94 protein-coding genes, 1 tRNA gene and 1 pseudogene (1 of these 96 running past the window's edge) are annotated in these 115,343 nt (G+C 43.8%); 60 read left to right on the forward strand and 36 right to left on the reverse strand.

Translation table 11 applies throughout. The features are described 5' to 3' along the window. Positions 1-154 precede the first annotated feature (154 nt). From istA to D2U88_RS02815, 5 genes are all read left to right on the forward strand, one after another. Entirely contained in the window at positions 155-1,699 is a 1,545-nt protein-coding gene (istA, locus tag D2U88_RS02795; protein WP_119638271.1) for an IS21 family transposase, read from the forward strand. A 24-nt stretch (positions 1,700-1,723) separates the two neighbouring features. Further along, positions 1,724-2,461, forward strand: coding sequence for an IS21-like element helper ATPase IstB (gene istB, locus D2U88_RS02800; protein WP_116186018.1), 738 nt, complete (start codon positions 1,724-1,726; stop codon positions 2,459-2,461). A gap of 37 nt (positions 2,462-2,498) precedes the next feature. Next, positions 2,499-6,008 carry a DEAD/DEAH box helicase gene (locus tag D2U88_RS02805; protein WP_220473475.1) on the forward strand — a complete coding sequence of 1,170 codons (3,510 nt, stop codon included), beginning with the start codon at positions 2,499-2,501 and terminating at the stop codon, positions 6,006-6,008. Then, entirely contained in the window at positions 5,998-6,741 is a 744-nt protein-coding gene (locus tag D2U88_RS02810; RefSeq protein ID WP_119638789.1) for a hypothetical protein, read from the forward strand. Before D2U88_RS02805 ends, D2U88_RS02810 begins: the two co-directional genes overlap by 11 nt. A 195-nt stretch (positions 6,742-6,936) precedes the next feature. Then, on the forward strand, positions 6,937-8,046 hold the full coding sequence (locus tag D2U88_RS02815; RefSeq protein WP_119638790.1) for a Fic family protein: 1,110 nt from the start codon (positions 6,937-6,939) through the stop codon (positions 8,044-8,046). Positions 8,047-8,094: 48 nt separating this feature from the next. On the opposite strand, the gene D2U88_RS02820 is transcribed toward D2U88_RS02815, so the two are convergent. Then, positions 8,095-9,357 carry a site-specific integrase gene (locus tag D2U88_RS02820; RefSeq protein WP_119638791.1) on the reverse strand — a complete coding sequence of 421 codons (1,263 nt, stop codon included), beginning with the start codon at positions 9,355-9,357 and terminating at the stop codon, positions 8,095-8,097. An 836-nt stretch (positions 9,358-10,193) separates the two neighbouring features. Between D2U88_RS02820 and D2U88_RS19465 the strand changes: the two genes are divergently transcribed. Together D2U88_RS19465 and D2U88_RS02830 are read left to right on the forward strand one after the other, a co-directional pair. Then, positions 10,194-11,909, forward strand: coding sequence for a MauE/DoxX family redox-associated membrane protein (locus D2U88_RS19465; RefSeq protein WP_182859087.1), 1,716 nt, complete (start codon positions 10,194-10,196; stop codon positions 11,907-11,909). A gap of 10 nt (positions 11,910-11,919) precedes the next feature. After that, a complete protein-coding gene (locus D2U88_RS02830) occupies positions 11,920-12,192 on the forward strand; it encodes a DUF6520 family protein (RefSeq protein WP_119638792.1) in 273 nt (90 codons plus the stop codon). A 76-nt stretch (positions 12,193-12,268) separates the two neighbouring features. On the opposite strand, the gene D2U88_RS02835 is transcribed toward D2U88_RS02830, so the two are convergent. The 3 genes from D2U88_RS02835 to D2U88_RS02845 are packed head-to-tail and all read right to left on the reverse strand — an operon-like array spanning position 12,269 to position 19,315. Then, positions 12,269-14,962 (reverse strand): S9 family peptidase, encoded by a 2,694-nt coding sequence (locus tag D2U88_RS02835; protein ID WP_119638793.1) that lies wholly within the window; start codon positions 14,960-14,962, stop codon positions 12,269-12,271. After that, complete coding sequence (locus D2U88_RS02840) at positions 14,952-16,340, reverse strand: RagB/SusD family nutrient uptake outer membrane protein (RefSeq protein WP_119638794.1); 1,389 nt, start codon at positions 16,338-16,340, stop codon at positions 14,952-14,954. Before D2U88_RS02840 ends, D2U88_RS02835 begins: the two co-directional genes overlap by 11 nt. Positions 16,341-16,357: 17 nt before the next feature. Next, positions 16,358-19,315 (reverse strand): SusC/RagA family TonB-linked outer membrane protein, encoded by a 2,958-nt coding sequence (locus D2U88_RS02845; RefSeq protein ID WP_235855706.1) that lies wholly within the window; start codon positions 19,313-19,315, stop codon positions 16,358-16,360. A gap of 887 nt (positions 19,316-20,202) precedes the next feature. Here D2U88_RS02845 and D2U88_RS02855 point away from each other — a divergent pair. Continuing rightward, positions 20,203-20,574 carry a hypothetical protein gene (locus D2U88_RS02855; RefSeq protein WP_119638797.1) on the forward strand — a complete coding sequence of 124 codons (372 nt, stop codon included), beginning with the start codon at positions 20,203-20,205 and terminating at the stop codon, positions 20,572-20,574. A 425-nt stretch (positions 20,575-20,999) separates the two neighbouring features. Here the strand turns inward: D2U88_RS02855 and D2U88_RS02860 are convergent, their stop codons facing one another. Both D2U88_RS02860 and D2U88_RS02865 read right to left on the reverse strand, forming a co-directional pair. Next, on the reverse strand, positions 21,000-22,583 hold the full coding sequence (locus D2U88_RS02860) for a carboxypeptidase-like regulatory domain-containing protein (RefSeq protein ID WP_119638798.1): 1,584 nt from the start codon (positions 22,581-22,583) through the stop codon (positions 21,000-21,002). A gap of 8 nt (positions 22,584-22,591) precedes the next feature. Beyond that, positions 22,592-24,226, reverse strand: coding sequence for a S41 family peptidase (locus tag D2U88_RS02865; RefSeq protein WP_119638799.1), 1,635 nt, complete (start codon positions 24,224-24,226; stop codon positions 22,592-22,594). A 467-nt stretch (positions 24,227-24,693) separates the two neighbouring features. Here D2U88_RS02865 and D2U88_RS02875 point away from each other — a divergent pair, with 467 nt between their 5' ends. The 7 genes from D2U88_RS02875 (at position 24,694) to D2U88_RS02905 (ending at position 28,889) form a co-directional block, all read left to right on the forward strand. Then, positions 24,694-25,137 (forward strand): GNAT family N-acetyltransferase, encoded by a 444-nt coding sequence (locus D2U88_RS02875; protein WP_119638801.1) that lies wholly within the window; start codon positions 24,694-24,696, stop codon positions 25,135-25,137. A gap of 8 nt (positions 25,138-25,145) precedes the next feature. Further along, positions 25,146-25,343 carry a 30S ribosomal protein S21 gene (gene rpsU, locus D2U88_RS02880; RefSeq protein WP_119638802.1) on the forward strand — a complete coding sequence of 66 codons (198 nt, stop codon included), beginning with the start codon at positions 25,146-25,148 and terminating at the stop codon, positions 25,341-25,343. Between the two features lie 28 nt (positions 25,344-25,371). Further along, the gene (locus D2U88_RS02885) at positions 25,372-25,563 is read left to right on the forward strand and encodes a hypothetical protein (protein WP_119638803.1); all 192 of its coding nucleotides are present in this window, start codon (positions 25,372-25,374) and stop codon (positions 25,561-25,563) included. Positions 25,564-25,592: 29 nt separating this feature from the next. After that, entirely contained in the window at positions 25,593-26,399 is an 807-nt protein-coding gene (gene proC, locus D2U88_RS02890) for a pyrroline-5-carboxylate reductase (RefSeq protein ID WP_119638804.1), read from the forward strand. A gap of 3 nt (positions 26,400-26,402) precedes the next feature. After that, on the forward strand, positions 26,403-27,173 hold the full coding sequence (gene proB, locus D2U88_RS02895; RefSeq protein ID WP_119638805.1) for a glutamate 5-kinase: 771 nt from the start codon (positions 26,403-26,405) through the stop codon (positions 27,171-27,173). A 10-nt stretch (positions 27,174-27,183) separates the two neighbouring features. Beyond that, positions 27,184-28,383: a glutamate-5-semialdehyde dehydrogenase gene (locus D2U88_RS02900; protein ID WP_119639015.1), complete on the forward strand. Its 1,200-nt coding sequence runs from the start codon at positions 27,184-27,186 to the stop codon at positions 28,381-28,383. A 173-nt stretch (positions 28,384-28,556) separates the two neighbouring features. Beyond that, the gene (locus tag D2U88_RS02905) at positions 28,557-28,889 is read left to right on the forward strand and encodes a YegP family protein (protein ID WP_119638806.1); all 333 of its coding nucleotides are present in this window, start codon (positions 28,557-28,559) and stop codon (positions 28,887-28,889) included. 252 nt (positions 28,890-29,141) lie between these two features. Here the strand turns inward: D2U88_RS02905 and D2U88_RS02910 are convergent, their stop codons facing one another. From D2U88_RS02910 to D2U88_RS02935, 6 genes are all read right to left on the reverse strand, one after another. After that, on the reverse strand, positions 29,142-29,723 hold the full coding sequence (locus D2U88_RS02910) for a precorrin-2 dehydrogenase/sirohydrochlorin ferrochelatase family protein (protein WP_119639016.1): 582 nt from the start codon (positions 29,721-29,723) through the stop codon (positions 29,142-29,144). A 100-nt stretch (positions 29,724-29,823) separates the two neighbouring features. Further along, positions 29,824-30,765 (reverse strand): PorP/SprF family type IX secretion system membrane protein, encoded by a 942-nt coding sequence (locus D2U88_RS02915; protein ID WP_119639017.1) that lies wholly within the window; start codon positions 30,763-30,765, stop codon positions 29,824-29,826. Positions 30,766-30,767: 2 nt separating this feature from the next. Then, positions 30,768-34,910: a T9SS type B sorting domain-containing protein gene (locus tag D2U88_RS02920; RefSeq protein ID WP_119638807.1), complete on the reverse strand. Its 4,143-nt coding sequence runs from the start codon at positions 34,908-34,910 to the stop codon at positions 30,768-30,770. Between the two features lie 285 nt (positions 34,911-35,195). Next, positions 35,196-35,543 (reverse strand): hypothetical protein, encoded by a 348-nt coding sequence (locus tag D2U88_RS02925; RefSeq protein ID WP_147378508.1) that lies wholly within the window; start codon positions 35,541-35,543, stop codon positions 35,196-35,198. A 214-nt stretch (positions 35,544-35,757) separates the two neighbouring features. After that, positions 35,758-37,548, reverse strand: coding sequence for a ribonucleoside-diphosphate reductase subunit alpha (locus tag D2U88_RS02930; protein ID WP_119638809.1), 1,791 nt, complete (start codon positions 37,546-37,548; stop codon positions 35,758-35,760). A gap of 2 nt (positions 37,549-37,550) precedes the next feature. Continuing rightward, the gene (locus D2U88_RS02935) at positions 37,551-38,825 is read right to left on the reverse strand and encodes a ribonucleotide-diphosphate reductase subunit beta (protein WP_119638810.1); all 1,275 of its coding nucleotides are present in this window, start codon (positions 38,823-38,825) and stop codon (positions 37,551-37,553) included. A 363-nt stretch (positions 38,826-39,188) separates the two neighbouring features. On the opposite strand from D2U88_RS02935, the gene D2U88_RS02940 reads away from it, so the two are divergent. From D2U88_RS02940 to D2U88_RS02990, 11 genes are all read left to right on the forward strand, one after another. After that, on the forward strand, positions 39,189-40,520 hold the full coding sequence (locus D2U88_RS02940; protein WP_119638811.1) for a TolC family protein: 1,332 nt from the start codon (positions 39,189-39,191) through the stop codon (positions 40,518-40,520). A gap of 5 nt (positions 40,521-40,525) precedes the next feature. After that, a complete protein-coding gene (locus D2U88_RS02945; RefSeq protein WP_119638812.1) occupies positions 40,526-41,776 on the forward strand; it encodes an efflux RND transporter periplasmic adaptor subunit in 1,251 nt (416 codons plus the stop codon). An 8-nt stretch (positions 41,777-41,784) separates the two neighbouring features. Further along, positions 41,785-42,531, forward strand: a complete 747-nt coding sequence (locus D2U88_RS02950) for an ABC transporter ATP-binding protein (RefSeq protein ID WP_119638813.1) — start codon at positions 41,785-41,787, stop codon at positions 42,529-42,531. Then, entirely contained in the window at positions 42,528-43,754 is a 1,227-nt protein-coding gene (locus D2U88_RS02955) for an ABC transporter permease (protein WP_119638814.1), read from the forward strand. The genes D2U88_RS02950 and D2U88_RS02955 overlap by 4 nt, the downstream gene beginning before the upstream one ends. A gap of 21 nt (positions 43,755-43,775) precedes the next feature. Beyond that, positions 43,776-44,801, forward strand: a complete 1,026-nt coding sequence (locus tag D2U88_RS02960; protein ID WP_235855707.1) for a sensor histidine kinase — start codon at positions 43,776-43,778, stop codon at positions 44,799-44,801. A gap of 2 nt (positions 44,802-44,803) precedes the next feature. Then, complete coding sequence (locus D2U88_RS02965; RefSeq protein WP_119638816.1) at positions 44,804-45,526, forward strand: LytR/AlgR family response regulator transcription factor; 723 nt, start codon at positions 44,804-44,806, stop codon at positions 45,524-45,526. Positions 45,527-45,655: 129 nt separating this feature from the next. Continuing rightward, positions 45,656-46,846 carry a hypothetical protein gene (locus D2U88_RS02970; protein ID WP_147378509.1) on the forward strand — a complete coding sequence of 397 codons (1,191 nt, stop codon included), beginning with the start codon at positions 45,656-45,658 and terminating at the stop codon, positions 46,844-46,846. Between the two features lie 49 nt (positions 46,847-46,895). Beyond that, positions 46,896-49,430 carry a hypothetical protein gene (locus D2U88_RS02975; protein WP_147378510.1) on the forward strand — a complete coding sequence of 845 codons (2,535 nt, stop codon included), beginning with the start codon at positions 46,896-46,898 and terminating at the stop codon, positions 49,428-49,430. Between the two features lie 68 nt (positions 49,431-49,498). Continuing rightward, a complete protein-coding gene (locus D2U88_RS02980) occupies positions 49,499-50,074 on the forward strand; it encodes an RNA polymerase sigma factor (protein WP_119638819.1) in 576 nt (191 codons plus the stop codon). Further along, positions 50,064-50,792 (forward strand): tetratricopeptide repeat protein, encoded by a 729-nt coding sequence (locus D2U88_RS02985; RefSeq protein WP_119638820.1) that lies wholly within the window; start codon positions 50,064-50,066, stop codon positions 50,790-50,792. Before D2U88_RS02980 ends, D2U88_RS02985 begins: the two co-directional genes overlap by 11 nt. A gap of 6 nt (positions 50,793-50,798) precedes the next feature. Beyond that, the gene (locus D2U88_RS02990; RefSeq protein ID WP_119638821.1) at positions 50,799-54,029 is read left to right on the forward strand and encodes a CHAT domain-containing protein; all 3,231 of its coding nucleotides are present in this window, start codon (positions 50,799-50,801) and stop codon (positions 54,027-54,029) included. 16 nt (positions 54,030-54,045) lie between these two features. On the opposite strand, the gene D2U88_RS02995 is transcribed toward D2U88_RS02990, so the two are convergent. After that, positions 54,046-54,813 (reverse strand): hypothetical protein, encoded by a 768-nt coding sequence (locus D2U88_RS02995; protein WP_119638822.1) that lies wholly within the window; start codon positions 54,811-54,813, stop codon positions 54,046-54,048. Positions 54,814-55,072: 259 nt separating this feature from the next. Between D2U88_RS02995 and D2U88_RS19855 the strand changes: the two are divergent. Then, positions 55,073-55,234, forward strand: a pseudogene (locus tag D2U88_RS19855) (Arm DNA-binding domain-containing protein); the annotation flags it as partial. A gap of 21 nt (positions 55,235-55,255) precedes the next feature. Continuing rightward, positions 55,256-56,137, forward strand: coding sequence for a site-specific integrase (locus D2U88_RS03000; protein WP_235855708.1), 882 nt, complete (start codon positions 55,256-55,258; stop codon positions 56,135-56,137). Between the two features lie 33 nt (positions 56,138-56,170). On the opposite strand, the gene D2U88_RS03005 is transcribed toward D2U88_RS03000, so the two are convergent. The 5 genes from D2U88_RS03005 to D2U88_RS03025 form a co-directional block, all read right to left on the reverse strand. Continuing rightward, positions 56,171-57,418, reverse strand: coding sequence for a hypothetical protein (locus tag D2U88_RS03005; RefSeq protein WP_147378511.1), 1,248 nt, complete (start codon positions 57,416-57,418; stop codon positions 56,171-56,173). A gap of 4 nt (positions 57,419-57,422) precedes the next feature. Next, complete coding sequence (locus tag D2U88_RS03010) at positions 57,423-58,610, reverse strand: hypothetical protein (protein ID WP_147378512.1); 1,188 nt, start codon at positions 58,608-58,610, stop codon at positions 57,423-57,425. A gap of 16 nt (positions 58,611-58,626) precedes the next feature. Then, positions 58,627-59,595 (reverse strand): hypothetical protein, encoded by a 969-nt coding sequence (locus D2U88_RS03015; protein WP_119638826.1) that lies wholly within the window; start codon positions 59,593-59,595, stop codon positions 58,627-58,629. 66 nt (positions 59,596-59,661) lie between these two features. Beyond that, entirely contained in the window at positions 59,662-60,672 is a 1,011-nt protein-coding gene (locus D2U88_RS03020; protein ID WP_119638827.1) for a hypothetical protein, read from the reverse strand. An 18-nt stretch (positions 60,673-60,690) separates the two neighbouring features. Then, complete coding sequence (locus D2U88_RS03025) at positions 60,691-61,230, reverse strand: hypothetical protein (RefSeq protein ID WP_119638828.1); 540 nt, start codon at positions 61,228-61,230, stop codon at positions 60,691-60,693. Between the two features lie 190 nt (positions 61,231-61,420). On the opposite strand from D2U88_RS03025, the gene D2U88_RS03030 reads away from it, so the two are divergent. Further along, positions 61,421-63,211, forward strand: coding sequence for a tetratricopeptide repeat-containing sensor histidine kinase (locus D2U88_RS03030; RefSeq protein ID WP_119638829.1), 1,791 nt, complete (start codon positions 61,421-61,423; stop codon positions 63,209-63,211). Between the two features lie 7 nt (positions 63,212-63,218). After that, complete coding sequence (locus tag D2U88_RS03035) at positions 63,219-63,971, forward strand: LytR/AlgR family response regulator transcription factor (RefSeq protein ID WP_119638830.1); 753 nt, start codon at positions 63,219-63,221, stop codon at positions 63,969-63,971. A 139-nt stretch (positions 63,972-64,110) separates the two neighbouring features. Here D2U88_RS03035 and D2U88_RS03040 read toward each other — a convergent pair whose 3' ends face one another. The 7 genes from D2U88_RS03040 to D2U88_RS03070 all read right to left on the reverse strand — a co-directional run bounded on the left by D2U88_RS03040 (position 64,111) and on the right by D2U88_RS03070 (position 68,976). Continuing rightward, positions 64,111-64,566 (reverse strand): DUF6730 family protein, encoded by a 456-nt coding sequence (locus tag D2U88_RS03040; RefSeq protein WP_119638831.1) that lies wholly within the window; start codon positions 64,564-64,566, stop codon positions 64,111-64,113. A gap of 10 nt (positions 64,567-64,576) precedes the next feature. Further along, positions 64,577-65,437: a relaxase/mobilization nuclease domain-containing protein gene (locus D2U88_RS03045; protein ID WP_235855709.1), complete on the reverse strand. Its 861-nt coding sequence runs from the start codon at positions 65,435-65,437 to the stop codon at positions 64,577-64,579. A 5-nt stretch (positions 65,438-65,442) separates the two neighbouring features. After that, on the reverse strand, positions 65,443-65,739 hold the full coding sequence (gene mbpA / locus D2U88_RS03050) for a mobilization protein MbpA (RefSeq protein WP_119638833.1): 297 nt from the start codon (positions 65,737-65,739) through the stop codon (positions 65,443-65,445). Positions 65,740-65,784: 45 nt separating this feature from the next. Beyond that, a complete protein-coding gene (locus D2U88_RS03055; RefSeq protein WP_119638834.1) occupies positions 65,785-66,696 on the reverse strand; it encodes a CHC2 zinc finger domain-containing protein in 912 nt (303 codons plus the stop codon). A gap of 207 nt (positions 66,697-66,903) precedes the next feature. Then, complete coding sequence (locus tag D2U88_RS03060) at positions 66,904-68,112, reverse strand: virulence-associated E family protein (protein WP_119638835.1); 1,209 nt, start codon at positions 68,110-68,112, stop codon at positions 66,904-66,906. Next, complete coding sequence (locus tag D2U88_RS03065) at positions 68,112-68,396, reverse strand: helix-turn-helix domain-containing protein (protein ID WP_119638836.1); 285 nt, start codon at positions 68,394-68,396, stop codon at positions 68,112-68,114. Before D2U88_RS03065 ends, D2U88_RS03060 begins: the two co-directional genes overlap by 1 nt. A gap of 496 nt (positions 68,397-68,892) precedes the next feature. Next, positions 68,893-68,976 (reverse strand) — tRNA-Leu (locus D2U88_RS03070). Positions 68,977-69,134: 158 nt separating this feature from the next. Between D2U88_RS03070 and D2U88_RS03075 the strand changes: the two genes are divergently transcribed. From D2U88_RS03075 to pth, 3 genes are all read left to right on the forward strand, one after another. Beyond that, entirely contained in the window at positions 69,135-70,076 is a 942-nt protein-coding gene (locus D2U88_RS03075; protein WP_119638837.1) for a ribose-phosphate pyrophosphokinase, read from the forward strand. Positions 70,077-70,157: 81 nt separating this feature from the next. Further along, positions 70,158-70,799, forward strand: a complete 642-nt coding sequence (locus tag D2U88_RS03080) for a 50S ribosomal protein L25/general stress protein Ctc (protein WP_119638838.1) — start codon at positions 70,158-70,160, stop codon at positions 70,797-70,799. Between the two features lie 91 nt (positions 70,800-70,890). Next, positions 70,891-71,517 (forward strand): aminoacyl-tRNA hydrolase, encoded by a 627-nt coding sequence (pth, locus tag D2U88_RS03085; protein WP_119638839.1) that lies wholly within the window; start codon positions 70,891-70,893, stop codon positions 71,515-71,517. A gap of 1 nt (position 71,518) precedes the next feature. Here pth and D2U88_RS03090 read toward each other — a convergent pair whose 3' ends face one another. Both D2U88_RS03090 and D2U88_RS03095 read right to left on the reverse strand, forming a co-directional pair. Further along, positions 71,519-72,202: a hypothetical protein gene (locus tag D2U88_RS03090; RefSeq protein ID WP_119638840.1), complete on the reverse strand. Its 684-nt coding sequence runs from the start codon at positions 72,200-72,202 to the stop codon at positions 71,519-71,521. Next, positions 72,199-75,843 (reverse strand): reprolysin-like metallopeptidase, encoded by a 3,645-nt coding sequence (locus tag D2U88_RS03095; protein WP_235855710.1) that lies wholly within the window; start codon positions 75,841-75,843, stop codon positions 72,199-72,201. The genes D2U88_RS03090 and D2U88_RS03095 overlap by 4 nt, the downstream gene beginning before the upstream one ends. Before the next feature lie 185 nt (positions 75,844-76,028). Between D2U88_RS03095 and D2U88_RS03100 the strand changes: the two genes are divergently transcribed. From D2U88_RS03100 to D2U88_RS03190, 19 genes are all read left to right on the forward strand, one after another. Then, a complete protein-coding gene (locus D2U88_RS03100; protein WP_119638842.1) occupies positions 76,029-76,961 on the forward strand; it encodes a bifunctional riboflavin kinase/FAD synthetase in 933 nt (310 codons plus the stop codon). 109 nt (positions 76,962-77,070) lie between these two features. Beyond that, positions 77,071-78,342, forward strand: coding sequence for a serine--tRNA ligase (gene serS, locus D2U88_RS03105; RefSeq protein WP_119638843.1), 1,272 nt, complete (start codon positions 77,071-77,073; stop codon positions 78,340-78,342). A 76-nt stretch (positions 78,343-78,418) separates the two neighbouring features. Continuing rightward, positions 78,419-80,206: a tetratricopeptide repeat protein gene (locus D2U88_RS03110; RefSeq protein ID WP_119638844.1), complete on the forward strand. Its 1,788-nt coding sequence runs from the start codon at positions 78,419-78,421 to the stop codon at positions 80,204-80,206. A gap of 176 nt (positions 80,207-80,382) precedes the next feature. Beyond that, positions 80,383-80,700 (forward strand): DUF4286 family protein, encoded by a 318-nt coding sequence (locus tag D2U88_RS03115; RefSeq protein WP_119638845.1) that lies wholly within the window; start codon positions 80,383-80,385, stop codon positions 80,698-80,700. 3 nt (positions 80,701-80,703) lie between these two features. Next, positions 80,704-81,012, forward strand: coding sequence for a gamma-glutamylcyclotransferase family protein (locus D2U88_RS03120; protein ID WP_119638846.1), 309 nt, complete (start codon positions 80,704-80,706; stop codon positions 81,010-81,012). An 18-nt stretch (positions 81,013-81,030) separates the two neighbouring features. Next, positions 81,031-81,903, forward strand: coding sequence for a 16S rRNA (adenine(1518)-N(6)/adenine(1519)-N(6))-dimethyltransferase RsmA (gene rsmA, locus D2U88_RS03125; RefSeq protein ID WP_119638847.1), 873 nt, complete (start codon positions 81,031-81,033; stop codon positions 81,901-81,903). Further along, the gene (gene mgtE / locus D2U88_RS03130) at positions 81,890-83,245 is read left to right on the forward strand and encodes a magnesium transporter (RefSeq protein WP_119638848.1); all 1,356 of its coding nucleotides are present in this window, start codon (positions 81,890-81,892) and stop codon (positions 83,243-83,245) included. The genes rsmA and mgtE overlap by 14 nt, the downstream gene beginning before the upstream one ends. Before the next feature lie 15 nt (positions 83,246-83,260). Then, positions 83,261-83,620, forward strand: coding sequence for a nuclear transport factor 2 family protein (locus tag D2U88_RS03135; RefSeq protein WP_119638849.1), 360 nt, complete (start codon positions 83,261-83,263; stop codon positions 83,618-83,620). 9 nt (positions 83,621-83,629) lie between these two features. Continuing rightward, positions 83,630-83,995, forward strand: coding sequence for a cupin domain-containing protein (locus D2U88_RS03140; RefSeq protein ID WP_119638850.1), 366 nt, complete (start codon positions 83,630-83,632; stop codon positions 83,993-83,995). Between the two features lie 18 nt (positions 83,996-84,013). Beyond that, the gene (locus tag D2U88_RS03145) at positions 84,014-84,946 is read left to right on the forward strand and encodes a 2-hydroxyacid dehydrogenase (RefSeq protein ID WP_119638851.1); all 933 of its coding nucleotides are present in this window, start codon (positions 84,014-84,016) and stop codon (positions 84,944-84,946) included. Between the two features lie 9 nt (positions 84,947-84,955). Further along, positions 84,956-85,372 carry a response regulator transcription factor gene (locus D2U88_RS19805; RefSeq protein ID WP_119638852.1) on the forward strand — a complete coding sequence of 139 codons (417 nt, stop codon included), beginning with the start codon at positions 84,956-84,958 and terminating at the stop codon, positions 85,370-85,372. Positions 85,373-85,459: 87 nt separating this feature from the next. Continuing rightward, positions 85,460-85,864: a DUF4199 domain-containing protein gene (locus tag D2U88_RS03155; RefSeq protein ID WP_119638853.1), complete on the forward strand. Its 405-nt coding sequence runs from the start codon at positions 85,460-85,462 to the stop codon at positions 85,862-85,864. A 107-nt stretch (positions 85,865-85,971) separates the two neighbouring features. Continuing rightward, a complete protein-coding gene (locus D2U88_RS03160) occupies positions 85,972-86,430 on the forward strand; it encodes a DUF1801 domain-containing protein (protein ID WP_119638854.1) in 459 nt (152 codons plus the stop codon). Next, positions 86,427-86,813 carry a VOC family protein gene (locus D2U88_RS03165; protein WP_119638855.1) on the forward strand — a complete coding sequence of 129 codons (387 nt, stop codon included), beginning with the start codon at positions 86,427-86,429 and terminating at the stop codon, positions 86,811-86,813. Before D2U88_RS03160 ends, D2U88_RS03165 begins: the two co-directional genes overlap by 4 nt. Positions 86,814-86,865: 52 nt before the next feature. After that, on the forward strand, positions 86,866-87,252 hold the full coding sequence (locus D2U88_RS03170; RefSeq protein ID WP_119638856.1) for a YtxH domain-containing protein: 387 nt from the start codon (positions 86,866-86,868) through the stop codon (positions 87,250-87,252). An 85-nt stretch (positions 87,253-87,337) separates the two neighbouring features. Beyond that, positions 87,338-87,661 carry an ArsR/SmtB family transcription factor gene (locus D2U88_RS03175; RefSeq protein WP_119638857.1) on the forward strand — a complete coding sequence of 108 codons (324 nt, stop codon included), beginning with the start codon at positions 87,338-87,340 and terminating at the stop codon, positions 87,659-87,661. 2 nt (positions 87,662-87,663) lie between these two features. Then, positions 87,664-88,155 (forward strand): DUF6428 family protein, encoded by a 492-nt coding sequence (locus D2U88_RS03180; RefSeq protein ID WP_119638858.1) that lies wholly within the window; start codon positions 87,664-87,666, stop codon positions 88,153-88,155. Positions 88,156-88,165: 10 nt separating this feature from the next. Then, positions 88,166-88,657, forward strand: coding sequence for a GNAT family N-acetyltransferase (locus D2U88_RS03185; RefSeq protein WP_119638859.1), 492 nt, complete (start codon positions 88,166-88,168; stop codon positions 88,655-88,657). 18 nt (positions 88,658-88,675) lie between these two features. Further along, positions 88,676-89,098 (forward strand): arsenate reductase ArsC, encoded by a 423-nt coding sequence (locus D2U88_RS03190; RefSeq protein ID WP_119638860.1) that lies wholly within the window; start codon positions 88,676-88,678, stop codon positions 89,096-89,098. Between the two features lie 12 nt (positions 89,099-89,110). On the opposite strand, the gene D2U88_RS03195 is transcribed toward D2U88_RS03190, so the two are convergent. From D2U88_RS03195 to D2U88_RS03210, 4 genes are all read right to left on the reverse strand, one after another. Next, complete coding sequence (locus D2U88_RS03195) at positions 89,111-90,112, reverse strand: carboxypeptidase-like regulatory domain-containing protein (RefSeq protein ID WP_182859089.1); 1,002 nt, start codon at positions 90,110-90,112, stop codon at positions 89,111-89,113. 29 nt (positions 90,113-90,141) lie between these two features. Then, entirely contained in the window at positions 90,142-91,938 is a 1,797-nt protein-coding gene (locus tag D2U88_RS03200) for a GNAT family N-acyltransferase (RefSeq protein ID WP_119638862.1), read from the reverse strand. 79 nt (positions 91,939-92,017) lie between these two features. Next, entirely contained in the window at positions 92,018-93,268 is a 1,251-nt protein-coding gene (locus D2U88_RS03205) for an aspartate kinase (RefSeq protein ID WP_119638863.1), read from the reverse strand. A 26-nt stretch (positions 93,269-93,294) separates the two neighbouring features. Next, positions 93,295-93,777: a GNAT family N-acetyltransferase gene (locus D2U88_RS03210; RefSeq protein ID WP_119638864.1), complete on the reverse strand. Its 483-nt coding sequence runs from the start codon at positions 93,775-93,777 to the stop codon at positions 93,295-93,297. A gap of 110 nt (positions 93,778-93,887) precedes the next feature. Here D2U88_RS03210 and fbp point away from each other — a divergent pair, with 110 nt between their 5' ends. Then, positions 93,888-94,901, forward strand: coding sequence for a class 1 fructose-bisphosphatase (gene fbp, locus D2U88_RS03215; protein WP_119638865.1), 1,014 nt, complete (start codon positions 93,888-93,890; stop codon positions 94,899-94,901). On the opposite strand, the gene D2U88_RS03220 is transcribed toward fbp, so the two are convergent. Continuing rightward, positions 94,898-95,326, reverse strand: a complete 429-nt coding sequence (locus D2U88_RS03220; RefSeq protein ID WP_119638866.1) for a tellurite resistance TerB family protein — start codon at positions 95,324-95,326, stop codon at positions 94,898-94,900. The two genes, fbp and D2U88_RS03220, sit on opposite strands and share 4 nt — an antisense overlap. A gap of 99 nt (positions 95,327-95,425) precedes the next feature. On the opposite strand from D2U88_RS03220, the gene D2U88_RS03225 reads away from it, so the two are divergent. The 4 genes from D2U88_RS03225 to mfd all read left to right on the forward strand — a co-directional run bounded on the left by D2U88_RS03225 (position 95,426) and on the right by mfd (position 106,814). Then, positions 95,426-97,894, forward strand: coding sequence for a ligase-associated DNA damage response DEXH box helicase (locus tag D2U88_RS03225; protein WP_119639018.1), 2,469 nt, complete (start codon positions 95,426-95,428; stop codon positions 97,892-97,894). Between the two features lie 109 nt (positions 97,895-98,003). Then, positions 98,004-102,353, forward strand: a complete 4,350-nt coding sequence (locus tag D2U88_RS03230; RefSeq protein ID WP_220473476.1) for a T9SS type A sorting domain-containing protein — start codon at positions 98,004-98,006, stop codon at positions 102,351-102,353. A gap of 90 nt (positions 102,354-102,443) precedes the next feature. Next, on the forward strand, positions 102,444-103,070 hold the full coding sequence (gene pdeM / locus D2U88_RS03235; RefSeq protein WP_119639020.1) for a ligase-associated DNA damage response endonuclease PdeM: 627 nt from the start codon (positions 102,444-102,446) through the stop codon (positions 103,068-103,070). Between the two features lie 324 nt (positions 103,071-103,394). Next, complete coding sequence (gene mfd / locus D2U88_RS03240) at positions 103,395-106,814, forward strand: transcription-repair coupling factor (protein ID WP_119639021.1); 3,420 nt, start codon at positions 103,395-103,397, stop codon at positions 106,812-106,814. Positions 106,815-106,905: 91 nt separating this feature from the next. Here mfd and D2U88_RS03245 read toward each other — a convergent pair whose 3' ends face one another. The 4 genes from D2U88_RS03245 to D2U88_RS03260 form a co-directional block, all read right to left on the reverse strand. Beyond that, positions 106,906-108,060: a serine hydrolase domain-containing protein gene (locus D2U88_RS03245; RefSeq protein WP_119638867.1), complete on the reverse strand. Its 1,155-nt coding sequence runs from the start codon at positions 108,058-108,060 to the stop codon at positions 106,906-106,908. A gap of 310 nt (positions 108,061-108,370) precedes the next feature. Further along, complete coding sequence (locus D2U88_RS03250) at positions 108,371-110,353, reverse strand: DUF3352 domain-containing protein (RefSeq protein ID WP_119638868.1); 1,983 nt, start codon at positions 110,351-110,353, stop codon at positions 108,371-108,373. Positions 110,354-110,426: 73 nt separating this feature from the next. Next, a complete protein-coding gene (locus tag D2U88_RS03255) occupies positions 110,427-111,086 on the reverse strand; it encodes an aspartate kinase (RefSeq protein ID WP_119638869.1) in 660 nt (219 codons plus the stop codon). Between the two features lie 52 nt (positions 111,087-111,138). Next, positions 111,139-111,498, reverse strand: coding sequence for a YraN family protein (locus D2U88_RS03260; protein ID WP_119638870.1), 360 nt, complete (start codon positions 111,496-111,498; stop codon positions 111,139-111,141). Positions 111,499-111,669: 171 nt separating this feature from the next. Here D2U88_RS03260 and D2U88_RS03265 point away from each other — a divergent pair, with 171 nt between their 5' ends. The 3 genes from D2U88_RS03265 to metG form a co-directional block, all read left to right on the forward strand. After that, on the forward strand, positions 111,670-113,184 hold the full coding sequence (locus D2U88_RS03265) for a DUF1800 domain-containing protein (RefSeq protein ID WP_119638871.1): 1,515 nt from the start codon (positions 111,670-111,672) through the stop codon (positions 113,182-113,184). A 9-nt stretch (positions 113,185-113,193) separates the two neighbouring features. After that, entirely contained in the window at positions 113,194-114,906 is a 1,713-nt protein-coding gene (locus D2U88_RS03270) for a DUF1501 domain-containing protein (protein ID WP_119638872.1), read from the forward strand. A 144-nt stretch (positions 114,907-115,050) separates the two neighbouring features. Next, positions 115,051-115,343: the 5' end (the start) of a methionine--tRNA ligase gene (gene metG / locus D2U88_RS03275; protein WP_119638873.1), read on the forward strand. The gene runs 1,813 nt beyond the window's last position; only the first 293 of its 2,106 coding nucleotides appear in the window; its start codon is at positions 115,051-115,053; its stop codon lies off the right edge, out of view.

Genomic DNA, 115,343 nt, shown 5'->3' on the forward strand with positions numbered 1-115,343 from the left:
TGGAAACGCCGGACATAGTATACCACCCTCGCCGGGTTAAAGTGACCATAGCTGGCCGGACGAAAGTGACCCACCCCCGCCGGGCCAAAGTGACCCACCTTTAGATTAGATCTATCTGTAAAAAGTCTAAGTGCTTTTTTTGTTAAAAAGCACCATGGCGAACAAGCAGATAGACATGCGAAAAACAAAACTGATTTACAAACTGTACACCTCCGGTACGAGCAAGCGTGGGATAAGCCAACAATTGGGCATATCCCGTGTCACGGTCAGGAAGTACATCGAATTCTTCAGGCGGTACCGTTTTACCGCCTACGAAGTGGAGAAGATGACCCTAGAGGAACTCCACAACCTTTTTAAGGACGGGCAAAAGCGCAAGAGCCAACGTTTGCTGACCTTAAGGCAGTACTTTCCCTATTTTGACAAAGAGCTTCGCAAGACCGGGGTGACCAGACAATTGTTATGGGAAGAATATTATGCCAAGCACCCCGATGGCTTCAAGCTCTCACAGTTCAAGTATTGGTACGCCGAATGGCGCAAGGAGACCTCTCCGGTAATGCACATGGAGCACAAGGCCGGCGACAAGCTCTTTATAGACTTCACGGGAAAGAAACTCCATATTGTTGACAGGGACACCGGTGAACTGAAGGAACTGGAGGTGTTCGTGTGTATACTCGGTAGCAGCCAATACACTTATGTAGAGGCCTGTGCAAGCCAAAAACTGGAGGACTTCATCCGCTGCACCGAGAACGCACTATGGTTCTACGGCGGCGTACCAAAGGCCTTGGTGCCGGACAACCTTAAGTCGGCGGTTACCAAGAGCAGCCGTTACGAGCCCAAGGTCAACGAGGTGTTCGCCGACTTTGCCGAACACTACGAAACGGCAGTACTGCCCACACGTACCTATAGGCCAAGGGACAAGGCCATAGTGGAGAACGCCGTGAAGATAATCTACACCAGGGTGTTCGCCCCTTTACGGAACCAGGTCTTCCATAGCATGACCGATATCAACATCGCGATAAGGGAACTGTTGGAAAAACACAACGCAATGTCGTTCAGGGGAAGGGAATATTCCAGGTGTTCGCTTTTTATGGAGATCGAGAAGGACGAACTGATGCCGTTACCGGCGAAACGCTATGAGGTAAAACGCTATGCCCAGGCCACCGTACACAAGAACAGCCATGTTTATTTTGGGAAGGACAAGCATTATTACAGCGTGCCCTACAGGCATATAGGCAAACAGGTCAAGCTGGTCTATACCGACAGTATCGTCGAGATCTACCATAAGCACGAAAGGTTCGCCGTACATACAAGGAACAGGAAGAAATACGGCTATACCACCTTGGCCGACCATATGCCCTCGCACCATCGTTTCATAAGCGAGTGGAGCAGTGAAAAGTTCATCGATTGGGCAAGCGATATCGGCGGACACTGTAAAGGGTACATCATTGCCATCCTGGAGAAGAAGCAACACCCGGAACAATCCTATAAGTCCTGTCTGGGCGTGCTCCACCTTGCCAAAAAGTACGGAAGGGAACGTCTTGACGGTGCCTGTAGGCGTGCCGCGGAATATGGTGCGTACAATTACAATATGGTCGAGCGCATCCTGAAAAAGGGGTGGGACCAGATCGATGAAGGTATCGACGGGGACATGGAAATGCCCGAGCACAACAACATAAGGGGAGGAAAATACTACGAATAGGAACAATACTTAAAAACAGAACATATGAACGAAAAAACAATGCAATCGATGAAAGAAATGAGGCTCTATGGAATGCACAGGGCCTTCACCACAACAATGGAAACCGGCGGTCCGTCCACCGGTTACACCAACGATGAACTGATCGCCTATCTCGTCCAGAGCGAATGGGACGACCGTCACAACCGTAGGATAGAGCGATTGACCAAGTCCGCAAGGTTCAGGTATACGGCCGTCATGGAAGCTATAGACTACCGACCGTCGCGCCAACTGGACAAGAACCTGGTCCGGCGGCTCGGTTCCTGCGGGTTCATCCAAAAAAGGGAGAACATACTTATTACCGGTAGTACCGGCGTGGGCAAAAGTTACCTGGCATCGGCCATCGGCCACCAGGCCTGTTCCATGGGGTCAAAAACGATGTACTTCAATACTGCGAAGCTCTTTACCCTGCTCAAGACATCAAAGGCAGACGGTTCCTATCCAAAACAGATAAACAAACTTGAAAAACAGGACTTGCTCATCTTGGATGACTTCGGCCTTAAACCATTGGACAACATCAATAGGCATGCACTTATGGAGATCATCGAGGACAGGCACGGCAAAAAATCCACTATAATAGCATCACAATTGCCCGTATCAAAGTGGCACGACATTATCGGGGAGAAAACACTGGCCGATGCCATCCTCGACCGTTTGGTGCATACAGCCCACAGAATAGATATAAAAGGAGAATCAATGAGAAGAAAATTGAAAAATAAAAACTAAGTTTAACCCAAGGATAGATCAAATCTGGGCAGTCCATTTGCCATGGTCAGTTTCATCCGGCGAAGGTGGGTCAGTTTACCCGGCTTATCCAGTTTTAACACGTTCCGCAATTGAAAAACCGATAAGTTATACAAGTGATTTTGTTAAAATTAGATCATCACACTTTATTGAATCGCGAAGAAAAATATACACTTCAGACTCAATTAAATACATTCAAGCCACGATAAGGGGGGACAACGAGGAATATATTCCAAATAAAGAGGTACAAGAAAACCTTACGTTTTTCCTTCAAAATATTTTTAGGAAAAAAAGTTTTAGAGAAGGTCAATTACCTATCCTTAATAGAGCAATACAGGGAAAAAGTGTAATTGGTTTACTTCCAACAGGAGGGGGTAAATCATTAACATATCAATTGGCCTCCATTCTTCAACCTGGGGTTACCATGGTCATTGATCCTATTAAATCTTTGATGCAGGACCAGTTTGATAGTTTGGTTAAAAATGGAATTGATTGCTGTAATTTCATCAATTCAAAACTGGATAGGTTTGAAAGAGAAGTTGAAATTGATAAATTAACCAAAAGCAATATTTTATTCTCTTTTATTTCTCCTGAAAGGTTGCAAATAGATAGTTTTAGAACAACTCTTCAATCCATGCATGATAATTCAGTCTATTTTAGTTATTGTGTTATTGATGAAGTTCATTGCGTTTCAGAATGGGGTCATGATTTTAGAACATCATATTTAAGTCTGGGGAAAAATGCCCTGGAACACTGTAAGACTAAAAATTACCCAAACCAGTTAGTCCCCTTGTTTGGTCTCACTGCTACAGCTTCATTCGATGTTCTTTCCGATGTTGAAAGAGAACTTTCAGGAGATGGACAAATGGAGTTGGACGCAGAAGCAATTGTTCGCTTTGAAAACACGAACCGAAACGAGCTTCAGTATCAAGTCATTGAAGTAAAATCGGATTTTGACAAAAAGGACCCAATCACAAAAAAACTGCCTAGTGGAAATAAATTGACATTTTCTGTTTCTCCAATTGAGGGGGCTATTAAGAATAAAATTGCTGAAGACAAACAAGCTAGAATAGTTGAGCTATTAACCGAGATTCCAAAACAAATTGAGTTTTATAATAATCAAAGTGATGAGCTAATTGCTTTAGCTAAGAAAAGAGTTTTCGATGATTCTCAATTGCGTTTGGCAGATATTGCAATTTCGGAATTTAATCCAGATTCTTTCTACGAGCAACAAGATATTGATGAGTCATCGTTTTTTGAAAATGGGGGTATTGTATTTGTACCACATAGAACATGGTATCAGGGAGTAACCGACCAATTCAAATTTGACACCTACGATCAAAAGGTATATGATGATGAGGGTAATATAATTCATGATTTTGGCGATTTCATTTTAGATGATAATGGCAATAAAGTTAGATTGACGCTCTCAAAAAGAAAAGGCATTGCCGATACTATTCAAAAATCAAATTCAAAGTATGCGGTGGGAATCTTCATGGGAAGTTCTGATGAAGATGATAAAACTGGTAAGGAAATTGAAGCTTCATCTTTCTCAAACCAATCAAAGTTCATTAACAGTGAGCAAAATATCATGGTTGCTACTAAGGCTTTTGGAATGGGTATTGACAAGCCAAATGTTCGGTTTACCATACACTTTAATTTTCCAAGTTCAATAGAAAGTTTCGTTCAGGAAGCTGGCAGGGCTGGTCGTGACAGAAAAATAGCATTAAGTTCGATTATATTCAATCAGCAACTTATATACTATTTCAATTCCGATTTTTATAAAGGAATAAAGGACCATTTCACAGAGGACGTTTATAAAAAATTGTCTTTGTTTAAGGGTGAACGTTTTCTTGAAGATGATTTGCGGATTATTTTAAATGAGGTAGGACTCAACAACTTATTTGATGAAGAAGTTTTTAAGGAACATATTGGAATAATCAATGTTGATAGGGACAATTTAAAATACTTCCATGATAACTCTTTCAAGGGTGAAGAAAAGGAAAAGGTTGTTATATATGAACTTCTTAACCGTATAAGTTTTCCGAATTCTAATCAGATTAAAAGTCTATCGGAACAACTTGAAGAAGTTACTGGATTGGATGAAGTTTATTTGTCCTTAAATAATAATTGGTTAAATGTTAATGCAGGTTTTCGCCAGAAAATAGGAGGAATTAATCTTAATAATTTCCGCTATAGCTTTCACTTTTCAGTTTTTGAAAGAAATGTTGCGGAACAAATATTAAATTCTTTAGTTGTCATTATAAAAGCTTCCTTTGTCAGCTACGAAGATACTACACTACTTATCAATTGGCTTAACCAAGCAATTGCCACGGAATTTGAAGATGGTATTGAGAAAAAATTGGAAAATATTGAAACTGGTGATGTTGTCAACCCAGAAATTGAAATTCATTTCAATAACAAATATGCTGATAAGAAAATTTATATTCGAGAATTAACGGCAAAACTTCAGTCATCAATAAGCGAGCGGATTAACCAACAGAATGTCGAAGATTGTTTATGTCCTGATTATATGGAATTCATTGGCAACCTTGCTGATAAAAGGCCCGATTTACAAATCAATGACCTTGATGATCAGGTTTTAAATAAAGCCTTGGTGATATTTTATAGTCCTAGAACAAAAGCAGACACCGACAAAGCTCTGTTTCGTCTTTTATCCATAGGGGTTATTGACGACTATACAGTAGATTATAACAAGAAAACGTATACACTTAAAGTTGTTAAGAAAGCAGAAGGAGAATATAAAAACCGCCTATTTAATTACATAAAACGTTACTACTCTGAAATTCGGGCAAATCAAGAAATTCAAAAAGTTTCAGAGTATCGGGGCAATACTGAAATTCAGAAATGCTTAGGTTTCTTGACCGATTTTATATATCGAGAAATTGAACGAAAACGCCTAAGAGCGATTGATGATATGATTTTTGCTTGCAGAATAGGACTGCAAAAAGATGGAAATGAAGAATTAAAGGATTTCATTTTTATGTATTTCAATTCCAAGTATGCAAAAAAAGACTATACAATTAATGGTGAGGAATATTCCTTGACGGTTGATACAAATGACGCTAAGGATTTTAGTTTTGATAATGTTTGGAAGTATATTGAAGCAATAAAAATTGATGATGGTTCCGAAAAGGACAATGTTAAACATTTGAGGGGAGCTTGTTTGAGATTACTAAGGACAAATCCTGAAAATGGTGCTTTATTGGTTTTAAAATCATTTACGCTGTTTGTCTTGGGCTTTGGCACTAATGAAGTTTTGTATAAGGAAACAAAAGACGGATTTATAGAAGGGTTTAAGTCATTCAGAAGGCATTTTCCAGAAATGCAATTTCAAGATTTGATCAATAACATTCTTTTATTCAAAGAACAAACTTTACAGTTTGCCAATAATAAAGATGAAGTGTTGTTGGTGATGGATGAATTCATCCATTTATTATATGTTGACTTTCATAAAGATTGGCTAGCTAAATTTAATGATAGATATTTAAAAGGTTATGACAGATAATAAAGAACTCTATTCGGCTCTATTTGATTTGGAAAAGGAATTGAACAGTCTCAAATCGGCAAAACAACAAATAGAAGAAGTTATCGCTATAGGTAATAATGTTGTAAAAGGTTTTGAAGTTCTAAATAATAATTATAGCGAATATTTGTCGGGCTTAGGGGATGATTATCAATCTAAGTTGGAATTGCTCGCGAATACAGTTGCGGAGATAAAAACCAAACAAGCTACTTTTTCTGAAGAACTAAAAGATATATCAAGTAGCTTTATCAAAAAGCAGTCTGAATCCAACGAATTGAACCAAAAAAACTTGATGTTATCCACCAAATCCTTAATTGATGAGTTGATAACATCTTTAAATAACACAATAAACTCAACAACCGAGGTTTATCAAAATCAGAATCAAAAGATTAACGAACAACTGGATTTTTATAATTCTTTTGTAAGTAAAGTGGAACAATTGACAACGATAATTGGAAGTGTTGATTTTCCGAATAGATTGGACAAACTTGATAATACAGTAAGTGCAATTAATATAGGGATTCAGAATAACCAAGCAAAACTGGATGAGCTAAATAATTCTGTTAGAAAGGAATTGGGAGAAACAGTCTCAAAAATTAATCAAGGCTTTGAGAATTTGGAAGACCACATTAAAACAAAAAGTCGAAATACAATTATTGCAGTTGGTATAGGGATTGTATTAAGTCTTGGTATTTTATTTAAGTTACTTATGTGATTGCCAAGATTTACAATTAAGTGGATAGGGCGGTCAATGTATACCACGGCCGGATGAAAGTGAGCAGTTCAATTAATCCGCTTTTAGTAGTTTTCAGTAACCATCTCTTCCATTTACATCTTTTGGGCTATAAAAAATTAATTTATAGCTCATACTTTTACTATTTTTGAGCTATAAAAATTAATTATTTAGCTCATGACAGCTTTTAAATGGAACTGGCAACAAAAGGACTGGCCTAATTTCAGATATGATGAGGCAGCTTTGGAGCACCTAGAATATCAGTTTGTCCAAACTAGTGGAGTAGCTCTAGGCTCCATTAAACATATTGATGAGGAAGACAAAAATGAGCTTTTAATTGAAGTTTTGTCGGATGAAGCTCTTACTACATCGGCAATTGAAGGGGAATATCTTGACCGTGGGAGTATTCAGGAATCCATCAAAAAAAACTTAGGACTTGAAACGGAAAGAAAGAAACTTCCCCAAGCTGAATATGGAATATCTGAAATGATGGTCAATCTATATCGTACATATGCAGTACCATTGACCCATGAACAACTTTTTGAGTGGCATCAGATGCTCTCCAATGGCAGAAGGGATTTAGTGGATATTGGAAGATATCGTACCCATGAAGATCCAATGCAAGTTGTTTCAGGACGCCTCGACAAACCGACGGTACATTATGAGGCACCTCCCTCATCACAAATGACGAATGAAATGGAAGCTTATGTTCGTTGGTTCAACGAAACCCACACGACAAACAAATCCAAAATGCTTCCATTGGCCAAGTCAGGATTGGCACATTTTTACTTTTTGGCCATCCACCCCTTTGAAGGCGGAAATGGACGTATTGCTAGAGGGATTTCAGAAAAATCGATTTCCATGGATTTGGGCAGACCAGCACTTATATCCCTATCACAGACCATCGAGTCCAATAAAAAAGAATACTATTCTTCCATCGAAGCCCATAATTTCAAACTAGACCTTACTGAATTCCTACTATACTTTGGGGAAACTATACTTGCAGCACAACAACACACCATCAAAACCATTGACTTTTTGATTCAAAAAGCCAGGTTCTTTGATCAATACTCCCGTTTGATGAACGAACGCCAGCTAAAAGTAGTCCAACGTATGTTCAAAGCAGGATATAAGGGATTTAAAGGAGGGCTTAGTGCGGACAATTATATTCGTATAGCCCAAACATCTGCATCAACGGCCACACGTGATTTAAAGGATTTGGTCAACAAATCCATATTAGTCAAATCTGGTGAACTCAAAAGCACCCGGTACTCACTAAACCTATAGTTCAAAAACGAAGTTTAATTTTATTTGACAATCATACACGTTTTCGTTTTATGAAATTCCCCAGGCCTCTTTCAATTTTTGTGCGGCCTCATAGTTTGAAATTTTGAGATAACGGCGGAAAGCCTTTTCTGATTTATGGCCTGAAATTTTCATGATGAGTTGCACATCAATACCATTTAGGTAAGCATTGGTGCAAAAAGAACGCCTACAGGTATGGGAACTTATCAATTTATATTTCTCCAAAAGTTGGGCTTCTTTAATTGTTCCCCGTTTATGTTCAATTTCTACTTTTTGGTGAAGTTTGGCCGAATCCCCAAGTTCCTTTATGCGCCTGTTGAAAGTGAATGAATCAATATCAGGGGCATATCCATCATATTTTCTCAAAATGCTCTTGACTTGGGAACGAAGTGGCACTACAATTCGGCCAGAAGTCTTCTTTTGTCGGATATTCAAAAACCCATTATCATCCAAATACTCAGGTCGAATCCTTGAAATATCAGAAAACCGAAGCCCTGTCAAACACCCAATTACAAAGAAGTCTTTTACTTTCCTCAATTCTTCATCGGCTTTACAATCTACGGCTGCAATAGCCTGAATTTCATCATCGGACAAATAGATGTGATCCACTTCTTCTTGGACTACCTTGAATGCCGAAAGATCTATGAGCTTTATACGGTTTCTTCGCATACGGTCGTTTAAGAAAGCCTTTAAGTTTTTAACCAACTTGCCTATGGTGTTGTTCTTCATTCCGACACCCCCATTCTTTAATGGAGCATGGTACGCTAGGTAATCCGTCCATTCTTGATAGAAATGATAATCAAAGGCATTGAAATCGATGATGATTCCCGAAAATTCCTGGAAACCCTCCAAATGCTTTCTAAGTGAATTGTAATCCTTGATAACATCTTTGACCACCTTGCTCTTTTTACTTTCTAGATAATGGTCAAATTCAGTAAAAAAGTCTTGGACAGGTTTTGAATTGATGGACGGTTCACCTTCTTCAAATTGTTTCTTGAACATCTTTTTTGAAAGTGGCCTGCCCTGATTTCGATAGCTGGAAACAATTTGATTGGCCAAGCTGTCCATTTGGGTAAGTTGGACAAATTCAGAACCCACTTCCTTTGATTTTTTAAGGAACGATTTATCCTTGTTCCAATACTTCATGGCAATTTCAATTCCCGTATCGATTTGGATTCTTACATGACGATTTTCATAGTATCTTAATTTGATACTATGGGTGCCATTTTTGTTTGGTAATTCTGAAATATAAAAATTGTAATTATACATTTGCGTGCTGCATTCGTGCTGCATTTTTCATGAAAAGTAGTGTTTTATGATGTAAAATAAAAATCAATATTCAATTAAATAATTGATTATCAGTAAAATACTGTATGTTAATGATATGTTAAAAATGTAGGGCAGCATCCCGTCCAGACCGCTTACCAAAATCCTAATTAGTTACTTAATAACTAGTTAGGATTTTTTGGTTTAATAACTGTACGATTCCTGTATGGTAAAAATCCTCTAACTTCCTTTTCAAAGTTAATTTTCACCTATCGCTGCTCTCTATGTGTGTGTAGCTCGAACAGTAGTTTTAGTTAATTTTCAATTGGTATTAAATCGGTGGATAAACTAATTTTCAATGTACTCAAAAGGAGAAAATCAGTAAAATATCTGGTTATAGCGTTCAATTAAAGGGCTTTGGGGATACTTGGATATATTGACTTCATCGGTTTTTTTATTTTGTTATCCACGGTTTGATTAATTTCATTTTGAGTTGAAAGTTTCAAATTCAAAAAACCAAACCTTTATCTGTAGATACCCCGATCTTTAGGACAGGTTTTCTACAAAAAAATTATTATTATCAAGCCGCTCTTTAAAATAAGTCGATTAGTCCTTTTGTAGATACCCCAAAAATTTGGGAATGTAAGTCAAGGAATAAATTTCCTGGAAAAAAAGTATAATAAAAAGGGTCACATTTCTAATTGCTGATGTAGAAGCACAAAGATTTTCACATTTTTTTAAGAAAAAAAGCGAAAATACTCCCTCTCAGTCAACAAATAATCCTTCTCGGATACAAAGTAATCCCTTACAGATCCATAAACCTCTTTAATTTTATCATTGTAAATCAAACGGTTACAAATAAAATGAAATGGATCGTAAAACATAGAAGGATTATTGTGGAGGTCATATGTCTGTTGTACATCATCCTTTTTGCTTATGCCGCTGTCAGCAAACTGTTGGATTTTGAAAGTTTTCGCATTCAATTGGCCCAGTCCCCCCTTCTTACCGCACATGCGGATTGGGTGGCCTGGACGGTTCCCCTTTCAGAACTCATCGTGGCCGGAATGCTTTTTGTTACCCGGCTGCGGTTTTGGGGGCTGAATGCTGCCTTTTTCCTTATGGTCATGTTTACCACCTATATTGTCATCATCCTGAATTTTACCGACTTCATCCCCTGCTCCTGTGGTGGTGTTCTGGAGGATTTGGGATGGACCGAACATTTGGTCTTCAATCTCCTTTTTGTGCTTTTGGCACTGATCGGCATCCTTCTATTGGACCCAAAGGGCAGCTACAGGAGAAACAAAGGCCAACAGCGGAACAATCCTTCGGAACCAAAAAAATTGATGGGCAAACCGCTTGTAATCATAGTGGCACTTGCCTTGGGAAGTATGTCCCTGGTGACGGGCCTATTTCTATGGAGCGAGAATATGGTCCACCATCGGAACAATTTCACCCGACGTTATCCCCACCACCCCATAAAACGCACCCATGAACTGGATCTGGGCTTCAATTCCTATTATTTGGCCGGAGCTGGCCAGGGCAGGATATTTTTGGCCAATCCCACTTCCCCGCTCCATATGGTGGTCAGTGATACCACTTTAAGGGATACGCTACACATCCAAATGAAGATCCCCCATGAAAACATAGGTTTTCGATCCATCAAGACCGTTGTATACCCTCCCTATTTCTATTTCATGGACGGGACGGTACCCATTATATTCAGGGGCAGTACCGATACATGGACCGCTAATCCCATATTAAGGGGCAAAGCCTATTTTTCATTGGCAATACCACTGTCCCCCAACACTTTTGCCATACGGGCACGCAGTACCCAAAACAACGAAAATGAACTTGGACTGGTCCGGTTGGGGGACAGCATCCCATTGTCGTTGAAGCCCGACCTCCTACAAAAACAGGTGGACGGCGTCTTTGATACCGATGGGGTATTGTTGCACGACCCGATATCGAACCAAGTGGTATATGTCCATTATTATCATAACAAGATCATTTTGGCCGATACCCTATTACAAAGAACACACTATGGTCGGACCATCGATACCATCAGTTTTCCCCAGATAAAGGTGGCCACGCTTCAAAAGAGCAATCAACGAAAAATGGCGGCCCCTCCCTTGATCGTCAACAAAAGGGCCGCGGTCAGCAATGGCCTTCTCTTTGTCCAAGGAAATCTCCTGGGCAGGAACGAATCCGAATTTATGTGGAAAAGGGCCTCGGTCATAGACGTTTACAATTTGATGGATTCAAGCTATGTCCTCAGTTTTTATGTGCACCATATACGGAAAGAACCCCTTAAGGATTTTTTGGTCGCCGAGGGAAATTTCATAGGGATCTTTGACCGGACCTTGGTCACCTATAAACTGCAAGGGCCGCCTTTTGATACCATAAGGGCAAATGCCCAAAAAGATACACTTGCAATAATGCAGGATTCGCGCCAAAAACCGGCACAGCTCGGGCAGGCAACCCAAAGTGCCGGACAAAGATATCCGGATGCCCCACCTCAAGGTACAAGGCCTATCACCTTGTTGTTGGAGCTGAACAAAAGCATGGGTCTTAATTTTTAAATTTATTATTATGAGAAAAAATCTTTTAAAAACAATCATGCCCGCTATAGCAATCGTTTTTGCCGTGGCGGCCGCCTTTGCCACACAGGTAAAGACTGAAAGCAGTTCCGCCCTAGTGGATGCATATATCCCTATGGGGCCTGGACAACCTTGTCAAAGCACTCCGATCCAATGTGATACGGATGTGAAGGACAACATTTGTACTTACGGTGACCAAGATGCCTTTGGGTTGGCAAATGATGGCGATCTGACCAGTTGTAGTATTGATCTCTATAGGGATTAAATAGCTATGATCTGGTAATTTGGCTGTGCAGTAGGGGAGCACCGGGAAATCGGTGCTCCCCTTTTTTTCAAGCATTTTATGGCTCTTCTTTGAGCATCCATTCCTTTTTTGGTTGGTCCTTTAGATAATGGCCTATCCATGCATTGATGCGACCACTGAGATCTTTTCGCTTTTCCATGTTCCGGATAGCATGTTTTTCCCCGGGATAGACCAAAAGCACATGGTCCTTTTTCAAACGCCTTAATGCCAAATAGAGTTCCACGCTCTGTGTCCAATGTACATTGCGATCATCCTTCCCGACCCATCCCAGCAATGGCGTATTGATGGAATGAGCTTGGTAAACCGGTGAGTTCTCGATAAAACCTTGAAAATTTCCCACAAAACTATTGCCCATTCGTAATTGATGGTGCTCGTACCGCCAAGCCTCCCCAAGACCCCATGCCTTGCCAATGGAAAGGTAACTACTGACCAGATCGGTAATCGCAACCCCCGCAATAGCTGTTGCAAAAATGTCCGTTTGGGAAATGATATAGGTGGTCTCAAAACCACCGAAGGATGCCCCATACAATCCAATCCTTTCAGGGTCGGCCAGACCCATATCAACCACCTTATTGACAGCAGAGACCACACAATCCAACGCACTCTCCCCAGGCTTGCCGATCTCGTACCGGATATCCGGGTAGAGCACCAAATACCCATTGGAGGCAAGGGCCGAAGTATTCATTATTTGATACTCCGATGGGGGCACTGCCTCATTCAATCTATACTGTTGCTCCTCATAGATGTGCACCATCATGGGGTATCTTTTCCCTGGTTCATAACCCGAAGGATACACCAATACCCCTTCAATTTCTTCACCCTCCTTGTTCTTATAACCGATCAATGAAGACCTGCCCCATTCATAGTCCGATTGAAAGGTATTGGGGTCAACCAAGATCTTGGGGTCTTGGCCCATTTTTAAGTGAACCAGTCGGGTCGGCTCTTCAAAAGTTTCTTCCAGATAAATATAATCGTGGGTATCCTTTGCCTTTTTCAATCCATATATCCGCTTTGGTTTGTAAACCAAGGTCTGCAGGCCCTTTTTCTTGTTCCAAAAAAAATAACCGGAACCTAGGTCGTCCCCCGATCCTTTCAAGACCAAACCCCTACTGCCATCAAAGTTACCATCCATAAAGTTGGAAAAATAATGTGTGGTGCCAAGTTCCAGGGCGGCGTCCCTATAAATCCGATATTGTATGCTTTTTTCCTTTCCCTTGGTCAGCCGTTTGTGTCGTTTGCCATCAGGCGAAATCTGCCAAATGTCATATCGGTCATAGACCAAAATCATGTTCCCTTTCTTGTCCCATCCGGGACTGCCGTAGGGCACTTCATCCTCCTCCCGCCCATAGTCCAAAAAAGACCATTCCGATTTCAGGTTTTCGGTGAGGTTGACATGGACTCCCTTTTTAACATGGTACACCCACCAATCCCCGTTCTTGAAATACTTGAGGTAGCTCCCGTCCTCCGACATGCCCACATACTTGCCCCAATAGGGCAGCTTTTCTTGCAACAGACGCTGTTTTCCCGTGGCCAGTTCCTTTAGGTAAAAGTCCTTATCGGCATCCCGCTTGAATTGAGGCTCATTGTCCCACGGATTATATATCAGGGCATGATCAAACTTTGGGGTGGGAATCGCATAGGGATGCCCTGATGTGGACAGTTGCAGCGTTTTTTGGGTCTTGGGCCACCATGCCCAAACACGAACCTCATCAGGGAACAGGCCCAATAGCTGCCTTCGGGGATAAATCAATGGATCCTGGGCGTGCCAGAGTTCCACCATTTCGCCATCGGTTGGTCCTTTGGAGTCCAAGGAACCTTTTTGGGGCTCCAGTCCAAATAAAACCTTGGAATCGTCGGGGGCGACCAACAAACGGTAATCGGCCACTTTTAATCCCCATTTATCAAAAGAACCCTCTCCATCCAACCGGAACCAATTCATTGAGGAACCAATGATATGGAAATAAAGTCCCAGGCCATCTTTGGTTTCACCATCCTTCTGAAGGAAAGCGATACTGTTGCCGGAAGGACCCCACACCAATCGTTGGAAGGGAAATCTGGATTCCCGTAATTCAACGGGTTCCCATTCACCGGGTCCCAAATCCAAAAGTTGAAGTGCATATGTCCCTTTTTCCCTTGTGATATAAAGGAGCTTGTCTCCCTTAGGGGAAATAAGATGGGAATCCACTTCCTTTAGATCAAATGTCCTTTCCGTTTTCAGGGACCTGAATTCAAGATCATATCCGCTTTTTTCTGCTCCCATTTTTTTTATCAGGAGCCCCGTACCATTCAATACCATTTCATGGCCCAATATGGGGCCAATGTCCTTTACATCCCCATTGCCGAGATTCTGTAATCGCAATGACCCTTCCTTGGATATGACCGCTTTATCGCCATCGGCCGTGAATTCCAATTGTCCCCCGCCCGGATGGACATACTGGGTATCTCCTTCCGTAGATTGGATAAAAAGGGTATCCTGCCCATAATCGTACTGCTTTGTGTAGGAGACCCATTGGCCATTATCGGAAATTTGGTGCAGGAAAAGGGTGCTCCACCGATGGTAGTCCTTTGGGGTCAGGGACTTTTTCGAGGTTACCTGCCCCCATAAGGGGCAGGTGGCTAACATCAATAAAATAAATGAAAACAAAACCTCTCGGTTTACCTTTGGTTCCCTTTCTCCGTTTCCTGGAATAAGAGTCAATATTCCCTTGTTTTGATCTGTTCTAATAACCATCGTTCTGGGGGTTTAGGTTCGGGTTGGCCAAAAGCTCGGATTGTGGTATGGGGAACAGCAGATGGTACTCCTGCCAGTTCGGTTTTAACGGTCCAAGTACCTCCCCTGCTTTTTGAAAGCGTTTCAGATCGAACCAACGATGGCCGAACTCCGTAAAGAGCTCATATCTTCTTTCCTGAACAAGGGCAGCCTCCACACCCATCCTGTCGAGACTTTCCAGATCCGAAAGGCCTGCACGGCCACGGATCTTGTTCAGGTCCGCTATGGCCCCATCAAAATCTCCCAATTGCATCCTGGCCTCTGCCCTGATCAAATAAAGTTCCCCCAATCGCAATACCACCGAGTGCTCCACGGAGCTTCCAGTAGGTGCATTGGCCTTGTACTTGTAGGGATGGTACCAAACCGTGGTACCATTCGTTATGCCCCTGGTCCAATGAACGACCCGTTGGTCTCCGGGAGCGAACCCGTCCATAAAGGATCGGGTAAGGGCACCTTGGTTGATAGGGGGTCCCGATTCAAATATATAGGTCTGGGCCTCCAGGGTATTTCCTTCGGACGATACTGGTTTCAACTGCCATAAGGTTCCCTTGCTCCCTTTCAAAAAAACCTCGTCCAGGTCTTCCTCCCATAAATAAAGATCTGTCTTGTCCAGTACATCATCTGAAAGGGTCAGTGCCGTGTCCCAATCACCAGAATATAGGGCCGCCCTGGCCAAAAAGCCCACGGCCGCATATCGGTTCACCCTGACCCTATCCGGCGTCACATAAGATTCAGGGAGCAGATCGATGGCCCTTTCCAGATCCGACACCAATAGTTCGTAAATCTCGGAACTTCCCAATTTACTGATCTGGGCATTCTCACGATAGTCCGTTCTGGTCACGTAGGGTATGTCCCCGAAAAGTTGGGACAGGTAAAAATGGATAAAACCCCTCAGAAAAAGGGCTTCTCCCTGTAGTTGTTCCCTATCCAATTCGGTAAGCGCAGTGTTATCTTCCAAGCCTTCCAAAATGGAATTACAGGCATAGATAAGGTTGTAACTATTGTTCCATAACGTAGCCAGCTCCGGTTCCGTGGCCAATACGGAATGGATATTAAAATTGTAGATGGTTCCAATGCCGTCACCATAATGATCCAGCTCATCCGCGTAATGTCCCAAAAGATTTCCAATGCCCCGGGAACCGCCAGTGATCAAGGTCTGACTTCGCAGTCCTGCGTAAATGTTCGCCAAGGCTGCCGTGGCCGTGGCCCTATCGGTAAATACGGCCCCATCCGTCAATTGGGAGGGTGGCAGGTCCGTTTCCACAAAATCCGTGCAGCCCGATATCAGCAATGACCACACCAAAAGATAAAGGTGATATATTGTTCGTTTTATTTTCATCTGAATGCTATTTTGAGTTAGAAAGTAAGTTGTGTGCCCAATGTGATCTGCCGTAGCGGGGGCAACCGCCCCACCCCGATGAATTCGGGATCGCCCCACTTATAGGAGGTCCATGTCCAAAGGTTCTGCCCCTGGAGGTAGACCCTGCAGTCCATGCCCTTGGTCAACTTGGAGGGAATCCTATAACTGATCGAGGCTGTTTTCAATCGGACAAAGGAACCATCGGACACAGCCTTGTTACTGCTACTGTATCGGTAAAAGGCAGATATGGCATCTGCATTATTGCCCGTGGTATACCGTTGTAACGTCGCTCTTTCTCCTACCTCCTGCCATCGATCCAGAACATCCACGGGTCTATTGTTCATCGAACCGGGGAAACCACCATTGTAGAGATAGTTCCATTGTTGCTGCTTGGTGAACTGGAAAAGAAAATCCAATTCAAATCGGCCAATGCCGATATTGTTCGCCAAACCCCCATAAAGATCAGGATCCATATCCACTGTCCATTGTTGGTCGTTGGGCGATGAAATAACACCGTCCCCGTCATTGTCCCTGAATTGATAGACTCCCGTAGTGGGGTCCACACCAGTACTGAAATACAGTTTACGTATCCCAAGGGATTTTCCCACCACAAGACTATTGGCGTAGGTAGAGGCCTCCAGTCCCGGAAAAGAAATCAATTTGTTCTCGGGAAGACTCAGGTTCAGGGAGAGCTGCCACTTTACCCTTGGGGTATGTACCAAACGGGAAGTGACTTCCATCTCCACCCCCTTGTTCTGGACAATGGCATCCAAATTGGCCTGGAGACTGGTGAATCCCGTAGTTCCAGGCATGGGAATGCCCACCAATTGATTGGAGGATCGGTTGCGATAATAATTGCCCGCCAACAGGATACGGTCCTTCCATAGACCGAGTTCCAGACCGACCTCCAATTTATCATTGCGTTCCCATCCAAAATCGGGATTGAACAGACGGGTAGGCTGTAGGACACTGACCCCATCATAATTGGTGCCCCCCAAACTATAGGTCTCCCAAAATTGATAGTCCCCGATCTGATCGTTACCCGTGGTGCCGTAGCTTCCCCTCAATTTACCATAGCTGATCACAGGAAGGGCCTCTTTTATAAAATTCTCCTCCGAGAACAGCCAAGCGGCTCCAACGGCCCCAAAGTTGGCAAACTGGTTTCCTGGACCAAACCGGGAGGAACCGTCCCGTCTGGCCGTTAGGTTAAGGATATATTTTTGTAGATAGTTCAGGTTGATCCTGCCAAAAATGGCCTGGTACCTGTACTCCATCCCAGAATCCAAATTGACGTTCAGGGTGGTGGCCGCTGATATGTCCCCAAGGAGTTCGTTGCTTGGAAACCCTTGTGCATAAAGTCCCAATTGATGCTGGTCTTGCTGTTGGAAAGTACTTCCCAACAATACATCCAATTGTAATGGCCCCATACTTCCTTGCCATTGCAATTGGGGTTCCACGATCCATGAGCTACGGGACGATGTTCCCCTGTATATCGATGAATATCTGCTATCGGCACCAAAGGCGGGATTATATCTTGTCGAGGGCAGTACCCTGTTGTCATCCATCCTTGCATCAGTGTACCCCAAGTTCAACTTGGCAGTGACTCCTTTGAGGACAGTATAGGAGGCGGTCCCATTTGTGGTCAGGGTCTTGGAATTGGAGGAAAAACGGCTCTCCAGATCGGCAAGCGGATTGTTCCAAGTATTGTAGGCCCAGTTCAGTTCCCCATCGTCATCATAAAGGGCAGGGGCATTGGGTGCCAAGCTTCTTGAAATACGGGTAAGATCTGCTGCGGGGAGATTGTTGTGGTCGACAACGTAGTTTCCAGAGAAGTGGAGTTTGAAACGTCCATCCTCGGAACTATGGTCCAGATTCAACAATACACTTCCCTTTTGATATCCTGATTCACCGGGAAATACGGTATTCTCCTTTTGGTAAGTCCCGCTCATCAGATAACGGGTACCATTGCTGCCACCGGATACGGATGCCTGTGCCATGGTCCTGTTCACGGTTCCCCCGATCAGTTCCTTTTGCCAATCGGTGTACCGGTCCTGATCCCAAGTCCCGTTCACATCATAAGCATTGGCGGGGTAGTCCCCAATGCCATCATTGGCAAAGGCCTCCCTTCTCATCTCCAAGTACTGTGGTGTGCTCAACAGGTCCATGAACCGGGTGACCCTGCCCAGACTGGTATTAAGGTGGATATTAAGCTCCGCCTTGCCCGACCGACCCTTCTTTGTGGTGATCAGCACCACCCCGTTGGCGCCTCGGGATCCATAAATGGCGGTGGCATCGGCATCCTTCAGCACCTCGATCTTTTCTATATCCGTGGGATTGATACCGTTGAGCGGGCTAATGGTCCCTCCAAGGATGCCCGAGGTCTGGGAGTAATTGATGGGATCCGAGGCAAAGGGCACCCCATCCACAATATAGAGCGGGTCGTTTCCTGCACCGATACTGTTCCGTCCCCTGATCTGTATGTCGAACCCTGCCCCTGGCAGGCCCGAGGTCTGGATGACGCTTACCCCTGGCATCCGTCCCTGTAGGGCGGCCAGTGGATTGGAGACAGGCTGTTTTTCGAATTCGGAAGCCGTTACCTTGCTGATGTTCCCCGTACGTTCCTTTTCAGTAACGGTATAGTAGCCCGCATTGAGCACCACTTCCCCCAACTGGGTCACATCCTCCTTCAGCATGACAGCAATTTCGTCCCTACCCGAAATGGGCACGGAAAGTGTCTTGAAGCCGACCATGGAAAAGACCAATACATCGGTAGGAGAAGCTTGAATGGAAAAGGAACCGTCCAAACCGGATATGGTCCCGATATGCTTGGACTCCACCATAAGGTTCACCCCGGCCAGGGGGTTCCCCGAAGTATCGGTCACAGTGCCGGAAACGGTGGACTGTGGTGGTTCCAAGCTATGGCCCGCCTGCATTTTGTGTGCTAAAAAGGGCACTAAAAAGATATATAGTAGCAGGAACCATGACGTCCTGCAAAAGCATTTTGGTGATTTCTTCATTGTGTTGAGTTCGTTTGATTAAAGTGTTGGTTTGTATTCCACTGTCCAAAAAGTCAGCATAAAGCCGTAACTCCCAGAGGGACATCAAGGTCCGGACATAGGCCATCCCGCCCAAGTACAAAATGCAGTTGGAAATAGGGTTCCTTAATGAATAATGACTATGATCTCGCGATATGGCCGGTTGTCCAAAAAGTGTAATCGTAGATTATGGGACAAAGAGTTATCGTGGGCCGGAAAAAATCTATCGTGTATCCCATAAATATAGCCTTAGGGATTAAATGGGACTCTTTGGTTTGATTGGGTATAAACGTTCAGCAACCGAAGGCCCATCGGAAAAGAAGCCAATGCCATGGATGATGGTTGTGCAAAATAAAAAACTCGTTTTCATATCGATTAATTGAAAACGAGTCTCTTTTAGTATATAGAGCCCTAAAACTATAGCAGGGCCCTATCAACCGCACCGCAAGGTTCCGACGCCTATCAGAAACGGAATTACGATAGGGCCCTCGGTGCTATAGCGGTACGAATGTACACAAAATATCACCTCGGGCATTAACCTACCGTCTCGCTCTGATTTACAAATTGTCGGAATTCGCAGTCGAGACTCTTTTGTTAACACCTGATTTTCGAATCTATTCAAGATATAGTTTGTTATATATCAATTATAAATAGATTTTCACATACAATATTAGTAAAAATATTTTATTTTTTCTTATAATTATTATATATATTCTGATTTATATCACATATAATGTGATATTTGATTGATTGTGAACAGCATAGAGTGATCTTAGATTCAATTTTAAGAAATCAATCATGCTATTATGGTTAAAAAAACAGATAAATCAGAAGAAAAAAACTCAGCCAAGTTCGAGAAAAGAGTAAATCCATATACTCTGCTAGAATCTCTTAGAAATCTTAAGTCTCGCTTTGCGACCGGGGATGTGCAATCTATGAAAGAGGTTTCCGGTGCCTATGCTACTGGAATGCCTTTTGCGTTGGGCATAAGCTATGAAACAATGATTAATCGCTATCACGATCCTAGGAAGTTAACACTGGAAGATATACTGAACACTGCTGACATTACAAGTACAGAATATGAAACAGTAATGAATGTTGCGGTACGGGAGGCTATAAAGAACCACACCAAAAGGGATATTTCAAAACTTTTACCAAAAGATGAGGGAAACCATTAAAGAACATCCCTTAGACCTAAATCTATATTAAAACCTACAAAAGATATTGTCCAAATTTCCAGAAACATGGCAGGCTTCAAACGGTTATTTAATCGATTTTTTTGAATGCTCCAATTACTCGAGAATTCTAATCTAAAATTCTTATAATTCCGTTCGCACTCACCATTAAACTTTCCTTAAGAACAAGATTACGACACCCAAAATCTCAAATTATTTTGTGGTATTCTTGATAGTGGCAATTTCTTTAGGGCACACAAGTCCCAATAATAAATCTTTCCCATGAGGAGCATATACAAAAGAAAAAGAGGCGTTATGCCACTTTTATATAAGGGCAAAATACAATTGGTAACAAAGCGCAGTAAAAAATTGGTCCCGTAACCAAAAATTAAAGATTTGCAGCTCCCCAACAGACGGGTTACCATTCTTTACTCCTGATTTGACCTTAAGGGTGGGTTCATCCAAAATATGGTTTCCTTTTCCCCAGAAACCGCTTTGCTACTGAAAATCGGTTTATCGTCCGGCATAAACTCTCCGTTAAAGGGAACCATTTTTCCCTTGTTGATGTTCTGCACAAAGAATTCCCTGTATTGTTCATAATCCTTCGTGTGGACCGCGTTGATAAGCTCCCCTTGCAAATTGCGAACATCCTTCAACTCAATTTCAAGCAACTTATTGAGGGAATCTCCCCGAGTATCCATTTCTTTCAGGGTGGTGACCATATCCTTCAACTCATCTTCATCCATCCGTGGATATAGCAGTACCGAATTTCCTTCTTTTTCCATCAACCTAAAGCTTAACCTCTTCCCCTTGTATCTTATATTATAGGTCCTCTGTTCCAACGCAGATCTGGTCTCTGGCTCCGTGTTGAAATTCACCGCCAGACATTTTCTGTTGATGTCCATGACCACATCTTCCACAATAAAAGCAGGTGGTAACCGCAGCTCAAATGTGTTGTGGAAGGAAATATAGTTCAAGTACATTTGGTCATCCTTTTTTCTGTACTCCAAAACCACTTCAAAAATCAATTGGTTGCCCATAAACTGGTTTCCTTTTTTCTCGGTCTCCCTTGTCACGTTCTTGTTGAACAGTGCATATTCCATTTTATAAATGGAAAAATCGAATTGGGACACATATAGTTTGCCTGTTGCAAGATTATCCTGGCAGTTCCGTTTAAACTCGATCACATATAAGGGTTCCCCATCAAAATTTATGGGATCCATCTTGGAGAAGGTATGATGGGGGATGAAATCGATTTGCAACACGTTCACAAAATCATAGGAATCCACCAGATAGTTTCTGATGGCATCATGGACCCTTAGAATGGTGAACTCGTTCCCTCCATAGGGTTTTAAAAAGGCCTTCTCTATCATTTTTTGGCCCGTTCGGTAATCATAGCTTTGGCGGGCAAGGGTATCCACTTTAAAAGTCTTGTTGATTCGTTGGTCGTACATCTGGACCTTTGTAGCGGTTCTATCCATACTGTGGAAACCAGGGTCAAAAACCTCCAATATGGCCTCGTTGAGGTTGATGTAGTTTCCTTCATCCACTTGATAGTCCCGATAATATCCCACCAACGAAAAGGGTGCGTTTGGATAGTTTTTCGGAATGTTCTCTATTGCCTTTTTTACAATTTCTTGGGCCCCATAACGTTTGGTACGTTTTCCAATGACCACGGTCTCATCCAAGTTGAAGATTTCCTCTTTCACCGAAATGATGTTCACTTGATCCACATTCAGGTCGGACAGCTTTACTTCCAAGGTCCTGTACCCCAAACAGGAAATTTCGAGGACATCGCCCAAATCCAAATATTCATCCGGAACAACAAAACTGCCATCTGCATTGGTGATGACCCCTACCGATTTTCCTTTAAGCCTTACCGTGGCAAAAACAACAGGTTCCCTTGTTGCCTCATCAACGAGCTTCCCTGTGATGAAATTTTTCTCTTGGGAAAAGAGCCCTAATGGCGCATACAGCATTAAGACAAGAAGGATAAGTTTTTTTAGATTCATAATTCATTTTATGATTTTGCCAATTCCAGTGCTTTTTCCAACACCTCATCCCTGCCATCCCTCAACCCTTGAATAGTGGGACGTACCTCCACGTCGACTTTTACCCCTTTACGCTGTGTCTCGGTACTATCAGGATAAAAAATGCCAATACCCGATATGGTGGTTTTTATTCCGCCTCCCAATTCCAATGTGGAAACATTCCCATCGGCACCCGCTGTTTGACTGCCAACCGTTATCACATTGTTTGAAGTTTGCAATGCCATCGTCGTAAACTCGGCATGGCTCTGGGTAATTTCGTTCACCAAAAGGATGATCTTCCCTGCATAGTACTCATTGTTTTTTGGATTTCCACATTGCATTCCTTCACGCCATTTAAATCTTCCGGGATAGTCAAGATCAGGTTGTATCACCTTGAAAAAATCCCTTTTTTCGGGAACTAGGTAAGATGCAATAAGGTACAAGGTTCCTTTGGGATAATTTCTAATATCAAAAATAATGGCCTTGGTATTCAGAAGCTCTTCCATCATTTCCGCAACATCATCATGGGTTAATTTACCCATATCCACATAACCCAAATTTCCATTCAACACTTTCCATTTATCTGGCTGTTTTGGCAAAATATCACTGACCACATAATTTTGAACATCAACGTTCATCACTTCCCCATCCCTTTGAAAGGTTATTTTTTTGGTGGATGGTTCCGTGGAGCGGATGATTTCATATCCCAAATTTCTAAACTTACTGGCTGGATTGGACCCCCATACAAAATCCATATGGTTTTGGATCATATTTTCGACGGTCACATCATCCACGGCAAGAATAACATCGCCTCTTTTTATTGGCGATTGTTGGGCCAAAGAATCATTATAAAAACCCCTTACCACCAATTGTTCATCAATAAATTGGGTTTTCATGTTTGGGTAATAGTAATTGTTTTGCGAAGCAGTGAATCCGCCATGGGCATCATCTATTTTAACAATCATTTGTAATAAGGCATCATGGAAATCCTGCTCAGAACGGGCAGTTTCTAATTTTGCAATGGTTTCCAACAACACCGTGTCCCACGGCTGATCCGTTTGGTATTTATAGGGAAAGAAGTATTCCACATAATTCCAATATTTGAAAGCAATCAACAACCTCATATCTGGATTGGACCAATCCAGATTCTTATATTCCGGCTCATTTTTTAAAGCAATATTGCCCACTTGTTTGTAGGGAGCATATACATAGTGTTGCTTCCCTTGAAATCTGTTTTGCTCAATAAACTTAAGTTTATCCGAGAGTTGAGAAGTAAAAGTATCCGGGTTGTTAAACCAAGAGAGATCGAAGTTCTTATCAAAATATGTTTCATCGCTATTCTTGTCACACTTTTTACATGGGGGGACTTCTCCAAGTCCGGCAATCCAATTCAAATAGATTTCTGATAATGCCTCCTTACTATCGGCTGACTTTACCTTGGGTAATATTTCTAAGAGTTGGTTGTCCCAATCAAATTTTCCATCGGCCACCTGAGGATGGTAGTATTTTAGAAAGCCCCAAATTTTTGCAGTCGAGGCCAATTTTTCGGTTTCAGAAATCTGTTGGGGTTTGGCGATTCCTTGAAATGTCAACAATAAAAATAAGAACAGTAAGTGTTTAGACATGTTGGATGGATTAGTGGTTCGGATTAAATATAACCATCTTTATTACAGCCGATTAAACACCTATTCAACTTTAAGAACAATTAACGAAATCTTATGGAACTTTAAGTTTCCATTAATACTTCGTCCCTACATCAGAAGATTACATATCTGTTAGTATAGAAGCATCCCACAAACGTTATAAAAAACATAAAACCCAGCAAAATTGGGATTTACGGGCCATTTGCCCTATCTTTGCAGCGATGAAAATCAAACTCCACGAGAGAAAAAATAGCAGGATCCTTAGTTTTGAATATCTGGTTTTTCGTAACCAACCGGACAAATTCATCCCACCTACCCTTTGACCAACTGCCCTTTTCGGGTACCCTTGCGATGTAAAACATCCACGATTTTTGTGGCGGTTGAACAGCGTCGCCCCCATTGTCACCAGTAACTAAAATCCAAAAATCGCTATCGTACAACAAAAGATCATGGTAATCAAGACCTATGATGCCTATACACGGCTCTCCACCATGGAGGCCAATCGGTTCACCAACTTCCTTTTTGAGCACCAAGAGGGAAAAAAAGCCACCAAAACGGCCATAAGAAAAGCCATCCAATATTCCACCAAGGACATACCGGGCTTGGGCGGTTATGTGTTCTCCATGGAAGAAAAGGAAGAAATCCTGGGACTGGCCGTGGTAAACAAAACAGGCATGGGCGATTACATCCCGGAAAACTTTTTGGTGTTCTTCGTGGTGCACCGTAACCATAGGGACCAAGGCATTGAACAAAAATTGCTGGAGTACACCCTTCAGTATTGCAAAGGGGATGTGGCCATCCATATCACTGGCGAGAACCAGTGTCCCAACAAACAGTTTTTTGAAGAATATGGGTTCAACGAGACCCACACGGAAATGAGATTGAACAGATAAACATACATATGCTAAAAATTGAAGTAAAACCTGGAGAAAGTATCGAAAGAGCCCTCAAGCGCTACAAAAGAAAATATAGGAATACAAAGCGCTTGGAGCAAATTCGGGACCGTCAGGAATACACCAAAAAATCAGTGGAAAAAAGAAAAACAAAGAAAAAAGCTCAATACAAGGAAAAATACCTGAGGGATCAGGAAAACAGTTAAACACAAACCTATTATCAACAACAACAAAATGAAACTTTCAAGGATTAAAAGGGAAACCAAATATGAAAAACGCTACAGCGTTAAAATGGGCGAACTGACCACCCAGGTCACGTACATCAAAAGGTACATCCTAGGGCTACCCGTACGCACTTTGCACAAGTACCGCGAAACCTATTATGGAAAAGTGAAAGACTGCAAGGACTGCAAAATAACCGCATAAACGTTTTAAAAACCTTTTAGCAAAAAACAATGAAAGTATTAGTCATTGGCGCAGGTAACATGGGGCTTACCTATGCCACAGGTATGTCCAAATCCAAACTGCTGAAAAAGCGGAATATTATGGTTTTGGACAAATCAAAAGAGAAAATGGAAGAAGTGGGCAAGATTGCCCATTTTGATGCAATGGAACGTTTGGAAGACTGTGTCCCCAAGGCGGACATTATCTTTTTGGCCGTAAAACCCTATCATGCCGAAGACCTTTTCAAACGCATGAAACATTTGGTAAACCCGGAACAATTGTTCATTTCCATCATGGCCGGGGTGACCATCAAATTTATCCAAGAAGCATTGGGCATCCAAAAAGTGGTAAGGGCCATGCCCAATCTGCCCGCCCAAGTGGGCAAGGGACTCACCAGCTATGTTTCCGCGGAGGAAGTATCCCGTTTGGAACTCTTTATGGTGGAAGGCCTTTTGGATACCACAGGGAAATCCCTTCGGGTAAAGAGCGAGAAATATATTGATGCCTCTACCGGCATCTCCGGCAGTGGACCCGCTTATGTGTTCTATTTTATGCAGAGCATGATGGAAGCCGCCCTTCAAATGGGATTCTCGGAAAACGTATCCAAAGTACTGGTGAGCCAGACCTTTACCGGGGCCGTGGAGCTGTTCAACCAGAACAACCTTACCCCCGACTCATGGATGGAGCGTGTGGCCTCCAAAGGAGGAACCACCCGTGCCGCTTTGGATTCCATGCAGGACAACAACGTGAACGAACTGATCAAGGAAGCTGCTTTTGCAGCCTTTAACCGTGCCGTGGAACTCGGCGAAGAATACTAAAACATGTACAAAGAACTCGTGGTCATCAAAGTGGGAACGAACGTGATGACCAATAAGGACAATAGAATAGTTCGACCCGTGCTCAATGGTTTGGTTCAACAAATTGCCGAATTGTATGAGCGCGATATCATGACCATTTTAGTCTCCTCTGGATCGGTAATCGCCGGTAAGGAGGTCTTGGGCAAGGCCAAGATCAAGGACAAGACCCAGCGTAGGCAGGTGTATTCGGCCATTGGGCAACCAAGGATGATGCGCCATTATTACAACATCTTTAGTGATTATGGGATGAAATGCGCCCAAGTGCTCCCCACCAAAAGGGATTTTAACCCCGGGGTACACCGCGACAACATGATCAGTTGTATCGAAGGGTTGCTGTCCGAAGGTGTAGTGCCCATTGCCAATGAGGATGATGCCGTTTCCGTGGCCATGTCCATGTTTTCGGACAATGACGAACTGGCCACTTTATTGGCCCAGTTGATGAATGCAGACAAACTCATCTTGATGACGGACATTGATGGTCTGTATGATGGTCATCCAGAGAAGGAAGATTCCAAGGTGATTGAAAAAGTCCAGCCCAAGGAAGACCTCGACAAATACATCGAGAAAGGAAACAAGGCCGAAGGCGAAGGCCGTGGTGGCATGGGCTCCAAATTGAACTATGCCCAAATAGCCGCGGCGAACAACATCCCGTCCTATATCGTGAACGGGAAAAAGGAAAATGTAATCATAGATATTGTAGAAGGAAAAAAAGTGGGAACCGAAGTTTCCCTTTAAAATGATAGCAATGAAGTTATTAAATACAGCACTTAAGAACAACGTTTTACAAGATATGGAACAAATCCTGGATCAAAACCGGGAAGCATTGCTCCAAGCCAACCAAAAGGATCTGGATGCCTTTGACCGCGACGACCAAGCCCTTTATGACCGTTTGGTGGTCAATCAGAAAAAGATAGACCAAATGATACAAGCCGTAAGGGAGGTTAGGCTGCAGGAAGATCCTGTCAACAAAGAAATCTCGACAAGGGAATTGGACAACGGCTTAAAGATCATCAACAAGACGGCTCCCTTCGGGACCATCATGATCATTTACGAATCCCGGCCCGACGTAACCATTGAAGCTGCCGTGTTGGCCTTTAAGGCCAACAACAAGATTTTGTTGAAGGGTGGTAAGGAGGCGTATCACAGTAATAAGGCATTGGTGAAATTTTGGCATCAAGCCTTGGCTAAAAACGATTTACCGTCAGACTTTATCCAATTCATGGAAATGGACCGAACCCAGACCCAGGCCTTTTTGAAAAACCCCGACCAACAACTCGATTTGATTGTGCCCCGCGGTGGGGAACGGCTCATCAATTTTGTTAAGGAGCATGCCAAATGCGCTGTTTTGGTCAGTGGTCGCGGGAACAATTTCCTCTTCGTCCATAAAGAGGTGGATTGGCAAAAGAGTTTGGAAGTCATCCTGAATGCCAAGACCCATAAAATTTCGGCCTGCAATGCGCTGGACAAAATTTTGATAGATACGCGAATTGAAGATTACGAAGGAAAACTCAACGAACTAAGACAGATCCTTGTAGAGAATGGGGTTTCCATTCTAGTGGATGAAAAGGTGAAGAAAACCTTGAAGAATGAAGAAGTCATTTCCGATGAGTCCATCTGGAAAGAAGAATTCTTGGCCATGAAGTGTGTTATCGGTGCCATGGACAATTTGGATATGGCCATACAAAAAATCAATAAAAATTCGGGTGGACATTCGGCGACTATCATGACACAGAACAACAGTGTGGCCCAAACCTTTATGGAAAATGTGGACTGTGCGGCCGTATACCAGAATGCATCGACCCGGTTTACCGATGGCGGGCAAATGGGAGTCGGGGCCGAGCTGGCCATCAGTACGGACAAACTGCACCACAGGGGACCACTGGGTTTAAAGCAGCTGGTCACGAACAAATACTATGTATTTGGGGATGGGCAGATAAGGGTCTAGTATGGATCACATAGCATATAAAAGGAGGCCAAAAGCCTCCTTTTTTGTTTAAAAACTGAATTGTGGTTCATTTCAATCATATAAAAGATGCTTGTCTTATTGGCAATTTTCCTATCTTTTACTGGGCATTTTTTAAGAAAATATCTAGATTTATTATTCAAAACAAATAAAGTATGGGAAAATTTGAAATCAAAACAGATAAATCTGGTCAGTTCAGGTTTAATTTGAAGGCCGGCAATGGTCAGGTTATTTTGAGCAGCGAAGCATATACCACCAAATCTGCCTGCGAAAACGGTATCGAATCGGTAAAAAAGAACTCTCAGGACGACGGTAAGTTTGAGAGAAAGACTGCAAAGGACGGAAGCCCTTATTTCAATCTTAAGGCATCCAATGGCCAAGTTATCGGGGCCAGTGAAATGTACTCCAGTACCGCAGCCATGGAAAATGGTATCGCTTCGGTTAAAAAGAATGCCCCTGATGCTTCGGTAGAGGATATTTCCGCTTAACCCAAAAACAAAAAACTCAACTAAACAGCCTAACAAGGCTGTTTTTTTATGCCCAAACTTTGCTTCCCATTGGAAATTTGTTCAAATTTCCAAAAAAGGGTAAGGCCACATAACCAAATGGCCCAATCATTGGTTCAAAAGGGCCATGCACCGACCAACCACTTTACATGCCATTCTTTGACTTTATGGTTGCTTAATAACGCGTCAAAGTCCATTGAAAAAACATGACCTTATCGATGCCATGAAACGACTCTAGTCCTTTTTGTTGATGAGCCCCTTGGTGAACTCGTTTAAGGTTTCCACCTTTTCCTCAAAATTGCCTTTGAGCGTCTTACGGTATTCATTAAGGTTTTGGACCAGGTCATCAATATTATCAGGAATCACATCCTCAAAGAACTGACGTAATCTTTTGGCCGTGGTGGGGGATTTTCCATTGGTGGAAATGGCCATTTTCACATTGCCCTTCGTCACAATGCCTCCCATATAAAAATCACAAAAGGGTGGATTGTCCGCCACATTCACCAAGATGCTACGCTCCTTGCAATCATGATATACCTCTTCATTTACTTTGGGATTATCGGTACAGGCAATCACCAAGTGTTTCCCCTCCAAATATTCCTTTTGATATGCAGCTTGTACCAATTCAAGGGTATATTTTTGGGCCAGTTCCTCGGTATCTTTCAAAAATTCCTTGGCTACCATCTGCACCTGGGCATTGGGACTGGACTTCAACAAAAAGGTCAGCTTTTCCAGACCAACATTGCCCCCCCCCACAATCAATACGTTGAGCTGGGATACTTTTAAGAAGATGGGATAGAGTTCATTCCGTTCCATAAAACCTTTCAATTCATTCTTACTGGAACCTTGGTTCTGGTTTCAATGATAAAGATACTGACAATTTACGTAGGCTTATTTGAAGGAAGCAGTGTAACTGCTAGAAAGTTGGTTCCTCCAGTTGTTTTTTGGCCGTTTTAAATTCATACCGAATAAACAATTCGTGCGATCCTCCGGTATAGCTGGCCAAATTGGATGATGTGAGATCGTACGCATATCCGGCACTCAGGTTTGGATTAATCTGCATCCCCAACAAGGTGGCAAACGAATCGTCCCAACGATAGGCCAGTCCAAAGGTGAAGGTTTCCTTGAGCAAGGCATTGACCGAAATATCGGCGATCATCGGAGCACCGGGCACCCATTTTACAAAGAAGGCGGGTTTCAACTTTACTTCCGGTGTAAGATCCACAACCTTCCCCCCTATCACATAATAATGTAACCGCTCCGCGGCGATTTCCTGTTCCTGGCCATCATAGTGCTTTTGGGAGAAAAAATTGGGCACGGCAAAACCTAGGTAGCCTTTGCCCGAATTATAATAGATCCCTGCACCGATGGTAGGGAAAAATTTGCTTTTGATATTATCCTGAAAAGCCACATCGGCATCCTCCGTCAATCCTTTGGAGAAATCCACATCGAAGATGCGCCCTCCCACTTTCAATCCGAAGGATAGCTGTCTATTGGTACTGTCCAATTGAATGGTATAGGATACATTTCCATCCAAAAAAGTCTCCGAAGAAGGCCCAAGGGCATCATGGGCCAAAATACCACCAACCCCAATTTTGTTCTCCAAGGGAGTGTCCACAGAAAGTACCTGGGTATTTGGGGAACCATTGATACCTACCCATTGGGAACGGTGCATGAGCAAAGCGGTCAAGTGGCCATTGGAGCCTGCAAAAGCAGGGTTCACACTCATGGTATTGTACATATACTGGGTAAATTGGGGATCTTGCTGGGCCGAAACCGAACACATCCACACCATAAGGACGGGCAAACAAAGCTGCCTTACTATTTTCACCGTATGTTTCATCGTAAAAAATATCATCCTTATCTGTTTATATACAACCAATCCGTTCGTGGTTCCGATCCGTCACCCAAATCCAATACATAGTAATATGTCCCTACCGGAAGTTGATCCTCCTTTTGAACAATGGCCCGACCGTTGGGTGTGCCATCCCAGTCATTTTTGTAGGAGCGGGTCTCAAATACAATATTCCCCCATCTGTTATACACCTGCAACGAATTATTGGGGTACTGGGCAATACAATCAATTTTGAAATAGTCATTGACCCCATCGCCATTGGGTGAAAACTCGTTGTAGACCACCAAGCAAGTGGGCACCACATAGGCCACAGCAAAGTTGTTGGAATCATCCGTATCCCACTGATCCACATAGGCCAAACTTGCCGTGTTCACATAATCTTCAATATCCAAGACTTTGGCGGTGACTTCCAACGTAGCCGTTTCCATTGGTTGTAACATTGGAATCTCCCAAATACCTGAATCATCATATGTACCTGTAGACGCTACAGAACTTACCAATTGATATCCCAAAGGCAATTGGTCTTCAATACCGATCACGGTGGCCGGAACGTTGCCTTGATTAGTCGCTGTTATAGTGAACACCACTTCATTGCCCATGCTGGGGGACATATTGTCCACCGTTTTTGTAAGGGCCATGTCTGTGGTTTGAGGAATGACAAAGGCACTGGCTTCATCATCATCTACAATACCATCCGAAAGGTCATCGGCTTCCACTCCAATGGAAGGATCACTATCGGGATCCATAAAATTGCTTGCTGTGATGTACGCATAGTTCACATATTCATCTTCTACACCGGTTGGCGCATTTACCACGGCCAAGACTTCCAAACTCTCCGTATCTTGATCTAAAATGGTCCGGTTGATGTTCCATATTCCAGAACTGGGATTATAAACCCCAGCAGTAGAAGTGTGGGATTGATAGCTATACCCTTGCGGTAATAGGTCGGTCACCATCACCCCGGAAGCATTGGTTGGCCCATGATTGGTTACACTGACCACAAACCTTACCACATCGCCTACATTCGGGGATGCATCATCCACGGTTTTGGAAAGAGACAAGTCCGACAACCCTTGTGGAACGGGTATCACGGTATCTTGATCGTCTTCGGAACTTAGGTTGTTATTCGGGGTAGAATCTGGATCATAGGTGTCCAACGCAATCAACTCGGCTGTATTCTTGTACTCCCCACTGGATAAAACAATCGCTCTAATTTGGAGTGTCTCCGATATGCCGTTGGTCAAATTGGGCAAATCCCATGACCCGGCTATTTCATCATACATTCCGGATGTAGTAGTTGCAGACACAAAATTGTATCCGTTGGGCAATTGATCTTCTATCACCAAGCCTGTCGCATCATTGGGACCATCATTGGTCACTACTATGGTAAACAGAATTTCATCGCCTGCATCAGGATTCATATTATCCACTGTCTTGGTCACAGAAATGTCGGTCACATGCCTTGGATTGGTCGCCTGTTCATCCTGATCATCCTCAGAAGGCACATTGTTATTGGGGGTGGAATCCAAATCGTAAAGTATGGCCGCAATGACTTCCGCAATATTGTTATAATCTCCCGAAGGGTTTACTTGAACCATCAAGTTCAACTGCAATTGATCACCTGCCGCAATATTTCCAACATTCCAACGCCCATTATTTGGGTTGAACGACCCTCCGGAATCCTCGGAAATAAAGGTGTACCCTGATGGTAACCTATTTTCCACCATGACCCCAATGGCATCACTGGGTCCTTCATTCCACAAGGTCAAGATAAAAGTGACATTGGTGCCTACATCGGGTGTGGTATTGTCCACGGAAACATCCAAATTTAAATCAGCCGAAGGAATGGGTGTGGTTCCCGCATTATCTTGATCGTTCTCAAAGAAATTGTTGTTGTTCGGGGTGGAATTGGGGTCCAGATTATCCGAAGCAACCACTTCTGTCACGTTGAAATAGTCCCCATCCGGATTGACCGTTGCCACGATGTTCAGGGTTTCCGTATTGCCATCCACCAAGGTGCCGTTCAACGTCCACATGCCTGTTGCTGCACTATACGTTCCTGCTGTTGAACTGTGTGACACATAGGAATATCCTGTGGGGAGTTGGTCGATGATTTCCACGCCCGTGGCATCGCTGGGTCCATAATTGGTGATGCTGATGGTAAAAATGACCTCTTGCCCCACATAAGGACTCAACACATTGACGGATTTGCGCAATAACAGGTCAGAAACGGGCACTACAATCGGTGTTATGGTCTGTTGATCATCTTCGGTCTCACTATTGTTTCCTGGGGTAGAATCTACATCGTCCTCGGTAACGTTGGTCAGTTCAGCTGTATTGGAATAGATTCCGGTTGGCAACACTTCCACTGTGACATCCAACGTTTCAGAAGTCCCATTTGGCAAACTGCCCACAGTCCAGGACCCGTTGGAAGCATTATATGTTCCGTTTGAGGCCACGGCGTTCACAAATTGGTATCCAGAAGCCAACGCATCTGTTACCACAACATTGGTGGCATCACTGGGGCCATCATTGGTGACGGTTACCATAAACACAATCTCCGCGCCTACTTCAGGAATAAATTCATCCACCGTTTTGGTCACTGAAATATCCACTATCGGATTTGGAACCACTATCACTTCATCTTGATCATCTTCACCGGGCACATTATTATTGGGGGTAGAGTCGACATCAGTTTGGTCATGTCCGATGATTTCTGCAACATTGATATAATTACCGCTCGCATTTACATTGGCCAGAATATTTAAACTTTGCGATGTTCCATTGGCCAAAGTGCCTACATTCCAAATTCCTGTCACCACGTCATAGCTACCACCACTATTATCCGAAATATAGGTGTAGCCTGAAGGCAATAAATCGGTCACTTCAACTGATGTGGCATCACTTGGGCCATCATTGGTCACCGTTAAGGTGAATCTCACATTATCACTCACCAAAGGTGGAGATTTGTCAATTTGCTTGGTCAGGGAAAGGTCGATTACCTCCTCTGGTGCCACGGTCACATCCCCTTGATCATCCTCGGAAGAAACCCCATTAGCTGGAGTGGAATCCGAATCATAGGCATCGGAAGCGATTACTTGAGAGGTATTCGTATAAATACCCGTTGGATTGACCGTTACGCTAATCACCAAAGTTTCGGTGGCCCCATTGTTCAAAGTGCCCACTTGCCAGTATCCATTGGCAGCGTTAAAAGTCCCCGCGGTTGCGGTGTATGAATCAAAACTGAATCCGGACAACAACTGATCTACAACAATCACATTCGTAGCATCATCGGGGCCGGAGTTGGTCACGGAAATTTCAAAACTTATCTGGTCCCCAACAAAAGGGTTAAGGATATTGCCCACCACCGATTTGGTCAAGGATAGGTCTGCCTGCAAAGGGGCGGCCGTAACAGTAGCTTCATCATCTTCGCTTTGGTCGCCATCATCGTTGTTCGGGGTACTGTCCAAATCAAACTGATTGGCAGCCGTTACTTCCGCAATATGGGTAAACTCACCCGAAGTGCCCGTGGGGGTCAATACTGTAGCGTTGAAGGATAGGGATACCGTATTGGTGCCCAAAGGAACCGAAAGTCCTATCCAAGAAACTTTATCGGTAATAGCGCTGTACGAACCTCCATTATCGATTGCCGTTACGCTCCCAAATCCACTTGGAACCAAGTTGCTTACGGAAACCCCAGTGGCATCCACATCTCCCAAATTGCTCAGGTTGATGGTAAAAGTGACCACATCCCCAATTTCGGGTGAAATATCACTTGCCAAGGCTTCTATTTGAAGGTCCACTCCAATGATGGAAACGGCAGCTGTATCAGAATTGGTATCGCAAGTAGCATCGGAAACGGTCCATTCAAAAATATAAGTGCCGGGTACCGTATTCGTTACTTCCGTGGTCGGGTCGCTCGCATCTGCAAAACCCACAATGGTCGGGCCAGATAACTGCGTCCATGTACCTGTACCCACCAGGGGAGGTGAGGCATTCAAAAAAACTGGGGAAACCTGTGTCAAAGTTTGATCGGGACCTGCATCAACGGAGCACAATTGCCCATACCCCATTTGCATGAAAGCGAACAGAAAAAGAAAGGCCAATAGGAAATTGCATGGTTTTTTCCGGGGTTGGGGTTTGTTCATAGTTTAGTTGATGAGGTTGTCCTTACGTAGTAAGACATACCCAAACATATCAAGAACGCCCGTAAAATGGGAAGTTATGTTGTATTACGGCGATCAAATGTTGTGAAACATCGGATAAACGATGAAAGCCAACCTTTTAATTTGATTCCTTTTGTTGGGCCATGACAATCAACTCAGATTCTATTCTTATGCAAAACCATTGATTACAAATAGATTACCATAAAAAAAGCTCGCCAATTTGACGAGCTTTATGTTTTGAAAGGATTGAATAGCTTTTTAAGAATTTTACTTTTCTGGTTCCCAATAATTTCCTCTCTCTGGACGTGCGTTTTTTGCCAGACCACCGGTTAGTTTTCGTCTTTCCCTAAAAACAATGGGCATGGTCTCACAGACATCCTCAAATGGCCTTCGGTTCTTTGCCAATGGACCCATTATCGGCTTATGGTCATGATCTTTGATTACCCATATGGATTGTGGTTTTGGGTTCTTCCATGGCTTTCTATTTTTAGCCCTTGGTCCTGTTAAAATATCTTCTTGGCCATAGGCAAAGAAAGCTCCCAAAATCATCATTAAAAAAGTAATATAAAAATTATAGGCCATATATTTTACGATATTATCAATTAATAGTCGCAAAAATATAAATATTTCAATTTCGGTGATAGATAATTATTTGTTAAAATGACCAATTTCCATGTCAAATATTAGTTAATCCAAAAAGGGGATTTCCCAATGAAAACCAAACAGGATTTTAAATGGAATATAACGTAGAAGTGATTTTGTCTAGGGTTTTTAGAAAAAAAAGAGGCCACGATAATACGGCCTCTTTTTTGGTTTAGGTTGTAGTTAGTTACGCTTCGCAACTGGTGCATTCCTTTTTTTGCTTGAACTTCTGTGCAGCGTTCATACTGTGTTGGTAGTAAAGCGACTTTAATCCAAGCTTCCATGCTGTTACATGGATCTTGTTGATTTCCTTGGTCGGCATTTCGGGGTGTACGATGATGTTCACCGATTGCCCCTGATCAATATGGTTCTGTCTGTTGGCAGCTTGGTAAATAATATCCAACTGATCTAGCTCAGAATACGTTTTGAACACAGCCTTTTCTTCCTCGGTCAAGAAATCCAAGTGTTGTACCGAACCGTCCATATCGCGGATGCTTTTCCAAACCTCGTTGGTATTCTGTCCTTTTTCTTCCAAAAGGTCCATCAAATATGGGTTTTTGATGGTCACCTTGATCTTGGCGATATCCTTCACATAACAGTTGGACCAAATCGGCTCAATTCCTTGGGAAACCTGACCCAAAATAAAAGCTGAGGAAGTGGTTGGGGCAATGGCGTTCAAGGTCGCATTTCTTCTGCCATACCCCTTCAACACTTCGGGTTCACCAAAACGCTCGGCCAATTCGCCAGAAGCTTTGTAGGAACGCTCTTTGATGGTCCTGAAAATTTCACTGTTCAGGTTATAGGCATCCTGACTATCAAAAGCCAAGCGCTTGGATTGCAACAAAGAGTGCCAACCCAATACACCCAATCCCAAGGCACGGTTCTCCTTGGCAAAGTTGTAGGCCCTTTCCATGAACAAGAAGGTTTGCCTATCATCACGATCGGAGGAATCCCGAAACGCCTCCAGTTTTTCAACAAATTCGGTGATTACGGCATCCAAGAAATATACCATGGTCTCCACGGCATCCGTGTTTTTCCATTTGTCATAATGCAACACATTGATGCTGGACAACACGCATACAAAAGACCAGTTATCATTAGATGGCAACATGATTTCGGTACAAAGGTTACTGGCATGGATCCTGTGGTCCTTGTCCTTGTACACGTCTACTGCGCCATTGTTGGCATTATCGGAAAAGAAGACATATGGATATCCCATCTCTCCCCTTCGCTGCAACACTTTGGCCCAAACGGTCCTTTTGTCCACATCACCAGCAATCATTTCCTCCATCCATTGGTTGGTTACGGTAACGCCGTGGGTCAATTGTTGAATGGGGTTCCCTTCGGTACCGATTTCCAAGAACTCTAAGATATCCTTATGATCAATGGGCAGGTATGGGGAAAATCGGCCGCGACGCACCGACCCTTGACTTACCACATCTACCATGGATTCGAACAATTGCATAATGTGCACCGCACCGGAAGCCTGACCATTATTCTTTACAGGCGCACCCCTATGACGGATTTTCCCAAAATACCCAGAGGTACCACCACCCAATTTGGACATCATCCCTACCTCGGATTGCGTATACAAGATATTTCCCATATCATCATCAATATGCGAACCAAAACAACTAATGGGCAAACCACGTCTTTTCCCAAAGTTGGACCATACAGGCGATGCCAAGGAAAAATATCCTTCGGACATATAGTTGTAGAACTTATCGGAATAGCCAGGCATCTGTAATATCTGCTCGGCACGATCCCCAATTTCACGGATACGTTGCTCGGGTGTCACTCCTTCGGTCAGATAGCCCGATGCCAAAAACTGGCGGCTATATTCGTTCAACCATTCAAATCCGCCCTGTTCTTCCTTTGTCTTTGCTTTTGCCAAAGTATCCTTTCTGGCGTTGATAAGATCTTGGGTCTTGTCTATCTTTTGGTCAGTAATGTGGGGTACGTTTGTTTTGTTCTCCATAATTAAAAAAGGTCGTCGCTGGTTATACTTTGTGTTCTCTTGCTATAGTTGATGGATCTTTTTACAAAAAAGTCTCCGTGTTTGGTTCCAATGATCTCGTCGTCGAACCATTCGGTCTGGGCCAATAATTTTTGGTCGATTTCGAAAATTTTCGGAATACCGATGCTTTCCAATGAATTGTTGAAGCGGTTCTTGATGAATTCGTTCACCACTGCCTTGGGCAGAAAATCCAATTCACCTTCCTCAAAGATCCAATCCACAATCTTGCTTTCGGCCTCAAATGCGTTTTCGCAGATTTCTTGAATCATGCTGTTATATTCCTTATCAAACCACTCTGGGCGTTCTTTTTTGATGATGTTGATGACATCGATACCAAAATCGCCATGGATCTGTTCCTCTTTGGAGGTAGCCTCCACCACATTGGAGATTCCCTTCAATACATTTTTGTGTTTGTTGAAGGCCATGATGATCAGAAACTGGGAGAACAGGGAAACGTGCTCTATGAACAATGAAAAGAGCAAAATAGATTCCGCATATTCCTGATTGTTCTCGCTTTTGGCATTTTTAAGGGCAGTCTCCAAATACTGCACCCTTTTCATGATCACCGGTTTTTTCTTCAGGTTTTCGAATTCCTGGTTCAAGCCCAAGATTTCCAAAAGATGGGAATAGGCATCGTGGTGCCTCACCTCACTTTCCGCGAAAGTGGCCCCAACGGAACCGATTTCAGGTTTGGGCAAACGGTGGTAAATATCACCCCAGAAGGATTTTACGGCCACCTCGATCTGTGAAATGGCCAACATGGTATTCTTGATGGCACTACGCTCCACATCTGTCAACCCCGACTTAAAATCCTGGATATCGCTGGTAAAGTTGAATTCGGTATGGATCCAATAGGAGTGGCGAATGGCAGGCACATATTCATATAGTTGAGGGTACTCATAAGGCTTTAGGTTGATACGCTTTTCAAAGATATCGGTCTCGCGCATTTGGGCCCTTTTGTTCCTATAAATGATATAGGCTTTGGCCACATCGTGGAACTCACTGTTCATGAGTTCATTCTCCACTACGTCCTGTACCTCTTCGACGGTTGGCACATAGTGCGCGTCCAAATTTTTTCTTTCCAACAATGTCTTTTCAACATTGCTGGCAATGTTTTGCGCATCGTTGATCTGACCATGGTCAACAGCTGTCATGGCTTTCAGGATGGCATTTGTAATCTTGTGTAAATCAAAAGTCTGTGTACTAAAATCCCTTTTAGTGATATGAGAAATTTGCATGCGGAAAATTGTTTGGAGTTGTGTTATATAGCTCGATTGTAAAATTCATATTTTCTTTACTTTGATTTTACATCGCCCGATTTAGGTTCTCAACACTTTTATCAACATTCACTTTTTTCAGGCTAAAAAAATCATGGGAACAAACGTAAAATCGAGCCTCTGAAAAAAATCTGATAGGTGTCATACGACCCGAAGATTTTTCCACAAGGTTATTAACACCCAAATCTTTATTGCTCTAAAAATCCATGATGTTTTTAATCCTGTCGATTAAAAAAGTGGGTTCGTAGAATGCTTTTCGTACTACGTCTATTCCTATAAAATAGCATTGGTGATTGCCCGAATTTTGAATCAAAATGTATCGCAATGAAGATTCAGGCAACCGTGTTGTTTCTTTTCATGGGACTCTTTTTGAGTGCACAGGAACCCGATTCCTTATCCACAAAAAAAGTATGGTCCCTGGAAGATTGCATTTCCTATGCACTGGAAAACAACATTACCATAAAACAGGCAGCGCTGGAAAAAAACAGCTCGGAGGTAAACCTTACCCAATCCAAATATGCCAAACTCCCTAATTTGAGCAGTAGCGCTTCCCAAAATTTTTCATGGGGTTCCACCATCGATCCCATCACCAGTGATTTTGTGTCGCAACAGATCAAGGCCACCAATTTGGGGCTGAGTACTTCGGTAACCCTTTATAACGGAAGCCAGTTGAGCAATACCGTAAAACAGAACAGATTAATGGTGGAACAGAACGAACTTTATGTGGAAGAGGCCCAGAACAACATCTCCTTAAGTATTCTGGAGGCCTACTTGCAGATCCTATACAATAAGGAAAGTATGGAAGTGGCACAAAACAATGTGATTGCCTCCGAAAAAGAAGTTGAAAGAGCCAAGGCAAGATTGGATGCAGGCACCATTACCATGATCGATTATACCGACGCACTGTCACAGGCTGCCACCAACAAAACCAACTTGATCAGTGCCAAGAACAGCTATGCCCAACAAATAATTGTCTTGAAACAATTGTTGGAATTGGACCCTTCCATGGAACTCGAGATAGCATCTCTGGACAATCCTTTGTTGGAAGGCCAGGCCGTACCCAGTAAATTGGATGTGTACCAAAATGCCATCGGAACCTTGCCAGAAATTAAGGCTTCGGAACTTGGGACCACCATCAACGAGAAAGACTTGGATATTGCCAAGGGAGGGTTTTTGCCAACGCTCTCCTTGACCGGAAGTCTTGGTTCTGGATACACCAGTACCAATGACCTCACTTTTACAGATCAGTTGGATGTCAACTTTAACCAAAGGATAGGACTGTCACTAACAGTTCCCATTTTCTCTCGATATCAAAACAAGGCACAAGTTGCCAACGCCAAGATTGGGATAGAGCAATCCAAGCTACAATTGCAAACAGCTAAAAAATCGCTCTACCAAAAAATTGAAACGGCATGGCAAAATGCCCAATCTGCCCAAGAACAGATAGAAGCCGCCAAAGTTGCCAGCGAGGCCGCCCAGGAGTCCTACAAATTGGCGCAACGAAAATACGAACTCAACGCATTGAGTACCACGGATTTGGTCATCAGCCAGAATACCTACACCAATGCACAATTGAATTATCTCCAAGCCAAGTACATGGGGATATTGTACAACGAACTACTCGATTTTTACCAAGGAAACGAAATTAAATTATAGATCCAATGAAGAAAAAAACCAAATTGATATTGGGTATCAGTGCTGTAATTGGCTTGACCATTATAGCTTATATGGCATTTTCATCTGATAATGTTTCAGAAATTCAGGTGGAAACCGTCCTTGCCAAAAAGGGTGATGTAACCACCATGGTCACTGCAACGGGTACCATTGAGGCCACCACCCAAGTGGATGTGGGTACGCAGGTCTCCGGTGTGGTAGAAAAAATCTATGTGGATTTCAACAGCGAGGTCACCGAAGGACAACTGCTTGCCGAACTGGACAAGACCAACCTAAAAGCTGCGCTTGAACAAGCCCAGGCTGCCTATGACAATGCCGTAAACGAAAGGGACTACAAAAAGAACATTTACGAAAGACAAAAGACCCTCTATGAGAATCAAGTGCTCAGTAAGGCAGACTACGATGATGCCCTTTACGAATTCAATGCCTCCAAAAGTGCCGTAGTCCAAAAGCGATCCGATTTACAAAAAGCACAGGCCAATTTGGGTTATGCGAACATTTACTCGCCCATAAACGGGGTAATCCTATCCCGTGATGTGGACGAAGGGCAGACCGTGGCCGCAAGTTATAGCACCCCTACCCTGTTCACCATTGCCAAAAATTTAAAGGAAATGCAGGTAGAGGCCGATGTGGATGAAGCCGATATTGGCCAAGTGGAAGAAGGCCAGCGCGTAACTTTCACCGTGGATGCCTATCAAGGAGAAATCTTTAACGGAACAGTGACACAAGTGAGGCTGAATCCCACTGTAAGTTCAAACGTAGTGACCTATACCGTGGTCATCAAAGCGGACAATCCCGATTTGAAATTGAAGCCAGGACTTACCGCCACCATTTCCATCTATACCTTGGAACTCAAGGATGTGCTCACCGCAGAGGCCAAGGCCGTAAACTTTCATCCTAACATGCCGCTTTTGATGGCCTATGAAGAACAACAGGGCATTGAATCCAAACGCCCAGGGCCAGGCAATGGGCCCAATAATGCACCTGGTAATGACGATCCACCGCAAGAAGACGCCACCATGCTATGGGTACTCCAAAAAGACCAATCCATAGTCCCCAGAAAAGTGGAGCTTGGGGCCAGCGATGGAGTCAACGTACAGATTATTAGCGGGGTTGAAGAAGGCGATGAATTGGTGTACAGCTTAAAATCGGTACAATCGGGTGAAGTACAAGCGGCCCAAGACAGTGGTAGCCCTTTTATGCCCAAACCACCAGGAAGGAACAACAAGAAGAGCTAAAAACGGCCATGGGAAAAACAATCATCGAAATAAACGATCTGAAGCGTGATTTCCGAATGGGAGAGGAAGTGGTACATGCCCTGAAGGGCGTATCACTCGATATCCACGAAGGTGAATTCGTGACCATCATGGGGTCCAGTGGTTCCGGAAAAAGTACCATGCTCAATATTTTGGGTTGTTTGGACAATCCTACTTCTGGCAGTTATCTGATTGATGGGGTACCTGTGGCCCAACTCAACAAGAATGAACTTGCCACCATCCGGAATGAGAAAATCGGGTTCATTTTTCAATCGTACAATCTTTTACCAAGGACCACCGCAATTGAAAATGTGGAACTCCCATTGATCTATAACAGTAAAATCTCACCCGAAGAACGTCACCGGCGTTCTAGCGAAGCTTTAAAGATGGTAGGGCTGGAAGATAGAATGGATCACACCCCTGCTCAATTATCGGGCGGGCAACAACAACGGGTGGCCATAGCACGATCATTGGTAAACGACCCGGTCATCATCTTAGCGGATGAGGCCACAGGAAACTTGGATACACGAACGTCTTATGAAATCATGGCATTGTTCCAAGAACTCAACAGAAAAGGAAAAACCATAGCCTTTGTGACCCATGAACCGGATATTGCTGCCTTTAGTAGTCGAACCATCATTTTAAAGGATGGTCATGTCATTAAGGACGAAATGAACACCAACGTCAATGATGCTGCAAGGGAACTGGCTACTCTGCCTAAAGAAGACGAAGAATGAAAACCAGGATCTTAAATCTGATAAAAATAGCACTCAAGGCCATCGTCTTGAACAAAATGAGGACTTTGCTCACCATGCTGGGCATTATCATCGGGGTGGCCTCGGTCATTGCCATGCTCGCCATCGGTGAAGGCTCCAAAAAAAGCATCAAGGATGAAATCTCCAAAATGGGATCCAACATGATTAATATCCGGCCCGGTGCCGATATGCGGGGCGGGGTACGCATGGGAGGCAGTGAAATGCAATCCTTGAAATTGGAAGACTATGAGGCCTTAAAAGAAAAAGCCACGCTATTGTCCTACGTTACCCCACAGGTAAATGGCAGCGGACAGTCCATCAATGGGGCCAACAACTGGCCGACTTCCATTTATGGAGTAAGCCCAGAATATCTGGACATTAAGATCTGGGAGCTTTCCGAAGGAAGTATGTTTACCAGTGCAGAGGTGAAATCTGCCGCCAAGGTGGCCGTGGTAGGCAAGACCGTGGTGGAAAACCTATTCCCGAACGGGGAAGATCCCATTGGTAAGATGATCCGTTTCAACAGCATTCCTTTTAAGATCATTGGGGTTTTGGAAGAAAAAGGAGAGAGTAACTTTGGCCAAGATCAAGATGACATCATCATAGCTCCCTATACCACGGTCCAAAAACGTATTTTGGCCATCGACTACATTCAGTCCATTGTGGCATCTGCCGTAAGTGAGGAAGAGGCCGAAGCTGCGGTTGACGAAATAACTACTATCTTGCGGGAACAACATCACATTGGCAGCAATGATGATAATGATTTCAACGTTTTTTCCATGGATGAACTCATTTCCACGTTCAGTTCCACCAGTGAAATGCTGACCGTGCTCTTAGTGGCCATAGCCAGTATTTCCTTGTTGATCGGTGGCATTGGAATCATGAACATCATGTACGTTTCGGTCAAAGAAAGAACACGGGAAATAGGACTTCGAATGGCCGTTGGGGCCAAAGGGGCCGATATTTTATTACAATTTTTGATAGAGGCCGTGCTGATCAGTGTTACCGGTGGGATCATTGGGGTGTTGCTCGGTTTTGGGGCCACCTTGTTCATCCAGGGCGTATTGGGATGGCCTACCATCATTACCCCCTATTCCGTAATCATTTCCTTTGCCGTGTGTGCTATTACAGGGATTTTCTTTGGATGGTACCCAGCGAGAAAAGCATCTGCCCTTGATCCAATATCTGCTTTACGATATGAATAACCCGAACATAACATGGAGCATATGAAAAACAAATGGCGCAAAGTTTTTTTCCATGTTATGGTATGGGTAGTCCTGTTCAGTTTCCCATACTTGTTGAGCTATGATACGGAACAGGCCTTTAAGCATGTACTGATTTTTTCATGGGTACCCCTGTTCCTATACATGGTAGTCTTTTATTTGAACTATCTACTTTTGGCGGACCGACTCTTTTTTCCAAAGAAAATAGTGTGGTTCGTCTGCATCAATATAGCTGTGATTATTGTATTGATCTTTTTTAGGGAATGGTTCACGGATTTCTTTTTCCCCAGACCCATGGATGGAGGCGACCGTAAGGGACCACCGAGGACCATGATCATCTATGTTCAGACCCTTTCCTTTTTGGTGCCCATCGTGTGGGCCGTAGCGCTACGGGCCATGGAACGTTTGATCAAATCGGAAGTGGAAAAGAAAGAAGTGGCACACCAACAGCTCAAATCAGACCTTCAGCATTTGCAGTACCAGTTACAACCACACTTTTTCTTCAATTCGTTGAACAACATCTATGCCTTGGTGGACATATCTCCCGAAGAGGCCAAGGACACCATCCACAGTTTGGGGAAGTTGATGCGCTACCTGTTGTACGAAACCCATACCGAAAAAGTCCCCCTAGCCAAGGAAATCGACTTTATGGTCAAATACATTGAATTGGGGAAATTGCGATTGACGGACAAAACCAAGGTGGAATATCATTTCCCGGAAGTGGATCCAACAGTACAGGTACCCCCCCTTCTTTTTATTTCATTGATCGAAAATGCTTTCAAACATGGGGTTTCTGCCCAAGAGGAAAGCACCATCAATTTTACAATGGAACTGAAGGATGATAAGATAATTTTTAAAGGCAAGAACACGGATTTCCCAAAATCCCATACAGACCAAAGTGGTTCTGGAATCGGTTTAAGGAACCTTAAAGATCGTTTGGATCTATTGTATCCCAACAAACATTATTTTGGAAATGAGATTGTTTCGGGACAGTTCCATATCATCGTGGAAATTCCATTGAACGCCTAGCCATGGAGAAAAGAACTTTGACCTGTATCGCCGTTGATGATGAGCCAATGGCCCTCAAATTGATTGAGGGTTACATTGCCAAGACCCCTTTCTTAGAACTGAAAAGTTCCTTTTCCAATGCCATTGCCGCGCTGGAATATTTCAACCAAAACCCTGTTGACCTCATGTTTTTGGATATACAAATGCCCGATTTAAGTGGTATGGAACTCTCCAAGATTATCAAGGAGAAGGCTAAAGTGATCTTTACTACGGCTTTTGACCAATATGCTTTGGAAGGTTTTCGAGTGGATGCGGTGGATTATTTGTTGAAACCTTTTGACTATGCCGAGTTTTTAGTGGCTGCCCAAAAGGCCCACGACCGTATTGCCATTTCAAAACCAAACCCGGGAACTATAACCAATAAGGAGTTTCTGTTTGTGAAATCGGGCTACAAACAATTGAAAATTGCCTTGGATCAAGTACTTTATTTTGAGGGATTGAAGGATTATGTCAAAATATGGGTCAAGGGAAACCCTAGTCCCATTCTTACCTTGATGACCCTAAAATCTTTGGAAGAAGAGCTCCCTGCCAACCGATTTATGCGAGTGAACCGATCATTCATTGTTGCCTTGCCCCACATTGAGGAAGTGGAACGAAACCTCATCACCATCAACAATAACCAAATCACCGTTTCTGAGCAGCATAAGGAGAAGTTCTTGGAATACGTGCAGAACAATTCACTTTAATGGTACTTCCACTTCTTTTTGTAACGGTCCCGAAAACATGATCCCATTTTTATAAAAAATTATCCGCAAGGGTGATGACATTTCATGATGATTTCGATATGGGTATATAACCTGTATCTAAAGTCCATTATGAAAACACTATTCTTTACTTTCATTTGCCTTGTCCTAGCCTGCAAGGAAAATCCCCAAGACCCCTATGGTTCCACCAATGATGATCGCCTAGACGAGGAAAGCGCATGGAACGATAACACCACTGATCAAAAAGAACCCTTTTTCCAAACCAGTCGAAAAAAAACGCATCAATTGCGGGATGCCCGTACCGGAATGGTGGTGCAAAGCACTGAATATCCTTCTAACTGGAAAGTGATTTCCAAACCGATTTACACCCTTGATCAAAAAATACCAGACTTTCTCGTACAAATTGAAGGACCCAATCACTTAAAAACCTTCAACACGCCCACCAATTTCCACGTATCCTATCAAAGCCAACAATTGACCCAGATGATGTCTCAATATGGTATGGCATCCTTGATCCGACCCATGGTGGGCAACCAGCAGCTTTTTAAGGAAGATGTGGAACCCCGAATGCAGAATAGCGGCTACTCCTTTGTACGTCAACGCCCAATGCCGGAAGACGAAGCCTATGTGCGCCAAAAAATGCAGGAGAACGGATTCGGACAAGGCTATTTGGAGTACACCGCCACGGAATGGAAGAATCAAAACGGCCAGAAAGCTTTGGCCCGCATCATAAAAATAGCCATACAACAACCCCTCATGAACAATGAGATGATGACCATGTGGCTCTATACCACGGATTATGTTTTTGTGGATGAAGGGCAGTTTGAAGCGACCCTTGACCAACTCCATAAATCGACCGTGAACACCCAAGAAAACCCCCAATGGAAACAATATTTAGCGCAATTGAACCAACAAAGGGCCATGGAGAACCAGCGAAAAATGCAAATCGCCTCACAACAGCACCAACAACGCATGAATGCCAGATGGGCGGCTTTTAATGCGCACCAAGAGAATATGAGAGCCATTTCAGCGGCCCAGGATGCCAACCATGCCTCGTTCATGAACCGGAATTTTGGAGCCGGTAGTGATACGGGCCAACGCCAGTTCCTGAACACAATCAACGAACAGGAGACGGTTTATAATCCCCTTACCGGAAACAACTACCAAGTAAATGCAGGATCTACGGAATACTGGATGGACAGTGATGGCAACTACATCCAAAACAATGACCTCTTTTACACCCCTAATGGCGATATCAACCTCAACAACAGGGAATGGGTAAAAGTGGGCAATGCCTATTGATGACATTTTTAATGAATTACGATATATAAAAAACCAAAATACCGAACACATGAAAAACACATGCAAATTCCTGTTCCTTACCCTGTTGCTCTGTATGACAATGGGATGCAGTTCCAAAGATGACATCACCATTCCACCTGACGACGATACGTCACAAACAGATGATGATGACAATGGCTCCAGTAGTTCTTTAACCTATGAGCTGATTGATATTCAGATAGACCTACCAGATGGCATGAATCTGGATATTTCAAACACTTACGTAGAATCCCTGTTGAGTGAATACGAAATTAAATCAGATTATACGGCCAGCATCAATGTCCTAAAGGACAAAAAAAGTCTGGTCTATTTAAGAAACACTGATGGTGAAATCATTCTCATGGGGTTCATTTCCAAAGAACATCCTATATTGGACGCCCGATCAACTCTTGATGCTTCCCTCTTTTTTCGACTTGGAACTGTGTTCAGACTACCTGAGATAAAGGAAAAATTCCTAAACGAATTCAGGGACCTGACCGAAATCGAACCCTTTGTCTCTGAATTGGAGGAAATGTACAAAACAGATGCCCTGGTCTTAAAGTCGGATACTTTCAAAAGCTGGCTAAACGATGTAGCCGGTAAGTTAGTGGATAACAAAAAAGTAATCGACATACAAGACAAAGTCCTTATAGCCAACAACAGTATCAAAAGCGGCATTAAGGTGGCACAGAATAGCGGCAATGTTCTCAGTGTGGATGTCACCAATTATTACCGCAGGCGGGCACGTGCCTTTTTCTATAAAGTGGCCGTGAAAAAAAACGGGGAATTTGAGACACTGTTGGATTTGGATCAAGTAATCACAAGTCATGAAACCTCCCTTGAACCGAATATTGAACTGGATGTTTCGCCAGTAACCGGCATAACTTCCATTCAAGGGGGCACCATTGATGTGATCATAGGCAATGGCTCGGATGTTGGGTTCAAAACCAGTGGTCCCACAGAACTGGAGCTTTTAGATAATGATGAAGCCTCAAAATATATAATAAGGGTATTGGGGCCCGGCCGAAAAAGTACCCTTATCCATACCAAGGAGGAAGGTGACGCCTTGTTACAAATGCAGTTGGAAACCTTTCTTCTCGATTTTCTGGTTCCCTCCGTTACGACCATGCTCGGTATTGGCGATATCGCCGATACTTATATTGGCTTCCTGGATATAGACACAGGCAAAGAGCTGTTGAATGCTGCATTGGCATCTACCCCAGGAGCCCTCGACGCCCTTGACGACGGAAACTTAGTTACTGCCGTGTACGAGTTTGGAAAAGCTCTTATTGGCAATGCTGTGGGTACTGAAAAGTTTTTTGAAGTAGTTTTCGTAAAACCGTTGAAATCGATGGGCATGTATACAACAGTCGAAGACTTGAAGGGAAAATTGGCCGCTCCCCTAACGTTCACCAATGCCCTTCTTACAAGTTTTGACGGCTATCGTATTATCGACGATATTTATAGATCCTCCCAACTCGAACGATACGAATCCACTGTAACCCGCAGCAAAGTGCGTATCTCCCCATATGAAAAGGGCATCGTACTTGGCGAACAAGTCGAATATGAGGCGACTTCTCCGGATATTGATGAGACCACAACCGGCAATTACTATTATAAATGGAGGACCACTGCGATATATGGTGAATTAACAGAAAATTATGGCGCAAAGCAAATCACATATAAAAGCAACCCTGACTATGGAACATTGCCCCAAAATGCCCATGACAGTATTTATGTGGATATCTACCAAAAAGGGGAAGGGGGGCTTCTCGGCTCTCTTGTTGGAAAAGATTCGACCATAGTGAACATTAGTCCCACAAAATACAAGATCCGGCCCGATGGGATTACCATTGATGGCGATTCAAAACTAACCCTAAGGGTTGTAGACCCTGATAATGTACCTATTGCCAATAGTGACAGCCTGTACTATAAAATCGTTTGGCAAACACAAGGAAATTACGGGAAACTCAATGGAACTGACATAAGCCTTACCACATATGTAAAAGACGGATCCTCTGTATACTATGAAACTTTTGACCAGGAAACTGCGAGTGCCGCCGAATTAGTTTCGGCCAAAATTTATTCCAGCACTTCAGACCTATTTAACGGGGATGATTCAGAATTGACATTAGTTGATGAAATTGAAGCCACTATAAATATAGAAAACAGGGATGATGTCCTCATCTATTACACAAAAGTAGGTTTCGACAAACAAGACTCTCCATTGACAGGGTTTCCGGATTATACCCATTGGGAGTATTGGAGTGAGTGGAAATGGAACTCATCCGAAGCGGTCATTCCCGATGGATATGAAGTGCAGCAGGTAAGTATGAGGATCATAGAGCGGATTCCCGATCTAAACCCTTCGTGTTCTTATACCTCCAATACTTGGAGCTTGGAGCCCGGGGAATCCATGGAGCCTACCTATACGGTATACTGTGGTGGATCGGGATTCAATGTGGGGCCCGATCTCAATCAGGGAACATTGGCTTATATGGAAAGCCTATATGGCTCTGTTAAAGGCTATGCAAAGGTCACCGTGTACTTAAGGGTAAAAAATTGAAACCATAACGATCAAATGACAGATGAGCTAGTAATTTTTTATAAATTCCCCATGCTTTCCAACAAAGTATGGGGAATACACACCAAAAGGTAGACAGAACGGTCAATGGTTTCAGAAAGAACGACTCGGAAACGATGCGGGCTACCTACCAAGAGGTGTACCCAAAAGTACGCGCCCATATACTAAAGAACAATGGCAGTGAAGATCAGGCCAAGGATATTTTCCAGGAGGCATTTATGGCCTGTTGGAGGAATATCAAAGATGGTAAGTTTTTGGAAGGAAATGTGTCCGGATACCTCTTTACCATTGCCAAGAACAAATGGACCGATTTTTTACGGTCATCGGATTATAAAAAAACCATCAACACGGATTCACAATCCTTTTTAACCGTGGTACAAGATGACCCCATACCCAAGGAAGACATCCTTGAGGAAGAACAGAACAGAAGTGCCATGCAAACCGCTTTGTCCCAATTGGGGGAAAATTGCAAGTCCCTCCTCAAGATGTTTTACTTTGAAAGGAGGTCCATGGAAGAAATCTCAAAAGAGATGGGAATGGCTCCCAGTTCAGCACGCAACCAAAAATACCGTTGCATGGAAAAACTGAGAAGCCTAAGTCTACAAATCAAGAACAATGAACGATAGCTCATACATATCACAAGAACACCAAGAAACCTTTGAAAGGTATCTGATGGACCAAATGGGCGATCAAGAACGTTCCCGGTTTTTGGAAAATTTGGAGCAAGATGCCCAATTGATGCATCAATTCAAGGAATTCAAGGCCTTGTTCCATAGCGTTGAGGAGACTGCGCTTCGCGAGAGTATGGAATCCTTTCATTCCGAATTGGAATCCCCATCCGAAAAAATAACGAAAGGCCGCGATTTTCCCATCTATAAAATTGCCGCAGTCATTACTGTTTTGGTAGCCATGGGTCTATGGTTCCTCTACCAGAAAGACCCCAATGAAAAACTCTACCAAGAATATTTTACTGCGGACCCAGGGCTACCCACGGTCATGGGCAATAGCAGCAACTATGCTTTTTACGAAGCTATGGTGGATTATAAACAGGGCCATTACAAAACCGCCATCAGCAAATGGCAACAGTTATGGGCAGCGAAAAAGGACAACGACACCCTTAATTATTTTTTAGGTTCCGCGTATTTGGCAGACGGGGAGGCAACCAAGGCCATTTCCTTTTTTGATCGTGTTGTGGAAAACGAGCAAGCCTCTTTTAAAAATGAAGCTGCTTTTTACCAAGGACTTGCCCATTTAAAAAATGGCGATCCACAAGCGGCATTAAAAAGTCTTGAAAAAGCCCAAGATGAAAAAAGTCGGGAATTGATAAAAAAACTTAAGAACTGATCGGTTATGTACAAGGGCCTATCACATTTCTATCTGATGTTTGCCCTTTTGTTGCAGACATCGATGTTTTCCCAACAACATCCCGCCTTAAAAAAACTGGATAGCCTCATATCCATTGATGCCTTTCAGGAAGCTCAAGCCCTTATTGTACAAGAAATCGGGAAAGATCCAAAAAATACCCAATTGAATTTGGGGAAATTAGTCTACCCCCTTGCCAAAACCGAATTCCTGCAAGACCGCCGAACCAGCTTTCCAAAGGCGCAAAAACTTTTGAAAGACCTGGAGAGTGGTCATCAACCGGATTCCGTTCGTTTTGACGCCCTCATGGGTATGGGCCTTGCCCAAATAGACCAAGGAAGTGTGATCCAAGCCAATGAAACGGTCCTTCGGGCCAACACCATTGCCACGGCCATGCAGGATCCGCAAAGAAAACTTACATCGGAATACTATTTGGGTGAGATTGGTTTAAAGTTGGGGGATTTTGACCAACTCATGGACCGGACCGAAAAGGCGCTCCGAGTGATGAACGACCATCCAAAATCCAGATTCCGATTGGCCCCAAGAGTCTTGAATTACAAAGCATCACTCATGCATTTTATGGGAATACCCGATAGTGTCAACTATTATTTTGAAAAAGCCATCAAAAGCATTGACACCGACGATGAAGACCCCGAATATCGATATTACCTTCCGAGTGTGATCTACGGCAACTGGACTTTGGCCAAACAAACGGCTGGAGACTATCAGGCAGCCATGGAATTTACCCTAAAGTGCATTTCCAGTTACAACACCTTCCTACAAAAGACACACAATCACCCCCTAACCGAAAAGGTTCAGGGCAATCTTTCCATTGCCTATAGGAACCTGGGTAGCCTTTACAACGATTTGGGTGACAAGGAAAAGGCGATTCAAGTGGCCACATTGGGTTACCATCATGCCAAAAAATACTTTCTTCCCAACACCGTACAATATTTCAGTGCAGTGCTGATGATGGGGGAAGCCTACCTTTATGGGGAAAATCCTGAAAAGGCAAGAAAATACCTGGAGGAGGCCAAGGCATTATTGCAGACCATCCCCGGGGACAATTGGCTGTATGCAGCAAACCTGTATTCGGTTTTGGGCGATCTTGAAAAAAAGGACGGGAGTATATCCCAGGCCATCACCTACTACCAAAAGACTTTGGAGGCGTATGAAAGCAGTAGTCCTGACGCGTTCAGTCAAAATGTGGTCTATGCCCAGTTCAACTTGGCCCAGTCCTTTGCCGATAATCATCAGTTCGAAAAGGCCGAAAATCTGATTGACGAAACCTATGCCGAAACGGCAAAAATATATGGTACAGAAAGTTTTTTGGCCAAAACGGCACTGCTCACCAAAATTCGGATTTCTTATTTGAAAGGGGATTTTGAGAAGACTGTTCAACTATGCGAACAATTATTACCTTCCCAAGAAAACGAAACAGAAGGTCAGGAACGGCTTTACCAATGGGGGGATCGCGCCGAGATTTTATTGTATTTGGCAAAATCCAAATTCCAACTATTACCCCATTCCTTGAAGAATCTCCAAGATTTGGCGCAAACCATAGATGGGGCAACAGCTTTTGTAGAGAAACGAAAATCATTGGTCTCCTCCCAAGAAGATGTGGCCAGTCTCATCGAAAACAATAGGGAAATTTTCAATTTTGCCAAAAAAGTGTATCTGGCACTGTACCAACAGACCCATGACGACAAATATCTTGAAAAGGTCATGACCCTAAACGAATCTTCCATTTATAATCGGATCAGGGCCAGACTGAACCTTGCCAACAATGGCTTTTCCCCAGTTAAAATCTGGGAGAAGGAAAACCAGCTACGTGAACAGATCGATGCCTTTTTCAATCTTCAGGAAGATCAGACCCAGTTCAACGCGGCAAAATGGGACTCTCTTTCCACTGCGTGGCAAGACCATTTGACCTTGCTTCAACAAGAATATCCGGAATACTACAAGATGAGGTACGCTTCCATTTTGGAGCCCTTAAAAAACCTGAAAGAACAAGTACCCTCGAATACCACACTTGTTCGCTATTTTTCGGATGGGGAAGATGCCTATGCCTATGTGTACCATGGAGGTGAGGCAAGATTGACTCCTTTGGGAAATCTTAGAAACCTATGTATTTCCTCGATTTCAGATTACAGTATTCCCGAAAACGAACTGTTCGATTGTCTGCACCAACTTTATGTAAAGCTGTGGAACCCTTTTGAAGAACAGGTAAAAACAGAAAATGTCATCATTTTTCCGGATGGTGAACTTTTTAATCTGAGCTTTGAACTGCTCACACCACAAAAAATAGGATCTCTAAAAGAATTGGCCACCAACAGCCTTTTGTCCAAACACAATATTTCATACAACTATAGCCTGTTCATGTTGGATCAACAACAAAAGGTCCTGGAATTTGAAAAGAATTTCATTGCTTTTGTACCAGAGTTTGGTACACAAATGAAAAATGAATATGAAATGGCCATCGTGGACTCCCTTTACCTAGACAAGACTTATCTTACCTTATTGCCTCAACCCTTCAGCTATGATCTGGCCAAAAAATTCGAAAAAGTATTCCATGGTGATGCATTTCTCAATGAAAAGGCGTCCAAGCAAGTGTTTTCCAAAATGGCCAAGGAACACAAAATCATCCATATTGCTACCCATGCCGAATCTAACAATATTAGCCCGGAACTTTCTCGTTTGGTCTTTGCCAAGAACACTTCGGATACGCTAGACATTAACGACAATTATCTCTACACCTATGAGATCTATAACGAGAACCTAAGTTCCAATCTTGCCATATTAACAGCCTGCGAAACCGGCAAACCTACCTATCAACCTGGGGAGGGAATGATTTCCTTGGCCCATGCCTTCAACTATGCAGGCAGTGAAAGTATTTTGACCAGTTTGTGGCAGATCGATGAAAAATCCAGCGCGGAAATCCTGGCTTCCTTTTACGATTATCTTTCCAAAGGGAAACGCAAGGACGAAGCCATACGTTTGGCCAAGTTGGATTATTTGAAGCAATCCGAAGGCCGTACATTACACCCCCAATATTGGGCGGGTCTGGTGCTGATGGGCAACATTGCCCCTATTGACCTGCACCAACCTATGCATTGGATGGTTTGGGTCATTTCAATAGTCGTGGTTTTGATTCTTGCCCTGACTTTCTTCCGCAAAAAGAAAACCCCCGCAAATACGGGGGCAAACTCAAACAACTAACTAACTTCGAGAAATCTTATCCCCCGGTATTGTTCGGAATATTGGGATTGTTATCATCGGGATCCTCATTGGCGGGAACACCATCCTTATCATTATCCACAAAGGTTCCGTCCCTTCCCACAAATAGCTGGAAGTTTATGGGGAAAAACGTATCCATGACCTGGGTTTCATATTCGCTTGTGGGTGCCGTGGTGACTGATATGGCCGAAAACGTACCCCCTGCCGCATATGTGGAGCGCACCCAGATTTGGGCAGTAATGCCATCAAAACGGAGCAATCGGGCCGTGAACTGTGAAGAGATACCTTCAAACGTATTATTTGCCGTGGTCGTGCACAGCACTTCTGGGGTACCGGAAAATCCGTAATGGGCAAAAATCCCATTGATCTCATTGGCGATGATACTTGTGGCAGATACCTGACCAGCGGCTTGGGTATTGGGAATCCAGCGGAATACCACCATATTATCATCACGTACTAGGTTGACCCCAAGTGTAGCGGTTTGGGCATCGGTCACCTCAAAGGCGGTAAAACCTTTGGGGTAGGTAAATCCGATGAGGGGCTGCAAGCTGTGGATAAACTGTCCGCCCGGATTTTTGATGACAGGTACTTGGGCCAAAGGAGCGGGAATGGAATGGGCAAACTCCCAATAAATACCGGTGATCCCAGATACATTGGCACAAAGACCTTGGGGCTCCGCACTGAGTTTCCCGTTATCGGAATCCGAACTACAGCCAAGGCAAAAAAGGAAAATACAAGTGGCAATTAAAGTTTGAATGGTTTTCATGATGATGCTTTTCCTTCTTATCGAGCTAAAAGAAGAATGTCATCAATATTTTTGGAATAACTGGGGAAAAGGCATAAAAAAAGCCGAGAAAATCTCGGCTTTTTCTGTACCTTGGGTGTGAATCCTCACATAATATTGTTTGATATAAATTGCATTTAATTGACTGTATATCAAATATTTGAATCATTTTCTTTACTTGTAAGTTTTCCCTTCATTTCGTATTTTTAGACAAAAACCGTCACTTTTACGTCACTTTTTTATGTCAGTACAACTTCGAAGCAGAACATTAAAATCAGGAGCAAAAAGCCTCTATTTGGACATCCATCACAACGGTGAAAGATGGAGAGAATTTCTTAAAATAAAAATACTGCCCAAGGATCCATCCAAAATTGAAAAGAAAAGAATTGCCGAAAGAATTCGGGTCAACAGGGAATTGGAAGTTTTGTCCGATGAAACAGGACATATTCCACAGCACCTAAAGAAGATCAATTTTTTTGTTTTTGCTGAAAAATACATTCAAGATTATAAAAATAAGGACGTGCGCATTATTGCAAGCTCTGTGGAGAAATTTAAAGAGGCTGTCAACAATCCGAGGTTAACCATTACGGGAATTGGTCCTAAAACCATGACATTATACAAAGATTATTTAATACATGATGCAGGTCTTGCCGGCGAAACGGCACATAACTATTTCACAAGGTTCAAAAAAGTTCTAAAAGCCGCAAAAATTCAAGGTTACCTAAATGAAATGCCAACAGCCGAGATAAAATTTACAAATCCCAACAAAGACGATACATTAAAAAAACAAGTATTAGATAAGGATGAACTTCAAATACTTGCCAATACCGAATGTGGAAATACTTCCGTAAAAAGAGCCTTTCTATTTGCTTGCTTTACTTCCCTTGGCCTTGCGGAAATCCGAAAGCTCAAATGGAAAAATATAAACAAAGGCCGATTGATAACCACTAGAAACAAAACTGGGGAACTGATAAATAACAGACTCAATCAAACAGCTCTTGATATCTTGGGCAAACCAGGGGAAAAAGATTCTTTTATTTTCAATATCCAATCTTTAAGTGATAATGGGGCCAACAAAGCAATACGCTACTGGGTCAATAGGGCTCATATTGAAAAGCACATTACCTTTTATTGTGCCCGTCATACTTTTGCCTGTCAATTACTTATCAATGGGGCCAACCTCAAAACTGTTGCCGATGCCATGGGTCATAGCTCAACCAGAAGTACTTTGAAATACCTTAATCATGTTCAGCAATTGCAGGATGAAGCAATTGATAAATTGCCCAGTATTAAATTTCACCACTAAAATAGCTTGACATTTTCATGTAAATAAATAACATTAGTTGGGCTCTTTATATACCAATTTGTTCAAATCGACCTCACCTATCTTCTTTGTCAGTTGGGCATCCGAAAACAGCTCCAGAATTGGATCAAGAAAATGGTAAGTATAATTGGCGCTATAGACAAATGGGTTGGCTGTGTCAAATCCTTTGAAAACAGACCTAACCTTCATGGTCATCTGTAGTAGCACAGTTTTGTCATTGATTAAGGATTCGGCTTTATCGGGACTCATTTTGAACAATACATCCCCATTGATGTAATCCACTTGTTCGGTCTTGTTGTAAAACTGTTGTCCATATGGCGTATTAGGTAAAAATTCACCAAAATACTCCACAGAGGAAACTCCCAATGGGGGTCTTTTGATAGGTAACCGTATCCAAAAACCTCCTTTGTCAAAATCATATTGGCCTTGGAATTTTATCGCATGGACCAATTGAAAATCCTCAGTTCCATCTGTGTAAAAACTTTCGCTCCATTTTAAAATGATATCCAAATACTTCTCCACAAAAGATACATATCGCTCATTCTCCGTAAAATCATCCGCCTGGTGACCTCCCCATTTACGGACCAAGGCACTCTTACCGGTTCCACTCCAATCGTTCATAAAGTATTCCTTTTTTAGGACATCGTTTCCCATATCAAATGCAAATTCCTTCAATACTTTTTGGGCCAAGCTCGACTTTGCTTCTTCCTCAATGATCTTTCCTTTTGTCTGCTGCGTTAGGGCAGTCCTGTCCATCACTTTAAAATGTTCCTTCAAACTATGGATACGCACCAAATGGGCAAACCCAGCATACCCGGTACCCATCAGATTCCTTTTTTCACCGGCTTCCTTGGAAAGGTCCACTTTTTTGGGATTGTCCTGCATCATATAGGAATCTATGGCCCCAAATCGGGGAAGGCCCTTGAATTTCTGAACCACAATATCCTTAAAGGCTTGGTTAGGGGATTTATAAACCAGGTAATCATCCTCATTGTAAGCTATGGCGGTATTCTGTTGTGTAGCTTTCTGTTCTGTTTTTTGGGCCTCGGGTAGTGTTATGGCCTCAGTTTGCGTATTCGTTCCATTTCCTGAATCTTGTTTTCCATCCAAAATATCACCCACTTTCTTATCGGCCTTTTTAATAATTTTTTCCTCGGCCTGCTGCTTCAATTTTTTAAAAAACTGACCGTTCATGTCCTGGGGCAATGTCATCAGCAATACCCCTACAATCCATAAAACTTGTTTCGTACGATTACATTTCATTTGATCAATCTTTAAATTTAGCGGTCCTCATATCCACTTCCCCCATCTTTTTGGTTAGGGGGGCATCCTTATAAAACTCCATTGCTGTACTTTCCAACTCAAACTCCCAATCCACATGGGTAGTATTAGTAATACGAGGTGTCACCTTAACCTTGAACACCACAAACACGGGTGATCTGGATTGAAGGTTAAATTCTTTGGCCTCTGTTGGGTCTACGGACAAAAAAACCCTTTTTGATGTGTTCTTTAAGGTTTTTTCATTCTCAGTGTAGGCCAAAAAATTGGAATTATGAAGTATAAAGTCCCCGCCTATAGAGAATATGTTGCCGATCCAATAGCCTTTATCCTTAAAATCATATTTTTCAGCTACCGCTCCCCTAGCCACGAAGTAGGCGACTTGGCTTCCATTTTCATAGAATGTTTCACTCCAATCCCGAAGTGCCTCATAATGATTTTTGATAAACTTTGAATAACTGCGATTTTGGGCAAATTCATTGTTCCGTGTCCCTCCCCAGCTAGGTACAATGGTTCGTTCACCCACGGCATTGGTAAAATTACAGGGGGCCTTTGCTTCGGGGTCACAAAAGTATTCTTGCATGTTTTCATCCGAAAAAATATCCTTTACGAGCATCAACAAATGATGTTGGGCCTTATTGGAGTTCTTTGCCTTTAGGTCATTGTCCGCATAATTGTATGAAGTGAGTTTTGACCGATCCATATCCTTGAAAAGGTCTTCCATAAATTTAAGCTCCAAGAGTGCCCGATAGGCTTTGCTATGGGTATGGGCCGTAACCCCCCTATAATAATAAACATCCCCATATCGGGGAAGTCCCTTGTGCGATTGTATGACCACATCCATAAAATCCTTGTTGGGGGCCTTATAGGTGATGATATTATCGTCCTTAATTTCAGGCGATTTATTCTGGGTTTGATTTCCTTTCGGTATGCTGTTTGGGGATTTTTTGTTTGTTGATGCAGGCCCAATCTTTGGACTTGGTTTCTCTTTTTCTGGAGCCGATGTCTTTTCCCCTTCCCCATTCAATAACTCATCGGTTTTTTCACTGGCCTTATTTACGATTTTATCCTCCACATTCTTTTTCAGTTTTTTTAAAAACTGTCCTTGGACCGAGATTGGCACCAACAGACCAAGAACCGCAACAAGCAATATGGATTTGGTTTTTATATCTTTCATTTTCATAGCTTAGATTTTATCTAGTTTTGAATACCATGGTATTGATGTCTATTTCCCCCACTTTTTGGGTAAGGCCATCATCCGAGTACAGTTCTATGATGGGACTGTTCAAACTGAAGGTGGTCTTGAGCTGGTCTGCACGATAATTTTCCACTCCATTCAGATAGCCGGTCACATCCAACACCAAATAGAGGTATTGGTGCTTTTCAGAAAAGTGCTCTGCTTCCTCTGGCGGCATTTTGAAGAGAATGGAGGTGCCATTGGGATGCATCAAATTTCTTTCGGCGGAGTTGGATGGTTGGAGTCCATACCAATGTAACAAAAAGCCTCTGTTGTAAAACTGATGGGTATTGAACCAATAGCCCCCTTCCTTAAAATCGTAGGTGCCCAAATTGGTCCGTGCCACATAGTATCCCTCTAAAACATTGTCAGGATAAAGGGATTTTCCCCACTTTTCCACCATCGGAAATTTTTCCCCCACAAAAGCGGTATACGCACGCAATTTCTGAAACTCCGATGCTCCCCTGCCTCCCCATGGCCTTTGGTTCCTTGGTTCGTTATAATAGCCTTCTTGGGGAAACCCTGGAACACAATCCCCTTCTTTTGGGTTGCAGAAAAACCGAATCAACTGTTTTGTGTTGCACAATGCATTTGCCAAGGCCAGTACATGCTGCTGGGCGGTAAGGGATTTCAACTCTTCCTCATACATATTTTGCTTTCGTTCGGTAAAAAGATCTTTGTCCATTACCGCAAACATGTCTTCCTTAAACCTCATCTTCAAAAGCTCCATAAAGGCGTGCTTACTCGCCATATGGTGGCTGGACCGTTTGTCCATTTCAAAATACCCTTCTTCCCTAGAGCTTATATAGGTGCCATCGGCCTTCACAAAATATTCATCCTGTACCCCAAAGCGGAGCTTCCCTTTGTGGGTCTGTAACGATAGGGAAATAAAATCGGCACTGGGTGGATCAAAAACCTTTTCCATTGGTTGGCCCCACCCTACTCCTTGGCATACAATTATTATGATTACAAAAAGTAAATTCTTCATAGATCAATTGGTTTTTAATATGAGGTTTGCAAGGGAAAGCGTCATAAAATGTTTTGTAAGGGCTTCGTCCTCATAAACTTCCACATCGCTGTCCACGTGGGAATAGTTAAACTCTACAGGGTCATAAGGAAAGGCCATCGGTTTGCCCGAACGTTTCAATTTTATCTTTTTCACCAAATACAAACGGTTGATGCCTTCCTTCAAGAACCGTTCGGCGCTCTGTTTGTCGATTTTGAGAAAAAATTGAAGATTGTTCTTTCCATTGATTTTCTTCAAAAGTTCATGCTCATAGGCCGCAACAGGCTCAAAGACCACTCTTTTGGCCCCACCTTGCTTTGGGGTAAAAACATCGTTCAGATTAAGATAATGCCCTACCCAATACCCTAATTTGTCAAAGTCATACCCCCTTCCAACATGAAGTGTGGATACATGGTATCCTACCATTTCATCATTTTTGAAAAACGATTGGCCCCACCTTTGAAGTGGCTCTAAACATACCTCAACAAAAGAGGTATAATTGCGAAGCCTCTCAAACTCGTTTTTTCCTTGATTAGTTTGGTTGCAGGCATTGTCCAAACAAAGATTCGGACCTACTTGGGTCCGTAAAAACTGCTGTAGATATGCGGAATTCCGTTGTTCCTGTGATGTATTGGAACTGACCACGGTCAAACGCTCGCGGTCCAGGTCACTCATAAAGGGTTCCAAATATTTCAACCCCACCAAAATGGAAAAATTCAAGAGACCGTTTCTTTCCTTTTTGTTCTGTTCCATCACATGAGCCCCATCATTTCCCCGTGCGGGTCTCATCGCGGGCGTGGCACCCGTATTCTTAACCATATGGCTGTTAAATGCCCCAAATCGAGGAAGGCCCATATGGGCCTGTAGTTTAACAGGAGTAAACTTCTCGGAAGGTGGATCGAACACAATCAGATTGTTGGCACTTGGGGCCTGTGCCTCTAATTCAAGCAACCCCAAGATAGCCAACAATACCCCCAAACTTATCTTATGTATCATTTTCTTCAATATGAATCGTTACTCCCACGTTATCACTCCATCCATAGTCAAAATCTTGTCATCATCGGTATTGATTACCGTGGTACCTTCAAAAGTGACTTTTTTGGCTTCGAAATCAACTTCAAACCCATCTCCACAGGCCATAAAGAATCCTTGATAGGGGGAGGAACACGCATGTGGATATTCTTCCCCGTTCTTTACAATGGTCATGGAAATGGTCTTGTCGATATCGGGTGACCCCCCAGTGGAAAAATCCGCAGCTACGATCACAAAACCGTTCAGGTCATTACTATAGACCAGTTCGTTATCTACCACTGTAATGTTATCGGAAAGTAATATGACGGATTTGTCCGTTCCTGTCAATGATGCATTGCCGACCTCAATGTTCCCTACGGTCAAAGAAGTCCCCAAAACCCCAGTCTCCTCCCCGGACAACTGGATGGTTCCCTCAACCTTTCCGGATTTCCCATTCTCTGGTTCATCGCCATCGTCAGAATTACAATTTGTGAACATGATAAGTGTAAAAATGGAAAGGAAAAACAACTGCATTTTTTTCATAGTATAAAATGGTTATGGTGCGTAGAAAACACCAAGCTATATATTCCCCATAGCCTATGCCACGACCACTTATTCACCGTTGTAAATATGAACATGAGCGTTGTCTTTTGTTGAATTACCGCAATACATCATGAACGGGACAGCATATTGAGTCAAAACCTTTAAATTTGATTTTGACCAATCACCCGCCATGCCAGATTCCTTTAAAAAGTTTTTTTTAGTCCTATTGTTCTTTCCCCTTTTCGGAATTTCCCAACAAAGCGTATTGGATTCGTTACAACAGGAATTGGCCACCCATTCGGCAAAAGATTCTGTCCGCGTTTCTTTATTGATAAAAACTGCTGGGGAAATGACCTATTCCAATCCCAAGGAAGCTTTTCCTTTGGTAGATGAGGCCATTGCCATATCCTCCGAAACAGATTGGAACAAGGGGGAGAGTTACGCATTGAGACAGAAGGGAAACCTGCATTATGTTATGGGAGATGACCTAGCCGCACTGGATGTCTACCAAAAAGCGCAACATCTTGCCCAATCCATAGGGGACAGGTCACTTGAAGCGTCGTTGTTGAGCAATATCGGAAACATTTTTGCCGATTTAAAACAGTATGATAGGGCCTTGGAAAATTATGAAGCCTATTTGACCTCTGCACAAACGTTGGGCAATGTCCCTGATGAAATAAAAGCACTGTCAAACATTGCAATCATCTACAACGACACTAAAAAATATGAAGAAGGAGTGGCCAATCTTGAAAAGGCCCTAAAATTGTCCAAACAGGAAGAAAATGACCTCTTTGTGGCCGCCATTACCAATAACTTGGCCCTAGCTTACAAAAAACTCGAAGATTACCCAAAGGCACTCTTGCATTATCAGGAAGCGGCAGATCTTGCCCACCAGATCGGGAACAAATACATTGAAGCTTCTGCTCTGAACAGCATAGGAACGGTTAATATCATATTGAAAAACTATGACTTGGCTGCCTTAAATGGAAGGAAAGCCCTTGACCTATCACAAGAGATCGAAGCCGTGGAATGGCAAGCGGATTCCTGGAAAGTATTGAGCGAGGTATACGAACATGAAGGAGAAATGGCAGAAGCCCTCCATGCTTACAAAGAGCATGTACGTCTTCAGGACAGTGTTTTAAGCGAGGAAAAAAAATCTGAGCTGACCCGGAAGGAAATGCAGTTCAAAATGGAGAGGCAACAGGCCGAGGCCGAGGAGGAAATCAAACGACAACATCTCGTCAAAAATGGTTATTTGGCTGGGGCCATCCTTCTGGCACTGATCTCGATTGCAAGTTATTTTCTATATAAACGCAGACGTGATGCCTTGGAAAAAAGAAAGGTGGCCGAATTCAATGTCAAGGTAGCCGAGACAGAACTCAAGGCCCTACGCTCACAAATGAATCCCCATTTTATTTTCAACTCCTTGAACTCCATTAGCGATTTTATTTCAAGGAATGATATAAAACAGGCCGATGAATACTTGGTGAAATTCTCCAAACTTACCCGTGCCATCCTTGAAAATTCTGAAAAGAAATGGATTACCCTCGAAGAAGATCTAGAGCTCACGGAGCTTTACATGCAACTGGAAGCCATTCGACTGGAAAACCATCTGGAATACAGCATAACCGTAGACGAGGACATTGAGCCGGACAACACCTTGGTTCCCCCGATGATTCTACAGCCCTTTATTGAAAATAGTATATGGCATGGTATTGCCCCCAAAGAGAATACTGGGAAAATTGATATCCAAATCAAGAAAAAGGGAGACATGCTCTTATGCGTGGTGGAGGATAATGGGATCGGTCGGGCCACCGCTTCTATGGATACAAAGGAGAAAAGTTCTTTGGGCGTAAAGATCACCACCAACCGTATCGAGATCATCAACCATATTAAAAACACGGAAGGTTCCATCGACTTGATAGACAAGAAAGAAGGCCTGCGTGTGGAAATAAACCTACCTTTGGAACTTCAATTCTGACCTCGCCATGTTAAAAGCCATTATCGTTGATGACGAACAGCACTGCATTTCCCGATTGACGGGTCTTCTGCAGGAAGTTGGCCCGGATATCAAAATACTGGCGAGTTGTAACACCATTTCAGAGGCTAAAATGCATATAGAAAAATATAATCCTGATGTGCTTTTTTTGGATGTCCAGCTCGGGAGTACTACCGGGTTTGATTTACTGTCCCAACTAAACCATCTTGATTTTGAACTGATCTTCACTACTTCTTTTGACACTTATGCCCTAAAGGCCATCAAATTTTCTGCCTTAGATTATTTGTTGAAGCCCATTGCAAAAGAAGACCTCCATGAAGCACTACAAAAAGTGAGGGAGAACAGAGACCTCAAAGAGACCACAAAAAAAATTGATGTGCTTTTCCATAATTTTAAGGAGGGGTCGGGACATTCCAAACGAATTGCCATCCCTACAGTGGATGGATTTGTTATGGTGGACACCAATGACATGGTCCGACTACAGTCCGATGCCAATTATACCCACATCCATACCTTATCGAACAAAAAAATCACGGCTTCCAAAACCTTAAAATATTTTGAGGGCATTCTTGATGGCAGCAACTTTTTTAGGGTACACAAGTCCCATTTAATCAACCTTTCCTTTGTGGAGCATTATCTAAAAGGAAAAGGAGGCTATATTACCTTGACCGATGGGGCCAAAATAGAAGTGGCTGTAAGACGTAGAGACGAACTCATAAAAAAACTTATTCCAAATTCCTGATACAAAATTTAGGTATCGTGATTATCAATACAACAAACTCTGCCCCAAATCTTACCTCGACTTCAGCGCATGGATCCTGGCCTATTTTTGTAGCGTTCGGGAAGATAAGCGTTGAACAAAAATAGGATAGGGCGCTGTCCTACTTTTTGCCATTTTCCTCCAGCCATTTTTGGTACAGTTCCTTTGCCTGTGGGTTCTCATCAAGGAATGCCCCATAATGTCCCATCGCACTGTCCCGTCCTTTGATATATGCTGCCTCTTCTTTCTTTGATATCCTTGATACCTGATAGATTGAAAAACCAAGGACCAATACGACAAAGACCAACAATCCCCAGGACAGTTTTATGGCCCAACTTGGCAACAGAATTGATTTCTCTACTTTGCCAAGAATCCTTCGCATCAATTTTTGCTGTTCCTCAATGTTGGTTTTTTGGCTGTTGCCATATTCTTTAAGAAGAACATTAATTTCATTGGTGTCGGGCCTCAATGGAAGGTTCTGCAAATTTTCATGTACCTTTTCCAATCGGCCGATGCTCTTCTCAAAGCCGTTGATCTCCTCGGTCAACAGTTCCGCTATTTCATCCAGTTTTGCCATGATGTTCTGTTTAGATTCCTATTCCGGTGTCCCTGACCACCTTAATGGCCAGCTTGATGGTTTTCTTTATGATGGTCTTGGTCAAACTTGTTGGGACATTCACTGTCCTACCCAAAAGTTCCATGCTCTTGTCCTTGGCAATCCGCTGTGCCCTTTCTTTCTCAAAATTCATTTGGCCCGCTATCCTGCCCATGGACATGGAACGGTGTACCTCACTTCCCTTTAGATTGGTTCCCTTATACTCAAAACGGAAGCCCTGTATCTGGTTCTGCCTGTTGATGCTCGGAATGACCTTTACATTGTTCTCCTCCATCGATTTGATGTATTGGTCAAAATCTCTTGGCCTGTCCCTGGCCATGACCTTTTCATGTATCCTCTGTATTTCAGATCGGAGCTCCTGCATCCGGTACAGTTTTTCCTGTTGTGCCTCCCTTACCGTGGTAAGCTCCATCTGTCTGGCCACCCGCTCGGCCATCTGTTGGCTTCGCTTTCCAATGAAACTATCATTGTAGGTCTTGCCCTCAAAACTTATACGGTTGGCATACAGGTGGACATGTAGATGCTCCTTGTCCCTATGGACAAATGCAACGGCCTGGTGTTCCATTAGCCTCATTTCCTTAAGGAACCGTTCGGTCATTTCCTTGAGCTGCTCCCTTTCCAATTTTTTGCCGTCCTCGATGGTGGGACTCAGCACAAAGCTCAGCGTATTCTTCCTACATAGTTCGTTCTGTTCTTGGATGACCTTGAACTCCTCGGTGATCTCTCTTGGGGTCTCCCCTGCCAGATATTGGCTGTGGATGATCTCGGCTTCCTTCTCCTCGTTCATCCCGTAGCTCATGGAAGCAGCTGTATGCGAAATGGATTTTCCCATGCCTATCATTTCTTGAAGTTTAAAAGGTGTTGCCGTATCTCTTTGGCCAGTTGGGTCGTTTCTTCTGCCAATCTGGGGTTTCTCTTCCGGAACATATTGGTGATCAATTTAAAATTCCGTTGGTATTTGACCAATAACTTATAGGCCTCTATCTGTTCGTCCGTCATCCGCTCCACGATCCGGTCATCAAAGGCCGCACGGCGACAGTACTCGCTGATGGAAAGACCGCTCTTCCGGGCCTTGACCTTCAGCAGTTTCTTCTCGTAGACCGAGCACCGGAACTGGACGAACTCTTTCTTCATTTTCACATCATCTTTTGCGACCTTCGGGAGCAAAAGCAAGATTTGTCATGACAATGACACATCTTGAATTCGTTGCCGGACTTCATCCTTCGCGCTTTTTACCATCCATTCGTTCATATCCTTGAAAGCTTTATAGAGAAAGGACATATCACTGCTGTTCGGACACTTTTCCAATAACAGTTCCGTCATTCCCAATCCTGTTCCATCCCTATCTAGAAATAGCTTTACATCCTCGTATTCCACTATTTCGGTGATCATCCTTTTTACAAAGGCCGTGGTGTTCAATATCAAAAGTTCATGGCCGTTCCCGATTTCTGGCATCAGTTCCATTAGGGTGAGCATATCGAACATGCCTTCCGTAATAATCAATTTCTTGGAGCTGTTCCCCATCATCGAAACATCCTTGGGAGAAGTGGACCCTTTCCAATATTTGTTTCGCAGTTCCCAGCCTCCCGACCTGTTCCGGAGTCCGATGGCAAAGTATGGCCGACCACCAATTTTATAATGGATCTCACTGCAGAGTTTTCTTGAAGTCCTGATGGATATTTTTCTAGATTGCAAATAGTTTTGAAGGGCTCTGTGTTCGATTTCCTTTACCTCGATGGTTTCAATCGGATTGGCGCTATGTTCCGTTTTGATTGGAATCGGCCGCCGGTGAAAAGAAAAATGGCCAATGTTCCCCGACAGTCGTTCCAATGCCTCTTTTACGGAACAGTTCTCCATTTTCATCACTAGGTCTATGGTACTGCCCCCTTCAAAGGTCCCGAAGTCTATCCAATAGTTTTTCTTCAATGATACCTTGAAAGAGGCTTGGGTCTCGGTCCGAAACGGGCTGAGGAACCAAGCTTCTTTTTCCGTTTTCCGGACTGGAAAGTGCCCCAACTTGGCCAGCGTGGATACGAGGTCAATGTTGCGGGCTTTTTCGCAGTCCATGATATATGTAGTTTTTCTTTTCATTGTCTCAAATTTTGTTATTTCTCCTACCTACCTACCTAACCCAATGATGACGCGGGTTTTCAAGCTAGGTCAGATATTTTCTCAACTTACCTATCTTACCCATTAGGTAGGTTAGGTAACCTCTAGGTAAGATGGAAGTTATATATCCTACCTAAAATTTGGCCCATGCTCTTTGGCTTTAGACTTCTTTAGGTAATTAGGTAGGTATTATTCTTCTTTCTTTGCAAATTCCATTTCCCAGGGGCTTCCCCCAAAGAGGGGTCGGGACAAATAGCCATAAACCTGTCGTTTGGGATGCTTTACCTTTTGAAAACCAAACCCAGCGAGTGCTCTCCCAATATTTATATGGTTCAACCTAAGGTTGAGACATGCAATCTCTACCATGATATCCGATGCCGTCCTGAAGTCTTTCATATCATTGGATTTTTCATAGTATTTGGCAACTACTTCTTGTTCGGAGGTCAATTTTGTATACTTCCTGTTCCGTTCTTCATTCTCCTGGATGTCCTCAATGGAAAGTTCGGAATCAAAGTTGGGGTCCGAGTAGGCCAAATGATACGCCTGTGACCAGATCTTGTTGATATCGACCTCTTTTGAATACGAAAAATCTATCTTCCCCTTGAGCTCAAAACAGAGCCAACGGACCGACCCGGTCTCATCGTTCAAAAAGGACGACATATTGGTGGAGCCCACAAAGGAGCAAATCCGGGACAGGGTCGTATTCTTTCTATCATATGGCAGGCGTTCATTTATAAAGGTCTTGGAAAAAAAAGACTTTAGGGCATTCACATCCTTTTTGGACAGCACGGCCAGTTCATCAAGATTGTACAAAAAATTCCGACACAACTGTATCCGAGCATCCTTGTCATTGCTGATGTCCTCGGCCATATATTCACTAAGCTCGGGTGGGCACAGAAATCGGCACCATGTGGACTTACCAGAGTTTTGTCCCTGATGGGAGAGTACGAAAGCCTGCTTATTGAAATAATTGGGTTCAACAGCACATCTAATGGCACGGACCAACCATTTTTTGAAATGATAGTTGAATGCCTTTTTCTCATAGGTCGGCACATAGGATGCCAACTTTAGGATATGGTCCTCTCCGTCCCATTTCGGGAGGTTGTTGAAATACTCCTTAATGGGATTGTACTTGGGAATCCACTCCGATCGTATCAATATCTCCAGTTTTCCGGTCGGGATATCCACCCCGGCCTTGGCCAATTCAATAATTAGGGAGTTCAGGTTCAAGTAATGCCAATCCCTTGAACCCTTGAATGCGATTTGAAAGTCATGGGAAATCTCATTGTACATGATATCATATTTGGCCTCCAGATATTCCATGGTATAGTCAAACACCGTTTTCTTCTTAGAGTCCTTGACAAAATAAAGATTGCCCTCATGCTTGATAGAAGCCATTACCCCTTAATTTTAAATGAGTGCTCCAAAGCCCTCCCATTGATTTCTTCCTGGGTCAATCTACTGTTTTGGAGAAGCCATTCATTCAGCTTTTTCCTTTCAAAGAATATCATTTTCCCATTAGGCTTGGAATGCGGGATATTCCCTGAAGCAGTCAGTTTATATAAATAACTTCTGGAAATTCCAGTATAGTCACAGGTCTCTTCAAACGTGAGCACCTCTTTATTGGCTATCATGAGCCGCTCTAAACGGTCTAGTCGTTCAAGTATCAAAATATTGTCCATATGTTTCCTTTTTTAGTTACAAAATGAACAAAGGCACCTTTGTTTTCTTTTTTAAGAATTCTTGGTATAAAGGTAAAAACATGGGAAATGAGTGAACTAAAAATGCAAAATTAGTTGTTCACAAAAAATTGATATACAGCAACTTAATACATATAATGTCAATTTGTTACAATTCTAATTCTACAAATTATGGTCGATGACAAATGACTTCATTTGTAACCAACAGATAATTTGAAAAAAATCAAGATATTAAGTTATCAACATTAAAAGAAAGGATACATAGGGATTGAAATTCCAAACCTGGTCGAATTTCAATAATAATTCAACTAAAGACCGATGTAGCCTTTATCATGCCTTGAAACCAAGTATTTTGGAGATATTTAATGTGGTTTGGAGTGCGTTTAAATTGGCTATTTTTTGCTTTAAAACCGTCACTTTTACGTCACTTTTAAAAAGACAAAACCCTGATAATAAGATGATTATCAGGGTTTTTAAGTACCTTGGGTGGGAATCGAACCCACACGATATTGCTATCACTGGATTTTGAATCCAGCGCGTCTACCAATTCCGCCACCAAGGCATCATGGCATTTTCAAAATGCGACTGCAAAGCTAACAAAATATTTTTATTTCCAACCAAAAAATACTTTCATTTATCCTTTAGCAACCCGAATTAATTTTTAAATTTGCACCTCTTTAGAAAACAGCCCTTTAAAAAGCTAGTTAACAAGAGTTTGCAATGGCCTATCAAGTTCCCGAACCCAAAATTTTTGCATGTAGCCAAAGTATAGTACTTGGCGAGAAGATTGCTGCTTCTTATGGGGCCGAACTAGGGAATGTTCTTTTCTCCAGATACAGTGATGGAGAATTTCAACCATCGTTCGAGGAATCCATTCGTGGCGCCAGGATCTTTATCATCGGTTCCACCAACCCGGGACCCGAAAACTTGATGGAAATGCTGTTGATGCTGGATGCCGCCAAGCGTGCTTCGGCTAGGCACATCACCGCTGTAATGCCATACTTTGGTTGGGCCAGACAAGACAGAAAGGACAAACCCCGTGTTCCGATTGCGGCCAAATTGGTGGCCAAGATGTTGGAAACCGCTGGTGCAACACGAATCATCACCATGGATCTGCATGCAGACCAAATACAAGGGTTTTTTGAAAAACCCGTAGATCATCTGTTTGCCTCCACCCTGTTCCTGCCCTATCTGAAAAATTTGAAACTGGACAATCTCTGCATTGCTTCACCCGATATGGGAGGATCCAAACGGGCCTACGCCTATTCCAAGGCTTTGGAATGCGATGTAGTGATCTGTTACAAGCAACGGGCCAAGGCCAATGTAATTTCCCATATGGAGTTGATAGGAGATGTGGAAGGAAAGAATGTGGTATTGGTGGATGATATGGTGGATACCGCCGGTACTTTGACCAAAGCGGCCGATTTGATGATGGAACGGGGAGCCGTTAGCGTACGCGCCGTAACAACGCACGGATTGCTTTCGGGTAATGCGTATGAAAAAATAGAAAAATCGAAGTTGACGGAATTAATCATAACCGATTCAATCCCGATCGATCACAATCAAAGAAAAATAAAGGTATTATCATGTGCCGAACTTTTTGCAGATGTCATGCACAGGGTCCACCACAACACATCGATATCCTCAAAGTTTTTAATGTAGCCTTCGACTGCGCTCAGGCTGACAATAAGAGCGTTTCGAAAAGTATGTTTTAGAATTAAATTTAAATAGTAAATAGAAATTATGAAGTCAATTACAATCAAAGGATCCCAAAGAGAAAGCGTGGGCAAGGTTGCTACCAAGGCCCTACGTAATGCTGGAAAGGTCCCTTGCGTGCTGTACGGAGGGGAGAAACCGATTCACTTTTCAGCGGATGAGCTAGAATTTAAAAACTTGGTGTACACTCCCAATGCACACACTGCTGTGATTGAATTGGAAGATGGTCAAAAATTGGAAGCTGTATTGCAGGATATCCAATTCCATCCTGTAACCGACAGTATTTTCCATGTGGATTTTTACCAATTGTTCAAGGACAAACCTGTCACTATGGACATCCCTGTTCATTTGGAAGGGAATTCCCCAGGAGTACGTAATGGTGGTCGATTGCTTTTCAGAAAAAGAAAGCTTTCCATCAAGGCGTTGCCAGACCTATTGCCGGATTTCATCACCGTGGACATTTCCAAACTTAGAATTGGTGGTACCATTGCGGTTGAAACCATATTGAATGACAACTACACCATTTTGCATCCTGATAGTACCGCTATTGTTCAGGTGAAAGCATCTAGAACCTCTGTTGCAGATGATACTGAAGATGAAGAAGAGGAAGGTGCTGAAGGTAGTGAAGCCGCTGCTGAAGCCACTGAAGCTTCCGAAGCCACTGAATAAATTTTCAGATAGCATAAAAAAAAGCATCCCTATATTGTTCTCTTGGACATTGGGGATGCTTTTGTATTTTTAGATCATTACAACACTGCTGATGTTCAATTTTATCCAAAAACTATTTGGCAGTCCATCATTATTGAAGGAAACGGATTCCATGAAAAAATTCTTGATCGTAGGACTAGGAAACATTGGGTCGGACTATAATGAAACCCGACATAACATTGGGTTCAAAGTCTTGGACTTTTTGGCCGAACAAGAGGCATTCACGTTTGAAAGTGCCAAACTTGGTTCAGTGGGCACCTTCAAACACAAGGGAAAGAGTGTTCTTTGTCTTAAACCATCCACCTATATGAACCTGAGTGGCAAAGCGGTCAAATATTGGATGGACCAAGAAAATATCCCCATGGACAACCTGCTGATCATTACGGATGACATCAACCTGCCCTTCGGAACCATTAGATTAAAGACCAAGGGGAGTGATGGAGGCCACAACGGGCTAAAAGATGTGCAGAACATGCTCCAAACCACCCACTACAACCGTTTCCGATTTGGTGTAGGGGCTGATTTTGGCAAAGGACGCCAGGTGGATTATGTGCTGGGAAAATGGAATGCCGAAGAGAACAAGGCCATGACCGACCGTTTAATAGTAGCTGCAGACCTAGTACGCTCGTTTGTATTTGCCGGTGTCAAGAACACCATGAACCAGTTCAATGGCAAATAATCTAGAATACCTTAAACTCGAATATACCGGAATCCGAGGTGTTTCCTTCCAGGTCAGTGGTGATCACCTTCCAATAATACACCGTGGAAGACTGTACTGAGGCAGACATTTCCATGGTGGTTGTATTGGTGGTTCCCAGGGAAGTTGTAGGAGGATTGACATCTGAAAAGAATATCTCGAACGTATCGATATCATTGTCCACATCTGCACCCGACCACTCCAACAACACTTCGTTGGCAATATCCTTTTGTACCGTAGAACCCGAGGCAGGGCTCACCAATTGGGCCGGAAAAGGCGCATACGTGGTCTGCGCACCCGCATTGTAGAACAACCACGTTTCACTAATCGCCACTTGATCGGATTTTGAATTGCGCGAGGTAACCGACCATGCAAAAGGAGTTCCCTTTGCTATGGACAGACTTGCAGAAGTTGTAGCAGTGGAAATATTCTGTGGCACATTGGTTTCCAGGTTCACCACACTTAAGGTATAATTGTCCGTGTTCTTGGAAGCATTCCAGCGGAAGGTAACTTGACTCAAGGTTTCGTTGACATTGGAACCTGTTGTACATTCAGAGTTTTCTTCCGGAAAGACCAAAAGCGCACCTTGTGGAGCCGGGGGCGTATCGTCTCCACCACAGGCCACCATGAATCCCAACAAGGACAACAACATTAATTTCCGCATCATCTTTTAATAAATTTAAACATTTCCTGAGCCCCGTCTTTGGTCAATCCCAAATAGTAAATACCTTTTGGGAGTATGGACAGGTCCAGTTCAAGATTGTCCCCGTTCACGGTTTTGGCCAGCGACATCACCAAACGTCCATTGCTAGAATAGATCTTGATGACCACCTGACCTTCATATCCGCCTAAATAAACCTCGGTTGTAGCATCTACCGGGTTTGGGGACAGAATAGGTCTAGTGGAATAAAACAAGGTCTTTTCAACAACGCCCTGACAAGGCAGATCGGAATAGACACGCAATGTGTTGAGCCCTTCCTTCAGTGGCAATTGAATCTTGGAGGCTTGGGTTTGGGTCACCAACCCGTTCAGTTCAACATTGTAAAAATCCGCTCCATTCAATTCAAGACTTAAAATTCCTGCGTTGACCAAGGCATCGATATCCAACACATCCGGTTCCGTGATCACGATACCGAAACACACCTCCTCATAGGTGATCATTCCATTGGTACCGGTGATACAAATGGAGTATTCCCCTGCAGTCAGATTTCCAAAAGTCTGTGAATTCGTAAAATCGACTGTTGTGGATGAGCCCCCACCATCAAAGATAGCAGTATAGGTTATGGATGTATCCACAGGTGTAATGGTCACGGAGCCATTATTGCTGCTCCTGCAGGTTTCACTTTGGATCTCTATCCCAAAATTATCCGAAGCCAGTCTGTAGACCGGGCATCCATTCGTGTTCACCTCAACTCCCTTTGGAGTTCCCAAGCAGAGATCATCCCCATCATCAAAGACACCATCTTCGTCCGCATCTGGCCTATAACTGCCCTCAATGCATACATCCAAGGAAAAACCGATCAAACTTCCACCATCACTTGCGGCGGTGTCCTTAATTTCCAATATCCATTCGCCTAAAATAGATTCTCCCTTAAGGGAGGCCAAAGAACCGATAGGGCTCACCGATCCTGAAATCGCCGGATTACCGGAACAGGCTATGGGATCCGCACCATCATCGAACGTCGCATTGATGTTTTTTAGATTACCACAGGTGTTGGAAAGCAATGTTACCCGTGTGCCTTCGGGAGAAATTAGGGTGATCACCAAATCTTCCAAATAGGTATGGTCCAGTTCCAAGTTCACATTGACATCTGAAATGGGAAGGTCCTCCCAGAAAAACACAGAAGTGGTAATGGTCGGGGTACCTACGGCGGAAATCGTCAAAGGCACATCGGTGGATTCCACATTTTTGCAGTTCACTTGGGAGGTAACAAAACTAGAAGGTATTCCAAAAGTTCCCGCCCCACAACCATTGCTGGGCCTTACCCTCCAAAAATATTCGGTCTCAGCTTGTAGACTGTTCGTCTTATAAAAATTAAAAGGTATTGTGGCAGATTCCACCACATTGGTAAACCCAATATCCGTGGCCACTTCAACATCATATTCGGCGAACAAGGGATTTTCTTCCCAATTCAACCGAGCTTCCAAGGAAACACCTGATTGGCCATTTGTAGGGGAAAGCAATGTTACATCGGTGAAACCCGTATCACCTATTGCAACCGATAGGACCGCATTTTTTGTTACCGATGCCGAGGTTGAAGTCACCGTGATGTCATAAACTCCAGGGGTCACTGCTCCGGTATTCGATATGGTGAGGTTAACAGCCGTATCATTCGCAGTGGCATCGGTTGGTGAGAACGCAGCGGTAAGTCCCGCTGGCACATTGGCCGAAAAGGTAGAAGTTTCGTTAAAACCTGCATACGTTTCATAAACAAAGGGTACTACAAGGTCATCAGGTTGGCACACCTCGTACTCCAGTTGGTCAAAGTTCAAGACAACCTGGGATTGTTCAATGGTAAAATCGGATGCATTTACGGCAAAGAACACATTGTCACTTGCCTTTACCATGATGCGCGCGGTGGTAGTGGCATCCCCTGGCAGTTGCACATTTGCCGACCCATCATTAAGTTCATCCTCCGCTAAAATGATGGGGAAACTTTGTCCTCCATCCGTAGAAAGAAAAATATCGACCCTCTGTGCATTGATAGGCAGAATGTTGGTGTTGGCCACATCCCATGTAACTTCCTGAATCGAGCCTGCTGTGTAAACTTCATTGGTACTTTGTGAACTGACCACAAAGGGACCGGCCGCCTTTAACACGTTTACGGCAAGCACATCCGAAATGACCTGTCCTCCTCCCAATGCATTGTCCCTTACCGTGAAGGCAAAATTTAAGGTGCGTTCTATTTCGGAAACGGTCTCCCATGCCTGATCTATAGTGGGACTGATTTGTGTTAAATTACCTTGAGCCACTTCTGACAGTTTCGGAAAATACCGAACGGGTACCGAGCTCGGGGGCAAAGACCTAAAATTGGCACCGCTGGGATTGGTTGGCCCGAAGGTGTTGTTCGTGACCAAACCGTCATCAATTTGTTCCCATGTATAGGAAAGCACATCCCCCACATCTGGGTCGGTTGCGATGCCCTCCAATACAAAAGCGGTTCCTTTGGGGATAGTATAATCCCCTACTGGTGTCAAAACTGGCGGGGAGTCGGCCATAGGAGTTGTCTGGGCACATGATGTGGTCTGCAAATAACCCAATATCTGTTGTATACTATAATAATGAAAATAATCATCTCCGTTAGGTGCCACATTATTATCCCCTGTAATGCCGGCATACCCCATGATGGTTGTTCCGCTTCCTGGTTCTGCCTGCACCCCTGTTCCCTCCGATTCAAAGGACCACGTATGGTTAGCCCCAAACTGGTGGCCAAGTTCGTGGGCCACATAATCCAAATCAAAAACATCACCTTCAGGAGTGGAAGAGGCCGAGAACCCACTTCCCTTTTTATTGTCCACACAGACTGCTCCAATAAATCCAGCGTTTCCATTGTTTAACTCAGGATCGTCGACTTGATGGAAAAGATGTCCCACATCATAGTTCGCTTCCCCAATAATGGATGTAATAGTAGCTTGCACTTCAGAATTCAAGCTGCTTCCATAGGGATCCGTATTAGGGTTTGTAAAAATTAGAAGATCGTTATTGGCAATGAGTTCCAAGGTAACACCCAAATCGGTCTCGAATACTTCGTTGATCCGGGTAATGGTGGCATTGATCCCAGCTAGGGCATCGGCCACGGTGCCACCTTTACCTTGGGTATATTCCCCTGTCGTGGAAACGGCAATCCTATATTTTCGCAACACCTGATCATCCACCAAAGGGGTTATGGTCTTTGATGTGGTCAAAAGTGTTTCAACAGTTTCACAAATAAAATCGTCTTTGGCAGTGAGCCCGGCTCCTTTAGTGTACAAAACATAAGAATCGGTTTTGTTGGATATGGGTTCCATAAACGTTTGTTCATGGTTTTTCAGATTGACCACCATACTCTCCAGGCCCTTTGGGGAGCTGCTCAATTTCACCTTATATTTTCCATCAGAACTTGTACCGGAATACGATTTGATATTAGGATATTTCTTGGCCAAATCCGGGTGCATGACCGGTGTTTCCTTTAAAGCGAAGGGTATGATGTTTCCGTCCCCATCCGGCAGATAGATCACTTTGTTTGCGCTTTTGGAAGTGGCAAAGGTTTTCATTTCATCCATAAAAACCTGTCGGTCCAAAGAGAAGACCTTTTTAGCCTTGCCCATATCTTTGATGGACGCACTCCTCAAGGTAGATTGCTTAGGGATGTTCTTCCAATACCCCTGCTGCCCGTAAATGCAAAAGCAGCTAAAAAATATGGTTATTGAAAAAACAAGGTGTAATTTAGCTCTCATACAGATTTAGGGCATAGTATAATTTCAAATGTAAGCCTTTTTTATTTCTTGATCGCTTGGAAACAATCCAGAACATTTCTCTCTTCAAAGACATTCCAAATCAAACGATTATCACCATCGGAACCTTCGATGGAGTACATCTCGGTCACCGAAAGATATTGGAACGCCTCATAAATAATGCCAAAGCCACAAACCTGAAATCCACGGTACTCACTTTTTTCCCCCATCCCCGAATGGTGCTACAAAAAGATGTGGACATCAAGTTGCTGAACACTCTGGAAGAGAAGCAACAGATTATGGAAACCTTGGGACTTGATTATTTGATCATCCACCCCTTTACCAAAGAATTTTCCAGGCTTTCCGCCACAGAATTTGTGGAGAATATTTTGGTAGATGGCCTAAAGGCCAAAAAAATCATCATCGGGTACGATCACCGATTTGGCCGCAACAGAAATGCCAACATTCAAGATTTGATCACCTTTGGTAGCACCCTTGGTTTTGAAGTGGAAGAAATTCCCGCCCAAGAAATCGACGATGTTTCGGTGAGTTCCACTAAAATTCGGAATGCGCTTTTGGAAGGTGATATCGAAACGGCCAACAGCTACCTAAGCTATGCTTACATGCTTACTGGAACCATTGGGAAAGGCAAGGGATTGGGAAAGGAATTTGGTTTCCCCACCGCCAACCTTCACATTGCCGAGGAATACAAACTCATCCCAAAAACTGGAGTGTATGTGGTAAAAAGCACCTTGGATGGCAAAGAATATTTCGGCATGATGAACATTGGTTTTAATCCCACGGTTGATGGCACCACCAAAAGCATCGAGGTCCACTTTTTTGATTTCCATGGAGACCTGTATGACAAGAAAATCCAAGTCAACATCCTGCATCGCATAAGGGACGAGCACAAGTTCAATTCCGTGGAAGAACTGAAACAACAACTACAAAAAGACAGAGCGCGATCCCTGGAACTGATTTCACGGAAATAAACCAATACATTTCAATACCAAACAAAAAAGACAATCTATTTTGATGCCCGATGGATTATTGTTGGGCACTTCTTCAGATTGAATTAAATTTGCCGCACAAAACAAGGCCATGCTTCAACTACAGACCATTAGGGAAAATAAGGAAAGTATCATCACCGCTTTAAAAAAGCGTAACATCGATGCAGCACCCATGATTGCTGCCGTAATTGAATTGGATGAAAAAAGACGTTCCATACAAACGGAACTGGATGGCATTCTTGCGGAATCCAACAAACTTTCCAAGGAAATTGGCCAGCTTTTTAAATCGGGCAAGGCACAAGAAGCCAATGCTTTAAAAGACAAAACCGCTGGATTGAAGGAAACCTCCAAACAGTTGGGTGACGACCTTAATGCTACCGCGGCTGCGCTTCAGGAACAACTGTACCTGATACCCAATGTTCCGCACACCTCTGTTCCAGCAGGAAATTCAGATGCCGACAATGAAGAAGTATTTCGTGAAGGAGACATCCCGACCTTGTTCGAAGGTGCCATGCCTCACTGGGAATTGGCCAAAAAATATGACATCATCGATTTTGAACTGGGGGTAAAGATCACCGGTGCAGGATTTCCTGTGTACAAAGGAAAAGGTGCCCGTTTGCAGCGCGCCTTGATCTCTTATTTCTTGGATAAGAACACGGCCGCCGGCTACACCGAAATGCAAGTGCCCCATATGGTGAACGAAGCATCAGGATATGGTACCGGACAGTTGCCGGACAAGGAAGGCCAAATGTACCACGTTCAGGCTGACGATCTATACTTGATCCCTACTGCCGAAGTACCCGTGACCAACTTGCACAGGGACGATATTTTGGCGGAAAATGATTTCCCCATAAAATATACCGGTTACACCCCTTGCTTCAGAAGAGAGGCCGGAAGTTATGGCGCCCATGTACGTGGATTGAACCGCTTGCATCAATTCGACAAAGTGGAGATCGTGCGTTTGGAACATCCCAACAATTCGTACCAAGCTTTGGACGAAATGGTAGAACATGTGAAAAACATTCTTCGCGAGTTGAAGTTGCCCTATCGAATCTTAAGACTTTGCGGTGGCGACCTTGGTTTTACCTCTGCCCTCACCTACGATTTTGAGGTGTTTTCCACCGCCCAAGACCGTTGGTTGGAAATCAGTTCCGTTTCCAATTTTGAGACCTTCCAAGCCAACCGCTTAAAGTTGCGCTACAAGGACGAGAATGGCAAAAGTCAATTGGCCCATACCTTGAACGGTAGTTCTTTGGCGTTACCAAGGGTTTTGGCTGGAATCTTGGAAAACTACCAGACCGAAAACGGAATCAAAATTCCGGATGTTCTGGTTCCTTATTGCAGATTCGAGCTCATCGACTAGGGTTTTCAGCCATTATTTGGATTCACTTAACAGAATCCCGGGTATTTCTGCGTTATATTTGAAATAAAACACGCTATTGCGCTATTTTTTATTTCTGATATCGTTCCTCCTATTCCAATTTTTGGCCTTGGCCCAAGAAGATTTTTTGGCCAAACAGTACTTCAATGACGGGGATTACGAAAAAGCCGTGGTCTTTTATGAAAAATTGGTCGAGACCAATCCCAGGCGTACCGATTATGCCGAAGGCCTGATTGCTTGCTATCAACAATTGGAACGCTATTCGGATGCAGAGAATTTTCTGTTGGACAAGCTAAAGGACAATTATGCCTTCCCTACTTTCTTTATTGAATTGGGTTATAACTACACCCTTCAAGACCAAGCGGACAGGGCAACCGAATATTATGACAAGGCCATTCAAAAAATTGATGAAAATCCCAATTATGGATATAGTGTTGGGTATCGATTCCAAAAGTATGCCCTACTCGATTACGCCATACAGGCCTACACCAGGGCCATGGAACTCAAGCCCGATCTCAATTACGACTTTCAATTGGCTCGCATTTATGGGGAACAAGGCGATATCGAGAAAATGTACCAATCCTATCTCAATCTTATCTGGGAAGGAAAGACCTCACGCTCCAATGTGCTCAGGAACATCGATGATTTTATTTCGGAAGACCCTGCCAACGAAAACAATGTTTTGTTGCGAAAGGTATTACTCAAAAATGCCCAAAAGAGTCCCGATGTGCTCTGGAACGAGCTTTTGAGTTGGTTGTTTGTCCAGCAAAAACAGTATAGCAGTGCCTTCAGTCAAGAAAAGGCCATCTTCAAGCGTGCGGAAGGCAGCAATATGGATCGTTTGGAAAATTTAGGGGACATTGCCCTGGAGGATAACGACCTTGAAAACGCTTCGTCCATTTTTCAGTTCATAGTGGAAAATACCGAGGAACCTAGGATCAAACTGAATGCCCAACTCCGTTTAATCGATATAGAATTGAAGAATCCGACCGCCAAAACCCTCGATTCCGTAGAAAAGCAATTTGAACAATTGGTAGCCGAGTATGGGAACAAAAGTCTCACCCTACAATTGCAGATTGCCTATGCCAATTTCTTGACTTTTAAGCGAGAACGACCCGAACCGGCCATTGCCATGCTCAAGGAGAGTCTGGAACTGCCCATGGGCCGTGTGGCCGTTGCCTATGTAAAACTGGCTCTGGGTGATATTTTGGTATACGACCAACGCTTCAACGAGGCCTTAATCCTATTCACTCAAGTACAAAAGAGCCTTAAAAATGACGTATTGGGGCAGGATGCGCGTTTTAAAGTGGCGCAGACCAGTTTTTACAAAGGTGATTTTGATTGGGCCCTTACCCAATTGAAAGTACTGAGGGGTTCCACATCCCAACTCATTGCCAATGATGCCATGCAATTGAGTCTTTTGATCTCGGACAATTCTTTGGAGGATTCCACCCAGACCGCCTTGAAGAAATATGCAAGGGCCGACCTGTTGGCCTATCAAAACAAAAACAAAGAAGCCATTGAGGTATTGGAGGACATTCTTCAAAACCACAAAGGCGAAAAAATTGAGGACGAAGCCCTTTTAAAACAAGCGGAACTTTTGGAAAAGCAAAAGGATTACGAGGCGGCCGAGTTCAACTACAAAAAGATCGTGGAGTTCTATTCGGATGGAATTTTGGCCGATGATGCCCATTTTGCACTCGGAGAGTTGTACCGAAACATTTTGAACGAACCCGAAAAGGCAAAAAGCCATTACGAAAAGATCATCTACAACTATCAGGACAGTTATTATTTTCCGCAGGCCCGAATCAATTTTAGGAAGCTTCGCGGCGATGCCATAAATTGATCTCGCTGTCATTCCCGCTGGTGCCTGAGCATAATCGAAGTAAAAGCAGGAATCCCATCATAAAGATTTCTCAATCGTGCCTATCACTTTCGGCGCTCATTTCGAAATGACGCCAGAAACTATTGAATTCCCAAAAAATAGACTACTTTTCACCTCTTCGAAATCAAAAGAAACACATGCTCATTTACAACGTAACCATCAATATCGATGCGGATGTCCATGACGATTGGCTTGTTTGGATGCGGGACAAACACATCCCGGACATGCTGGACACGGGCAAGTTTTCCCATGCCAAAATGGTGAAAGTATTGGTAGAGGAAGATGGCGGGGGAGTCACCTACTCCATCCAATATACCACCCAGGATCGAAAAACCTTGGAGGCCTACTACCGTGAAGATGCCGACCGTTTGCGTGGTGATGCCCAAAAATTGTTCCCCAATAAATTTGTGGCCTTTAGGACGGAACTAGAAGTGATCAGCCAACAAATACCCTAGCCTTTGGAGTATCTTTTCACCTACGGCACCCTTCAGGATCTTCAGGTACAGGAATATATCTTTGGCCGTACCTTGATCGGCGTTCCCGCTGCGCTACTGGGTTTCAAAAAAATGGAAAACGCGGTTTACGGTCGTTATCCACTGGTCCTTCAAACCAAAAACTTGGAAGATAAGGTCGATGGAACCGTATATGAAGTTTCCGAAGCTGACCTTAAAAAAGCGGACATCTACGAAACCAGTGCCTACAAACGGGAAAAATTCCTCTTGGAATCCGGCACCATGGCATGGGTATATATCGAAAATTCCAAGTAACTTGCAAAAAAACCTCCGGTGTCCAAGAAAAACAAGAAAAAGTCTGCTTATAGCGGACATAAAAACCAACCAATAGGACAAGAGGAAGGTGCAGTACGGGCCAAAAAGCATTTGGGCCAGCACTTTCTGAAAGATGAGAACATTGCAAAAAAAATTGCCGACACGCTTTCTTTGGAAGGGTACAATAATGTTTTGGAAATCGGACCTGGGATGGGCGTCCTCACCAAATACCTGTTGCAACGGGATTTGGACCTAGTGGCCATGGACCTCGATGAGGAATCCATTGTGTACCTGAACCACAGTTTTCCTTTGGAACATCAAGAGATATTGAAAAAGAACAATCGGTTGAACGTGGTGGAGGCCGATTTTCTAAAATTTGACCTCACCGAACTCTACGGGGAGGAAGAATTTGCCATCACGGGAAACTTTCCCTATAACATTTCCAGTCAAATTGTTTTCAAAATGTTGGAGATGCGCAGCCAGATTCCTGAGTTTTCGGGCATGTTCCAAAAAGAAGTGGCCCAACGCATTTGCGAAAAACCGGGGAGCAAAACCTATGGGATCCTATCCGTTTTGGTACAGGCCTTTTACGATGCCGAATACCTTTTTACCGTTCCTCCAAGTGTTTTTGACCCACCGCCCAAAGTGGATTCTGGAGTTTTACGGTTGAAAAGAAGGGAAAGCCAAAAACTACCATGTGACGAACGCCTTTTCTTCAAAGTGGTGAAAACCGCCTTCAACCAAAGAAGAAAGACCATCCGGAACAGCCTTAAAACCTTTAATCTTTCCGATAATCTCAAAGAAGATGCTATCTTTGACCAACGCCCAGAACAGCTCGGTGTAGCAGATTTTGTAACGTTGACCCAGAAGATAGCCAATGACCCCGTTTAAACTCACAGACGAGCTTTTAGAAGACATCAAGGCGCTGATAGCGGAGCAAAAGAACTCCGAACTGCAGACCATGATGTCCGAGTTCCACTATGCCGATATTGCCGAGATTGCGGACGAACTCGATGTGGAGGAGGCCACCTACCTGATCAAACTTCTGGATAGTGAAAAAACTTCCGACATCCTTGCAGAAATGCACGAGGATATCCGGGAAGCTGTATTGGGCAACCTTACAGCAAAGGAGATTGCAAGCGAGCTGGAAGAGTTGGACACGGATGACGCTGCGGATATCATCAACGAACTTCCAAAGGAAATCATTCAGGAGGTTATTTCCGAAATCGAGGATAGGGAGCATGCCAAACACATTGTAGACCTGTTGCGTTATGATGAGGACACCGCTGGTGGTCTTATGGCAAAGGAGCTTGTGAAAGTCAACGAGAACTGGAACGTGCTCACCTGTGTGAAGGAAATGCGCGCCCAGGCCGAAAATGTGACCAGGGTCCACTCCATCTATGTGGTGGATGATGAAGGTCGGCTGAAAGGCAGATTATCCCTAAAGGATCTTCTGACCACATCTACCAAGACCAATATCAAGGATGTGTATATCCCAAAAGTGGATTCGGTCAATGTTAATGAAAATGCCGAAGAGGTGGCCAAGATTATGTCCAAATACGACTTGGAGGCCATTCCCGTGGTTGATGAGATCGGGAGATTGGTTGGCCGTATCACCATTGATGATATTGTGGACGTAATCCGGGAAGAAGCCGACAAGGATTACCAATTGGCGGCAGGTATCTCTCGAGAGGTAGAAGCGGACGATAGTGTATGGGAACTTACAAGGGCACGTTTACCTTGGCTGCTTATAGGCATGTTCGGAGGTATTGGTGCGGCAAGCATCATCAACAGTTTTCAACCTTTGATGGGCGACTTTCCCATATTGCTCATTTTTGTACCCTTGGTACAGGCCACGGCCGGAAATGTGGGAGTGCAATCCTCGGCCATAATGGTACAAGGATTGGCGAATGACACTGTAAAGGGTGAAGTCGCATCACGATTGGTCAAAGAGTTTCTGATCGGACTCATCAACGGAGCTGCCATTGCTTCCATTGTATTGCTGATAAGTCATTTTATCTTTAACACACCTTACATGGTCTCCTTTACCATTGGCATGGCGATTATTTTGGTCATCATCATTGCTGCCATCATAGGAACATTTATCCCTGTCTTTTTGGACAAACGAGGCATTGACCCCGCCATTGCCACAGGGCCATTCATCACCACCAGCAACGATATTTTTGGCATTCTCATCTACTTCACCATCGCCAAATTGATTTTGGGAATATAAAAACCATCGTATAAAATGACTCCAAAAGAATTAGTGACCACATGGGTCGAGGTATTTAACCAAGCAGACGCCAAGGCCATTGCCGATTTCTATCATAACGATGCCATCAACCATCAGGTGGCCAATGATCCTGTAGTGGGGAAAGGGGCCATTTATGACATGTTCAAGAATGAGTTTGCCGCTGCCGATATGGTGTGCATTGTGGAGAACATTTTTGAGGACGGGGAATGGGCCATTTTGGAATGGAAAGATCCTTTGGGCCTGAGAGGCTGTGGCTTTTTTCATATCATTGATGGAAAAATCAAATTTCAACGGGGATATTGGGACAAATTGTCCTTTTTGAAAATGCACAACCTGCCCATTCCTAATGCATAAACCGCGCCTATGAAATCCATCAACCTGAAACAAAAACATGCCGAGTTTACCAAGCAATGGCACCCACACCAAATTGCGATCGTGGACGATATGCAGGTACTCCTGGCCAAATTACAGGGCGAATTTGTTTGGCATGCCCACGAGCATGAGGATGAGCTGTTCCAAGTCATCAAAGGCACCCTGTACATGCAGTTTCGGGACCGCACAGAAGTGGTGAAGGAGGGAGAGATCATTGTAGTACCCAAAGGCATGGAACATAACCCCATGACCAAGGATGGTGAAGAAGTACATGTGCTCCTTTTTGAAAAGCTCAGCACTGCACATACGGGCATTGTGCAGCATGAAAAAACGCAGACCCATTATCCAAAAATCTAGGAATTGTATATTTGACGCATGAAAGTTCTCCACCTCGACACCAACCACCCCTTGTTGATAGAGCAATTTGCGGAATTGGGATTTGAAAACCACGAAGACTATACTTCCACCAAGGAAGAAGTGGAAAAGAAAATACACGAATACGATGGCATCGTCATCCGAAGTAGGTTCACCATAGACCAACAGTTTTTGGACGAGGCCACCAACCTGAAATTTATCGGAAGGGTCGGTGCAGGACTCGAAAATATTGATACTAGGTATGCCAAGCAGAAGGACATTTATTTGGTTTCTGCCCCAGAAGGCAACCGAAATGCCGTTGGTGAACATACGTTGGGTATGCTCTTATCTGTCATGAACAAGATGTGCAAGGCCAACCGTGAAGTAAAAAAGGGCAAATGGGACCGTGAAGGTAACCGCGGAGTGGAACTCGATGGCCGTACCGTAGGCATCATCGGTTATGGTAACATGGGCAAGGCCTTTGCCAAAAAACTAAAGGGTTTTGATGTGGAAGTCATCTGCTACGATATTGTAGGAGGTGTTGGCGATGAAAATGCACGGCAGGTAGGCATTATGGAGTTCCAACAAAAATCGGATGTGGTGAGTTTGCACGTTCCCCAAACCGAATTGACCCAAGGAATGGTGAACACGGAATTCATCAATGGGTTCCACAAGCCTTTTTGGTTGTTGAACACGGCCCGTGGCAAATGCGTGGTCACCCAAGATTTGGTAGAGGCACTTAAATCCGAAAAAATATTGGGCGCAGGACTTGATGTATTGGAGTACGAGAAAAAGTCCTTCGAGAACATGTTCGTTCAAAAACCCAAGGCCTTCAAGTATCTGCGAAAGGCCAAAAATGTATTGTTGACCCCCCATGTAGCGGGTTGGACCGTGGAAAGTCACGAGAAACTGGCACAGACCATCGTGGACAAGGTGAAGGCAAGATTTTGCTAATTTTAAAGGGTGAAAAAGACCATTCTTGTTTTTTCTGCCCTCATCATCGCCTTATTGATTCTTTTCAGGCTAAGCCGTTATTCCTATTTGTCCAATGACATTTCCGTTGAACTTACCATTGGTTCCATTGCGGTGATTTTCTTCTTTGTCGGCATTTACATCAACAAAAGAACACTTCACAAAGAGAAGCTTCCCCATACCCAAATCGACCATAAAAAAATTGAACAACTCGGCATCAGCAAACGGGAATATGAAGTCTTGGTGCATATTTCCAAAGGATTGTCGAACAAGGAAATTGCCGATACCCTTTTTGTATCGGAAAGCACCATCAAGACCCACGTGTCCAACCTTCTGGTGAAATTGGATGCACAGCGGCGCACCCAGGCCATTAAAAAGGCAAAAGAGCTTCGAATTTTGGCGATATAACCCATCGCTCACACAAATTTGGTACTTTAGTATGAGCCTGTAGCAAGCTTATCCTTCTACTTTTGGATCAACCATTTAAGCAAGACCATGAAAAAAACAATCTTAAGATATGGTGCCTATGGAGCCCTTACCATTTGTGTGCTGTCCATTGCCAGTTGGTATGGCCTGAGTACCTTGTCGCTTCCCGTACAGGAAATTTTGGGATATGTGACCATTATCCTTTCCCTATGTTTTGTATACTTTGGGATTCGACATTTTAGGGACAAGGAAAACGGTGGGGCAGTCAGTTTTAAACAGGCGTTGACCATGGGGCTCTTGATCAGTTTGATCACCGCCCTCATTTTTGGATTGTTGGATGTGTTCTATACCGAAGTGCTCAATCCAGGGTTTATGGACTACTATTATGCCGAGATTGCCGAAAACATGAAAGGCACCCTTCCACCGGAAGAACTACGTATCCGACTGGCGGAATTGGAAGAACAGAAGGCCTAGTTCTCGAATCCTTTCCTGTCCTTTGCCTTTATGGCCTCTACAGTGTTCGTTATCGGGTTGATCATCACGTTGGTCTCTTCCTTAATACTCCAACGAAAATCAGAATCATGACCATAGATGCCAAAACTCCGGAAGAATATATCAGTAAAGTGCCCGAAGATCGTAAGGAGGTCACCTCAAAATTGCGCGAAACCGTAAAAACCAATCTACCCGAAGGCTTTGAGGAATGTATCACCTATGGGATGATCGGTTACGTGGTGCCCCATTCCCTTTATCCGAATGGGTACCACTGTGACCCAAAACAACCTCTTCCCTTTACCTGCATTGCCTCGCAAAAGAACTTTGTGGCCCTATACCATTCGGGGATTTATGCGGACAAAGAACTCCACGATTGGTTTGTAAGCGAATATCCAAACTATGTCGCCACTAAATTGGATATGGGCAAGAGTTGCATCCGTTTCAAGAATATGAAAACCATTCCTTACCCACTTATCGGGGAGCTGTGCAGAAAAATGTCTCCCCAGGATTGGATCAACATATATGAACAAAACATTAAAAAATCATGAAAAACAGAGTAACAGGATTAGGCGGAATTTTCTTTAAGACCAAGGACCCGGACCATATCAAAACATGGTACAAAAACCATTTGGGCCTCAATACGGATAATTACGGATGTTCCTTTTGGTGGAAGGACAAGGATGGCAACGATGCCATGACCCAGTGGAGCCCCTTTAGCAGTGACACCAAATATTTTGAACCCAGTGAGAAGCCCTTTATGATCAATTTTAGGGTCGAAAACCTAGTGGAACTTATGGAGGAATTGAAGAAAGAGGGGGTAACCATAGTAGGTGAGATTGCTGAATACGATTATGGCAAATTCGGTTACATTATGGATCCAGATGGCAACAAACTGGAACTATGGGAGCCTGTTGATAAAGCCTTTCTTTAGATATTGATTTATTTGCTACATTTAAAACTCATTAACCAACACATTTAAAAGCATGTCTGAAGAAAACAAAGACTTTGGTGACAAAGCCGAAGAGGCCGCGAAAGAGTTTAAGGAAGATGTAAAACAAGCCTTTGACCCAAAAAATCCAGAAAGTGGAAAAACTGTAGCTATAGTTGCCCACCTTACCTTAATCGGTTGGATCATTGCCATTATTATGAATAGCAGTAATAAATCTGAGCTTGGCTCCTTTTACATAAGACAAGTTTTAGGCATTATGCTACTAGGTTTTGTATTGGGAATTATTCCTGTAATCAATTTAATTGCTTGGATTTTCCCTTTCATTCTTTGGATCGTTAGTCTTGTGGGCGCCATCAATGGAAACCAAAAACCGGTGTTCCTCTTAGGGGAGCATTTCCAAAACTGGTTCAAAAGTCTTTAAAAACAACAAAAGCCAGTTAATTTCCTTTCTGGCTTTTTTATTTCAATATATCATCGTAATATTGCAATATTAAAATGAATTGAAAATGGGATTGACCAAAACCTATATGTTCACCACCAAGCAGAATGACCTTGCCAAAATCGCAAAAGTTTTGGCCCACCCTGCCCGAGTGGCCATCCTGGAATACATCAGTAAGCAAGATGCCTGCATCTGTACCGATTTGGTAGATATCATTGGCCTATCCCAGCCCACCATTTCCCAGCATCTGAACGAGATTAAAAAAATTGGACTGCTCAAGGGAACCTTTGAGGGCAAAAACCTCTGTTATTGTATCGACCAGGAACGATGGGAGGAACTTCAACAAACCTTCCACCTGTTCTTTTCCAATATTAACCGTAATTGTTGTTAACCATGAAAACATCTGAATTTTTATCCCTTTTAAAACAACATCAAAACAAAAGCCTGCTTTTTGAATATGCTCCTAATCAACTCGTTGGGGCCAATTACCACATCACAGAAGTGAAAAACATTACCATAGACTCTGTGGATTGTGGGGCCGGGACCGATTTTTGGAAGGAGACCATTGTACAACTGTGGGAAAGTCCAAAAGAAAAAGAGAAAACCGAATTCATGTCCACCTACAAGGCATTGGGCATCCTGAACAAAGTGGATAAGATCAAACCTATGGACAAGGACACGGAAATCAAATTTGAATACAGCAATGACCATTTTCACACTGCCCAGCTTTTTGTAAACGATTTTGATTTGGATGAAACCTCGTTGATCATGAAGCTCTCCGTAGAAAAAACCGACTGTAAGGCCAAGGAAACCTGTGGGGTTGTCCCAACGGTGGCCGAGATAGAAAAAGAAGCCTGTTGCACACCTGGATCCGGTTGTTGTTAATCCTATCATCATGACCATTCGAAACATGCGGCCTTCCGATTGGGAACAAGTGTCCCAAATCTATGCCGAAGGAATAGCCACTGGATTTGCCACATTTGAAACCCAGATTCCCAGTTATGAACATTGGGATAAATCACATACCGACCACTGCCGATTGGTTGCCGAGGAGAACGAGACCATTTTGGGATGGGCCGCCCTATCCCCTGTCTCAAGTAGATGTGTTTATGGCGGGGTTGGGGAAGTAAGTGTCTACATCGCGGCCCAAAGTCGCGGCAAAGGAGTTGGCAAAATGCTTTTGCAACGCTTGATAACCGAAAGTGAACAGGCAGGATACTGGACTTTGCAATCCGGTATTTTTCCCGAAAATAAAGCAAGCGTACAGCTACATGAGCAAGTGGGTTTTCGCTATATTGGCAAGCGTGAACGGGTAGGCAAACTTCATGGTGAATGGAAGGACAACCTTTTATTTGAAAAGCGGAGCAATATCATCGGAACAAATTGAACATCAATCAAAAAAACTATGAAAAACATATTGGTACTTTGTACCGGAAACTCTTGTAGAAGCCAAATGGCCCATGGCTATCTGAACCATTTTCAGAATAAATTGGCCAACATTTACAGCGCGGGAATCGAGACCCATGGTCTAAACCCCATGGCCGTTGAAATCATGAAAGAGGACAACGTGGACCTCTCTCACCACACCTCCAATCATGTGGACGAATACCAGGGAATTGAATGGGATTTCATTATCACCGTGTGTGATCACGCCAGGGAACATTGCCCTTTCATCCCATCCAAAAATGCCATCAGGGTGCATCAAAATTTTCCAGACCCATCAAAAGTAAAGGGAACAGATAAAGAAATTGTGGAGGCATTTCGGAAAACAAGGGACCAAATCAAGGAATTCTGCCATGATTTCGTGAAAGAGGAGCTGATGGACTGAAGAATTATTTAACTACATGCCATAATCCATAGGTAACATATCCCCTATTCTAAAATTGGCCATATAACCACCGAATACCAATCCTTTATAAGGGGTGTAGTTGCCATATATATCAATTGAATAGATGGAATCCAACTCGGCGATTTTCAATGTGGATCTATAATTACCCTTGTTTTTAAAGTAAATGACAAATTGTTTGTCAAGAAATCGGACTTTTTTGAGGTCTTTAGAAACATCTTCTTCAACATTGTTAAACATGTCTTTGATAGAAGCTTCTTTAAAATTTCTTTTCAATGAAAAATTTTGACTCTCAACATCTCCGTGCCAGCAAGAACGCATAAAATGAACCGTAGAACCCAGATAGGCCTTTTCACGTCGTTCCAAAATTTTTGGATCCCCTTCCGAGACATCAAAAAATTGGGTCGAACCATCAATCAAGGTATGAAATATATTATCTATCCTTCTGAGTGATTTTTCCCTGAAAGAAACCTTGAATTCCTCAATATCAAAATAAATAACATAACCCATAAACCCATTCCGCACTTTTATGGGAGCTTCACAATAAGCTTCCAATGTGTTATTGTAAGAATTAAAATAGAGTTTGATTTGGTCTTCATTCAAAATTTCACAGGAACGACCAGCCCTTGTGTCCCCCAAAAATTCCAATTTAAACACTTTCATTTTCTCTTTACGTGTAAAGGGGTCTGATGTCAACACCACCTCACTTAAATTTTGAATATCTTCAGTTAGGCCCAACTGTAAAGTGGAATCAGTTGATGGGTCAATAACTTTTCTTGTCACATAACCAATATGCCTCACAACAAGTATCGCATTGTTTTCATAGGGCAATCCCAACTTAAAGTTTCCTTCTTCGTCGGTTATGGTGCCAATAGAACTTGCATTAAAATAAACCGATGCTCCAACAATGGGTTCCTTGGTATTGGAATCAAATACCTTTCCCTGAATTTCCTGTGCCATGGACACAGCACCTATCAGGAAAAAAATTAAAGCCATAAGTCTTTTTAGACTTAACATGATTTTGGTTATTGACTGAGTTTTTGTTCCAGTTCGGCCTGGAACTCTTCCATGACCGGTTTTACCGTGCTTTCCGGTAAATCGGCAATGCGGATGTACATAAGCCCATCCACAGAATTGTTGAACAAGGGATCCACATTGAACGCGACCACCTTGGCGTTCTGTTTGATATACTTTTTGATCAATACGGGCAAGCGTAAACTCCCGGGTTCCACCTCGCTAATGAGCTTGTCAAATTTATTCAGGTCCGCTTGGGTCTCATCAAAGATGAACTCCTTATCGGCATCGTTGAGTTTTACCTTGAATTCTTTTTTAGGTCGAATGTATTGGGCCACATAAGGATCCCAATAGTTGGATTTCATGAACTCTATCATCAAGGACTTGGAGAAATTCGAGAATTGGTTGCTGATGCTCACGCCCCCGATCAAATATTTATGTTCAGGATGCCTTAACGTAGTATGCACGATGCCCTTCCAAAGCAAGAACAAAGGCATGGGTTTTTGTTGGTATTCCTTTACGATATAGGCCCTTCCCATTTCGATGGATTTTTCCATCATACCATAAAGTTCAGGTTCGAACCGGAAAAGATCTTGGAGATAAAACCCATCGATCCCGTACTTTTTGAAGATTTCGGAGCCCAATCCCATTCGATATGCCCCAACAATGGTCTTCTCATCATCGTCCCAAAGAAAAAGGTGATGATAATAGGAATCAAAACTATCCAGGTCTATAGCATTGTTCGTCCCCTCCCCCACTTCACGGAAGGTGATCTCGCGCTGTCTTCCAATCTCGTTAAGGCAAAAAGGCATGTCTTTCTGTTTGGCCAAGAACACCTCATAGTTCTTGCTCTGCAATACGCGACAGTCTTTTTCACGCAATTGCTTTATTTCTCCCTCCAATACCTTTGTACTGATGGGTGTAGCAATTTTTTTGGGTGGTTTGGGTATCTTCAACGAGGTAGGCACCTTATCGATCAAGCGTTCCTTCTCAAAAACATTGGCCAAGAGATACGTTTTCTTGCGCAGCAGTTCAGTGAAGGATTCCAAAGTCTCCTCTTCCTGTTGGGCACTCACCGAAATGGGCTGCCCAATCCTCACCTTGATGGGACGCATGCTTTGAGAGGTCAGTTCCGAAGGCAATTTGGCCGTTCGGAACACATCGTTCATTTTGGATAAGGTATAGAAAAGTCGACTGTTACGGGCGTGAAAATAAATGGGTACAACCGGCACTTCGGCTTTGCGGATCAATTTGATGGCTGCCTCTTCCCATGGCCTGTCCACTACCAATTTTCCATCTCGATACGTAGAAACTTCCCCGGCAGGGAATATGCCCAATGGATGACCGTCCTGCAAGTGTTTTAGGGCATTCTTGAAACCTGTTATGCTGCTCTTGGCATCCTTATGGCTTTCAAAAGGGTTCACCGGCATAATAAAAGGCTTCAGGGGTTCGATCCTATGCAACAAAAAATTGGCAATGATCTTATAATCCGGACGCTCGTTCAACAAAAGTTTCAAAAGCAGAACCCCATCGATACCGCCCAGTGGATGGTTACTGATGGTAATGTACGGACCCGTTTTGGGGAGCCTTTTGATATCTTCTTCCGGAATCTCAAAATCGATTTCATAATGGTCCAGGATGGCGTCCAAAAATTCGGGCCCTGGAAGGTCTTTGTTCTTGTTATAGAACCTGTTTATGGTGGTAATTCTAGTGGCCACCATCAAAAGCCAGCCCACAAAAGTGCCCAAAAAGCCATACTTGTCCAGATGAATCACTTTTGCAACCTCCTTTGCAGTAACCAAGCCCATGTAGTTTCTTCTTTAGCTAGGCGTAAAGATAGAAAATTACAATTACTGGCCCCGTTGCATCAAGAATAAGGATAAAGCGTTATTGCACAACCAATTGCACGGTTTCCTTTCCGCGTTGCTCCACCAGAACAGACTTTCCGTTTTGAAGGGATTTCACCGCTTGCTCATCAAAATGGCGTATGGTGTACAGGGAAACATCTTCATGGCAGACCACTTTGAATTTCTTTTTCAATTCTTCCAATAAGGGCTGAAGTCCCTTGAACTTGTTATCCAAACAAACGGAAAAACTAATGGCCGAATTTTGGATAAGATCCACCTTCAACCTATGGTCATGAAACAGTTTGAAGATTTCGCTGATGTTATCTTCCACAATGAATGAAAAATCCAAGGAGGAAAGTTTTAACAACACTTGGTTCTTTTTAACGATGAAACACGGTATTTTGGGCACAATCCCGATTCCTTTGCCCACGGTGGTCCCCATGTCCATAGGGTTCACAAAGGATTTTACGTGCAGGGGTATCTCTTTACGCTGTAAAGGCTGCAAGGTTTTGGGGTGGATTACCGAAGCACCATAAAAAGCCAACTCAATGGCTTCACGATAAGATATCTGTTCCAACAACTCTGCCTTTTCAAAATTTCGGGGATCGGCGTTCAGGACACCGGGCACATCTTTCCAAATGGCTACAGACTCGGCATTGAGGCAATAGGCCAAGATGGCCGCGGTATAATCCGAACCTTCCCTACCCAATGTGGTGGTAAAATTATTGTCGTCACTTCCCAAAAAGCCTTGGGTGATGTTCAGTTTGGACATATCTACCCTGGCCATGACCTCTTGTTGGGTACGTTCCCAATTGATTTGGGCATCACGGTAGGTATTATCGGTCTTGATCATGGTGCGCACATCCAACCAGGTATTGGAAACCCCAACTTCATTCAGATAGGCGCTCACAATGGTTGTGGACAGCAATTCTCCATAACAAACTACCTGATCGTATACAAAAGCATATTTTGGGGATTTGTTCCAGGCCAAAAACCCCTTCACTTCATCAAACAGCAATTTTATCTTGTCGTAAATGGGATGGTTCGGATTTTCGAACAGCCCGGATAGAATCCCATGGTGGTAATCCACCACCTCTTGAATGGAGGCATTGAGTTCATTTTTATCGTAAAAATAGGATTCCACGACCTTTTCCATCGCATTGGTGGTCTTGCCCATGGCCGATATCACGACCAAGGTGTCCATATACCCCACCTCCTTCAGCACACTCACCACATTCCTTACGGCATCGGCATCTTTAACGGATGCTCCCCCAAATTTAAAAACTCTCATTTTTTTATGCTTGTCTGTTGAAAAGCTCAATTCAGGCTTTCCATATAATTTTTGATTCCGTTTTCATCCAATTGTACTACATCCCAATCGCGTAGTACATTGGCCCCTTTTTTTTCATAAAATTCAATCGCAGGCTCATTCCAATCCAACACTTCCCAGCAGATTCTTTTTACTCCAAGTGAATGCCCGTAACGAACTACCTCATCCAACAGGGCCGTTCCCAGACCACTGCCTCGCATGTTTTCCGAGACGATCAAATCCTCCAGATGGATGGCAGGTCCTTTCCAAGTAGAATAACGTGGATACACCAAAGCTATCCCAGAAATACCTTCATCTGTTTCGGCCACGAAGCAATGGAACATCCTTTGCTCCCCGAAGCCATGCTTCACCAAATCGTCCTTGGTAACCTCAACGGCGTCGGGTTCTTTTTCAAAATCGGCTAATTGTTGGATCAAAGCCAAAACACGCTCCATGTCTTCGGGTCGAGCATCCCTGATTGCAAACTCCATAATTGTTACAAATAAAACTCAAAGTTATAAAATTCTAAAACTTATCTTTATCGAAAACGTTATAGTTTCACAAAATGCACGATATTTGTCCTTAAATAAAACAGCCTTCCATGTTTGACAAGCAGCACCGTACCCTAGGTGAATTTATTATTGCCAACCAAAACTCATTTCAATATACCTCCGGAGAGCTTTCAAGACTGCTGAACGGCATCCGTTTGGCTGCCAAAGTGGTCAACCACGAAGTGAACAAAGCAGGCTTGGTAGACATCATCGGTTCTGCCGGGGAGACCAATGTACAGGGTGAAAACCAACAAAAATTGGATGTGTTGGCCAATGAAAAGTTCATCCAAACCTTAAAAAATAGGGAAATTGTCTGTGGCATTGCTTCAGAGGAAGAAGATGACTTTATCAGTATCAACAGTTTTGACAAACAACACCAGAACAAATACATTGTGTTGATCGATCCTTTGGATGGCTCCTCTAATATTGATGTGAACGTTTCCGTTGGGACCATTTTTTCCATATACCGGAGGGTCACTCCCGTGGGAACACCTGTAACCCTTGAAGACTTTCTGCAACCGGGAAGAAACCAAATCGCAGCAGGCTACATCATTTATGGCACTTCCACCATGTTGGTCTATACCACAGGGGATGGCGTGAACGGTTTTACCTTGAACCCTGCCTTGGGTACCTTTTATCTATCCCATCCCAACATGCAGTTTCCGGAAACAGGTAAGATCTATTCCGTGAACGAAGGCAATTACATCCATTTTCCCCAAGGCGTGAAGGATTACATCAAATACTGCCAAATGGAAGAGGACGACCGACCCTACACTTCAAGATATATCGGATCCTTGGTATCAGACTTTCACCGTAACATGATCAAAGGGGGTATTTATATCTACCCAAAGAGCGATAAGGCACATAATGGAAAACTGCGCTTGCTCTATGAATGCAATCCCATGGCTTTTTTAGCGGAACAGGCCAACGGCAAGGCCAGTAACGGGTTCAACCCCATCATGGACATCCAACCCACGGAGCTACATGAACGGGTACCTTTTTTCTGCGGAAGTAAAAAAATGGTGGAAAAGGCAGAGGAGTTTATGGCCAGGGCCAAATCTTAGCTCTCTCTTTTTACCAATTCGAAATAATCCTCAAAAGGAATTTTTCCTGTAAAGATCTTGATGGATTTATCAATAATTTCAGTCGCCTTTTTAGGTGAAAAGCCTAAACCGATGGCATACCTTTCAACCATTTTGCGTTCTCCTTCATCAATATCGTGGTCGGAAAATATGATCTGAAAAAACTCGAACAGCCTTTTATATCTTTTCTCGCCACTGTGCGGTGTCTCAATAGGATATTTGTTATCCTTCTTCATGACCTCCTTGATCTCCTCTTCGGTAATGTTGAGTTTGAAGGCAAATTTTTCCAAGATTGCTTTTTCCTTGGGGTTGATCTCTCCATCAATGGCGGCCAAACTTGCCAAAGTGGCAAAATGGGCCAAGTTTTTCCTATGGTCTCCGTGCTCGTAAAGATCTAAAATTGGCATATTTCAAATTTTGTGGCACAAATATAAATCTTATCGCAAAAAGGTGGGTACAAACCCTTGAAAGAAATTCGTATTTTTCAATCCAAAGTACTACGGGAACTGCACCAAAACGAACTCTTCCATATAGCCGAAAATTGGTTCCATGAACAAAAATGGGAACCTTTTCCCTTCCAAAAACAGACCTGGGCTGCTTTTCTGGAAGGCAAACACGGCCTTTTGAACGCCCCGACCGGAAGTGGCAAGACCTATGCCCTTTGGTTTCCCATTGTGTTGGATTACATCCAAAACCATCCCGATTATAGAACCAAGCACAAAAAGGGACTGAAAGCGGTTTGGATCACACCCCTCCGTGCCCTTTCACAAGAAATCAAACAACCCGCGGAGCGCATCACCCAAGATCTGGGCACCCAAATGACCGTGGGCATTCGCACGGGGGACACTTCGACCAAGGAAAGGTCAAGACAAAGGACCACCATGCCCGATCTTTTGATTACCACCCCAGAAAGTCTGCATCTGCTGCTCTCTTCCAAAGGGTACGCAAAACTTTTTAAGGATTGCACCGCCATTGTGGTGGACGAATGGCACGAACTTTTGGGAACCAAACGGGGCGTTCAGATGGAATTGGGCCTATCCCGATTGAAAACCGTTTGCAAGGACCTTCGTATCTGGGGTATATCGGCCACTATAGGGAATTTGGAGCAGGCACGGGAAGTGCTTTTGGGGCCCACCTCCAAAGAACTGGAGAATTCGGTTTTGATCAAGGCCGAGATCAACAAGAAAATCACGGTCAAGAGCACTATTCCCGAGGAAATGGAAACCTTCCCATGGCGGGGCCATTTGGGATTACATCTTTTGGAAAACGTTATCCCAATCATCAATAATAGCAAAACCACCCTACTTTTTACCAACACCCGAAGCCAGTGTGAAATCTGGTTTCAAAAGATATTGGAACAACACCCGGAATATGCAGGGGAACTGGCCATGCACCATGGCAGTATCAACAAAGAGACTCGACTTTGGGTGGAGCAGGCCATCCGTAATGAAAGTCTAAGAGCCGTCGTGTGTACTTCTAGTTTGGACCTTGGTGTGGATTTTGCCCCCGTGGAAACCGTGGTACAGATCGGCGGACCAAAAGGGGTGGCCCGATTTCTACAGCGTGCTGGGCGTAGCGGTCACCGCCCCGGCAAGGAAAGTGTCATCCATTTTTTGCCCACCCACGCCATGGAACTTATTGAAGCCTCCGCCATGCAAAAAGCGGTACTCCACCATGCGGTGGAAGATCGGATTCCTTACCTGAACAGTTTTGATGTGCTCATCCAATACCTGACCACGTTGGCAGTTTCGGATGGGTTTTATCCAGATGAAATGTATCAAGAAGTCAGACAAACCTTTTGTTATCAGGCCCTTTCGGAAGAACAATGGCAGTGGTTGCTCAATTTCTTGGTGATGGGCAGTCAAAGCTTGAAAAGTTATGACGAATACAAAAAAGTAGAGGTGGAAGACGATGGTAGGTTCGTAGTGAACAGCAGGGCGGTTGCCATGAGACACCGGTTCCAAATCGGAACCATTGTAGGCGATGCCACCATTTCAGTGCGCTATCAAAAAGGAGGATATATTGGAAGTATTGAAGAATATTTCATTTCCAAATTGAGTCCGGGAGATGTGTTCACCTTTGCAGGTAGAAATTTGGAGTTCATCCGGATCAAGGGGATGTCTGCCCACGTGGTCAATTCCACCAAACGGACCAATAAAGTACCCAGTTGGATGGGCGGAAGGTTGAGCTTCTCCGCTAAAATGTCGGAACTGCTCCGCCAAGAATTGTACACGGCAGAATTTCCCCAAGAGGAACAGTCTCCAGAAATCCAATCCCTTGCCCCGATGTTTGCCAAGCAAAGGGAAGAAAGTTTGGTGCCACAGCCCCATCAATTTTTAATCGAGACTTTTAAGACCAGTGATGGCCATCATCACATTTTTTATCCTTTTGAAGGGCGTGCCATCCATGAAGGCATGAGCAGTCTTTTGGCATACCGGATCAGTCTTTTGACCCCTATCACCTGTTCCCTAGCCTTCAATGATTATGGGTTTGAATTGCTTTCGGATAAGAAAATCGATATCCAGGCTATTTTGGACAACAACCTTTTTACTACGGATTTTATGCTGTCCGACCTGCAAAAAAGTTTGAACTCTAACGAGATGGCCCGGCGAAAATTCCGTGATATTGCTGTCATCAGCGGCATGGTATTCACCGGATATCCGGAGAAAGGGGTAAAAATGAAGCATCTGCAAAGCAGTTCCGAATTACTATTTGACGTGTTCAAGGATTTTGAGGATGATAATCTTTTGTACCAACAAGCCTATACCGAAACTTTTGAGCACCAGTTGGAAGAAGGCCGTTTGCGATTGGCTTTGGAACGCATAGCACAACAGGAAATTGTTTGGAAAAAATGTACAAAACCCACCCCATTTTCCTTCCCCATCATTACAGATCGGCTGCGGGAGAAATTGTCCAACGAAAAACTGGCCGACCGGATCAAACGGATGGTAAAATCCCTTAAAACAGGAAAATAGTGTCGTTCGTCGAAAAAACCACCCCTTAACATATTCTTAATTCAAGGGTGATTCGATTTTATTAAAATTTTAAGATTTTAGTTTCCTGAACACTTTACAACCTCACACTATGAAGAAAAATTACTTTTTCCTATTACTTTTTTGCTTTGTTCTCGGTGTCTCGGCCCAAGACTTGAAAATTACCGGAGTGGTAGATGGACCACTTACTGGTGGGATACCAAAAGCTGTAGAACTTTATGTTGAAAACGACATTGCAGACCTTAGTCTTTATGGATTGGGCTCGGCCAACAATGGTGGTGGTACCGATGGCGAGGAGTTTACCTTTCCTGCCGATGCCGTGACTGCCGGTACCTTTATTTACATAGCCACAGAAGATGTGGAATTCACCAATTTCTTTGGATTTGCTCCTAATTACATGGATTCGGCCGTAAATATCAACGGTGACGATGCCATTGAACTGTTCTTTAACGGTTCTGTAATCGATGTGTTCGGTGACATCAATGTGGATGGAACAGGACAGGCATGGGATTATGTGGATGGTTGGGTCTACCGTAAAAATGGGACCGGCCCAGATGGTAGCACCTTTGTGTTGGACAATTGGACCTATAGCGGCACTGATGCCTTGGATAATGAAACCCAAAACGCTACGGCCGCCAACCCATTCCCGATTGGCACCTTTGGCGGAGTGGTAACCCCAACCGTGGACAATGTTTCCAATTTCACAGCCACATCAACAGGTACTTCCAGCATTTCCCTTTCCTGGAACTTGAATGCTGATAGCAATCCCGTTGTGGTTGCTACCATTGAAAGTGGCACTGTTTCTGAAACTTTAGTGGATGGAACAACCTATTCCGAAGGGGATACATTGCCCAATGGGGCCACTGTAATTTATGTTGGAAACGCCTCAACATTTGACCACCAGGGCTTATTGGAGAACACGAGTTATGGTTACCGAATCTGGTCCTATGATGCCAGTTTGATGTATTCCACAGGAGTTGCTGCCGATGCCCGCACCGATTCCAGCACACCCATTGTAGCTGGTTTGATCATCACGGGAGTCTATGATGGTCCATTGACCGGTGGGGTTCCAAAAGGAGTGGAACTTTATGCTTTGGAAGATATTGCCGACCTCAGCGTTTACGGTTTGGGTTCGGCCAACAACGGTGGAGGCACCGATGGCGAGGAATTTACATTTCCTGCTGATGCCGTTACTGCCGGTACACACATTTATGTGGCCACCGAAACTACAGGGTTTGAAAGTTACTTCGGGTTTGCACCCAACTATACTTCTGGGGCCATGGCCATCAATGGTGATGATGCCATTGAATTGTTTCTCAATGGTTCCGTAATCGATGTGTTTGGGGACATCAACGTGGATGGAACCGGAGAGGCATGGGATTATGTGGATGGTTGGGCCTATCGCAAGGACGACACCGGACCTGATGGAAGTACTTTCGTTATTGACAATTGGATTTTTAGTGGTATTGATGCCATGGATGGCGCCCTTACCAATGATACGGCCGCCACTCCGTTTCCTTTGGGGGCCTATGGTCCGGATCTCATCATTACCGGGGTTGTGGATGGACCACTATCTGGAGGTGTACCAAAGGCCATCGAACTCTATGTTAAAAATGATATTGCGGATTTAAGTGCCTACGGAATCGGTTCTGCCAATAACGGTGGAGGTACCGATGGAGAGGAATTTACTTTTCCTACCGTAAGTGTTCCAGGAGGCACCTTTATCTACATTGCCAGTGAAAGTAATGGTTTCGAAAGCTATTTTGGATTTGCTCCCGACTACACCTCATCATCCGCTGCCATCAATGGTGATGATGCTATTGAGCTCTTTTTTGAAGGCGGTGTAATTGATGTTTTTGGGGACATCAATGTGGATGGAACAGGCCAAGCATGGGATTATGTGGATGGCTGGGTCTATCGCAAAAATGGCACAGGACCAGACGGAAGCACTTTTGTTTTGGACAATTGGACCTACAGTGGTACCGATGCCTTGGACAATACCACCACAAATGATACGGCCGGATTACCGTTCCCCATCGGTACCTATGGCGGAGGCGGCAGCAACGAAAACCCAGAACCGATTACCATCGCTGAGGCACGCGCTTTAAGTGATGGCACATTGGTGACCATAAGCGGTGTGTTGACCGTTACAGACCAATTTGCAGGGTCTGCCTACATCCAAGACCAAACTGGGGCCATTGCCGTTTTTGATGAGCAGGTACATGGTGATGGGGTATTCATGATAGGGGATTCCATTACCATTACGGGTGTGCGAAACTCTTACAACGAACAGATACAGATCAGTCCGGTTACCGAAGTCACTTCCAACGGAACACCCAACGAACCGATTGTTCCTTTGGACATCACCCTGGCCGAAATGGACCAACACCCAGCAGAATTGGTCAGGATAGTGGATGTGACCTTCCCGAAACCCGGAGACCTTTTGTTTGGCAATTCCAACTATGCGGTAATCGATGCCAGTGGTTCCGGTGAACTGCGCATTGATGGCGATGTGGAAAGTTTGGTGGGTCTTGCCCAACCTGAAACCTGTGGTGAGGTCATCGGTGTGGTGGGAAGATATTATGAACTCTATCAATTATTACCCAGGATCAGGACCGACCTTGCTTGTGCAGGCGACTATATACCACCAGCGCTTCCTGTTGAAGTGGACAAGGCCAATACGTTGGAAGTGGCCGCTTGGAATATTGAATGGTTTGGCGACGAAGGCAACTCCCCAGCAGCGGGAGACCCAAATTCCGATGCCATTCAAAAGGATAGTGTAAAAGCGGTAATAGCCGAATTACAACCTGATGTATTGGCCGTGGAAGAAATTGCCGATGATGCCCTTTTTGCGGAAATGGTCAGCGAACTACCCGGTTACGATTATGTGCTTTCACCTGCGGTCTCCTATCCCAATGATCCAGGGGTCCATCAAAAAGTAGGTTTCATTTACAACACCGAGACCGTGACCGTGACCGATACCAAAGTTTTGTTGGAATCCATCCATCCCTATTATAATGGTGGTGATACTTCAGCTTTGACAGATTACCCAAGTGACCCTGACCGCTTCTACGCAAGTGGAAGGTTGCCCTTCTTGATGACGGCCGACATTACCATCAACGGGGAAACCGAAACCTATGACTTTGTGGCCCTACATGCCCGTGCCAACGGAAGCAGCGATGCCCAGTTGCGCTACGATATGAGAAAGTATGATGTGGAAGTGTTGAAAGATAGCTTGGATGCGTACTACGCTGACCGTAATCTCATCCTATTGGGCGATTACAACGACGATGTGGATGTGACCGTTGCCGATATCACTTCAACCACGGTAAGTTCCTATGAAAATTACGTGAACGATGCGGCAAATTACAGTGTGTTCACCGCAACACTCAGTGAAAATGGTTTCCGTTCCTATGTGTTCGAACAGGATATGATCGACCATATTTCAGGTACGGACGAAGTATTACCGCGATACATTGAACATTCGGCCCAATCGCACTATGAATTCTATGATTACGATTATGCAAGTACCACATCGGACCACTTGCCCGTTTCGGTACGATTGATGCTCAAACCTTTCGCTTTTGAATCCATTACCTCTACCGATGTAAGCTGCTTTGGCGAAGCAGATGGAACGGCAACCGTTACCGTAAGTGGTGGCGTTGCGCCATACACCTATGTTTGGAGCGATGGACAGACTACCCAAACGGCATCTGGTCTTATGGCCGGTTCGTATACCGTGGTGGTAAATGATGCCCTTTTACAACAATTTGAGGCAGAAGTGACCATTACGGAACCTGACATGATCACCATGATCACTTCTGGAGATGCAACAGTGTATTTGGGGTATGAACCTCAAAGTTGTACCACTTTGGAAGTACTTTCCGTTGAAGGCGGCACAGGTTCTTATGAAATAGTTTGGAGCACGGGTGAAATTGGAAACACCATTACGGTTTGCCCAGAAGAGACCACAGAATACGAAGTGACCGTAACCGACGAAAATGGTTGTTCCATGATAGAAACCATTACTGTGGAAGCCATCGATGTAAGCTGTGGTTCAAACCCATGGAATCCGAAAGTGACCCTATGCCATAATGGCCGAGAAATCTGTGTTTCGCAACATGCAGTCAAGTTTCATTTGGCCCATGGTGATACCTTGGGCAGTTGTGACACTCCATCAAATGGATGTCGTATCAGGGCTCATGCCTATCCAAACCCATTTGTAGGTTCCGTCAATGTTTCTTTTGGCTGCGCATTGACTGAAAATGCAAAAGTGATTGTCTATAACATGGTGGGAAGGCCCGTTGTTCATTTAAATGTACCCGAAGGAAGTGAGTCCATCAATATCAACATGGAAACCTACCAAAGAGGAATTTATTTTATCAAAGTGTATACTCAGGGTAGATTTCCAAAGACCATCCCTGTGGTTAAAAAGAGATAGTTTTTTATCATCATATTCCAAGCCCCGGCAAAAATGTCGGGGCTTTTTTGTTGTGGTAAATCCAAAGGTCCTATAGTATCTTTGGCCCTCATGAATATTTCCATCCAGCAACAAAACTTTATCCTACACCCTTTGGGTGGCCTTTTTTGGGAAGAAAGATCCCTGTTGCTCATCAGTGATGTACATTTGGGGAAGGTCTCCCATTTCCGTAAGTTCGGTGCGGCGGTTCCCCGAAAGGCCATACATAAGAATTTTGTGTTGTTGGACAAGATCGTGTCCGATTTCCAACCCTTTCAAATTTGTTTTTTGGGCGACCTTTTCCATTCGTCCTTAAACAAGGAATGGGAACTTTTTGAAAACTGGGTGGCCAAAACCCCGGCCGAGATCATCTTGGTTTCGGGTAACCACGACATCATCGCCCCGGAAAAGTTTGAAAAACTGGACGTTAAAATATTTCCAGAGCTGGTCTTGGAAAACTTTTTACTGACCCACCATCCTGAAGAACGCCAAGGACTGTTCACTTTCTGTGGACATATTCACCCTGCCGTGAGGCTACAAGGCTTTGGTCGTCAGCATTTGAGGCTTCCCTGTTTTTTTAAGTCCAAGAACCAAATGGTCTTGCCTGCCTTTGGGGAATTTACCGGTACCCATGCCCTAAAACCTTCCAAACAGGATGAGGTATTTGCCATTGTGGAGGATACTGTAGTGAAGGTTTAGATTACTTTCTCGCATTCAAAATGATAATCAACTTGTCATTCCGTGCTTGGCACGGAATCCAAAAAATTCTGAAAATAGATTCTTCGCTCTGCTCAGAATGACCTAAAACGTCATTTCGAAATGAGATGCAGCGCATCGATTGAGAAATCCCAGTCTTTTTAGATTTCTCACACTCCTTTCAGTAGGTTCGAAATGACAATTATCCATCAGCACAAACAACTGAACCTACTTAGAACTTTCATCTTTCACCATAGGCCATTGATTATTTCAAAAAATGCTTTCCCTAAAAACAATTCAGGTTATCTTTGCCGCAAAGTTTTTGGATTGACCAAAGCCCCGATTTCCCAACTCTTTGCACAGTCTCCCACCCTAGGGAAACTGAGGGATTCTATTGCCCTATCTCTGGACACCACCCAAGATGACAATCGAAAAATAAATGTAAAAGGACTGGTGGGTTCTTCCCTAACCTTTGCAGTTTCTGAGGTTTTTAAGACTGCCGACACCCCTTTTCTTCTGATTTTGAATGACAAGGAGGAAGCCGCTTACATTTTGAATGACCTAGAATTGCTGATTGGGGAGAACGATGTGCTTTTTTATCCAGGGAGCTACCGAAGGCCCTACCAAATAGAAGAGACCGACAATGCCAATGTGTTGCTGCGGGCAGAAGTGCTGAACCGCATAAACTCTCGGAAAAAACCAGCGGTAATCGTCACCTACCCAGATGCCCTTTTTGAAAAGGTGGTCACCCGAAAGGAGCTGGACAAGAACACCCTGAAAATAAAACTGGAAGATACCCTCTCCCTCGACTTTTTGAACGAAGTGCTCTTTGAATACCAGTTCAAACGGGTGGATTTTGTGACCGAGCCCGGGGAGTTTTCTGTTCGGGGAGGCATTGTGGATGTATTCTCCTTTTCACATGATGAGCCCTATCGTATCGAATTTTTTGGCGACGAGGTGGACAGCATCCGAACCTTTGATGTGGAGACCCAGCTCTCGACGGACAAGGTGAAGAAAATTACCATCATCCCCAATGTGGAGAACAAGTTCTTGCAGGAATCCCGGGAGAGTTTCCTAAAATATATCTCTCCTAAAACTGTGATTTTTGCCAAGAACCCTGCCTTGATTTATGACCGCGCCGATACGCTTTTTGCAAAAGCCGAGGAGAGTTTTGCAAAACTTGGCAAGGAAATCAAGCATGCCGAGCCCAAAGAGCTTTTTGTGGATTCAGCTTTGCTGAAAAGCCAACTACAGGATTTTGTATGTGTGGAGATTGGGGCTTCGGCTCCGCTCAGCCTCCCAAATTCAGACAACATGGCCACTGAGCGAAGTCGAAGTGACATCATACAATTCAACACCAAACCCCAACCGGCTTTCAACAAAAAGTTCGACCTGCTTATCGAAAACCTGAACGAGAATCGGGAAACAGGGTATACCAATTATATTTTCTGCTCCACCGAGCAACAGGCCAAACGTTTCCACGATATTTTTGAGGAAGTGGACCAAACGGTACACTACCAGACCGTGGTTTTTCCGTTGTACCAAGGTTTTATTGACGATGACCTGAAACTGGCCTGCTATACGGACCATCAAATTTTTGAGCGGTACCACAAGTTCCACCTTAAAAATGGCTATGCCAAAAAACAGGCCATTACCCTCAAGGAACTCAACAAACTGGAAATTGGGGATTACGTGACCCATATTGACCACGGTATCGGAAAGTTCGGGGGACTCCAAAAAATAGATGTGGAAGGCAAAAAACAGGAAGCCATCAAATTGATTTATGGCGACCGCGATATTTTGTATGTCAGCATCCATTCGCTGCATAAAATCTCCAAATACAACGGCAAGGACGGAGCGCCGCCCAAGATTTACAAACTCGGTTCCGCTGCTTGGAAAACCCTTAAACAGAAAACCAAGAGCCGCGTCAAGCAGATTGCCTTCGACCTCATTCAAGTCTACGCCAAACGACGCTTGGAAAAAGGCTTCCAATACGCTCCCGACAGTTATTTACAATTTGAGTTAGAGGCTTCCTTTCTGTACGAGGACACCCCCGATCAGGAAAAATCGACCCAAGATGTAAAAATGGACATGGAGAGCGAACGCCCCATGGACCGACTCATCTGTGGGGATGTTGGTTTTGGAAAGACCGAAGTGGCCATTCGGGCAGCATTTAAAGCTGTGGACAATGGCAAACAGGTGGCCATTTTGGTGCCCACTACCATTTTGGCCTTTCAACACAGCCGAACGTTCAAGGAGCGCTTGAAGGATATGCCCGTTACGGTAGACTACCTCAACCGCTTTAGAACGGCAAAAGAGAAAAAGGATGTTTTGGAGCGATTGGCCGCTGGTAGAATCGATATCATTATCGGTACGCATCAACTCGTGAACAAAAATGTACAGTTCAAGGATTTGGGATTGTTGATTGTGGACGAGGAGCAAAAATTCGGGGTTTCGGTAAAGGAAAAACTGCGTTCCATCAAACAAAATGTGGACGTCCTCACCCTAACCGCCACACCCATTCCAAGAACGCTTCAATTCAGTTTGATGGCGGCCCGCGACCTTTCGGTGATCAATACCCCGCCTCCCAACCGTTACCCCATCGATAGCCAGGTCATTCGTTTCAACGAAGAAATCATTCGGGATGCCGTTTCCTACGAAATTCAACGGGGCGGACAGGTATTCTTTATCCATAACCGCATCGAAAATATCAAGGAAGTCGCCGGGATGATCCAACGGTTGGTTCCCGATGCCAAAATCGGTATCGGCCATGGGCAGATGGAAGGCAAAAAACTGGAACAGCTCATGCTCGCCTTTATGAACGGGGAGTTTGATGTACTGGTCTCCACCACTATTGTGGAAAGTGGGCTGGACGTGACCAATGCGAACACCATTTTCATCAACAATGCCAATAATTTTGGGCTGAGCGACCTTCACCAAATGCGTGGACGGGTAGGCCGAAGCAATAAAAAAGCGTTCTGCTTTTTCATCACCCCGCCGTACGAAGTGATGACCCCAGATGCCCGAAAACGTATTGAAGCCCTAGAACAATTCACAGATCTAGGGAGCGGGTTCAACATTGCCATGAAAGATCTTGAAATCCGAGGTGCCGGGGATTTGTTGGGTGGTGAGCAAAGTGGGTTCATCAACGAAATAGGCTTTGAGACCTACCAGAAAATATTGACCGAGGCCATTGACGAACTCAAGGAAAATGAGTTCAAAGAGCTATACGAAGAGGTAGAAGGTCACAAAGAGAAGGTCTACGTAAAGGACATTCAACTGGATACCGATTTTGAACTGCTTTTCCCCGACGACTACATCAATAACATCACGGAACGGTTAAATCTCTACACCCAGCTCAATGAGGTAAAAGATGAAAAAGGACTCCAAAAATTCGAAGCTGACTTAGTGGACCGTTTTGGAGAGTTGCCCGATCAGGCACAGGACTTGTTGAATTCTGTCCGGATCAAGTGGATCGCCACCCATATTGGCTTGGAAAAAGTGGTGATGAAACAAGGCAAGTTCTTGGGGTACTTTATTGCCGATCAGCAATCCAATTTTTACCAAACCCCCGTGTTCACCCAAGTATTGCAATATGTGCAGAGCCACTCCCAACAAGCCAAACTTAAGGAAAAGCAGACCCGGAATGGACTCCGCCTCTTATTGACGTTTGACAGGATTACCACTGTGGAAAAGGCATTGAAGGTTTTGGAGCCGTTGAAACATGTTCCTGTGAAATCAGTTTGATTCCTTTTTTTACAACATGTCATGCTGAACTTGTTTCAGCATCACAATACAGTCCAATGAGATTCCGTGTCAAGTACGGAATGACAATCCATCAAAAAGCCTCATAGACCTGCTTTACAAACTCCCCGATTTTTGAGGGTTCCAACCAGCGGGTCACGATGACCAAACCACTTTTTTGGTCCACCACAATAAAATTGCCCCCAAAGCCTGCGGCATAGAACACATGCTCGGGCACACCTTCCCAATGACGAGGTCCATTTTGGTTGAGCCACCACATATAGCCATAGTTCACATTGGGCACCGAAGGTGCCGTGGCCTTTTTGATCCAGTCTTCACTAATCAATCGTTGGTCCTTCCATTGGCCATTGTTCAGGAACAACATCCCAAAACGGGCCATATCTTCTGTGGAAATAAATAGTCCGGCACCAGAGTGCCCCCCACCTGTTACGGATTTCATTTGGATGCCATCCACTTCTGTCCAAGCATGATCATACCCAAACCAACGCCAAGTGGTCGTGGCCCCGATAGGGTCCATTACTTTTTCCTTCAAAATCATGGGAACTGGTTTGCGCCATACATGCGTTAGGGAATAAGCCAAAACATTTACCCGAACATCATTGTATTCCATCACAGTCCCTGGTTCGTTCAGTTTTCTGAATTTCCAGTCGTCCAGACCACCTTCCCGTGGCGGACGGTCGGCCCAATCCTTGCCGCCCCATAATTCCCCGGACCAATCGGAGTTTTGTTGCAACAGATGCTCCCAGGTAATCTTGGAGTTGTGTTCCCCATCAAAGGTGCCATCCCAAATATAGTCGCCTACTTTGTCCTTGGTGTCCACGATCAACCCTTCGTCCTCGGCCAAACCGGCCACGGTGGAGAGAAAACTTTTGGTCACGCTAAAGGTCATATCCACCCGCTTGGTATCTCCCCAAGAGGCCAAAACATACCCGTTCTTCATGATCATCCCAGCGGGACCCCCGCGTTTTTTGGTGGGGCCCAATATCTTATGGAAGGGTTCTTGTTTAAAGCCATCCAAAATCGCAATCCGTAAATCTCGGGAACCTGAATACTCGTTGGCATTGGCATAATCAACGGCTTTGGACAATTGGCTTGCATCGTATTTGAACTGTCCTTTTTCGGCAGCTTTCCATGTTTCGTTTCTTTCGGGAAAATACATTTTTTGGGCCGCCAAGGGGTTGTTGACCATCAATACTACAAGGAGGGAAATTTGAAAAAGTGGTTTCATGTTGAGGATTGGTTAATTAGGCTTTGAAGGTAATGATTGTTGATGGATTTCTCATCCTAGCATGACAACCATCCTGCACAAAAAGAAGGAAACATACCAATTCATATGAGATTCTTCACTGCGTTCAGAATGACCAAATGCAGCCAATGTCATTTCGAAATGAGGAGGGAAACGACAATTGAGAAATCTAAAAGCTTACCCATCATCCTAAACCGGTTTCAGCATCACAATTAAAGAAGGGATTCTTCACTGCGTTCAGAATGACCAGTAGACCTTAAAGTCATTTCAACAAAATAGAGCGATAAAAAATCTAAAACCGTTTTTTGTGTGCCTGTTTGCCTTCTTCGTTGTAGTATCGCCAAGTGCCCACTTGCTCATCGTTACGGAACCGCCCTGTGATTTTTTCGGTGCCATCAGGATAATACTCGGTATAACGCCCATGTTTAAGGCCATCCTTCAGGTCCACTTCAAATTTGGTGGTCCCGTTCGCATACAATTTGCTGAAGGAATTGGCATTCAGGTCGGTGGGATAAATGGGTTTTAGGTCGAAAACGGCATCCGTGATTTCCTCTACGGCAGTATTTTGGTTTGTAGCGATAGGTGTCGGTTGCTTTTCTTCGAACTGGGCATTCTTCTTCACCTTTTCCACATCTTGATAGTTGATGACCACACGACTTTCAAACAGGTCATCCTCTGGGGTCAACTGTAGCCCAAATTGTGGGAAACAAATCAGAAAATCCTTGTTCTTCTTCATTTTTTGCTTGGTTTCCGAATCCGCAAGGGCATACATATTGTCATACAAGACTGGCACATTACTGTACACGAATACGGTGGATTCCGATTCAAACTTGCTGTCGAAATCCCGGAATGCCCCCGAACTGGCAAGGGTCTCTTCCTCTACCACATCATCAATAATGCTTTTGAGTGTATTGGGATTATCGCTGAAGATCACATATTCATCGATCTGTGTAAAATAAGGTTTATCAAACTCATTGAACCTACCGCCCAATAGCATTTTAAAAAAACCTTTTATGGAAAGAAAATTGATCTCGTAGTCCTTGTATTTTACGGCCTTGAACTTTACTGGAGTCTTCTTCCGAATCTGCTCTACCACAAAATCGAGGTTGGTCTTGGCCTTTTCGGCATCGTTGGCCTTCAGCACCAAAGCCATATCATTTTTTCCTTTGGAAATGTGGGACTGAATCTGCAACAAAGCAATTTCGTCCCCGATCCAACTCACAAAGTTTTCCTTAACGTCTATTTTGAGGAATTTCTCTACCTTCTCGATTCCTTCCTGATAACTTTCAAACTGTTTGGGATCGTTCTGTTGGACCATTTCAAAATTCTTATAGAACTCCGCAAAACTGTCGAACCCATAACTGATGTACAAAGCCGTACGTTTAGGGGCTATGGCAGGGATGGTCCGTTCGGCAGTTCCCGATTTTTGAAGGGCTTCCAAATAGTACTCGTTCGTGGCACTGATGTTGGTATAGCCATTGGCCGTTAGGGTGCTGTTCTTATCCAGATCAAAATAAAAACCGGAGAACAAAAAATTCTCGCTTACCCTACGCACCCAATCCGATGGCGTGTCGGTAAACCGTTTTACGTAGTCATCGAAATAATTGTACTGGAGATATAATCTGAAAAGATCCTCATGTCCCACTTTTTGGTTGATCTCGATAAAATTAAGATTTCTTCCCAGGACCGGTTCTTGGTATTGGTCTATGGAAGCCTCTACCAACGTATGAGTATACGAGGCCACCAACTGGTTTTTGATAAAGGCCAGATACATGGTCTCCTTACTTTCACGATCATGCACTTCCAAGATTTCGTGGTTGTGATAATTCCGTTTGCTCATTACATAATCGTCATTGAGCAAGGTGTTGAAATAAGTTTTGAGGAGCTGCAACTTGGCAATACGCTTAAGGTCCAGCACGTAAAAAATGCCGTAGTCCTTAGGCGAGATCATGTGGATGGAGATGAACAGGGAACGTCCGTCAAAAAATTCGAATAGCTTATGATTGTTATTGAAAACGGTGTCCACCCGCTGTATGTTCTCGGTAAGCTCTGCGAAGTAATCGTTCTTGGTCAGGTGGTGCCAGGCTTTGCTTTCACTTACTTTTTGCCAACTTTCCACAGGCTGCTCCGATTCTATGATAAAAACGGCATCCTTGGGAATCAGATAAATGGATTGCAGGTTGGAGTTGGGGGAGAGTATAAAAATATAGGCCAAATAGCACAGGTAGAGTGCAAACAGGGCCAAAAAACCGTAAAGAATCCTTTTTTTGGTCATTCCTCCTAAAGTGTCTCTTTCTAAAACGAAGGAGTTCCCATTTTAGTTTAGGCCAATGGTCAGGAAATACAATTTAGAGCAACTTCAAATCTTTGATGGTCTTGAAGGCTACATCTACCTGCTCATCGTTCACCAAAATGGTAAACTCGTTGGTGGTAGAGATTACCTCATAAAGTATGATACCTTCCCAGGCCAGTCTTTGAAAGATAAAGTAGTAGATTCCTGGAACGGAAACGTTCTCGGCTGGCAGTTTTACGGTAATGGAGGAAAGACCTTCGGCCTTTTGGGTGCAGCGTTCGTGCTTAAAGTATTTTTCCACCACACTGTCCATAATGTTGCTGATCACAATATTGATCTCGTTGACCCCTCGGGACGAAGTATAGAACACATCTTGGTTTTCATTGACCTCTTCCAATAATTTGGCCTGCTGTTGCAAAATGGAATCGGAGGCCAGAAAGGTGTAGTCGGACAAATTGGAACGAACGGTAATCTCGCCGATGTTCTTGAGCACTTTTACGATTTTGTGCGTGGCTCGGAACTCAAGATCGTCGGAGAGTCGTTTGAGGGCCATTACAATGGCACCGTCCTTTACGTCTTTACCCAGTTCATCCGCAATTTCAGGTTTGATCTGTCTGGAAAGTGAGGTGAGGTTGATAATACCTTGGGCCAATGCCGTTTGCAAGAATGGTTTTTTTTTGATGTAGTGTTCTACTACTGCTGATATTGTTTTCATCGAAGGTCGGTTTTGAACAAAAATAACATATTGTTACAAAACAAACAAACGGTTAAAAATAATAGAAGGCGTTTTCAAGGTGTTGAATTTCAATTTTTTTATTGGTTTTTATTACCGTGATGACATCAAAACGCACCTCTAAATCTAAATCAGATTCAACTACAAATTGATGGGCCGCAAGGGTCAATAGCTTTATTTTTTTAGGGTTGATGGTGCCCGCGATATCTTCCAAAAAGCCCGTGGTTCTTGTCTTCACCTCCACTATGGCCAATATACCTTCCTTCTTCGCGATAATATCGATCTCTGCGTTCAGGTAACGGTAATTTTGGGCAAGAATTTCATAACCGCTATCCCTCAGATAATCAACGGATTTCTGCTCCCCAAATCTTCCAAATTCGTTATGTGTTGCCATAGAAAAAATACAATATCAAAAAAAAATATGCATTTCATCGAAAAATTTGGTAGTTCACGGACATTGAAACGTTAAGATTGTAATTTGTTGGCCCAATTGAACCACATCCAACATTAGCATAAACATATAGTTGCCCCAAAACTATGTACCTAATTAACGCCAGACATTGCTATGGAGTACTTTATCAATTGTAATTCCTCAACTTTGGCACCGTACAATACTCCCTTGGATGAGTTACGTGCGGCCCATCTGTACCGAAGACTCGGTTTTAGTGCCTCTGTTGATACCATTAATGCTGCTGTTGGTCAATCTGCGAGCGCCCTTGTGGACAGCTTGGTCAATCAAGCGATTTCCGCACCGGTGATTCCCGCCCCTGCTTGGGCAGACTGGACCGAGGCCAACTATCCGGCCGACGATGATCTTGCCGGGCAGATGCGAAGGGCCCAAATAGAAGAGTTTAAGACTGCTTATGGAAATGCGCTCTTGGACAACGGCCTACTGGATCGCTTGAGTTTCTTCTGGAGCAACCATTTTGTTACCCAGTTGGAGACCTATAACTGTCCCCAGTTTCTGTATTACTATATCAATTGTCTACAGCGGAACGCCTTGGGCAATTTTAAGACCTTTACCAGTGAAATTGGGCTTACCAGTGCCATGCTCTATTATTTGGATGGGGTAAGGAACCGAGGTAACAACCCCAATGAGAACTATGCCCGTGAACTTTACGAGCTCTTTACCTTGGGTGAAGGCAATAACTATACCGAACAAGATATCATCGAGACCGCAAAAGCGCTTTCCGGCTATACGGAAAGAGGTGACGAAGGTTGCACCCAAGTGACTTTCGACCCTACCGAATTCAATACGGACAATAAAACCATTTTTGGCCAGACCGGAAATTGGGGTTATGATGATGTCATCGATGTATTGTTTAACCAAAGACCGAACGAAATTGGTTGGTTCATCTGCAAGAAACTATACGAGTTTTTTGTTCATCCTGATTCTACAGGTGACGACGGCAACGGAATAGCCCCCCAGATCATTGATGGATTGGCCCAAACCTTCATTTCCAACAATTTTGATATTGCCCCGGTAATCCGTCAGCTTTTCAAAAGCCAGCACTTCTTTGATGAGACCGCCATAGGGGTCATCATCAAGAGTCCTGCGGATATCTATTTTAACTTTATAAAGGAGACCAATTTCGCTTATGATGACATGGATGTCATCAATTTAGTGGATTCCTGTTCACTCATAGGTCAGACCTTTTTTCAACCTCCAGAAGTGGAAGGTTGGCAAAGGGACCGAACTTGGATCAACACAAATTTTATCATTGGTCGTTGGTTGACCATGGAAGTTTACATCGATCGTTTCTTCCAAAACGATCCTGAACAGTTCAGGACATTGGCCATGGATGCTGTGGGCCCGGCCGACAGCAATACAAGTAACCCAGAAATAGTGGTAAGGGCATTGGTGGATAAGTTTACCCCAAAGGGCCTTTTGACGGATGCCGATTTTGAAAGGGCCATGGATGCCTTCAAAATCGATGATGTACCCGAGGAATATTATTCTCCGGATTATACTCCCGGCGGTACAGGGGAATGGATGCTGCAATTAAGTGCAGAGCCTCCCACACAGGTGTATATCCTATTGCGACATTTGTCCAGAGAACCCGAATTTCAACTTAAATAACCCATCACCATGTGCGATACCCACCACACACACGATACATCCCCATACAAGGGCCTTGAACATGAAGGCCATGACCAGGAACATACCAAATGGAGCCGAAGGTCCTTTTTACAGGCCCTTGGAATTGCTGGTTCAGGTTCCATGTTCTTGGGGAGCCACCTAATTTCTGCATCTGCTCCATCACCTTTCACGGCGGCCGTGGCAGCAGCGGAGACCGACAACATTTTGATCCTGATCAGATTATCGGGAGGAAATGACGGTTTGAGTACCGTTATCCCGATCCAACAATATGATTCTTATGCCAATGCAAGGCCCAACATCTATATTCCTGAAAGCAAGGTCCTAAAACTTACCAACGATTTTGGGGTGCCCACCTACATGAGCGCCCTGGAATCCCTTTGGGGAGACGGACAGTTCAAGGCAGTGCACGGCGTAGGATATGAAAACCAAAGTTTGTCCCACTTTACGGGATCGGACATTTTTGCCAATACCGATTTGACCACCACTGGTTTTTCGGGAGAAAACACCGGATGGATGGGTAGGCACTTTGAGGAACTCTATCCAGATTACCTCATTAACCCACCAGCGGCCCCTGCGGCCATCCAGATCGGGAATTTGGCCAACCTTATTTTCCAAGGTGAGGAAACCAACTATGCCTTTGTGACCAACAATGTGGACCAGTTGGAACAAATTGCCCAGACAGGTGCTTTTTATGATATTGAAAATGCACCGTTCGACGATTGTATGTATGGTGACCAACTTCGCTTTTTAAGAGGGGTTGCCAATACCACTTACGAATATGCCGGAATCATCCACGATGCCTATATGCGGGGCCAGAACCAGGTGGAATACCAAGATAACGGCTTTGCCCGTCAGTTGGCTTTATTGGCTAGATTGATCAAGGGTAATTTGGGCACCAAGGTGTACATGATTTCCATGGGAGGATTTGATACCCATGGTAACCAACCCATCGTACATGAAAGGTTGATGTCCAACCTATCCATTGCCATCAACAACTTTTATGAGGATATTGCCTTTACCCAACAAGACGACAAGGTATTGAGCATGACCTTCTCCGAGTTTGGTCGAAGGATTTTTGAAAACGGGTCCAACGGTACCGATCACGGTAAGGCCGCCCCTACCCTTTTCTTCGGATCAGGGTTGAACGGAAGCGCCTTTGTGGGAGACCACCCATCCTTGGATGAACCCAATAACAGGGGTAACTTGGAATATACCATGGATTTCAGGGACCTATACGGCACCGTTTTGGCCGAGTGGTTGTGTGTACCCAGAACATCTGTAGAACAACACTTGTTGGGATACCAATACAAGGCCATCGATTTAGGATTTAGTTGTAGTGGTGAACCGTTTGACGATATCGCCATGGACAACGATCCACCTATTTTGCCAGATACCCCACCGAGTCCAGATCCAGAAAACCCAGATCCAGATATTTTGGAAGGTATCGTCCATACGCCTTACTATCCCCAATCCCGCGCACCGTATATCCATTTGGAAATGCCGGTTGCGGCCCATGTGGATATAGAACTGTTCAACATATTGGGACAGCGGGTAGGCACCATTTTCAATGAAATGGTCTTGGAAGGCGCTACCGACATCAACATCCGTGAACGCATGCGCGACACCCTTTCCACCGGAAAATACATTTATAGGATTTCGGTGAGTGGTAAAAAAATGAGTAAATCAGTGATGATTTCCTAAAGAAGCGGGACACTTTGTCATCTATTTTCGGATACCTTCGAGAATGCACCCCACACCCCAATACGGGTCGCATTTTCGGAGGTTTCCTTTTTTATGACCGATCCCGCTAAATTCAGTATTTTTGGGGCCTAATTTAAAGATTTCATGGCCCAGCATACCAATCCTTCAAGATATACCATTACCGCAGCCCTTCCCTACACCAATGGCCCCATTCATATTGGGCATTTGGCCGGGGTTTATGTTCCTGCGGATATCTATTCCCGCTATTTAAGACTCAAGGGCAACAATGTGGCCTTTGTGTGTGGGAGCGATGAACACGGGGTGGCCATTTCCATGAAGGCCAAAAAGGAAGGGGTGACCCCAAAGGAAATCATAGACAAGTACCACGGCATCATCAAAAAATCCTTCGCCGATTTTGGTATTTCGTTCGATAATTA

The organism is Flagellimonas aequoris, from assembly GCF_003584165.1.
Classification (GTDB): domain Bacteria; phylum Bacteroidota; class Bacteroidia; order Flavobacteriales; family Flavobacteriaceae; genus Flagellimonas; species Flagellimonas aequoris.

What these genes read in the sequence shown, in the direction of transcription:
- D2U88_RS03220 (WP_119638866.1), bottom strand. Translation starts at nt 95,326, where the DNA reads ATGCCAATTTTAGATCTTTACGAGCACGGAGACCATAGGAAAAACTTG.
- istB (WP_116186018.1), top strand. Translation starts at nt 1,724, where the DNA reads ATGAACGAAAAAACAATGCAATCGATGAAAGAAATGAGGCTCTATGGA.
- D2U88_RS02965 (WP_119638816.1), top strand. Translation starts at nt 44,804, where the DNA reads ATGGAGAAAAGAACTTTGACCTGTATCGCCGTTGATGATGAGCCAATG.
- D2U88_RS02855 (WP_119638797.1), top strand. Translation starts at nt 20,203, where the DNA reads ATGGTTAAAAAAACAGATAAATCAGAAGAAAAAAACTCAGCCAAGTTC.
- D2U88_RS02980 (WP_119638819.1), top strand. Translation starts at nt 49,499, where the DNA reads ATGGGGAATACACACCAAAAGGTAGACAGAACGGTCAATGGTTTCAGA.
- D2U88_RS03075 (WP_119638837.1), top strand. Translation starts at nt 69,135, where the DNA reads ATGGCCTATCAAGTTCCCGAACCCAAAATTTTTGCATGTAGCCAAAGT.
- D2U88_RS02970 (WP_147378509.1), top strand. Translation starts at nt 45,656, where the DNA reads ATGAAAACACTATTCTTTACTTTCATTTGCCTTGTCCTAGCCTGCAAG.
- D2U88_RS03265 (WP_119638871.1), top strand. Translation starts at nt 111,670, where the DNA reads ATGGAGTACTTTATCAATTGTAATTCCTCAACTTTGGCACCGTACAAT.
- D2U88_RS03245 (WP_119638867.1), bottom strand. Translation starts at nt 108,060, where the DNA reads ATGAAACCACTTTTTCAAATTTCCCTCCTTGTAGTATTGATGGTCAAC.
- D2U88_RS03045 (WP_235855709.1), bottom strand. Translation starts at nt 65,437, where the DNA reads ATGGGAAAATCCATTTCGCATACAGCTGCTTCCATGAGCTACGGGATG.
- D2U88_RS03010 (WP_147378512.1), bottom strand. Translation starts at nt 58,610, where the DNA reads ATGAAAGATATAAAAACCAAATCCATATTGCTTGTTGCGGTTCTTGGT.
- D2U88_RS02995 (WP_119638822.1), bottom strand. Translation starts at nt 54,813, where the DNA reads ATGAAAACCATTCAAACTTTAATTGCCACTTGTATTTTCCTTTTTTGC.
- D2U88_RS02915 (WP_119639017.1), bottom strand. Translation starts at nt 30,765, where the DNA reads ATGATATTTTTTACGATGAAACATACGGTGAAAATAGTAAGGCAGCTT.
- D2U88_RS02865 (WP_119638799.1), bottom strand. Translation starts at nt 24,226, where the DNA reads ATGTCTAAACACTTACTGTTCTTATTTTTATTGTTGACATTTCAAGGA.
- D2U88_RS02935 (WP_119638810.1), bottom strand. Translation starts at nt 38,825, where the DNA reads ATGCAAATTTCTCATATCACTAAAAGGGATTTTAGTACACAGACTTTT.
- serS (WP_119638843.1), top strand. Translation starts at nt 77,071, where the DNA reads ATGCTTCAACTACAGACCATTAGGGAAAATAAGGAAAGTATCATCACC.
- proC (WP_119638804.1), top strand. Translation starts at nt 25,593, where the DNA reads ATGAAAGTATTAGTCATTGGCGCAGGTAACATGGGGCTTACCTATGCC.
- D2U88_RS03115 (WP_119638845.1), top strand. Translation starts at nt 80,383, where the DNA reads ATGCTCATTTACAACGTAACCATCAATATCGATGCGGATGTCCATGAC.
- pdeM (WP_119639020.1), top strand. Translation starts at nt 102,444, where the DNA reads ATGAATATTTCCATCCAGCAACAAAACTTTATCCTACACCCTTTGGGT.
- D2U88_RS02875 (WP_119638801.1), top strand. Translation starts at nt 24,694, where the DNA reads ATGGTAATCAAGACCTATGATGCCTATACACGGCTCTCCACCATGGAG.
- D2U88_RS03080 (WP_119638838.1), top strand. Translation starts at nt 70,158, where the DNA reads ATGAAGTCAATTACAATCAAAGGATCCCAAAGAGAAAGCGTGGGCAAG.
- D2U88_RS03015 (WP_119638826.1), bottom strand. Translation starts at nt 59,595, where the DNA reads ATGGAAAAGGTTTTTGATCCACCCAGTGCCGATTTTATTTCCCTATCG.
- D2U88_RS02910 (WP_119639016.1), bottom strand. Translation starts at nt 29,723, where the DNA reads ATGGAACGGAATGAACTCTATCCCATCTTCTTAAAAGTATCCCAGCTC.
- D2U88_RS02810 (WP_119638789.1), top strand. Translation starts at nt 5,998, where the DNA reads ATGACAGATAATAAAGAACTCTATTCGGCTCTATTTGATTTGGAAAAG.
- mgtE (WP_119638848.1), top strand. Translation starts at nt 81,890, where the DNA reads ATGACCCCGTTTAAACTCACAGACGAGCTTTTAGAAGACATCAAGGCG.
- fbp (WP_119638865.1), top strand. Translation starts at nt 93,888, where the DNA reads ATGTTTGACAAGCAGCACCGTACCCTAGGTGAATTTATTATTGCCAAC.
- rpsU (WP_119638802.1), top strand. Translation starts at nt 25,146, where the DNA reads ATGCTAAAAATTGAAGTAAAACCTGGAGAAAGTATCGAAAGAGCCCTC.
- D2U88_RS02860 (WP_119638798.1), bottom strand. Translation starts at nt 22,583, where the DNA reads ATGAATCTAAAAAAACTTATCCTTCTTGTCTTAATGCTGTATGCGCCA.
- D2U88_RS02905 (WP_119638806.1), top strand. Translation starts at nt 28,557, where the DNA reads ATGGGAAAATTTGAAATCAAAACAGATAAATCTGGTCAGTTCAGGTTT.
- D2U88_RS02945 (WP_119638812.1), top strand. Translation starts at nt 40,526, where the DNA reads ATGAAGAAAAAAACCAAATTGATATTGGGTATCAGTGCTGTAATTGGC.
- D2U88_RS03210 (WP_119638864.1), bottom strand. Translation starts at nt 93,777, where the DNA reads ATGGAGTTTGCAATCAGGGATGCTCGACCCGAAGACATGGAGCGTGTT.
- D2U88_RS03145 (WP_119638851.1), top strand. Translation starts at nt 84,014, where the DNA reads ATGAAAGTTCTCCACCTCGACACCAACCACCCCTTGTTGATAGAGCAA.
- D2U88_RS03030 (WP_119638829.1), top strand. Translation starts at nt 61,421, where the DNA reads ATGCCAGATTCCTTTAAAAAGTTTTTTTTAGTCCTATTGTTCTTTCCC.
- D2U88_RS03200 (WP_119638862.1), bottom strand. Translation starts at nt 91,938, where the DNA reads ATGGGCTTGGTTACTGCAAAGGAGGTTGCAAAAGTGATTCATCTGGAC.
- D2U88_RS02960 (WP_235855707.1), top strand. Translation starts at nt 43,776, where the DNA reads ATGAAAAACAAATGGCGCAAAGTTTTTTTCCATGTTATGGTATGGGTA.
- D2U88_RS02900 (WP_119639015.1), top strand. Translation starts at nt 27,184, where the DNA reads ATGAAGTTATTAAATACAGCACTTAAGAACAACGTTTTACAAGATATG.
- D2U88_RS03180 (WP_119638858.1), top strand. Translation starts at nt 87,664, where the DNA reads ATGAAAACATCTGAATTTTTATCCCTTTTAAAACAACATCAAAACAAA.
- mbpA (WP_119638833.1), bottom strand. Translation starts at nt 65,739, where the DNA reads ATGAAGAAAGAGTTCGTCCAGTTCCGGTGCTCGGTCTACGAGAAGAAA.
- D2U88_RS03260 (WP_119638870.1), bottom strand. Translation starts at nt 111,498, where the DNA reads ATGGCAACACATAACGAATTTGGAAGATTTGGGGAGCAGAAATCCGTT.
- proB (WP_119638805.1), top strand. Translation starts at nt 26,403, where the DNA reads ATGTACAAAGAACTCGTGGTCATCAAAGTGGGAACGAACGTGATGACC.
- D2U88_RS03165 (WP_119638855.1), top strand. Translation starts at nt 86,427, where the DNA reads ATGAAAAACAGAGTAACAGGATTAGGCGGAATTTTCTTTAAGACCAAG.
- D2U88_RS03160 (WP_119638854.1), top strand. Translation starts at nt 85,972, where the DNA reads ATGACCATAGATGCCAAAACTCCGGAAGAATATATCAGTAAAGTGCCC.
- D2U88_RS03175 (WP_119638857.1), top strand. Translation starts at nt 87,338, where the DNA reads ATGGGATTGACCAAAACCTATATGTTCACCACCAAGCAGAATGACCTT.
- D2U88_RS02885 (WP_119638803.1), top strand. Translation starts at nt 25,372, where the DNA reads ATGAAACTTTCAAGGATTAAAAGGGAAACCAAATATGAAAAACGCTAC.
- D2U88_RS03195 (WP_182859089.1), bottom strand. Translation starts at nt 90,112, where the DNA reads ATGGCTTTAATTTTTTTCCTGATAGGTGCTGTGTCCATGGCACAGGAA.
- D2U88_RS03270 (WP_119638872.1), top strand. Translation starts at nt 113,194, where the DNA reads ATGTGCGATACCCACCACACACACGATACATCCCCATACAAGGGCCTT.
- D2U88_RS03205 (WP_119638863.1), bottom strand. Translation starts at nt 93,268, where the DNA reads ATGAGAGTTTTTAAATTTGGGGGAGCATCCGTTAAAGATGCCGATGCC.
- D2U88_RS03250 (WP_119638868.1), bottom strand. Translation starts at nt 110,353, where the DNA reads ATGACCAAAAAAAGGATTCTTTACGGTTTTTTGGCCCTGTTTGCACTC.
- D2U88_RS03185 (WP_119638859.1), top strand. Translation starts at nt 88,166, where the DNA reads ATGACCATTCGAAACATGCGGCCTTCCGATTGGGAACAAGTGTCCCAA.
- D2U88_RS02940 (WP_119638811.1), top strand. Translation starts at nt 39,189, where the DNA reads ATGAAGATTCAGGCAACCGTGTTGTTTCTTTTCATGGGACTCTTTTTG.
- istA (WP_119638271.1), top strand. Translation starts at nt 155, where the DNA reads ATGGCGAACAAGCAGATAGACATGCGAAAAACAAAACTGATTTACAAA.
- D2U88_RS03170 (WP_119638856.1), top strand. Translation starts at nt 86,866, where the DNA reads ATGTCTGAAGAAAACAAAGACTTTGGTGACAAAGCCGAAGAGGCCGCG.
- D2U88_RS02820 (WP_119638791.1), bottom strand. Translation starts at nt 9,357, where the DNA reads ATGCAGCACGAATGCAGCACGCAAATGTATAATTACAATTTTTATATT.
- pth (WP_119638839.1), top strand. Translation starts at nt 70,891, where the DNA reads ATGTTCAATTTTATCCAAAAACTATTTGGCAGTCCATCATTATTGAAG.
- D2U88_RS03155 (WP_119638853.1), top strand. Translation starts at nt 85,460, where the DNA reads ATGAAAAAAACAATCTTAAGATATGGTGCCTATGGAGCCCTTACCATT.
- D2U88_RS03040 (WP_119638831.1), bottom strand. Translation starts at nt 64,566, where the DNA reads ATGGCAAAACTGGATGAAATAGCGGAACTGTTGACCGAGGAGATCAAC.
- D2U88_RS03065 (WP_119638836.1), bottom strand. Translation starts at nt 68,396, where the DNA reads ATGGACAATATTTTGATACTTGAACGACTAGACCGTTTAGAGCGGCTC.
- D2U88_RS02835 (WP_119638793.1), bottom strand. Translation starts at nt 14,962, where the DNA reads ATGGTTATTAGAACAGATCAAAACAAGGGAATATTGACTCTTATTCCA.
- D2U88_RS03035 (WP_119638830.1), top strand. Translation starts at nt 63,219, where the DNA reads ATGTTAAAAGCCATTATCGTTGATGACGAACAGCACTGCATTTCCCGA.
- D2U88_RS03005 (WP_147378511.1), bottom strand. Translation starts at nt 57,418, where the DNA reads ATGAAATGTAATCGTACGAAACAAGTTTTATGGATTGTAGGGGTATTG.
- D2U88_RS03140 (WP_119638850.1), top strand. Translation starts at nt 83,630, where the DNA reads ATGAAATCCATCAACCTGAAACAAAAACATGCCGAGTTTACCAAGCAA.
- D2U88_RS02920 (WP_119638807.1), bottom strand. Translation starts at nt 34,910, where the DNA reads ATGAACAAACCCCAACCCCGGAAAAAACCATGCAATTTCCTATTGGCC.
- D2U88_RS03060 (WP_119638835.1), bottom strand. Translation starts at nt 68,112, where the DNA reads ATGGCTTCTATCAAGCATGAGGGCAATCTTTATTTTGTCAAGGACTCT.
- D2U88_RS02950 (WP_119638813.1), top strand. Translation starts at nt 41,785, where the DNA reads ATGGGAAAAACAATCATCGAAATAAACGATCTGAAGCGTGATTTCCGA.
- D2U88_RS02990 (WP_119638821.1), top strand. Translation starts at nt 50,799, where the DNA reads ATGTACAAGGGCCTATCACATTTCTATCTGATGTTTGCCCTTTTGTTG.
- D2U88_RS03255 (WP_119638869.1), bottom strand. Translation starts at nt 111,086, where the DNA reads ATGAAAACAATATCAGCAGTAGTAGAACACTACATCAAAAAAAAACCA.
- D2U88_RS02930 (WP_119638809.1), bottom strand. Translation starts at nt 37,548, where the DNA reads ATGGAGAACAAAACAAACGTACCCCACATTACTGACCAAAAGATAGAC.
- D2U88_RS03025 (WP_119638828.1), bottom strand. Translation starts at nt 61,230, where the DNA reads ATGAAAAAAATGCAGTTGTTTTTCCTTTCCATTTTTACACTTATCATG.
- D2U88_RS03090 (WP_119638840.1), bottom strand. Translation starts at nt 72,202, where the DNA reads ATGATGCGGAAATTAATGTTGTTGTCCTTGTTGGGATTCATGGTGGCC.
- D2U88_RS03190 (WP_119638860.1), top strand. Translation starts at nt 88,676, where the DNA reads ATGAAAAACATATTGGTACTTTGTACCGGAAACTCTTGTAGAAGCCAA.
- D2U88_RS02985 (WP_119638820.1), top strand. Translation starts at nt 50,064, where the DNA reads ATGAACGATAGCTCATACATATCACAAGAACACCAAGAAACCTTTGAA.
- D2U88_RS02840 (WP_119638794.1), bottom strand. Translation starts at nt 16,340, where the DNA reads ATGAAAATAAAACGAACAATATATCACCTTTATCTTTTGGTGTGGTCA.
- D2U88_RS03055 (WP_119638834.1), bottom strand. Translation starts at nt 66,696, where the DNA reads ATGAAAAGAAAAACTACATATATCATGGACTGCGAAAAAGCCCGCAAC.
- D2U88_RS03020 (WP_119638827.1), bottom strand. Translation starts at nt 60,672, where the DNA reads ATGATACATAAGATAAGTTTGGGGGTATTGTTGGCTATCTTGGGGTTG.
- D2U88_RS02815 (WP_119638790.1), top strand. Translation starts at nt 6,937, where the DNA reads ATGACAGCTTTTAAATGGAACTGGCAACAAAAGGACTGGCCTAATTTC.
- D2U88_RS03230 (WP_220473476.1), top strand. Translation starts at nt 98,004, where the DNA reads ATGAAGAAAAATTACTTTTTCCTATTACTTTTTTGCTTTGTTCTCGGT.
- D2U88_RS03095 (WP_235855710.1), bottom strand. Translation starts at nt 75,843, where the DNA reads ATGGGCAAGGCTAAAAAGGTCTTCTCTTTGGACCGACAGGTTTTTATG.
- D2U88_RS02975 (WP_147378510.1), top strand. Translation starts at nt 46,896, where the DNA reads ATGAAAAACACATGCAAATTCCTGTTCCTTACCCTGTTGCTCTGTATG.
- D2U88_RS02830 (WP_119638792.1), top strand. Translation starts at nt 11,920, where the DNA reads ATGAGAAAAAATCTTTTAAAAACAATCATGCCCGCTATAGCAATCGTT.
- D2U88_RS19465 (WP_182859087.1), top strand. Translation starts at nt 10,194, where the DNA reads ATGAAATGGATCGTAAAACATAGAAGGATTATTGTGGAGGTCATATGT.
- D2U88_RS02955 (WP_119638814.1), top strand. Translation starts at nt 42,528, where the DNA reads ATGAAAACCAGGATCTTAAATCTGATAAAAATAGCACTCAAGGCCATC.
- D2U88_RS03135 (WP_119638849.1), top strand. Translation starts at nt 83,261, where the DNA reads ATGACTCCAAAAGAATTAGTGACCACATGGGTCGAGGTATTTAACCAA.